We start from the raw sequence: 108,707 nt of genomic DNA on the forward strand, positions 1-108,707 counted from the left end.
TGGAACATCAGGGTGTGGTTGCACTCCTCGACGGATTCGTGCAAGCAGTACCGGTACTCCGGGGAACCGTTGGGGACCCAGAACGAGTACTCCATCAGACCGCGGATCAGGATGTTCTCGAAGTGCAGGCCGACCTTGGCGACGTTGGCCTGGCGCCACATGCCGATCTCGATCTGCCGTTCGACCGGCAGGGCCTGGTACCACGGGTGACCACCCATCGGGTCGGTCCCCGGGAGGATCCACCGCGGATCGTTCGGGATCACCGCAAACTCAGGCGAGTCCCAGTCGATGTCCTTGTACGGGTTGAAATTGCGTCGCACCGAGCCCTCGGACAACGTTGCGAGCATGTCGACGTACTCAACGTCGTCGCTGACGTCCATGTTCTTGCGCCAGCGCCTGACCATCTTGGTCCGAGCCATGTTGCAGACCTCTCTATAATCGTTTGAGGTTTACATCTACCCACTTGTTGTACAAACGGTACCGCAGGTATCGAGTAAATGTCCATGCCTGATTTGAATCGTTTGCCGATAGGTGACTAGCCGTGGTCAATCTGAAGACAAAAGACCAGGTAGAAGCCATGGCTGCGGCTGGAAAAATAGTCGCGGAAACATTGCGAATGCTCGCAGATCAGGCCGTTCCAGGTCACACTACGGCCGATTTGGACCGGATCGCCGCCGAAATCCTGGCCGCGCACCACGCCACCTCCCCCTTCCTCGACTACCACCCGCGGTGGGCGCCCCGCCCGTTCCCGGCAGTCCTGTGCGTGAGCGTCAACGACGCGGTGGTGCACGGCATCCCCGATGACACCGCGCTGGCCGACGGGGACCTGGTGTCGGTGGACTTCGGAGCGGTTCTGGACGGGTGGTGCGGAGACTCCGCCCGCAGCTTCGTCGTGGGCACGCCGCGGACGGCCGACACCGCGTTGATCGAGGCGACGGACGCAGCCCTGGCCGCCGGGATCGCCGCGGTCCGGCCGGGCAACACCCTGGGCGACATCGGACATGCCATCGCGTCGGTGGCCCGGGACGCCGGCTACGGCCTGCTGGCAGGCCACGGCGGCCACGGCATCGGACGCACCATGTACGAGCCGCCCCACGTTCCCAACTCAGGACAGCGCGGGGCAGGCCTGGCGCTGCAGCCCGGCCTGGTGATCGCGATCGAGCCGATGCTGATCGCCGACGGCACCACCGGCTACGTCCACGATCCCGACGGCTGGACGCTTCGCACCGCCACCGGGGCCCGCGCCGCGCACAGCGAACACACCGTCGCCGTCACCGCCGACGGCGCCCGGATTTTGACCCTCTAGCGGCCGACTTTAGGCTTGTCGGCATGGCTGAACTGATCATCCCCGCCGACCTCAAGCCCCGCGACGGCCGTTTCGGATGTGGCCCCTCCAAGGTCCGCCCCGAGCAACTGACCGCGCTGGCCGCTGCCGGGGACCTGTTCGGCACATCCCATCGGCAGGCGCCGATCAAGAATCTGGTGGGCCGCGTCCGCGACGGGCTCCGCACACTGTTCTCGGTTCCCGACGGGTACGAGGTGATCCTGGGCAACGGCGGCTCGACCGCATTCTGGGATGCCGCGGCGTTCGGCCTGATCGACAAGCGCTCACTGCACCTGACCTACGGCGAGTTCAGCGCCAAGTTCGCCTCATGCGTGGCCAAGAACCCGTTCATCGGCGACCCGATCATCGTCAAGACCGATCCGGGCACCGCGCCGCAGCCCCAGTCCGACCCGTCTGTCGACGCCGTCGCCTGGGCCCACAACGAGACCTCGACCGGCGTCTCGGTGCCAGTGCAGCGCCCGGCCGGCGATGCGCTGGTTCTGATCGACGCCACCTCGGCCGCCGGCGGCCTGCCCGTCGATATCGCCGACACCGACGCGTATTACTTTGCGCCGCAGAAGAATTTCGCCGGCGACGGCGGCCTGTGGCTGGCCATCGTCAGCCCCGCGGCGCTGGCCCGCATCGAGGCGATCGGCGCATCGGACCGCTGGGTGCCCGACTTTCTGTCGCTGCCCATCGCGGTGGAGAACAGTCTCAAGAACCAGACCTACAACACCCCGGCCATCGCCACGCTCATCCTGCTGGCCGAGCAGATCGACTGGCTCAACGGCAACGGTGGGCTGGACTGGGCCGTCAAGCGCACCGCCGACTCCTCGCAGCGGCTGTATTCGTGGGCCGAGGGCACGTCGTTCGCCACCCCGTTCGTCACCGATCCGGCCCTGCGCTCACAGGTTGTCGGGACGATCGACTTCAGCGATTCGGTGGATGCCGCCGCTGTCGCCAAGGTGCTGCGCGCCAACGGGATCGTCGATACCGAGCCGTACCGCAAGCTCGGCCGCAACCAGCTGCGGATCGGCATGTTCCCGGCCGTGGAGCCTGACGACGTGAGCGCCCTGACTGCCTGTGTCGACTGGGTCGTCGGCCAGCTCTGAGCACACCTCTGAACCGGAGGCCCTCCCGCCAGCGTGTCAGCCCGGTAACGGGCTGATAACGCAGTAGGGTTCGCACGCAGGAGGTCAGGTCGGTATGCGAGAACTCAGAGTCGTTGGATTGAACGTAGACGGCAGACGCATCATCTGCGAAGACGACGACTCCAAAGAGACGTTCAGCTTGCGTGTCGACGACCGGTTGCGTGCTGCGATGCGCGGAGACAAGGTCGCCTCGAATCAATCCGAGATCGATGTAGAGGTGCAGAACGTGCTGCGACCCAAGGAGATTCAGGCAAAGATTCGCGCCGGCGCATCGGTGGAGCAGTTGGCCACGGCAGCCGGGGTGCCTATCGAGCGGGTCGAGCGGTTTGCTCATCCAGTGCTGCTGGAGCGCGCTCGCGCGGCCGAGCTGGCCACCGCTGCGCATCCGGTGCTGGCCGACGGACCCGCGGTGCTGACGCTGCTCGAGACCATCACGCAGGCCATCGTGGCCCGGGGCCTCGACCCTGATTCGATCGCGTGGGACGCCTGGCGCAATGAAGACAGCCGATGGACCGTACAGCTGGCCTGGAAGGCCGGCCGGTCCGACAATGTCGCGCATTTCCGCTTCAGCCCCGGGGCCCACGGCGGCACCGTCTCCGCCTCCGACGACGCGGCCCGCCAGCTGATAAACCCAGAATTGGGCCGGCCACTGCGCCCGGTCGCCGCGGTCCCCCATCTGTTCGACAATCACGAGGCCGACGAGGTTCATCACGTTCCGGCCGCAGCCCCCGAGCAGTTCAGCCGACCCGCCGATCCCGCGCCCGCGCCCGCGGCGGCACCCCCGGCACCCGCCAAGCGCGGTCGCAAGGCCCGTCCCGCGGTTCCGGCCTGGGAGGACGTGTTGCTGGGCGTGCGCTCATCAGGCACGCAGCCCTGATCGTCTGATCACTCAGCACCGAGGATCTCAGTCAGCATGTGACTGAGATCCTCGGTGTTGTGCATTTTGCGGCCTTACCCGGCGATGTGACGCAAACGACGAGTCCACCAGCTCCAATATTAGTTATAGTGTCTAATAACTAGACTTGCTATATATCTGGAGGGGTCATGCCGCGCACCGAGAACGACACCTGGGATCTGGCCACCGGCGTCGGCGCCACCGCCACCGGAGTGGCCGCGTCACGGGCGCTCGCCTCCAGCGCCCCCGATGCACTGATCTCCGACCCCTACGCCCGGCCCCTCGTCGATGCCGTCGGCGTGGACTATTACGTCCGCCTGGCCCAGGGCGACCTGCTGGCCGCCGGCACAGCCGACCCGCTCGATCCGCATCTGATCGCCGACGGCATGGCCATCCGCACCCGCTACTTCGACGACTTCCTCCTGGCCGCCGCCGAGGCGGGCATCCGTCAGACCGTCATCCTCGCCTCGGGCCTGGACGCGCGGGCCTACCGGCTGCCCTGGCCGGCCGGGACGACGGTGTTCGAACTGGATCAGCCCGCCGTCATCGAGTTCAAGGGCCGCGCACTCGCCGACCTGGGCGTCACGCCGACGGCGGAGCTGCACGCGATCGGCATCGACCTACGCCACGACTGGCCCGCCGCCCTGCGCACCCGAGGCTTCGACCCACAGGTGCCCACCGCGTGGATCGCCGAGGGACTGCTCGGCTACCTGCCGCCCGACGCGCAGGACCGGCTGTTCGACAACATCACCGCACTGAGCGCGCCGGGCAGCCGCCTTGCCACCGACTGGATCAACGAGCAGTCGGAGCTGGCCGAGAGCCGGATCCGGACACTCACCGATCACCAACGCGAGCAGGGCCTCGAAGTCGACGACCTGTCGGAGCTGATCTTCCCGGGCGACCGCAACGCCGTCGCGGACTACCTGACCGAAACCGGTTGGCAGCCCGAAACCACCACGGCCGAAAGGATGTTCGCGGTCCACGGCAGAAAGTTCCACCGCGACGAGGCCGTCGCCGGCCTGCTCGATGCCAACTACACCGCGGCAGAACTGGTGGCCTGAGCGGCAATCGAGTCAGTGCTGGGTCAAGCCGATGGCCAGCAGCGCCAGCCACCCGCACGCCACGCCGACACCCGACCCCAGCACGAACCAGCGCCACACCGGCCGGTGCCGCCAGCCCCACACGGTGGGGGCCAATCCGCCGACCGCCACCATGTTCAGCCCCACCGCCAGCAGCGGGTGCACCCGCAACAAACCCACCCCGAGCACGACGATCGCCGCGCCCAGGACCACGGCCACGAAACCGGCCACCGTCAGGCCGGTACCCCACGGCGTGGAATTGTCGGTCACGGTGTCAATCTAACGCGATCTCAGCCTCCGAGCCGGGCACGCTCGTAGAACGTGAGCGCTGCGGCGGTGGCGACATTGAGTGAATCCGTGCCGCGCGACATCGGGATGCGCACGCGCACATCGCTGGCGCGCATCGTCCTCTCGGTCAACCCCGGCCCCTCGGCGCCGACCAGGACCGCCACCCGGTCCCCGTCAAGCTGGGTCATCGCCTCCGACAGAGTCGCGGCGGCCGGATCGGGCGTCATTGCCATGAGCCGAAAACCCTTGTTCCGCAATAGCTCCAAATCATCCGGCCACGCGGCGGCCCGGGCGAACGGAACCAGGAGGGCATGCCCCATCGACACCCGCACGGCCCGCCGGTACAACGGATCGGCACATCCCGACCCGAACACCACCGCATCGACCGCCAGCCCGGCGGCGTTACGGAAGATGGACCCGAGGTTCTCGTGGTCGTTGACCCCTTCGAGGACCGCCACGGTGCGCGCCCCGGAGATGACCTCCGCCACCGACAACTCCGGTGCCCGCGACGCCGACGCCAGCACTCCACGGTTGAGGTGGAATCCGACCGCGGCGGCCATCACGTCGGCATTCGTCCGGTAGAACGGCACGTCCACCCCGTCGAGGTCGGCGGCCAGTTCACTCAGACGCCGGTCGGTGCCCAGCAGCGCGCGGGGGACGAACCGGGAGGCCAGCAGGCGCTGCGCCACCAGCACGCCTTCGGCGATCACCAGGCCTTTTCCGCTGGGCAGATCGGGCCGGCGGTCCACGCTGTTGAGATCGCGGAAGTCATCCAGCCGGGAATCGGCCGGATCCTCGATATCGATTACCTGCAGCTGACTCACACGCCTTCGAGGACCATGGCGGACATCAGATCGGTTGCGGTGAGCAGGGTCTGGCGGTCATCCGGATCCAGGCGCGCCAACTGCGCCTTGAGCCATTCCTGGCTCGCCCGGCGCTCGGCGTCGACGAGGGACATCCCGGCCGGCGAGGCAGACACCACGATCTGACGTCCGTCCAGCGGATGCGCGGCGCGGGCCACCAGGCCCTGTTCGGCCAGCGAGGCGATCACCCGCGTCATCGACGGGGGCCGTACCCGCTCCCGCAACGCCAGGGCGCCCGGCGTCATCGCGCCCTCCTTGACCAAGGTGGCCAACGCCGAGAACTGGGTCAGCGAAACCGGGGATTCTGCACGCCGCGTACGTAATTGACGCGCGAGACGAACAACTGCCAGGGCCAGGTCATTCGCAAGCCGCGCCTCCGGATCCTTCACATCGGAAATAGTACTGAGCCGCCGAAGGTAAAGGGCTAAAACCAAGACCAATGAATGCGGACCGCATCGGATACGTTGGTCATCGATGACCGAGAACACTGACGACGCGACGGCACCCCAACCGCCGGCTCTGCCCGCCGCACTGCTGGAGCCGTGGCCGGTGATCGTGGTGATCGCCACGGGCTGGTTGATCGCGACCGTCCTGACTTTCACCGTCGGCGGTCTGCAACACTGGCGGCCGTTCACAGTCGCCGGACTGGCGATCGGCGTTCTCGGCACGACCATCTTTCTGATCCAGCGCCGCGCCGTACGCCGCGGATCCCGCGGTGCGCAAAGCGGATTGACCTGAGGAGACACCATGGCCGCACCCCTACTGCAAGCCACCATCGACATCGACGCACCGGTTGACAAAGTCTGGGGGCTGATCTCGGACCTGACCCGAATGCCGCAGTGGAGCCCACAGTGCCGGCTGATGAAGCCACTCGGCCCGCTGCGTCCGGGGACCCGCACGCTCAACCTCAACCGGCGCAAGTTCATGTTCTGGCCCACCACGTCACGCCTCACCGAGGTCGTCGACAACAAGAAGCTGTCCTTCCTGGTGGAGGGCAACAACACGGTGTGGAGCTACGAACTGGAACCGACCGGCACCGGCACGCGGGTGACCGAATCCCGCCACGCCGAGAACGGCACCACAGCAGTGTCCAACGCTCTGGTCGGCGCATTGTTCGGCGGAGTCCCCAGCTTCGAAGACGAACTCGTCGACGGGATGAACGCTTCGCTGGCACGCATCAAGGCCGCCGCCGAGAACTGAGCAGAGCTCAGTCGGCCGGACCAGATTCGCCTCAGTCGGCCGGACCAGATTCGCCTCAGTCGGCCGGACCAGATTCGCCTCAGTCGGCGGTGTCGAGCACACCGTCGTCGTAGGGCTCGTACATCGGCGACCCGGTGCCGGGCGGTTGCGGGGTGTCCGAATGGGCCCCGCAGCCATACTCGGCCTCCACCACATGCCCGTCGGCGGATAGATCGTTGGCGCACACACCGAACATCACGCCCAGTGCACCGCCGAGCGGTAGGTAGAAGCCACAGTCGCGGCAAACCCGACGCGTGGAGCGGGCCATCGCCGACCCCGGGCCGTAGTCGCCGTCGTGCCAGCGCTGCGCCGCCTGCGCCCGGCCCCACTCGCTGAGTACCTGAAGCCGCCCGAAGCCGAGTTCCAGCGCGGCGTCGTCGATCAGTGGATCACCGGTGGCCACGTACCCCGGAACCAGACGCGGATCATTCGGCGGCGGGGCCAACAGGTCGCCGGGTCCGAGGTCACCGGGACGGACCCGGTTCTCCCACGGCACCCACTCCGGCGCCAGCAGCGCCGTCGGCCCCGGGACGAGGACCAGCTCGCTGATCGTGGCGTGGTCGGCGCCTGGGTAGGCAGCCACCACGACGGCCCACTGCCAACCGCGGTAACCGGGCAGGTCAGCCAGGAATCGGTGCGTGGCCGAGGAGGCGTCCTCGATGCTTGCACCGAGGTATTCGCCGACGGTGCCGTCGCCGCTGAACTCGATCAGCGCCGCACGAGCCTGTTCGGCGGCACCCAAGAGCACCGCCTCCTGCTCCTGCGACGGTGCCGCCGGGCTGGTTTCGGGGGTCTGCTCAGCAGATTCGGTCACGCTTTCCATCGCCTCCATAGTGCCTGATCGGGGCAACCACAGACCACACCGGTCGCCTGTCGGCCGCTTGCGCCTCGGATAAGAGAGAATCGGGGGGTGACCTACTACCCGCCGCGGCCGCCGGCCGATCACGGCGAGGAACATCCCGGAATGGCCAACTACCCCAGCGACGAGACGCCGCGACGGCCACGCAGACAATCGGTGCCCAGCTCCAACCGCTGGCTGCCGCCGCTCGACGATCAGCACACCACCGCGCACCCGAACCAGGACAACCCGCAACGCTCCCACGGGGTCGGGTCGGCAGCCGGTGAGAAGGTCACGGTCACCCGGGCCGCCGCGGCACGCAGCCGCGAAATGGGTTCGCGGATGTACGGTTTCGTGCACCGCGCGGCCACCGCCGACGGCGCCGACAAATCCGGGCTGACGGCGCTCACCTGGCCGGTGGTGGCGAACTTCGCCGTCGACGCGGCCATGGCCGTCGCACTGGCCAACACGCTGTTCTTCGCCGCGGCCAGCGGCGAGTCCAAGAGCAAGGTCGCGCTGTACCTGCTGATCACCATCGCGCCGTTCGCGGTGATCGCCCCGCTGATCGGGCCTGCGCTGGACCGCCTGCAGCACGGTCGCCGGATGGCGCTGGCGGCCTCGTTCGCGTTACGCACCGGGCTGATCGTGATCTTGATCGCCAATTACGACGGTGCCACCGGAAGCTATCCGTCCTGGGTGCTCTACCCGTGTGCGCTCGGCATGATGGTGCTGTCCAAATCGTTCTCGGTGCTGCGCAGCGCGGTCACCCCACGTGTGCTGCCCCCGTCGATCGATCTGGTCCGGGTGAACTCCCGGTTGACCACCTTCGGCCTGCTGGGTGGCACCGTGGTCGGCGGCGGCATCGCCGCGGGGGCCGAATACCTGTTCAACGTGGCTCAGCTGCCCGGGGCCCTGTACGTCGTCGTCGCGGTCAGCGTCGCCGGCGCGGTGCTGTCGATGCGGATCCCGAAGTGGGTCGAGGTCACCGAGGGTGAGGTGCCCACCACGCTGAGTTACCACGGTCAATCGGGCGGCCAGGGTGAACTGCGCCGTCACCCCGGCAAGCCGAAAGCCGAACGTCAGCCATTGGGCCGCAACACCATCACCGCGTTGTGGGGCAACTGCACGATCAAGGTGATGGTCGGGTTCCTGTTCCTGTATCCCGCGTTCGTCGCGAAATCCCACGATGCCACCGGCTGGGAACAGCTGCTGATCCTCGGGCTGATCGGGGCGGCGGCCGGCGTGGGCAACTTCGGCGGCAACATCGCCGCCGCACGGCTGGCGCTCGGACATCCCGCGCAGCTGGTGGTGCGGGCGGCCGCCGCGGTCACCATCGTCGCCCTGGCCACCGCACTGACCGGAAACCTGATGGTGGCTGCCGGCGCGACACTCATCACCTCGGGTGCCAGTGCCATCGCCAAGGCCTCACTCGACGCGTCCCTGCAGGACGATCTGCCCGAGGCCTCGCGGGCCTCGGCGTTCGGCCGGTCGGAATCGGTGCTGCAGCTGGCCTGGGTGACCGGAGGCGCCACCGGGGTGCTGATCTATACAGACCTCTCAGCCGGGTTCACTACGATCACGGCCGTGCTGATACTGGGCCTGGCGCAGACCATCGTGAGCTATCGCGGCGAATCACTGATTCCGGGTCTGGGCGGTAACCGCCCGGTCCACGCCGCACGAGAAGGCGGCAACCGTCGTGCGGCAGCGCCGACGACAGCACAGTGGGAGTCCCGATGAAGCGTGCTCTGGCGGTCCTGGCGGCCGTGGTCGTGCTGGCGATTGCCGGTACCGCGGTGGGGGTCTGGCGGCTGCACAGTGCCCACGGCGACCGGTTGCCGGAGATCAGTGCGTACTCGCACGGACACTCGGTGCGGATCGGCCCGTTCCAGTACTGCGAGGTGCTCAACCTCGACGACTGCGAGGAACCGCGCGACGCGGGCGAGCTGCCGGTCACCAAGGACAATCCGGTGCAGCTCTCCGTGCCCAGCGCGGTCTCCCGGGCCCCATGGCGGCTGCTCCGGGTGTACGAGAACCCGATCGACACGACGGTCACGTACTTCGCACCCAAGACCACACTGGCCGTCACCATCCCCACCACCGACCCACAGCGCGGGCGGCTCACCGGCCTCGCGGTCCAGCTGCTGACCCTGGTCCAGGATCAGAACGGCCAGGAATTCGCGCTGCCCCACGCCGAATGGTCGATCAGCACCGCGTGGCCCTGACCGTTCCGTCGCTTTGCTGCTTGCTTCCACAAGCAACCGTGATCCGAGTTTTCCCTACCGAGCTTTTCAGCGGTTGTGCAGCGATAACGTAATTGCATGAAGCCACCGCTCGCGGCGCTGGCAACCACGGTGCTGCTGGCAGTCGGCCTGGGTCTGGGTGCCCTCGTCGTGGGAGCCGGTACCGCGCAGGCCTATACCTACGGCCCATTCCAGTGGTGCCCCGGGCAACCGCTGCCGAATGACCCGCCCCGGTCGGATACCGAACTGGTGTGGGACATGGGCGTCTGCCACACCTACTACTTCGAATACGACGTACGGACCCACGCCCCCGCGCATTACTGGGAGGGACCGAACCTGTTCCCGACGCCCATCCCGCCGCCCCCGCCGCCGGAGAATCCGCCGAACATCTTCGAGCAGTGCCCCGGGCTCATCCCCTTCGTCAACTGCCTACCCGGTCTCTAGGGCCTATCCGGCGCCGTGTCCGTCCCGGACCCGTTCGGCCGCGGGCGTCGGGCCGGGCGGAGTGCCGTCACCGAAAGGCCTGCCGCCCAAGGATTCCCGCCCGTGTGGCGTGAGCCAGTCGGCCAGGTCCGGGCCCTTCGGCACGATCTGGGTCGGATTGATGTCCGAATGCACGATGTAGTAGTGCTGCTTGATCTGGACGAAGTCGATGGTGTCCCCGAAGCCCGGTGTCTGGAACAGATCTCGCGCATACGCCCACAGCACGTCCATCTCGGTGAGCTTGGACCGGTTGCACTTGAAATGGCCGTGATAGACCGGGTCGAACCGCGCCAGCGTGGTGAACAACCGCACATCGGCCTCGGTGATGGTGTCGCCCACCAGAAAACGCTGGGTGCTCAGCCGGTCGCTCAGCCAGTCCAGCGCCGTGAACAACCGGTCATAGGCCTTGTCATAGGCCTCCTGTGAGCCGGCAAAGCCGCACCGGTACACCCCGTTGTTGACCTCGGTGTAGATGCGCTTGGCCACCGAATCGATCTCCGCCCGCAGCGGCGCGGGATACAGCTCCGGGGCTCCATCACGGTGATACGCCGTCCACTCGGTGGAGAAATCCAGTGTCATCTGGGCGAAGTCGTTGGTCACCACCGCGCCCGTGGCCACCTCGACGATCGCGGGCACGGTGATGCCCTTCGGGTAACCGGGGTCGCGCTTGAAGTACGCGTCCTGCAGTCGCGGGATCTTGAGCACCGGATCGAGCCCGTCCGGGTCGAGGTCGAAGGTCCAGCTGCGGGCGTCATGCGTCGGACCGCAAAAGCCAATGGACAGAGCACTTTCCAGCCCCAGCAGGCGTCGCACGATGATGGTGCGGTTGGCCCACGGGCAGGCCCGCGCCACGATCAGCCGGTACCGGCCGGCCTCCACGGGGTACCCGTCATGGCCGTCGGCGGTGATCCGGGTGGTGATGTAGTTCGTGTCGCGGTTGAATTCACCGCTACCGGCCGCGACGTAGGAGCCCTGGGTCATGGACCCAGTCTCCCCGTACCGGCACTAAGCGTCGAGCTCCTGCGCGACAGCCTTGACCACCTCGGACACCCGGCGCGCCACCTTGCGGTCGGGGTAGCGGCCCTTGCGCAGCTCGGGCTGGACGATGTCCTCGAGCAACGTGATCATGTCCGAGACCATGCCGTGCAGCTCATCGGGAGTGTGCTTGTGCTCGGGACGCTCCGCCTCGCGCCGGGCCCGGCTCAGGCTCGGCGGCGGGTCGATCAGCTTGACGCTCAACGCCTGCGGGCCACGACGGCCGGCGGCCACTCCGAACTCGACACGCTGACCGGCCTTGAGGCCCTCGACACCCGCGGGCAACGCCGAGGAGCGCACGTAAACGTCCTCGCCGTCCTCCTGGGACACAAAGCCGAAGCCCTTTTCAGCGTCGTACCACTTCACCTTGCCGGTCGGCACCGCATCTCACCCGCTCGTCGTTGTCAGACTGTGTACACACATAAAGCTCGCGTCCCGTCAGCCCGGGACGCGATGGAGCGATCCTACTCGGACCTCACTGGGTGCTTCACCCCTATTACTCGGTAGGCTTGCTAACACCTCTGGGAGAGAGCTGCGCCGGTAATGCGAGTGATACTGAACATCATCTGGTTGGTATTCGGCGGCCTGTGGTTGGCGCTGGGATACCTCCTGGCCGCCCTGATCTGCTTCGTCCTGATCATCACCATCCCGTTCGGGTTCGCCTCGCTGCGCATCGCCTCCTATGCCTTGTGGCCGTTCGGCCGCACGATTGTGGACAAGCCGGGAACCCGGCCCGGCGCCCTGGTCGGCAACATCATCTGGATCGTCCTGTTCGGCTGGTGGCTGGCGCTGGGACATCTGATCAGCGCGGTGGCCATGGCGGTCACCATCATCGGAATCCCGTTGGCGCTGGCCGACCTCAAGTTGATCCCGGTCTCGCTGGTCCCGCTGGGCAAGGAGATCGTCCCGGTCGACTCGGTGAAGGTGCCGGCATGACGCTGACCTCACTCGGCCTGCCCGCCGTGAGCGGGTCCGGTCACTCTTCCAACGGGCCGGCCCCGGCGAGTGGCCCCCTGGTGGACACCTACGGCCGGGTGGCCACCGACCTGCGGGTCTCACTGACCGACAAGTGCAATCTGCGCTGTACCTACTGCATGCCCGCCGAGGGCCTGGACTGGTTGCCCGGCGAAGCGCTGCTGAGCACCGCCGAACTGAGCCGGCTGCTGCGCATCGCCGTCACCGGCCTGGGCATCACCAGCGTGCGGTTCACCGGTGGTGAACCGTTGGTCACCCGCCATCTGGAGGATGTGGTGGCCGCCGCGGCCGCACTGCACCCCCGCCCGGAGATCACGCTGACCACCAACGGCATCGGGCTGGCCCGGCGCGCGGCGGGCCTCAAGCAGGCCGGGCTGGACCGGATCAACGTGTCCCTGGACAGCGTCGACGCCGCACACTTCGCCCGGATCACCCGCCGGGACCGGCTGGGCGACGTGCTGGACGGCCTGGCGGCTGCCAAGGCCGCCGGACTGGCGCCGGTGAAGGTCAACGCCGTTCTTGACCCGGTGTCGGGCCTCGACGACGCCGTGGACCTGTTGGGCTACTGCTTGGACCACGGATACCAGCTGCGGATCATCGAGCAGATGCCTCTGGACGCCGGACACACCTGGCAGCGCGGCAGGGTGATCGACGCGGACACCATCCTGACCACTCTGCAGAAGCACTTCGATCTGCGGACCGACCCGAGGCCACGCGGCTCGGCCCCCGCCGAGCTGTGGCAGGTGGCCGCGTCCAACGCGCACCCCGCGGGCACCGTCGGGGTGATCGCCTCGGTGTCGCATGCCTTCTGTTCGGCCTGTGACCGCACCAGGCTCACCGCTGACGGCCAGATCCGCAGCTGTCTGTTCTCCACCGAGGAGAGCGACCTGCGCACGCTGCTGCGCGGCGGAGCCGACGACGCCGACATCGAGGCGGCCTGGCGGACGGCAATGTGGGGCAAGCCCGCCGGACACGGCATCAACAACCCGGATTTCGTGCAGCCGACGCGGCCCATGAGCGCGATCGGCGGCTAGATGACAGGGCACACCGCGGCCGTGACGGTCCGCTATTTCGCCGCTGCGGCGGCGGCAGCCGGAGTTGATACGGAAACGTTAGATTTGGCCGAGGATGCGACGATCGCGTCGCTCATCGAGCAACTCTCCGGCCGCGACTCAGAGCTCTCACGCGTCCTAAAGCGCTGCTCATACCTGTGCGACGGGATGGCCGTCCGCGATCTGAACAAGCGCGTATCAACGTCTCAGACCATCGATGTGTTACCGCCCTTCGCCGGCGGTTGAGGTGATTTGCATCACATAACGAAATGGTCACGAGCTGGCTACAGCCCGGTGGAGCGCCTCGCCGACCTGCGGAAACGCGGAAATAACCTGCACCTTTAAACAACTTTTAGAGTTTGCTCGCATCGAAAACGCCCGAGGCCGATAAAGGTGACGGGATAGCGGGCAGCAGTTACCGTTCAGTCCCAAGTCGACCGACCCTAATCGGTTGGCCCACCCCCATACCGACGCGCCGAGCTCCATCCATCGGGCAGGGGTTAACGACGAACAACAAGGATGGAGGCGGGGGACCCAACCGGTCCACCGACTTATCTCAGGACCAGGAGCCGCTTGCGGCTCCTTGGGGTGAAGCCGTCGCCGTTTCGACGACGCCGGCCGGGTGACCTCTCCCACCCGAACCCGACAGCTGACCTCGTGGGCGCATACGAGAGGATCTTCACGCTTATGAGCGGACGGCATCGCAAGCCCAGCACGTCATCATCAGCCAAGAACGTCGCCAAGATCGCGGTGACCGGCGCCGCAATCGCAGGCGGCAGCCTCGCGATGGCGAGCCAGGCGTCAGCCGCGACCGACGGCGAATGGGACACCGTGGCCCGCTGCGAGTCAGGTGGCAACTGGGCGATCAACACCGGTAACGGCTACCACGGTGGCCTGCAGTTCTCCCCCAGCACGTGGCGTTCAAACGGTGGCGGCGAGTACGCACCCAGCGCCTTCTTGGCCACCAAAGAACAGCAGATCGCCGTCGCCGAACGCGTGCTGGCCGGCCAGGGCAAGGGCGCTTGGCCCGTCTGCGGCCGCGGCCTCTCGGGCTCCACCCCGCGCAACGTCGTCAGCGAGCCCACTCCGGCCCCGCTGGATGCCCCCGCGGTCAACGGCGAACTGCCGCCCGCCCCTGACGCAGCACCGCTGGACGCACCGCTCCCGGCAGACGCCCCGCCGCCTGCCCCGGAGAACCTGCCGCCGGCTCCCGAGAACCTGCCCCCGGCACCGGAGGCTCCTGCCCCTGACGCCGCGCCGATGGACGCCGCGCTGGCCCCGGCCCCCGAGGCCGCACCGATCTCCGACGCCGCACTGCAGGTGCCCGCTCCTGAGGCCCCGGCGCCCGCTCCCGAGGCACCCCCGGCCCCCGAAGCCCCGGCTCCCGAAGCGGCGCCTGCCCCCGTGCAGCCGGTCAGCTACTTCGATCAGATCCAGCAGGCCATCGAGAATCAGGGCCTCGACGGCAACATCGTCATCAACGGCTGAGTTTCAGGCCGAGCCGACCCATTCATCGGTGCCGTCGGAGAAATACTGGTGCTTCCACACCGGTAGCCGCTCTTTGACGGTGTCGACGAGACGGGCACAGGTTTCGAACGCCGCCCTGCGATGGTCCGCTGCCACAGCGGCCACCAGGGCGGCGTCTCCTATTTGTAGGGTGCCGATGCGGTGGCTGACCGCGATCGCGCGCACCCCGGTGGCCTGCGCGGCGACTTCGGCGGCCACTTCTTCCAAGGTTTGCAGGGCGTGAGGGTGCGCGGAGTAGTCAAGCCGGACGACCGAACGGCCGCCGTCGTGATCACGCACCACCCCGGAGAACCCGACCACTGCGCCGGCCGCCTCATGGGCCACCAGCGCCTGGTACTCGGTCAGTGAGATCGGCGTCTCGGTCAGATCGACACGTATGACGGTTGCGCTCATCGCTGGGTCCTTCTCCTCTTCGCGCAAGCGCTCATCGGTGGGTCCTTCTCCTCTTCGCGCAAGCGCTCATCGGTGGGTCCTTCTCCTCTTCGCGCAAGCGCTCATCGGTGGTCCTCGCCGCTCAACTGATCCAACGCATGCTCCAGCACGCCGGCCAACACACCCAGACCGTCCTTGACCCCACCGGGCGACCCGGGCAGGTTGACGATCAGGGTTCGCCCGGCGACGCCACAGACGCCGCGGGACAGCACCGCAGTGGGCACCTTGTGTACGCCGGCCCGCCGGATGGCGTCGGCCAGGCCCGGTATCTGATAGTCGAGTACCGACAGTGTGGATTCCGGTGTGGCGTCGGTCGGTGAGATACCGGTGCCGCCGGAGGTGATGATGAGGTCGACGTGCTCGGCCAGGGCCGCGCGCAGTGCATTGCCGACCGCGTGCCCGTCGGCAACCACCATCTGCTCGGTGACGTCGTATCCCCGATCGGACAGCCAGCCGACGATGAGCGGGCCGGTCCGGTCGTCGTAGACCCCTGCAGCGGCACGGGTGGAGGCGATGATGACCCGCGCTGAACGCGTCACTGCCGAGTTTTTTCCGACGGGCTTTCCCATACTCCCGTTTTACCGCCTTCTTTGCGCATCACCTTGATGTCGTCGATGCGTGCGGCGGGGTCGACGGCCTTGATCATGTCGTACAACGTCAGCGCGGCGACGCTCACCGCGGTCAGGGCCTCCATCTCGACCCCGGTGCGGTCGGTGCTGCGCACGGTGGCGGTGATGGCGACCTCGGCGTCGTGGGCGTCGAAGTCCACGTCGACACCGGTCAGCGCCAGTTGATGGCACAGCGGTATCAGATCGGGCGTCCGCTTGGCGGCCAGGATTCCGGCGATCCGGGCGGTGGCCAGGGCATCACCCTTGGGCAGGCCACCCGAGGCGATGAGGGCCACCACATCCGGCCGGGTGTGCAACGTGCCGACGGCCACCGCGGTGCGCCTGGTCACGGCCTTGGCCGTGACGTCGACCATGTGCGCCGCGCCGGACTCGTCGAGGTGCGACAGTCCCACTGCTACCTGTTGACGACGGTGGCCGACTGGATGAAGGGCAGTTCTTCGGCCGGCAACGGAAAGGTCAGGTCGCCGAACGGGGACAGCGCGCCGGTGCGGTCGGTGGCGAGCTCGCTTACGGCGTGATCATCGCCGTCGGAGAGCACAGGCCAGCCGTTGTCGACGTAATGGTTCTTCTTGTTGTCAGCCACGCTCCACATTGTGGCAGGCTCCTCATCCGGTGGCGAGACCGGCGGGCAGGAGCGCAGCGACCGGGGATGGATCGCGCGGGCTGCTTTACGCTGGTCAGGATATGACCGCCGCACAGACTCCCGGATTCCCGCTGGGTGCCTGGCTGTCCGAACTCGACGACAAGGCCCTGATCCGCCTGCTGGAACTGCGGCCCGACCTGAGCCAGCCGCCACCGGGAACGATCGCCGCGCTCGCTGCGCGTGCCACCTCACGCCAGTCGGTCAAGGCTGCCACCGATTCTCTGGACTTCCAGCGGCTGGCCGTCCTGGATGCGTTGCTGGTCCTGCACGCCGACGCCCACGCCGTCCCGGTATCCGAGGTGAGCGAACTGTTGGGCGAGCGCATCGGCGCCGACGACGTGACCGCCGCGCTCGAAGATCTGCGTGAGCGGGCCCTGGTGTGGGGCAAGGCCGCTGTCCGGGTGGCGCCAGAGGTGGCGTCGGGCCTGCCCTGGTTCGTCGGCCAGGCCGCCGTCGAGGTGTCCGGGCACAGTGCCGACGAGATCGCGGAACTGCTCGGCGGGCTCGATGACGCCCAGAGCGATCTGTTGGCCCGGTTGCTGGAGGGCTCACCCATGGGCCGCACCCGCGACGCGGCACCCGACACCCCGCCGGACCGGCCTGTGCCGCGCCTACTGGAGGCCGGTCTGCTGCGCCGGATCGACGACGACACGGTGATTCTGCCCCGGCTTGTCGGCCAAGCGATGCGAGGTGAGGCGCCGGGCCCGGTGGAGTTGACTCCGCCGGTGCTTCAGACATCGTCGACGACGCCTGCCGATGTGGACGCGGTGGCCGCCGGCGCGGCCATCGACCTGCTGCGCGAGATCGACCTGATCATCGAAACCCTTGGCAGCACACCGGTTCCCGAGCTGCGCAACGGCGGGCTCGGGGTGCGCGACGTGAAACGGTTGGCCAAGACCACCGGCATCGACGAACCGCGGTTGGGACTGCTGCTGGAATTGGCTGCCGGCGCGGGGCTGATCGCGGCCGGGATGCCCGAACCCGATCCTGGCGACGGCACCGGCCCCTACTGGGCGCCGACGGTGGCCGCCGACCGGTTCATCGAATCCCCGACTGCCACCCGCTGGCACCTGCTGGCCGCTACGTGGCTGGATTTGCCGGCCCGGCCGGCCTTGATCGGCAGCCGCGGGCCGGACAACAAACCCTTTGCCGCACTGTCGGATTCGCTGTATTCAACGGCAGCTCCCCTGGACCGCAGGCTCCTGCTGAGCGTGCTGGCCGAGCTACCTCCAGGCACCGGAGTCGACGGCGCCGAGGCATCCCGGGCGATGGTCTGGCGGCGGCCACGCTGGGCGGTGCGGCTGCAACCGGCCACCGTGAGCGGGTTGCTCGCCGAGGCTCACTCGCTGGGCATGGTGGGCCGTGGTGCGATCAGCACGCCGGCCCGTGGCCTGCTGGCCGGCGACCCCGACGAGGACGTGCTGGCCGCGATGTCCAAGGCGCTGCCCAAACCGCTCGACCATTTCCTGCTGCAGGCCGACCTCACGGTGATCGTGCCCGGCCCGCTGGAGCGGGATCTGGCCGAGCACCTGGCCGAGGTGGCCACCGTCGAGTCGGCGGGCGCGGCGATGGTCTACCGGATCAGCGAAGCGTCCATCCGGCGGGCACTCGACGCCGGGCGGACCGCCAGCGAGCTGCACACCCTGTTCGAGAAACATTCGAAAACCCCGGTGCCGCAAGGGTTGACGTACCTCATCGACGATGTGGCGCGTCGCCACGGCCAGCTGCGGGTCGGGATGGCCACGTCGTTCCTGCGGTGCGAAGATCCGGCACTGCTGGCGCAGGCCGTTGCCTCACCGGGGGCTGACCGCCTCGAGTTGCGACTGCTGGCTCCGACCGTGGCGGTGTCACAGGCGTCGATCGCCGATGTCCTCACCGTGCTGCGGGAGGCCGGGTTCGCGCCTGCCGCCGAGGATTCCACCGGCAGCGTCGTCGACATCAGGGCCCGCGGCGCGCGCGTCGTCGCACCGACCCGGCGCCGCGTCTACCGTCCGCCCACCCCGCCGACTGCCCAGACCCTGGGTGCGATCGTCGCGGTGCTGCGCAAGGTGGCGTCCGGACCGTTCGCCAGCGTGCGCCTGGACCCGGCGATGGCGATCACCCAGTTGCAGGACGCCGCAATCAACCAGACCTCCGTGGTGATCGGCTACGTCGACCCGGCCGGGGTCGCCACCCAACGGGTGGTCTCCCCCATCAACGTTCGTGGCGGACAGTTGACCGCGTACGATCCGGCCGCCGGGCGGGTGCGCGAGTTCGCCATCCACCGCGTCACGTCCGTCGTCTCGGCAGACACATAGGCCTTACGCCCGACACAGGGAAACACAGCCTCCTCACAGAGCGGTTCACGAATATGGCGATGTGACAACGATGTTGACGGCCGCGGATCAGGTGCCGCCCGCGTATCGGGGAGTATCGCTGCTTCACGGTTGGCTGCCCCCGACGTTGCAGGCGATCGCGGCCGTGGCGCTGATCGCGGCGGTCGGCTGGCGCACCCGCCGCTGGCGCGTGATCTGGCTACCGTGTGCGATCGCGCTCGGCCTAGGCCTGACGGCGTGGGCCCGGTGGTTCGTCCATTCCCAGGGGCTCGCCGGCGATCCCGCACCGGCGACGCTGTGGATCTGGATCGGGCTGACCGGATTGGCCGTGGCGGTGTTGGCACTGGGCTGGCGCGGCAGCCGTTGGCGGCGCCGGACCGCTTCGGTGGCAGCGGTCCCGTTGTGCCTGCTCAGTGTGGGCGTCGCGGTCAATCTCTGGGTCGGCTACTTTCCCACCGTGACCGCGCTGTGGAACGAGATGACGGCCGGACCCCTACCGGGTGAGACCGATCTGGCCACCGCGCTCGACCAGCGCCGGCGAGGTGAGATCCCGTCCCACGGTGAGCTGGTGTCCGTCACGATCCCAGCCGACGAGTCCGGCTTCACACACCGCGACGAACTCGTGTACCTGCCGCCGGCCTGGTTCAGCCCGTCCGCACCGCCGCTACCCGTGGTCATGATGATCGCCGGGGAATTCAACACCCCGGCCGATTGGGCGCGCAGCGGCAACGCGATCGCCACCATCGACGCCTTCGCCGCCGAGCACGGCGGCAACACCCCGGTGTTCGCCTTCGTAGACGTCGGCGGCTCGTTCAACAACGACACCGAATGCGTCAACGGTCCACGCGGCAACGTCGCCGACCACCTCATCAAGGACGTGCCGCCCTACCTCACCAGTACCTTCGGTGTACGCGACGCCGGCTGGGGCGTGGTCGGCTGGTCGATGGGCGGAACCTGCGCGGTGGATCTGACCGTGATGCATCCCGAGTTGTTCAGTTCATTCGTCGACATCGCCGGGGACACCGGCCCGAATGCGGGAACCAAGGAGCAGACCATCGCCCGGCTCTACGGCGGGGACGGCGCCGCCTGGTCCACCTTCGACCCGGCCACCGTGATCGGCCGGCACGGCACCTACCCGGGGGTGTCCGGCTGGTTCGTGATCTCCTCGGACGCCCCGGTAAAGCGCGGGTCACATCCGGCCGATCCGGACGCGGTGGGCCTCGGCGGGCGGGACGCCGCGGGCAACCCCGGTGATCAGACCGAAGCCGCGCACACCCTGTGCGACCTGGGCCGCAGCCGCGGCATCACCTGTGTGATCACGGCGCTGCCGGGCAAGCATGACTGGCCGTTCGCCCAAGAGGTCCTCACCACCACCCTGCCATGGCTGACCGGTGCGGTCGGCACCCCCGGGGTGCCGCAGGTGCCGCTCCCGGCCGGTGGCGCGCGCCCGCCGGCACCGACGGTTGCGCCACGCTGACCCGGCCCGAGGTACGGCGCCGAATGCGCGTGTCGGCCGATTCGGGATAATGGGCTGCGATGAATTCTCCCGCGATGTGCGCGATGAGTGGATGGGACCCCACGAATGACTGACGGCCCACTGATCGTGCAGTCCGACAAGACGGTGCTGCTCGAGGTCGACCATGAGCAGGCCGGGGCGGCTCGTGCCGCCATCGCACCGTTCGCCGAGCTGGAACGTGCCCCTGAACATGTGCACACCTACCGCATCACCCCGTTGGCACTGTGGAACGCCCGCGCGGCGGGCCACGACGCCGAGCAGGTGGTCGATGCGCTGGTCAGCTTCTCGCGCTACCCGGTGCCGCAGCCGCTGCTGGTCGACATCGTCGACACCATGGCCCGCTACGGGCGTCTGCAACTCGTCAAGCACCCGGCACACGGGTTGATGCTGATCAGCCTGGATCGCGCGGTGCTCGAGGAGGTGCTGCGCAACAAGAAGATCGCCCCGATGCTGGGCGCCCGCATCGACAACGACACCGTGATCGTCCACAACAGCGAGCGCGGCCGGGTCAAGCAGATGCTCCTCAAGATCGGCTGGCCGGCCGAGGACCTGGCCGGCTACGTCGACGGCGAGGCGCATCCGATCTCGTTGGCCGAGGACGGCTGGGTGTTGCGCGATTACCAGCAGATGGCCACCGACTCGTTCTGGGCGGGCGGCTCCGGTGTGGTGGTGCTGCCGTGCGGGGCCGGTAAGACCCTGGTCGGGGCGGCGGCGATGGCCAAGGCCGGCGCGACGACGCTGATCCTGGTCACCAACACCGTGGCCGGGCGGCAGTGGAAACGCGAACTGGTGGCCCGCACCTCACTGACCGAGGACGAGATCGGCGAGTACTCCGGTGAGAAGAAGGAGATCCGGCCGGTCACCATCGCGACGTACCAGGTGATCACCCGCCGCACCAAGGGCGAGTACAAGCACCTTGAGATCTTCGACACCCGCGACTGGGGGCTGATCATCTACGACGAGGTGCACCTGCTGCCGGCACCGGTGTTCCGGATGACCGCTGATCTGCAGTCCCGCCGCCGGCTGGGCCTGACGGCGACGCTGATCCGCGAAGACGGCCGTGAAGGTGACGTGTTCTCGCTGATCGGGCCGAAGCGCTATGACGCGCCTTGGAAGGACATCGAGGCCCAGGGCTGGATCGCCCCCGCCGAGTGCATCGAGGTGCGGGTGACGATGACCGACAACGAGCGGATGCTCTACGCCACCGCCGAGCCCGAGGAACGCTACAAGCTGTGCTCGACGGTCCACACCAAGATCGCGGTGGTCCGCTCGATCCTGGAACGCCATCCCGGCGAACCGACCCTGGTGATCGGCGCCTACCTGGACCAGTTGGAGGAACTCGGCCAGGAGCTGGATGCCCCGGTGATCCAGGGGTCGACGAAGAACTCCGAGCGCGAGGCACTCTTCGACGCGTTCCGCCGCGGCGAGATCTCCACGCTGGTGGTCAGCAAGGTGGCAAACTTCTCCATCGACCTGCCGGAAGCCTCTGTCGCCGTTCAGGTTTCAGGCACCTTCGGATCCCGTCAGGAAGAGGCCCAGCGGCTGGGCCGGCTCCTGCGCCCCAAGGCCAACGGCGGTGGCGCGGTGTTCTACTCGGTGGTCTCGCGCGATTCCCTGGATGCGGAGTACGCCGCCCACCGGCAGCGCTTCCTCGCCGAGCAGGGCTACGGCTACGTGATCAAGGACGCCGACGATCTGTTGGGGCCGGCGATCTAGCCAGGTCCGGCAACGCTGAAGTTTGTGGTCATCTGGTGACCACAATCTTCAGCACAACGAGTTATCCACAGGTGCGCGACCAGCTCTGGCGGGCGTGGCGTCGGGTGTACGACCATGACAGCGTGGACGTCGACGAAGCGCTGCGCCGGCAGGCGGGGGTCATCGCGCGTCGGCAAGCCCTCGATGCGGGCATGCGGTCCCACGACATTCGTCGGTTGCTCAGACGCAACGAATGGGCGCGGGTCCACGACGGCATCTATGTGAATCACACCGGACCGTTGACCTGGTTGCAACGCGCCTGGGCCGCAGTGCTTTACGCAGCTCCGGCAGCACTGTGCCTGGAATCGGCGTTGGCGGACGGGGGCCCGGTGATCCATGTCGCCGTCGGCCGCGGCCGAGGTGTACTGGCCGAACCGAACGGAGTGCGTATCCACCATGTCGCACACCTGCAGGAGCGGGTGCTGTGGAATCTCGGGCCGCCGCGGCTGCGTTTCGAGGAGGCCGCCCTTGACGTCGCGTGCCAGGCCGTATCCGAGTTCGACGCGATTGCGGTGCTGGCCAACGCGTGCCAGTCACGGCGCACCACCGCGCGGCGTCTACTGCTGGCCCTCGACACTCGCCGGCGAATTCGCCGAAGACGCTGGCTACGGGCGGTAATGGTGGACATCGCCGAGGGCACCTGCTCGGTCCTGGAGCACGCGTATCTCCATCGCGTGGAGCGGGCGCATGGGTTGCCGCCGGCCACTCGACAGAAACGTTCAGCCTCATCGGTGGGTGTCTGCTACCGCGATGCCGAGTACGGGCAACGGCTCGTGGTGGAACTCGACGGCCTCCTGTTCCATGACTCGGTATCGGCACGGAACAGGGATTTTGAGCGCGATCTCGACGCCGCGGTCGACGGCCGCTCAACCATCCGACTGTCGTACCGTCAGGTTTTCGACCGACCATGCCAGACCGCCGCGAAGATCGCCCAGGTGATGCGCCGGCACGGGATCACGGTGAGCGGCCACTCCTGCGGGCCGGGATGTGAATTCAGCCGCGTCGATCTCGCGGCCTGACGTGGACAACTGCTTACGCTGAAGATTGCGGCTACCTGGTGACCGCAATCTTCAGCACTACGCGGTTGGGCGCTAGGTGTGCGGCCCCATGACCTTGACGACGGTGAGCAGTACCACCGAATCGGTGAGTGCATGCAGGCTGTGCCGGGTGCGTGGGATCACGATGTGATCGCCGGGTGAACCTTCCCAGCTGGCCTCGGAATTGGCCAGCTTGACCCGGCCTTCGATCACCTGCAGCGTGGCTTCGCCCGGGCTCTCATGCTCGTCGAGCCCGGTGCCTTCGGTCATCGCGATCAGCGTCTGGCGCAGCTGGTGTTCATGCCCGCCGTAGACGGTGTGGGCACTGCGTCCACTGTTGGCCGTGCGGGCTGAGGCCAACTGCTGACGGGCAATCGCGGTGAGCGAGATCTTCTCCATATCCGCCAATCGTGCCACCTCCTGTCGGTGAACCGTGAGCGATTTCCCACGCTACGCCCGAACGTGCTGTGACAACTGAGCCTTCACCTGGCGCGAAAGTTCATCAGCCAGAATCTCCGGCCGGCCGTCGAGCAGCCCCGCGATGGCCTGGGCCGCCACCAGCGCCGGGTCGGTCTTCTGTTCCGGCGGGATGTAGCTGACCATGTCGGTGTCCATGTATCCGACATGCAGCGCGGCGACGTGAATCCCGCGGGGCGCAAGCTCGGTGCGCAATGCATCGGTGAGCGCCCACTCGGCGGCTTTTGCCGCGGAATACGCTCCCGACGTCGGCGCGTGGTACCACGAGAGCACCGACAAGACATTGAGAACCGCTCCGCCGCCGTTCTTTTCGATCACGGGAACGAACTCGCGGCTCACATTCAAGGTGCCGAAGTAGTGCGTCTCCATCTCCGTGCGGATGTCCTCGATCGGCCCGGTCAGCAGCTGCGCCCTGGTGGAGATTCCGGCATTGTTCACCAGCACCGTCACGTCGTCCGCGACGGCGGCCGCGCGGCGCACCGACTCCGGATCGGTGATGTCGAGCTGGATCGGTATGGCACCGGGCAAATCGACCGTCTCCGGGTTTCGGGCCGCCGCGTACACCTTGGCACCGCGCGCGAGCAGCTCATTGGCCAGATGACGCCCCAGCCCGCGATTGGCACCGGTGACCAGTGCGGTGATGTTGTTCGTCATGGCATCCTCCTGGTGGATTGACCGGCTCGGTCGGTGCACCATCTCAACGCGCCGCCTCGCGTCCACAGTCCCTGCCGGTGAGAGATACTGCCTTCCAGCTGGGAGGCTTCTTGTCGTGGCGCCGACGGATCGATTTGCCACACGATGGGCCGATGCGCACACACGGACACGTCGCACGCACCGCGGCGGCGCTGGCATCGGCGATGGGGATCGGCCGCTTCGTCTACACCCCGATCCTGCCGTTGATGTCGGCCCAGGCCGGCCTCAACGCCCATGACGCCGCGATCCTCGCGACCGCGAACTACGTCGGCTACCTCGCCGGTGCGCTGGCGGGTTCGATCTCGCCGCGCCTGGCCCGCTCGGTCACCGCCTGCCGGGCATGCCTGCTCGCCATGGCCGTCAGCCTGGCGGTAATGCCCTTGTCCACCAACACAATCGAATGGGCCGTGTTACGCGGCGTGGCCGGCTTCGCCAGTGCTCTGGTGTTCGTCATCGCGGTCAACACCATGCTCGAGCACCTGCACGGGCATCCCGCACACCTGGCCGGATGGGGCTTCGGCGGGGTCGGCGCCGGTATCGCGCTGTCAGCGCTGCTGGTCCTGGCCACCGGCGACTGGAAGGTGGCCTGGTGGGCCTCGGCGGCGGTGGCGGCGCTGCTGGGTGCCTGCGCCTGGTCCATGCCCGCCTCGCCACACACCGCCGCGGCCGCTCCGAGCGCCGAAACCCGGCCGGCACACGGGCCGTTCGCGTTGCTGCTCACCGGCTACACGCTCGAAGGCGTCGGCTACATCATCGCCGGCACCTTCCTCGTGGCGGCCGTCGCGCAGGGTGCACCGGGCTGGCTGGGCGGGAGCACCTGGCTCGTGGTGGGGCTCGCCACGGTGCCCTCGGCGGCACTGTGGGCGGCGTTGAGCAGCCGATGGTCGCATCCGGCGCTACTCGTCGTGGCGCTGGCCCTGCAGGCCGTGGGGATCGCCGTGGCCGGCGCGGTCGGCGGGGTCACGGCCGCACTGGTGGGCGCGGTGCTGTTCGGCGGAACCTTCATCGGTGTCAGCACGCTGGCACTGGCGGCAGGCAGGCTGTTGCGGTATCCGCGCGCCGTCGCCCTGCTCACCGCCGGATATTCGGTGGGCCAGATCCTCGGGCCGCTCGTGGTGGCACCGCTGTTGCACCGCGGGTTCGCACCCGCCCTTCTCGTGGGTGCCGTCGTGGTGCTAGCCGCCGCGGTGGTGTGCGGGGTGATGCGGATCGTCTTCCGGCAGCCAGACATCGGGGGCGTCCAGCCCGAGATCCCCTATACCGCGGGTGAACTCGTCGACCACGGCGAGCACGGCCGGGCCGGCCTCGTCACGACGCCACACCAGCGACCAGGTCCACAACGGTGACGGGGACACCACCGGGCGGCGGACCAGTCCCGTGGGCAACGACGCGTCCTGTCCCTTGGGGTTGTTGAGGACCGGGCGGCGCAGCCGCCGGACATGCTCGAAGAACGTGGGGCCGGTGACGCCGCCGTCATCGGTCCGCAGGACCGGCGCACCGACCGCCGTGGCGAATTGTTCGCCATAGGTGTTCCAGGAGGACCAACTCGCCGCGTCCGTATCGATCAGCACCGTGGTGTCGCGGGCACTGACGGGTGATTCGTCGGTGCCCGCGCACAGGGCGTACAGCCGGTCCACCCCGATCAGCCTGGCCTGCAAAGACAGTGAGTCCAGATCACGGTTCTGCACCCAGCAGATCGCGAGATCGAGGCTGCCGTCGGCGACCCGGGCCGCCTGGGTGTGCGACGGCATCACCCAGGTGTCCACCCGGACCTGCGCCACGCCCGCGGCCCGGTCGGCCCAATCTGTCGGGCACCAGTTCACATACCCCATCCGTACCGGATCCGACGATGCCAAACCGTGTGCGCGCCTGCGTAATTCATCAGCCTGCTGGATCAGGGACCGCGCCTCCGGCAGCAACGCACTGCCGGCCTGCGTCAACGCCACCGAGCGCCGGTCACGGTCGAACAGCGTGACCTTGAGATCGCGTTCCAGCGCCTTGATCTGTTGAGACAGCGACGGACCGGCGATCCGCAGCCGCTCGGCCGCGCGCCCGAAGTTCAGCTCCTCGGCGACGGTGACGAAATAGCGCAGCTGACGTAGCTCCACCGTTGCAGCGTAGTAGGCGCAGACTCTCAGCAGAGAGCCAACTGGTCCCCCGGGGCGGACATGACCTGGCCCCCGTTCACGTTGAGCAGTGCATCAGACCAGATCCGAGAAGGGACCACCCCATGAGCACCACACCACACGTCGCGGTCATCACCGGCGCCTCCCAGGGCATCGGCGAAGCCCTGGTCGCGGGTTATCGCAAGCTGGGCTACGCCGTCGTCGCCAACTCCCGCAACATCGGCGAAAGCGCTGACCCGATGGTGCTGGCCGTACCCGGCGACATCGGGCAGCCCGGCATGGGCAAGCAACTGATCGACGCCGCGATCGAGCGCTTCGGCCGCGTCGACACCATCGTGAACAACGCCGGCATCTTCATCGCCAAGCCCTTCACCGAGTACACCGACGACGACTACGACGCCGTCACCGGAGTCAACCAGCGCGGCTTCTTCGAACTGACCCGCGCCGGGATCGCCGCGATCGAATCGAACGGCGAAGGCGGACACGTGGTCAACATCTCCACGAGCCTCGTCGACCACGCCAACTCCCAGGTGCCCTCGGTACTGGCGTCCCTGACAAAGGGCGGGCTGAACGCCGCAACCAAGGCGCTGGCCATCGAGTACGCGTCGCGTGGCATCCGCGCCAACGCCGTCGCGTTGGGCACCATCCGCACCCCGATGCACGCACCCGAATCCCACGAATTCCTCTCGGCGCTGCATCCGGTCGGTCATATGGGCGATATCGACGATGTGGTCGACGCGGTGCTGTACTTGGAGCGGGCCGGATTCGTCACCGGCGAGATCCTGCATGTGGACGGAGGCCAAAGTGCCGGGCACTGAAGAGAACACGGCGGCGATCCTCCGAGAGGTTCTTGACGAATGGAAAGCCGGCATCGCTGCCCATGATCCCCAGCGGGTGGCCGCGATGTTCACCGACGACGCGATCTTCCAGGGGTTGCGTCCCTACAGCGTGGGCCGGCAGGGGGTGTTCGACTACTACGAGTCCCAGCCGGTCGGTCTGACCGTCGACTACCGGATCGATGAGACCCGGCGGCCCGCCGACACCGTGGTGCTCGGCTACCTGCGCGCAGGCTTCACTCGTCCCGACGGCACGGTGATCCCGCTGAACCTCAGCGTCCTGCTCACCCGCGGCGACGCAGGCTGGCGCATCGCCCACTATCAGGTATCAGCGGTGCCCGACTGAGGGCAACTCAGCGCCGCGTGGGCATCAACACGATGCCCACGCGCACCGAAGATCAAATCACCCTGAGTGAATCTCCGTCGTAGCCGAACCGGGACCGCAATTGGAGGAGCAGACGCTCAGCCTCGGCGATACGCGCGTGTAACCGCACCAGTGCTTCCGGCATCGGCGCATCGGCCACCCTGCTACGTTCCCGAACCCGCCGCCACCGCAGTTCGGTGGCCGCGAGATTCGCCCGCAGCTCGGCGATTTCGGCGAGCAGGATGTCTTCGAACAGCCGAGATTGTGCGATGTCGGCGCTGTGCGCGGGCCTGGAACAGTCGGCCGCCGCGGTCGCGCGGCAAACCACGCGCGACAAGGGGTTGAACACCGCGGCCACGTCGGCCCCGATTGTCGGGGCAGAGACGTTTCCGATCCCGAATTCCCGTGATATCAGCGTCACGTGGGGATCATGGAGCACATCGCGGCGCCGATCCACCTCACGTTTCACCCGACATACCTTTTGCGGCCACCTGCCAGTCACGCGATGTACGTTTGACGGCTTTTCCGCGCGGGTGCCATCAATGCGTGCCGGCACGCCTAGCCCAGAGCCGGGATGACCTCTCGCTCGAACAACTCGATACCGGACCGGTCGTACGCGGCCTCGGGAAAATACAGAATGGCGTACTCACACCCGCGGTCGCGCAACCGCTTGAGCTTCTCGATCACCTGTTCGGGTGTACCGCTTGCCGATTCCGGTGCGGTGACGTTGGCCAGCATGGCGTCGACGGCCGCCTCCCCGGCCACCGGCGTCTGCCGGGCCCGCAACCGCGCGACTCGCTCGGCGACGTCGGCCTCGGATTCACCGATGACGGCGTTGAAGTTGGCTGACCGCACGATCGCGCCGAAGTCGGTGCCGACGTCGCGGCAATGCTCGGCGAGCACCTCCGACTTGTGCGCGAAGGCCTCGGGTTCGGAGGTGAAGTTGGTGTACTGCGCATACTTGGCCGCGATGCGCAGCGTGACCTTCTCCCCACCGCCGGCGATCCACATCGGAATACCGTTGTCCTGCAGTGGCTTCGGGGCGACGATCGCCCCGTCGACCTGGTAGTGCTTGCCGTCGAAGCTGACCCGGCCGTCGCGCCAGGCGTCGCGCATGATCTGCACGCCCTCGTCGAGCCGGCCCAGCCGCACCCCGGCCGACGGGAATCCGTAGCCGTAGGCACGCCACTCGTGCTCGTACCAGCCACCACCGATACCCATCTGCACACGGCCGCCCGAGATGATGTCGGTGGTGGCGGCGACCTTCGCCAGATAGGCCGGGTTGCGGTAGCTCATCGCGGTGCACATCTGGCCGAGTTTGATGCGGGACGTCGTCGCCGCGTACGCGGCCATCAGCGACCAGGCCTCATGGGTGGCCTCGTCGGTCGGCACCGGAACGGTGTGGAAGTGGTCGTACACCCACAGCGAGTCCCAGGCACCCGCGTCGGCGTAGGCGGCGAGGTCACGCATCACCGGCCAGTGGTCTTCGGTGGGAATGTCGACGAGGTCGAGCCGCCAGCCCTGCGGGATGAAGAGTCCAAAGCGCATGGATCCCGACTCTACGACGCCAGACGCCCAGTGGCCAGGCATAGCACGCAAATATGCACCCATACGGGCTGAAAGCATTGTCCAGCAGGGTTTTTCAAACTGGGTCTAGGCTGTAACCATGCCACTTTCCAAGGATGAACGCGAACAGTTCCTGGCCGAACCGCACATCGCCGCACTGTCGGTATACGCAGGAGACAAGCGCGGTCCGCTGACCGTCCCGATCTGGTACCAGTACGCCCCCGGTGGCCAGCCATGGCTGCTGACCGGTGTCGGCTCCCGCAAGCACCGGCTGATCGAGGCGGCGGGTCACCTGAGCTTGATGGTCGAGCGACTCGACCCGACGGTGCGCTATGTGGCCGTCGACGGCGCGGTCGACCGCATCGAACCGGGCACCGATGAGCAACTCGTCGAGATGACCAAACGCTACCTGGCTCCCGAGAAGGTGGAGCCGTATCTGGAGTTCGCCCGCCGCGAGCATGGCGAAAGCGTCGCGGTGTTCCTCAAGCCCGAGCATTGGCTGTCCTCTGATCTGGGAGCGCTATAGCACCGTGAGTTCGCGCCAACGCTTGTTCCGGTGGCTGTACCGGCTCGGGTTCACGCCCTGGGACGGCCACCCGTTGGCGCACAGCCTGACGGCGCTTGTCGAGGGCACCCGCAACTCAGTGACGTCCCCGGGAACCGCGCTCGACGTGGGCTGCGGTACCGGGGACAACGCGGTGTACCTGGCCCGACACGGCTGGCGGGTCACCGGTGTCGACTATGTGGCCAAACCGCTGAAGAAGGCCCGCGCCAAGGCCGCCGGGCTGCCCGCAATATTCGCCAAAGCTGATGTGACACAAATGAGTTTGTCGGGCGTCGGGGCCGGCTTCGATCTCATCGTCGACAGCGGCTGTCTGCACGGCATGAACGCCGACGACCGTGACGCCTATGTCCGGGAAGTCAGCGCAGTGGCCGCCCCCGGCGCCCAGCTGCTGATCGTGGCGTTCATCCCCGGTGGTTCGATGGGCGTACCCGGAATCGGGTTCGAAGAAGTGCAACGACGCTTCAGCGAGGGCTGGACGCTGGTGTCCAGCGGAGACGAGCCCGCGATGGACCAGAACGGGGCGAAGGCGGCGCGGTTCTATCTGTTCCGCCGCACCGGATAACGCAACCGGATTCGTGTCGTTACCGGGCCCACCAGCTCACCGCAGGCCAAGACGCCGGCTCGGCTGATTCACAACCCGAGCGCGGCCATCGCTCCGTCGACTGTGGCGGTACGCAACTGCTCGTAAGGAACGTCGGGAAACTGCAGGCAGCAGTCCTGCAGCCCACCGAAGGCGATGACCGCTCGGGTGGACTGTTCGAGGGTCGGTTTGCGACCGAAAACCAATACACCGAGCCGGGCCCGCCAGGCCAGCAATTGGTCGATCAAACCCAGATCGGCCAGCGTGGTCAGCTCGGAGACGATCAGCACGAGGTCGGCCAGGTGCCGATAGTGAAAGTCGAAGTAGCCCTCGAGCAGCTCCCGCGCTGAGGCCCGAGTGGCTCCGCGTTTGCGTTCCTGCTCGGCAATGAAGGCCTCACCTTCGTCGATCAGGGGTTGCACGATGCTGCGGACCAGGTCCTCCCGTGACCGGAAGTGGTAGTACAACGCGGGTTTGGTCATGCCGAGGCGGTCGGCGATGTCCTGCAGACTGGTGCGCACCACGCCCTTCTCGGCGAACAGTTCGCGCGCCACATCCTGGATGCGCTGCCGGGTATCCAATACAGGCTTGGCCACGTAGCCACCCTAACTTACTTAACGATAGGTAAGCTCACGACATGGGCACTTACCGACCGTTAAGTAAGGGGGCATCATGAAGGTACTCATCTCCGGAGCCAGCATCGCCGGGCCGGTTCTCGCCTACTGGCTGTCGCGACACGGGGTCGACGTCACTGTCGTGGAACGCTCACCGGCCCTGCGCAAGACGGGCGGCCACGCCGTCGACCTGTTCCGGCCCGCCATGGAGATCTCCGAACGCATGAGGGTCCTGCCCGAGATCGAAGCCCACGCCACGGGCACCACCGAGATGGTCATCCATCGACCCGGCACATCGCGATCCACCCGTCTGGACTACGTCAAGATCATCGGCGCCATGTCTGACCGGCACGTCGAGATCATGCGGGATGACCTGAGCGAGATCTATTTCCAAGCCGGCCGTGCCGACGTCGAATACCTCTTCGGGGACACCATCACCTCGATCTCACCCGATGGGGACGTGACATTCGAGCACAACGGACCCCGGCATTTCGACGTGGTGGTGGGAGCCGACGGGCTGCACTCCGGGGTGCGCCGTCTGACGTTCGGCGACAACGTTTCTGAGAGCTTCCTCGGTGGCTATCTCTCGGTGGTTTCGGTGCCGAAAGACCTGGCGCGTGACGGGGAGATGACCGGCTATTTCAAACCCGGCCACATGGCAGGCATCTACACCGCCGACCATCTGGACGATGCTCGCGCGGTGTACATCTTCCGCCCCGGCCAACCGTTGGATTACGACTACCGCGATGCGGACCGCCAAAAGGCGCAGCTGCGTGCCGCATTCGAGCACACAGCGCCTGAAGTGGACCGCTGGCTCGACGAAGTACCGCGGACGCCGACCTTCTACTTCGACGCCATCACCCAGCTACAGATGTCCACGTGGTCGCAGGGCCGGGTGACGCTCGTCGGGGATGCGGGCTACTGCCCCGGTCCCGCGGTCGGCGGCAGCACCAGCTTGGCGGTGTACGGCGCCTACGTCCTGGCTGCCGAAATGATCCGGGCCGGTGACGATTACGCCGCGGCATTCGCCGAATATGAACGCACGATGCTCCCGCCGGTGGAAGCCAGTCGAAAGCTGGCACGCGTGAATGCGAAAACCGTGGTGCCCATGAGCGGTCGGGGCATCCGCGCACTGGTGGGCGCGGGCCAGTTGATCTCGCTGTTGCCCCTGGGTTTGGTCCAATCACTCGCTCGGCTCAACACGAAGGGCGTGCGCCTTTACGACACCATGTCGCTGCCGGCCTGGCCGGCAACGCTCAAAAGGTAACCGTCCGGGCGTAGCGTGGCCGCATGGGCGAACTCTCCGACGACGTGATCGCGTTCCTGTCCGTAGGCACCCGCACCGCCGTGCTGGGTTGGGTTGCGGCCGACGGCCGACCGTTGGCCGTGCCCGTGTGGTTCGTGGTGGATGGCGGCGCACTGGTGTTCAACACCGGCAAGAACACCGCCAAGGGCCGGGCTTTGGCGCGCGACCCGCGAGTGGTGCTGTGCGTCGACGACCCCAGCCCGCCGTACGGGTTCGTCCAAGTCCAGGGCGTCGCGTCGATCAGCGAGGATCCTGACGAGCTGCTCGACATCGCCACCCGCACCGGCGGCCGATATATGGGCGCCGCCCGCGCCCAAGAATTCGGCCGGCGCAACGGGGTGCCGGGGGAACTCGTGGTGCGGGTCAAACCGACGAAAGTCCAAGCCGCATTCGACCTGGCGAATTGAGGGGGCGGCCATGACCGACACATCCCAGTTCGCCGACATGCTGGCCCGCGACCACGGGCTCTGTGTACTGAGCACCCTGCGCGTCGACGGCAGCATCCAGTCCTCGGTAGTCAACGCCGGCGTGATGGCGCACCCACGGACTGCTGAACCAGTTGTCGCCCTCGTAGCCATCGGCGGGGCGCGAAAGTTGCAGCACCTGCGCGCCGATCCCCGGGCCACCGTCGTCGCCCGCGCGGGCTGGCAATGGGTGACGGTCGAGGGCACGGCCGAGATCATCGGGCCCGACGATCCGAGCCCCGACACGGACGCCGAGAAGCTGCGACTGCTGTTGCGCGCCGTGTTCGAAGCTGCCGGGGGCACCCACGACGACTGGGATACCTACGACCGCGTCATGCGGGAGGAGCGTCGCGCCGCGGTGCTGATCTCCCCCACCCGGGTTTACTCCAACCCCGGCTGAACGGCCGCCCACCAGACACAAAACTGCCCCTTTTCCGAAGAAAAGGGGCAGCTTTGTGTCTGTTCGCGCTGAGCGGCTAGCTCTCCAGCGAGGCCGGGGGCAGGAAGCGGTCGCCGTACTTGGCGGCCAGCTCCTTGGCACGGGCGACGAATGCCGCCTTGCCAACACCACCGGCACCCTCGTAGCCGACGATGAACTGCGCCGAACCACCGGTGTACGGCGGGAAGCCGATACCCATGATCGAGCCGATGTTCGCGTCAGCGGTCGAGGTGAGCACGCCCTCGTCGATGCACTTCTGGGTCTCCAGTGCCTCGGCGAACAGCATGCGGTCGATCATGTCCTGCAGCGGCAGCTCGACCGAACCCGAGTTGAAGGTCTCCTTCAGTCCCGGCCACAGGCCGACGCGCTTGCCGTCGACGTACTCGTAGAAGCCGGCACCCTTCAGGCGCGACGAGCGACCGAGCTCGATCATCTTCTCGACGACGACCTCGTTCATCTGCTTCTCGTAGGTGCCGCCGGCGGCTTCGATGCCTTCCTTGGTGGCAACCGCGATCTTGTGCATGAGCTCGAGGTTCAGCTCATCCGACAGCTGCAGCGGCGCCGCCGGGTAACCGGCCTGCGAACCCGCCTGCTCGATGGACGCGGGCTCGACGCCCTCGCCGAGCATGGCCAGCGCCTCGTTGACGAAGGTGCCGATCACGCGGCTGGTGAAGAAGCCGCGGCTGTCGTTGACGACGATCGGGGTCTTGCGGATGGCGAGCGTGTAATCGAACACCCGGGCCAGCGCCTCGTCAGAGGTCTTCTCTCCCTTGATGATCTCCACCAGCGGCATCTTGTCGACCGGCGAGAAGAAGTGGATGCCGATGAAGTCCTCCTGGCGCTTCACGCCGGTCGCCAGACCGGTGATCGGCAGCGTGGAGGTGTTCGAGCCGAGGAGCGCGTTGGGCTCGACGATGTCCTCGATCTCCTGGAACACCTTGTGCTTGAGTTCCTGGTTCTCGAACACAGCCTCGATCACGAAGTCGACGCCCTTGAGATCCTGCGGGTCGGCCGTCGGGGTGATCTTGGCGAGCAGTGCAGCCGACTTCTCTTCGGTGGTCTTGCCACGCTTGAGTGCCTTGGCCTCGATGGCCTCCGAGTACGCCTTGCCCTTGTCAGCAGCTTCCTGCGTGACGTCCTTGAGCACGACGTCGTAGCCGGCCTTGGCCGACACGTAGGCGATACCGGCGCCCATCATGCCCGCACCCAGCACACCGATCTTCTTGATCTCCTGCTTGGCGATGCCCTCGGGCCGCGATGCGCCGCCGTTGATGGCCTGCAGGTCCAGGAAGAACGCCTGAATCATGTTCTTGGCGGTCTGGCCGGTGACCAGCGAGACGAAGTAACGGCTCTCGATGCGGCTCGCGGTGTCGAAGTCGACCTGCGCACCCTCGACCGCGGCGTCCAGGATGGCCCGCGGGGCGGGCATCGGGGCGCCCTTGAGCTGCTTGCGCAGCAGCGCCGGGAACGACGGCAGGACGGCGGCGAGCGCCGGGCTCGACGGGGTACCGCCGGGCATCTTGTAGCCCTTGACGTCCCACGGCTGGGTGTGGGCTTCCGGGTTGGCCTTGATCCATGCCTTGGCGGCCGGGACCAGCTCGTCGACCGAACCGACGAGCTCATCCACCAGGCCGGTGTCCTTGGCCTTGGACGGGCTGAAACGAGTGCCCTGTGAGAGGACCTCCATGAAGGCCTTCTGGATACCGAACATGCGCACGGTGCGGGCGACACCGCCACCGCCGGGCAGCAGGCCCAGGGTGACCTCGGGCAGGCCGATCTGGCTGCCCTTCACGTCCGCGGCGATGCGGTGGTTACAGGTCAGTGCGATCTCCAGGCCACCGCCGAGGGCGGCGCCGTTGATCGCGGCGACGACGGGCTTGGGCAGGGTCTCCAGCTTGCGCAGGTCAGCCTTGATGGTCTCGACCATCTCGAACGCCTCTGCGGCATCGTCGGGCCCGATGTTCATCATGCCCTTGAGGTCGCCACCGGCGAAGAAGGTCTTCTTCGCGCTGGTGATGACCACACCGGTGATCGAATCCTGCTCGGCCACAAGGCGTTCCACAGCATTGTGCATGGATTCCTTGTAGTGCTCGTTCATCACATTGGCCGAACCGGTCGGGTCGTCCAACGTCAGGGTGACGATGCCGTCGGCATCCTTGTCCCACTGAATCGTGTTCTCAGCCATTGGTCATATCTCCTAGACGCGCTCGATGATGGTGGCCACGCCCATGCCGCCGCCGATACACAGCGTGATCAGGGCACGTCGAGCGCCACGACGCTCGAGCTCGTCGACCATGGTTCCGGTGATCATGGCGCCGGTGGCGCCCAGCGGGTGGCCCATCGCGATGGCGCCACCGTTGACGTTGAGCTTCTCGTCCGGGATGTTGAGGTCCTTCTGGAACTTCAGGACGACGGAGGCGAAGGCCTCGTTGAGCTCGAACAGGTCGATGTCATCGACGGTCAGACCGGCACGGTCCAGCACCTTCTTGGTGGCCGGGGTCGGGCCGGTGAGCATGATGACCGGGTCGGCACCGCTGGTGGCGGTGGCCACGATGCGGGCGCGCGGGGTCAGGTTCTGCGATGCCCCGGCGGACTCGCTACCGATCAGCAGCAGGCCGGCGCCGTCGACGATGCCCGAGCTGTTGCCACCGGTGTGGACGTGGTTGATCTTCTCGACGTAGTGGTACTTCTGCAGCGCCACGTCGTCGAAGCCGCCCATGGCGCCCAGGCCCTCGAAGGCCGACTTGAGCTTGCCCAGATCAGCCGCGGTGGTGCCGGGACGCATGTGCTCGTCGTGGTCGAGGACCACGAGGCCGTTCTGGTCCTTGACCGGGATCACGGACTTGGCGAAGTAGCCGCCGGACCAGGCCGCAGCGGCCTTCTCCTGCGAGCGCGCCGCGTAGGCGTCGACGTCGTCACGGGAGAAGCCCTCGATGGTGGCGATCAGGTCGGCGCCGATGCCCTGCGGCACGAAGCCGATGCGGTAGTTGGTCTCCGGGTCAGAGGCCCAGGCACCACCGTCGGAGCCCATCGGGACGCGGCTCATCGACTCGACGCCACCGGCCAGCACCAGGTCGTCCCAACCGGACCGCACCTTCTGGGCGGCCAGGTTGACGGCCTCCAAGCCCGAGGCGCAGAAGCGGTTGAGCTGGAATCCACCGGTGGTCTCCGGCAACTTGGCCACCAGTGCGGCGGTACGGGCGATGTCGCCGCCCTGGTCTCCGACCGGGGAGACGACGCCCAGAATGACGTCGCTGATCAGGTTCTCGTCCAGGTCGGGGTATCGCGAACGGATCTCTTGGATCAGGCCGACAACCAGGTTGACCGGCTTGATCTCGTTGAGTGCGCCGCCGCGCTGCTTGCCACGGGGCGTACGGATCGCCTCGTAGATGAAGGCTTCTTCGGACATGTCTGCTCCCCTGCCGTATCGGCGTCCAGGTTCAGGTTGGGTTGTGGAACCGCCCAGCGAATGTGGGCAGTCCTCTGAACGGCAGCGTAGCAGCCTCGCCCAACCCGTTGGTTGGGCCTGTGCTCAGCATCATCTTCGGACAGGTGGCGGCCCAACCCTGTCGCGGATTTCTACCGCTGGGCTGTGCCACGCGTATCGCAGCGACCGATACGTGGAAACCGGCGTAGCACCAGGCAACGCCTCACCGTTTTCGACGCCTGGGCTGCCCCCACGCAATTCAGCGACCCTCAGGTAGAAAACGACGCGAAGGCGGCGAAGGTCACGCCGAGCGGGGCGCCTCGATCTCGATCAGCGACGGGTAATCGGTGTAACCGATCGGCCCGGACGCATAGAAGGTCGACACGTCGGGCTCGTTGAGTTCGGCACCCAGGATCAGCCGGTCGATCAGATCCGGGTTCGCCAGGAAGGCCCGCCCCACCGCGGCCGCGCTGATCGCGCCCCACTCCGCATAACCCTCGAGCGCAGAGAAGTCGGTGCCGGTGCCACGGCCGGTATTGAGGACGAACGTCCCCGACCACAAAGCGCGGATGACGCCGAAGGTCCGGGTTGCCGGGTCGATGAGCACGTGCAGGTAGGCCAGTCCCAGCGGAGCGATCCGCTCCAGCAGCGCCTCATAGGTGCTGACCGTGTCGTTTTCCCGCATATCTCCGGCGGTGTTTCCGGGAGAGATCCGCAGCCCCACCCGGCCGGCGCCGATCTCTTCGACCACTGCCTCGACCACCTCGGCGGTCAACCGGGCCCGGTTCTCCGCCGAACCGCCGTAGGCATCGGTGCGCTGGTTGACCACATCCGAGGCGAACTGGTGCAGCAGGTAGCCGTTGGCGCCATGGATCTCGACACCGTCCATGCCGGCGTCGATCGCCCGGCGTGCAGCAGCCCGGAACTGCTCGACGATCGCCGGGATCTCGGCGATATCCAGTGCCCGCGGGATCTGCAGCGGCTTCTTGCCGGTGGGTGTGTGGGTGACCACCTGGGCGGTGATCGCCGAGGGTGCGACGGGTTCGAATCCGCTGATGTCGGGGTGCGCCATCCGGCCGACGTGCCACAACTGGACGAACATCTTGCCGCCGGCGGCGTGCACCGAGTCCGCGATCTCGGCCCAGCCGTGCTGATGGCGGTCGGTGTAGATGCCGGGGGTGTTCATGTAGGCGCCGTTGGCGGTCTCGGCAACCGCGGTGGCCTCGCTGATGATCACGCCCGCACCGGCACGTTGCGTGTAGTACTTCGCAGCCAGCGGCGACGGGGTGCCGTCGGCGTCGGCACGCGAACGCGTCAGCGGCGCCATGAACAGACGGTTGGCGGCATCGGTGTCACCGACCTGGATCGGCTGAAGCAAAGCGGCGTCGGAGGCGAGTCGGAACGTAGCGGCAGTCACGGTGCAGGTAACGGACGAATCCCGCCGGTTCATTCCCGCAAGGCTTGCCGAGCGTGCGCTCAGATCACGGATTCGACGTATTTCACGCCCTGCAGGCACGCTCGATCGTCGAACTGCACCTACGCTCGACCAACATGACCGTCCGCAGACTGCAGCCCTATGCCGTCACCGTCTTTGCGGAGATGTCTGCGCTGGCCGCCCGGATGGGCGCGGTCAACCTGGGTCAGGGGTTCCCGGACGAGGACGGCCCGGCGGAGATGCTGAAAGTGGCGCAGAACGCGATCGCGGAAGGCCACAACCAGTACCCGCCCGGCCTGGGTATCCCCGAGTTACGCCACGCGATCGCCGCGCAACGCAAACGCCACTACGGCATCGAGTACAACCCCGACACCGAGGTGCTGGTGACCGTCGGCGCCACCGAGGCCATCGCCGCATCGGTCCTCGGCCTGGTCGAGCCGGGCTCAGAGATACTGGTGATCGAGCCGTTCTACGACTCCTACTCCCCCGTGATCGCCATGGCCGGGTGCGTGCGCACCGCCGTACCGCTGGTCGCCGACGGTGCCGGATTCAGGATCGACACCGACGGTTTACGCCGGGCCGTCACGCCCAAGACACGCGCGCTGATCCTCAACTCCCCGCACAATCCCACGGGCGCGGTGGCCTCCGACGCCGAGTTGCGCGCCGTCGCGGCGCTGGCCATCGAGCACGACCTGCTGGTGATCACCGACGAGGTGTACGAGCAACTGGTGTTCGGTGTCGCGCACCTGCCGCTGGCCGGCTATCCCGGCATGGCCGAGCGCACCGTGACCATTTCCAGCGCGGCCAAGATGTTCAACGTCACCGGGTGGAAGATCGGCTGGGCCTGTGGCCCTGCCGAACTCATCGCCGGGGTACGTGCCGCCAAGCAGTACCTCAGCTATGTGGGTGGTAGCCCCTTCCAGCCGGCGGTGGCCCACGCGCTCAATCACGAGGACGGCTGGGTGGCCGACCTCCGAGAGTCGTTCCAGACCAAGCGGGATCGGCTGGGCAACGCGCTGGCCGACATCGGGTTCGAGGTACACGACAGCCGCGGAACCTACTTCCTGTGCGCCGACCCACGGCCACTGGGCTATTCGGACTCCACGCAGTTCTGTGCCGAGTTGCCACACAAGGCCGGGGTGGCGGCGATCCCGATGTCAGCTTTCTGCGACCCCGAGGCACCGCACGCCGATCTGTGGAATCACTTGGTGCGCTTCGCTTTCTGTAAGCGTGACGACACCATGGAGGAGGCGATCCGCCGGCTGGGCGTGTTGCGAAGGCGCTGACCGCGCGCCACGCAACCGGATTCCCACCGACGGCTAGGGCAGTGTGGCGGCCACCGCCCACAGCGCGGCCAGATCCTCCGGCTCGGTCCGGATGGGACTGAGCGCCACATCCGTGGCGCCGGCGTCGAGATAACGCTGCAACTGCGTGCGGACCTGCGCCGCTGTCCCGATCGCCGCCAGCTCAGCGACATTCGAAAGCCGTTCGCGGGCAATCACTTTCTGGTATGAGGGGATGGTCTCGTAGAACGCCAGCTTGTCGGCAGCCGCGGCACGGGCCGCGTCCGCATCGTCGTCGACCAGTGCCGGCACCATGGCGACCACCTTCGGCTGCGGCCGGCCCGCCGCGGTGGCGGCCGCGGTGATCGTCGGCACGATGAACTCCCCCACCGTGCGCGGCCCCGCCAGGTACGGCAATGTCCCGTCAGCGAATTCACCGGTCACCCGAAGGGCTTTCGGCCCCATGGCGGCCACGTACACCGGGACCGGGGCGCCGCCGGGGACGTGCACCGGCCACTCCGGGCTCGCGGTGAACTCAGTGCCGTGGAAGTCGACCGCACCGTCGTGGAGGATCGCTCGGAGCACCTGGAGGTGCTCCCGTAACCGGCCCACCGGATCCGGCCATACCGTGCCGAAGGCCTGTTGCTCGGGGGCGTGCGACCCGAGGCCGAGACCCAGTGTGAAGTTGCCGTGCGTGCCGGCCTGCGCAGTCTGCGCCGCGGACGCCACCACGAGCGGATGCCGGGGATTGAGCGGCACCACCGAGGTGCCGACGCCGAGACCGGGCACCGCGGACCCGATCAACGCGGCCAGCGTGATGGCGTCGATGTCGAATTGCTGGGCCACCCAAATCTGGCGGACGCCGGCCGCATACGCAGTGCGGGCTTGCGAGATGGCGGCGTCGACGACATTGGGGGCGGACGGGTTCAGGGCGAGGATGACTCCGGTCGGCATACCCCCACCAACCGGCAGAGCAGTCGAGGCTATTCCGTTCTGATCACGGTGCGCACAACGCTGGAGAGTTATGAACTCGACAGGCGACGCTCACCGGTGGCGTGAGGTCTTCATGACGCGCTGACGCAGCCGCTCGATGGCCACATCGAGAACGAGTGTCTTTGCGCGCTTGATGAGGAACTCCGGGACCGGTATTGCGAGGTCGACGATGACGTCGAACCGCACCCGCGTCCGGTCCACCTCGGGCGTCAGGTTGTACTCCACGTGCTGACCGCGCTGCTGGAGGTTCGCTTCGGCATCCCAGACCATCCAGTTGTCGCCCCAGTGGAACTCGAGCAGCTCTTTGTCCGTGATGCCCATCAACCGCATCGTGGCCTTGACGTGGTGAGGCCTGCCGTCGGGATAGCGGTCGATCACCTTGACGCGCCGGTGCACCGCAGACCAGGACGGCAGCGCGTCGACGTCGGCGAGCACCTCCATGATCGCCTCCGGCGAGGCGTCGAAGACCGCCTCGCGTGATGCCTGTACGGCCACGCCCCAAATCTAGCGAAGTGCGCCGCCCAATGCTGCGGTTCTCGGCTTTGAGAACCGCCGACAATCAGTTGGGTTGCCGCGCAACGATCACCGGCGCCGTGGATGAATGCACCACGGCGGAACTGACCGAGCCGAGCAGCATCCCGGCGAATCCACCGCGACCCCGGTTACCGACCACCACGAGCTGCGCGGTTTCGGCCTGGGCCAGCAGTTGTCGGGCCGGCTCGTCGGGCATGACCACCCGCCGGACCGCGACATCGGGATACCGCTCGCCCCACCCGGCGAGCTGTTCAGCCAGTGCACGCTCGGCCTCGGCGCTCAGATCGTCCCACTTGACGGCGGGGAACTCGAAGTTCAGGTCCGTCCAGGTATGAAGGACCACGAGCTCCACACCGCGCCGCGACGCCTCGTCGAACGCGATGGCGGTGGCAAGCTCAGATGCGGGTGACCCGTCGACCCCGACCACCACGGGCGCCGTTGTCGGGCGTTCGTCCTGGGGAATCACCGCCACCGGACCGTGGGCGTGGTGCGCCAGGCTCGAGCTCACCGATCCGAGCAACCGGCGACCCCATTTGCTCAGGCCGCGGGAACCCACGACCACCAGATCGGCACGTCGCGAGTACTCGATCAGCGTCGCAACCGCATGCCCCGGAACAGCTTTGGTGACGATATTTGGCGGATGCGCCCCGGCAGCCCCCCTTGCGACCTGTTGGGCCGCATCGAGTACTTCCTGACCCAGCTGGCCCTGATAGTCCCAATAATCCTGGGGCAGAGCCACATCCAACCAGACTGGCGACATCGCGCCCGGCAGTGCATGCACCAAGGTGAGCTCCACGCCCCTCAAGGCCGCATCCCGCGCAGCCCAGGCCACTGCATTGTCCGATGCCGGCGACCCGTCAACCCCGACGACGATGCCGCGCCGAGCGTCGTGCTCACTCATGCGAATCTCCTTGTGCCCGACAGATCATCACCGGTACCGGGCTGTGGTGCAGCAGGTTGAGACTCGTCGAGCCCAGCAGCACACCAGCCAGCGCATTGCGCCCGCGCGACCCGACCACCACAAGCCCGGAGTCGTTGACGTGCTTCAACAACGCCTTGCCGGGCGAGTCCGGCTCGATGAAGCACTTGGCGGTGACGGCGGGATGGCGTTTGTCGTGGGCGTCGACGGTCTCGGTCAGGGCCGCCAGTTCGGCGGACTCCACGCCATCCCAGTCGATCAGCAACGGGATGGTGACACCGGTCTCTGCCGGAGCGGCCAAGGACAACGAGCGCACTGCATTGACCTCCAGCCCGAACCGATCGGCGAACTCGAATGCCGTCGCCAGCGCGACCTGCGCCGCGGGACTGTCGTCGACCCCGACGACGACCGGGCCGTCCCCCGGGGAGATGTGGTCCCCGCGGAAGGCGACCACCGGGCAGGCGGCCCGCGTCGCCACGGCAAGCGCCGTCGACCCGATCAGCAGGGCCGCCGCCGGGGTCACCGTCTTACCGCCGAGGACGACGAGGCGGGCCTCCCGGCTGGCCTCGATCAACACCTGGTCGGCGGGTTCGTTGAACGAGACCGTGGACACCGAGAGCTCGGGATGATCGGCTCGGACGGCCTCATCCGCGGCCTTGAGGAACGCCTCGGCCATGTCGCGCTGGTACGACATCATCGCCGCGGTCAGGGCGGCCGCCGTCTGGGTCAGATTGCGGCCGATGGACGGTAAGGCGTGCACGATGCGCAGCGGTGCGCCGAGCCGCGCGGCGACCGCGCCGGCCCAGCGCGCCGCATTGAGCGCGCCGTCGCTGCCGTTGATTCCGACTACTACTGGTGCATCCGATGCTGCGTCCGAGGAAGTCACACCCTCATCGTGTCTGCTTCACGACGCGTTGGCCAGGGCACAAAGGCCCTAGGTGCCGGTCAGGTCCAGCCGATGTCGGCGATGTCGGTGCTCGACTGCGGCGGGCGGCCGGGCGTTCCGGGCGGCGTCCGCGAGAACCGCGGGGCGGGGGCCGCCTGGGCGACACCGTCCACGGTGACCAGGGTCGACCGGGCCAGCAGATGCTCGCCTTCGGCAGCCTCACCCCACGTGAGCACCGGCGTCACGCACGCATCGGTACCCCCGAAGATCTCGGTCCACTCGTCGCGGGTCTTGGTCGCGAACCGCTCGGTGAAGATGGCCCGCATCTCGTCGTACCGGGCGAGTTCGAACTGGCCGGGGATCTCGGCGGCGTCCAGGCCGAGCCCAGCCACCAGCTTTGCGAAGAACTGCGGCTCGATCGAACCGACTGCCATGTAGCCGCCGTCGGAGGTCTCGTAGGTCCGGTAGTACGGGGCTCCGCCATCGAGCAGGAACGACTCGCGTTCGTCGCGCAACGATCCGGTGGCCCGCATCGTCCACATCATCTGCGCCAGCATGCTGACTCCGTCGACCATCGCGGCATCGATCACCTGCCCCTTGCCGGAGCGTTCCCGTTCGTACAGCGCGGTGACGATGCCGATCAGCACCAGCATCGAGCCGCCGCCGAAATCGGCGACCAAATTGAGCGGGGCCACCGGTGGGCGGTCGCGGTAGCCGATCGCGCTCAGGGCACCGGTCTGGGACAAGTAGTTGATGTCGTGGCCCGCGGTGGTGGCCAGCGGCCCGTCCTGGCCCCAGCCGGTGATCCGGGCGAAGATCAGCCGCGGGTTGACGGCCTCACACTCGGCCGGCCCGATGCCGAGACGTTCGCAGGTGCCGGGACGGAAACAGTCCAGCAGCACATCGGCTTTGGTGACCAAGTCCAGCAGCTTGCCCGGTTCGTTCTTCACATCAAGGTCGACGATGCGCTTGCCGCGGTGCATCAGATCGACGTTCTCGGCGGGCATGGTCAACCCACCGGGACGGCGCACCCGCACCACGTCGGCACCCAGGTCCGAGAGCATCATCGCGGCATGTGGTCCGGGGCCGATGCCCCCGAGTTCGATAACTCGCACTCCAGCGAGCGGTCCGGTGTTGGTCATGCGAGGCACACTAAGGCATGGGCGAAAACGGCTACACCGTCGGCGACTACCTGCTGGACCGGCTTGCCGAACTGGGGGTGACCGAGGTTTTCGGCGTCCCCGGCGATTATCAGCTGGAGTTCCTCGACCACATCCTCGCCCACCCGACGCTCCGCTGGGTGGGCGGCGCCAACGAGCTCAACGCCGGCTATGCCGCCGATGGCTACGGCCGGCTGCGCGGCATGGCCGCCCTGGTCACCACATTCGGGGTCGGTGAGTTGTCGGCGGCGAATGCGATTGCCGGCAGTTGCGCCGAACACGTACCGGTGGTGCACATCGTCGGCGCGCCGTCCAAGGATTCCCAGGCGGCCCGGCGGATCGTGCACCACACCCTGGGCGACGGGGACTTCGAGCACTTCCTGCGGATCAGCCGCGAGATCACCTGTGCTCAAGCGAATCTGGTGCCCGCGACGGCGACTCGCGAGATCGACCGGGTGCTCTCCGAGGTACGCGAGCAGAAGCGGCCCGGCTACCTGTTACTCGCGACGGATGTCGCCCGGTTCCCCACCGAGCCTCCTGCCGCATCGCTGCCCCGCTACACCGGCGGCACCAGTCCACGCGCACTGTCGATGTTCACCGCAGCGGCCGCCGAGTTGATCGGCGAGCACCGGCTGACCGTACTCGCCGATTTCCTGGTACACCGGATGGACTGCGTCGACGAGCTCAGTGCGCTGCTCGCGGCCGACACGGTCGGGCACGCCACGCTGATGTGGGGCAAGAGCCTGGTCGACGAGAGCTCACCCAACTATCTGGGGATCTATGCCGGTGCAGCCAGCGAGGTTTCGGTGCGCGAGGCGATAGAGGACGCCCCGGTACTGGTGACCGCGGGCGTGCTGTTCACCGACATGGTCAGCGGATTCTTCAGCCAGCGCATCGACCCTACCCGCACCATCGACATCGGGGTCAACCAGAGCGTGGTCGCCGGACAGGTCTATGCCCCGCTGGACATGTCGGCCGCACTCGACGCCGTCACCGCGATCCTCACCGAACGCGGCATCACCTCACCGGCACTGCCCCCACTCCCCACGCGGACGCACACCGAGCCACCCGGGCGCGATGCCGCGGTGACCCAGGAAGCCCTGTGGGACAGGCTTTCTGAGGCACTCACACCCGGTAACGTCGTACTCGCCGATCAGGGCACGTCGTTCTACGGAATGGCCGGACACCGATTGGCCTCGGGAGTGACGTTCATCGGCCAACCGCTGTGGGGTTCGATCGGCTACACACTGCCCGCCGCAGTCGGTGCCGGACTCGCCGACCGGGACCGCCGGACGGTTCTGCTGATCGGCGACGGCGCCGCGCAGCTGACCATCCAGGAGCTCGGGGTGTTCGGCCGGGAGGGCCTGGCCCCTGTCGTGGTGGTTGTCAACAACGACGGCTACACCGTCGAACGCGCAATCCACGGTGTCACAGCCGAATACAACGACATCACCGGGTGGCGCTGGACCGAACTGCCCGCGGCGCTGGGCGTCGCCGATGCGCTCACCTTCCGCGCCAGCACCTACGGCGAACTCGACGATGCGCTGACTACCGCGGCAAACACGCCGGAGCGCATGGTGTTCCTCGAGGTGATGCTGGGCCGGATGGACATCCCGCCGCTGTTGACCGAGTTGGCGCAGTCTGCCTCGGACGCCAACGCGAGCTGACGGGACTACCCCTTTTTGACCTTGAGCACCTGCTTGCGCAGGCCTTCGGTGGCGGTCTCGACGCCGCCCTTCATGGTCCGCTTCAGGATGAAGCCCGGCAGCGGCACCGACAGATCGATGGTGATGTCGAACCGGACCTTGGTCTTGTCACCATCGGGGGTCAGGGTGTAGCTGGCGTCCTGGGCTTTGAGCTGGCCGGCGCTCACCAGCGTCCAGCTGACCTTGTTCTCGCTCCAGGTGTATTCGATCACCTGCTCATCGGTCAGCCCGGCAGCCTTGACCGTCATCTTCACCTGCTTGGGCCGCCCGTCGTCGTAGGACTCGAGGATCTCCGCGCGCTGGTACTGCGGCGACCAGGTCGGCGTCGCCTCGACATCGGCGACGACGTCGAGGATCTCCTGCGGGGTCGCCTCGATCACTACTTCACGGGAATCGCTGGTTGCCATGCGGCGAGATTACCCGGGGCTACGCTCACCGATATGAGTAATCCCGTCGATCCGACCGCCCTGCCCAGCGGACCCGGATGTGCAGAGTGCACCGCCGACGGAGGGTGGTGGGTGCATCTGCGGCGCTGCGCGGCGTGCGGGCATATCGGTTGCTGTGACGATTCACTGGCCCGTCACGCCTCGGCGCACTGGCGTGCAAGCGGGCATTCCATCATCCGCTCGTTCGAACCGGGCGAGGACTGGTTCTGGGACTTCGAGACCAACCAATACTACGACGGGCCCGAGCTCGCGCCGCCGCAGCATCATCCGGAAGATCAGCCGGTGCCCGGACCGCAGGGCCGCGTGCCCGAGGACTGGGCCGAGCAGCTGAACAACCGTTAGACGCCCAGCACCGCCTTGGCGGCGTTGTAGCCGGGGATGAAGGTGATTCCCGGGCCACCGTGGCATCCCGCGCTGGCCAGAAACAGACCGTCGATGGGAATCGGTTGACCGACATACCCTTTGGGTCCGGGGCGATTGGGCCCCATCTGCTCGGGATGGATCAGACCGTGGCAGTAGTCGCCGCCCGGCGCGCCGAACATCGTTCCCATGTGACGCGGCGTGAAGGTGATGTGCCGGAGGATCCGCCGTTCGAAATCCGGTGCCAGTCGGGTGATCTTCTCGATGACCCGCCGGCCCATCTCGTCTTTGAGCTCACCGTAACCAGATGCCGACTCTTCGACCGGAAACCACAGCGCGAATGCCGAGGCGGCATGCTTACCCGCCGGGGCCAGCGTCGGATCGTGGGCCGACGGGATCTGGAAGGCGATCGCGGGATCGGCAGGAACGATCCCGCGGCGGGCATCCTGCCACTGCTGCTGCAGTTCTTCGGGAGTACTGAAAATGCCGATGGCAGCCTGCATTTCAGGGTCATTGAGCAATTCGTACGGCGCGTCGAAGGTGGGGGCTCCGTCGAGAGCGAAATGCATCTGCAGATAGCTGCCGCGATGGTCGATTCGGGTGAACCGCTCACGCACCTCGGCCGGGAGCGCCTCGGGATCGATCAGCTTGGTGACCGTGGTGTCCGGGGCGATCGCCGATACCACCACGGGTGCGGTGATCGTGGTGCCGTCGGCCAGTCGCACTCCGGTGATCCGGCCGTCGTCGACCGATATCCGGTCGACGCTGCTGCGCAACCGCAGTTCACCTCCGGCGTCGGTCAGCAGGGCGTGCAGATGTTCGGTCAGGGCACCGATACCGCCCGCCAGTTTCTTCATCAGCACGGCGTTCTCGTCGGGCACCGCCAGGCCATAGGCCAGGGCGGCGGCGCTGCCCGGCGTCTCGGGCCCGCGGTAGGTGGTGTTGACCGCCAGGAACGCCAGCATGCCGCGCAACGCACCGTGCTTGTCCTTGTCCGGTAGGTAACGGTCCAGGACATCGCTGACCGACCCGAACAGCAGGTCGTCGATGGCTGACCGCTCGGATTCTGTTGCTGCGCAGGCATACATCTCGTCGAGCGTGCGGGGCGGACGGCCCGCATCGAACCGGCCGAGCGCTCGGGTGGGGGCCAGGCTCCAGGCCATCAGGCCCGCCATGCCGGCCACCGCGTCGGCGCCGTGAACCTCACCCAGGTGGCCGAGCATCTTCATCGGGTCGGCGTAGTAAACGACCGGCGGGTCACCGATTCCGCGTAGCGAAACCGACATGACCTCCAGGTCCACCGTCGGCAAGGTGTCCAGACCGAGCTCTGCGCTGACCACGGCCGAGGTGGGGAACTGCAGAGAGCCGGCGATCTCGAACCGGTAGCCGTCGAACAACTCCACGGTCGAGGCCATCCCACCGGCGTATCGCTTGGCCTCCAGGCACAGGGTGCGCTTTCCGGCCCGCGCCAACAGGGCCGCCGCAGCCAGCCCGTTGTGCCCGGCGCCGATCACGATCGCCTCGTAGTCCGCCATCGCTTGAGGCTGACACCGAGCGCGATGTTTTGTCAATATTGACAAAACATCAATCGAGCCCGGTGCGCAGCGCCTCCAAGGCGGTCCGGCACATCCGCGCCAGTTCGGGCAATGAACGCTCTCCCGCCTTGTCGCCGACCATCCACAACTCCATGGCACCGAACACCGCGGCCGCAACGCATCTGGCCGTGACCACGACCCGCAGTCCGTCGTCGCCGTGCGGTACCGCACCGCGGCGCGCCACCAGCACCTCGGCGACCGCGTCGGCGAAGTCGGATTCGACCTGCCGGATGTGCCGCACGATCCGGTCCGGGTCGAGCTCCGCCGCGCGCATCCCGGCGATCTTGGTCACCGCGTCGACGTCATACGGGAAGGCCAGGACCGCGGATTGCACCGAATCGAGGATCGATTCGGTCGCCGGACGCTCGGCCAGCGCGGCGCGAAACCAGTGCAGGCCGGCGTCGTAGTCCGCGAACAACAGGTCGTGTTTGGACGTGAAATGCCGGTAGAACGTGCGCAGCGAGACCCCGGCGTCGGCGGCGATCTGTTCGGCCGAGGTGTCCTCGACCCCTTGGGCCAGGAATCGCACCAACGCGGCCTGACGCAGCGCCTCGCGCGTGCGCCCACTGCGCGCGGTCTGCGCGGACCTGGCCATGGGAGTGAAGTTACCGCATCACGCCGCGATCCCCGGTCACCGAGAAATGTCAATATTGACAAAACTTGGGAACGCGAGTGTGCTCACGCCATGGTGTCGCTCATCGTTCATGCAGTCCTGGGCGTGGCCGTCGTCGCGCTCGTGATCCGTCTCAATCCCGGTATCTTCGCCCGTCCGCCAGGGCCGGCGCTGTCCCGGATCGAACTGGCTTTCTACGTCGTCGGCCTCGCATCGATCCCGATCTGCTGGTACTTCAACATGCGGTTCGTCGCGCAGTACGCCCAACCGGGCGGCAACCCGATCTGGGGGCCGGGAAGTTGGGCCGAGTTCATCGCACTCGGTTACACCAATCCCGCCGCCGGCTCCGCCAGTGCGGACTACACAATCGCCAATGTCGTTCTGCTGCCGCTGTTTACGATCATCGACGGACTACGACGCGGTATCCGCCACCCCTGGCTGTTCTTCGTCGCGAGCCTGTTCACCAGCTTCGCGTTCGCCTTCGCCTTCTACTTCGCCACCATCGAACGGCAGCGCCGTCACCAGCAGGCCGAGGTCGCCGTCAGCTGAGCGGGGTCAACATCGCGGTGCAGGCCAGCACCGCGTCCTCGATGATCTCCCCCACCTCGCCGCCGCTCTCGACGGTCATCGCGGTGAGCTCACGCAACCCACCGATCATCATGATGGTGCGGCGCCGTGAGATCGACACGCCGGCCGCACGGAACGCTTCGGAGCTCGTCATCACCTGCACCATCGCGACGAAGTTCTCCATCGACTCGCGTTGCAGCGCCCGCGCGGCCGCCCCCATGGTCGGCAAATCGCGAATCCAGGCCAGCATCAACTCGGGGTGGGCCTGATACGAGCCGATCCACGCTTCGACCGCCTGACGAACCTGAGCCTGCCACGGCGCCTGCGTGTCGACCACCCGCGCGATTTCCCGCACGTGCTTGGTGTTCACCGTCGTCAGCAGCGCAACGAAACATTCCTCACGGCTGGCGAAGTGCTCGTAGAAGGTACGGCGCGACGTCTTGGCCCGGCGCACGACGTCGGCGACCGTGGTGTTCTGATAGCCGTCCTCGATGACCGACTGAATCATGGCATCGAGCAGCCGCGACCGGAACGCGCTCTTGTCGGCCTCAACCGATGTCGTGGGACTGTTCATCTCGGGCTGCCATGGTAATGCCGGTCAACGACGCACGGTGGGGCTATGCCCGACGCTGGACCGAGCACCCGGGCTGGCGGCCGGTGGCCGGTTCTGCCGGAAGCTCAGACAGACGCCGAGATTGCCGCCCACACACGGCACACCATTGACGGTCGGCACCGGTCCACCGGAACGGTTACCGGTCGGATCAAGGGCAGCAGGTTCGGCGGTGGCTGACGGCGCGAGCAGTACCGCCAGCGCGGCCACACCCAACACGATCCTGCCCATTTTGGCAGCGTAACCCCGCTGGTCAGCCGATCGGCGTCACCGGGCTCAGAACATCTCGCACGAACTGCGCGATGTTCACCGACGGGTTGCCGTCCGGGAAGCTGACCGTGGCCAGCACATTCCCGCCTGCGTCGGCGAAGTTCTGGTCTGCGCGCCCCTGATGCGTCGAAGAGGTCACCACGATGATTCCGGTAGCCCCGGCCTTCTTGGCCAGCGGCACCGAGAACTGTGCGTTCTGCACGGTGCTGCCGGCTTTGTCCTCGACGATGATCCGGTTGGCCGGGAAACCGAGCATGAGAAGCAGGTTGCGCATCTGTGCCGCCTCGGTCTGACCGTTCTGCGGGTTGCCGCCGGTGACGATGACGGGCGACTGCGGGAACGACTGCGCGATCGCAAGCCCGGTGAGCACACGGTGATACAGGATGGCGCGCATCGACCCGTCCGGCTTCAGTCCGTAGCCGAGGATGACGATCGCCGGCTTGGTGAAGTCCTTGCCGGCCACCGGCGGGACGGCCTGGGCGATGGACGGGCTGAGCCCGCCAAACACCACTGTCGCCGCCAGGACAATTGCCGCCAACCCTCGGCGCACAGGTTCACCCCCGAAAAATTTGCGACACGCGTGATTATCGGTGCCCGTGAGGGCGATGTTACAGATATGGTCTGTGAGGCGCAGTGTGCCTACTGTGATTTCCGGCCAACCGGGCGAGCGTCACGAACACCGCCCCGGGACCGGCATGGCCGTGCCGTCAGGCGCAAACCCACGACTCGACAACGGTTTTCGCGCCTCCGATCCGTCCGTTGACGGCACGAATTTTCCTCATTCAACGGCCAACAACTCCTCACCAACTCCTGTCTCCCGCCGTGCACGCTGGCTGGTTCAGCCGGGCCGCTCCACTGCAGGACCCGACTGAAAGTTGTGACCGGTAACGGGCACAGCCCCGGCACGGTGGTCTGAACCGAACACCAGGAGGTGACTGTGATGTCGATCGAGGAAGTGATTGATTGCTCTGCGTCGGCCATGACCGCCGAGGCGAAGTGGTATCTGGCCGCTCTGGTCGCAGCTGCGGCCTTCGCGGTTCTCTGGCGGATCATCACCGCTCCGAGGCGCCCGGTAAGCGAGGAACCGGTCAGCCCGACCGAGCTCGCACTGCTGAGGTCGGAGATCGCCCCGGTGGTCGCGGCCCTGGCCGGGCTGCGCGCCGAAGGACGGATCACTGCAGACGGACATGTCGACCCGGCGGTGCCGGCCGGCCCGGAGGTCGACCGGTTCACCGAACAGACGCTGGCGCGGGCCGCCGCCGACCCGGGACACACCGTGTCGGGCCTGTTCACCGAGTCCGAGGCCGATCTCGCCGCGCTGGAAGAACAGCTGAGTGAGCGTGGCCTGCTCCGCAGCCACTCCGAGCGGACCCGGATGCGGTGGGGTGCGGCACCGTCGCTTCTCGTCGTGGCGATCGGAATCGGCTACTGCGTATACCTGGCGACTCATGCCGACGACCAGCCGAGCTACGTGGTGCCGTTGATGGTGCTGATCCTCGCGACGGTCTTCTACAGCGCGGTGGTGCTCCCCCGGCTGCTCACGGTGGGCCGGCTGACGCGAGCCGGCCGGCAACGGCTGGCCGCCGAGCAGGGCCGCCTGGCCTACCTCAATCCGGCCGAGCGCCCGGCGTTCGAAACGTATGGGCCGGCAGCCGTGGCGCTCTCGGTGGCGCTGTTCGGCACCGCAGCGCTGTGGGCGCTGGACTCCGACTACTCCAGTTCGGTACAGCTGGCCGGGGATTCCTCCGGTGGCAGCGACGGTGGCGGCTGCGGCGCCTCCTGCGGCGGCGACGGCGGTGGCGGAGGATGCGGTAGCGGCTGCGGCGGGTGCGGAGGCTGCGGAGGGTGCGGCGGATGACCGTCGCGACCCGCACCGTGCCCGCGCTGGGCGACGTGGGCCTGGGGTGGCGCCGCGAAATCGCCGGTTTGATAGCCGATCTCACGCCCGGGTTCTGTGAGGTGATCGCCGAGGCGGTGCCGATCCGGCGACGCCGGGCCCGGCCGGATCCCATGCTCATCGGGCTCGCGGCCGCCGGCGTCCCGGTGATCCCGCACGGGGTCGCGCTGTCCCTGGGCGGTGTCGAACCGGTCCAGCCGGCCCGGGTCCGACGATTGGCGGCCTGTGCGGAGGCGTTGGGATCCCCATTGGTCAGCGAGCACATCGCCTTCGTGCGGGCCGGCGGGATCGAGGCTGGACACCTTCTGCCGGTGCCCCGCAGCCGGGAGGCACTGGATGTGTTGGCCCACAACATCACCCACACCTCTGGGCAGCTGCCGGTACCGCTGGCGGTGGAGAACATCGCCTCGTTCGTGGAATGGCCGGAGTCGGATCTGAGCGAATCGGAGTTCCTCACCGAGTTGGTCGAGCGGACCGACGTGCTACTGGTGCTCGACGTGGCGAATGTCTATGCCAATGCGCGGAATCGGGGCCTCGACCCGCAGCGCGAGCTCGCCCGGCTGCCCATCGAGCGGGTCGCCTACAGCCACGTCGCAGGTGGTCGGCAGGGTGACGATTTCTATCACGACACCCACACCGATCGGACGCCTCCGGAAGTGCTGGACCTCGTGACCGCACTGCGTGAGCGGGCGGACACCCCGTTCATGCTCGAGCGCGACGGGCGGTACCCGCCGGCGGCCGAACTGTTCGATGAACTGGACGCGATCGCAGTGGCCGCAGGGGCCACGCCGATCACCTCACGAGCGCGGAAGGCGTGGGCATGAACGACACGTTGGCTCAACGGCAGGAAGCCCTGGTTCGGGCGTTGGTTACCGATGGCCCGGTGCCACCCGGTTTCGATCCGGCGGCAGTCGCCGCGGCAGGCGAGGTGTGTCGTCACAAACGCGACGCACACTCGGGTGCTGCCACTCGTCGGCGCTGGTGGTGGCCGGTGCGCCACTGGACTACCGGACAGGTCTGACCAGCATGACACGATAGTGCGATGAGTGATTGGACGAGGAGAAGACTTTTCGGCGCTTTGAAAGCAGCCGGAGCGGCTTCGATGGTGGGCTGTGCGTTGGTGTTGGGTGCTGGTGCCGCGCAGGCGGATCCGGCGCCGTTCGAGCCGCCGAGGCTCGTGCCGGCCGACGGCGCGACCGTCGGTGTGGCTCAACCGATCATCATCAACTTCCCGGGCCCCGTGGACGATGCCGGTGCCACCGAGAACGCCATCCACATCTCGTCAGTCCCCGAGGTGCCCGGCAAGTTCTACTGGATGACCCCCACGCAGCTGCGCTGGCGTCCGCTGAGCTTCTGGCCCGCGCACACCGCGGTCACCGTCGACGCCGCCGGCACGGTGTCCAACTTCAACACCGGGGACACGCTGGTGGCCACGGCCAACGACGCCACCCACCAACTGACCGTCACCCGCAACGGGACCGTGGAGAAAACCATCCCGATGTCGATGGGTATGGCATCTGGCGGCCACCAGACTCCGAACGGCACCTTCTACGTTCAGGAGAAGATGCCCTCGGTGGTCATGGATTCGTCGACCTATGGTGTTCCGGTCAACTCGCCGAACGGATACAAGTTGACCGTCGATCTGGCCGTCCGGTTCGACGACAGCGGCGACTTCGTGCACAGCGCACCGTGGTCGGTGGCCGATCAGGGTAAGCGCAACGTCAGCCACGGCTGCATCAACATCAGCCCCGCCAACGCCAAGTGGTTCTTCGACAACTTCAATGCCGGCGATCCCATCGTCGTTCAGAACTCGACCGGCACCTACACCCGCCACGACGGTTCCAACGACTGGCAGCTCTGAGTTCCACGGCGGGACCGTTCTGACGATCGATGTCAGTAGCGCGGCTCACAAGCGGCCGCAAAAGCCGGGGCAGCATGTCCAAAGCCCGGTCATGCCGGGTCCTCCCGGCCGCCGATGCCTGCGAACCGCACAAACTGGATGTCGTCCAGGTCGTCGGGATCGTGGTTGGTGTGGCGAAAGACCACGACCTGCCCGACATGCACGTCAGCGTCTGCCGGGTAGTTGTGGCTGTAGAGCCGCCGGTGGATCTTCTCCTGTCCGGTTAAGTCGGCGCTGATCACGAGCGTGAACGTATCGAATCCGCCGATCTCCGAAGACGGTTCCTGGTTCCGGAACTCGACCATGCCGGCGGACTTGTAGCCGGCGGCGAACCTCGCCACGCGGACACGGTCCTGGGCTTCGGTCTCCAGGAATGCACCGACGACAAGGAGCGCGAGGCCTACCCAGATCGTCCAGACGAGAACAGGGAAGACGCTGTCGTCGCCGGCAACCTGCTGCACCAGTAGGGCGATCCCCAACGTGGCGAACGGGAGCGCGATACCGACGAGTGCCATCCCAGCGGCCAGGTTCTGTATCCGTGACCAACGGCGGATACGCGCCCGGAGCTCCTGAACGGTCGCAGTGCTCATGTCAGACATAGTTTCCCGCAACCGCTGCTACCGATCACAAGGACGTCGGCCCCGAGCGCAACCAGTAGGGCTACTCGCGGCGGGTACGACACCGGAGTTGGGATCGGTAGCGCTGCGGCGTGTGGTCCGCTTCGTCCCGTAACGACGTAGACGCGACGGGAGGACGAGATCATGTGGTGGATGATTCCGGTGGTGGTCATCGCGTTCGATGTGGCGCTCTTCGCGATCTTCGCAACCGTCAAACGGCGGCGGCTTCGTGGGCTTGGGCCTGCCCGCCGCGGGAGGTTCGGGTCTGTTGCCGGCGCCGGCGGAGCTGCCATCTGGGCGACCGGTGCCGACTCCGGTTTCGGCGACGGAAGCCATCCGGGCCACTCGGGTTGCGGTGGTGGCCACAGCGGCTGCGGCGGTGGAAGCAGTTGTGGCGGTGGCGGTGGCGGCTGCGGCGGTGGCTGCTGATGATCGCGCTGCGCAAGGCCGGCGCCCGACACCGTGCCGCCGGGCAGGTGATCGCCGAACTGGAGTTTCCGGAGGCGGTGTTCAAGACCTGCCCCTGGCAGGGTGAACTCGTCGAAACCGGCCTCCGACAGTGGCTTCGATGCTGCGCGGTGGCGCTGCGCGACGGTCAGACCATCGGGATGCCCTCGCGTGCAGTCGATGAAGCCTGGCACGGCCTGATCCTGTGCACCGTCCGCTATGCGGCGTTCTGTGACGCCGCCTACGGACAGTTCCTGCACCACCATCCCGAGGGCGGTGCGCCGCCTGCCGTCGCAGCGGTCGGCGAGTGCATGGATGAACAGTTGCGCCGCACCGTCATCGCTTGGTCCATGGTCGCTGAGCCGGGTGAACGGTGCGTCCTGTGGGATCTGGACTCTCGTCTCGGACTCGATGAGCCATGGGGCATCGCTGCGGACCGGGTCGCGGCCATCGACGCGGCGCTCACCGGCCGCCCGCGATCCTCACGGCGGTGAGGGCGGCGCCGGGACTGGTCATCGGGGGCCTCGCGGCAATATCTCCAGATACAGAAAAACCCACCGTTGCCAGTGGGTTCTCTCAGTGGCCAGGGCCGGGATCGAACCGGCGACCTTCCGCTTTTCAGGCGGACGCTCGTACCAACTGAGCTACCTGGCCGGAAGGCCGTCGGCCTACTAGACCGAAGTACCTCGCCGTGATGGCGACCCTGACGGGACTCGAACCCGCGACCTCCGCCGTGACAGGGCGGCGCGCTAACCAACTGCGCCACAGGGCCTTACTTTCAAGCATGCTCCGCGTTGCCGCGTTGCGTACCCCCAACGGGATTCGAACCCGTGCTACCGCCGTGAAAGGGCGGCGTCCTAGGCCACTAGACGATGGGGGCCTAATCCGAATCTCTCCGGGGTACTCGTCAACCTCGTTCGTTGGGAGCTTCGATAGCTTAGGGTACAGATGCCCGAATCCTCAAACCCGGTGGTCGCAACACCAATTTCAGTCATCTTGTACCCTGTCTTCTCGCGCCCCTATAGCTCAGTTGGTAGAGCTACGGACTTTTAATCCGCAGGTCGTAGGTTCGAGCCCTACTGGGGGCACCAAACACCCGCCGCAAGGCGGGTCACGGTGCGGTTCACGCGCTCCGTGCGGTCGCAATCTCGTCGGCCAGCGGAGCGATCGCGGCGATGATCTGTCCGACGATCGGCTCGGGCACTCCGGCACCGACAAGGCTGTCGGAGAGATGGCCGGCCACCAGGTTGAAGTGATGCATGGCGATGCCGCGGCCCTGATGAACCTGACGCATCGGTGCACCGCTGTACGACACTGGGCCGCCCAATGCCGCGGCGAAGAACTCGACCTGCTTGCCCTTGAGCCTGGCCATGTTGGTTCCGGTGAAGAAGGCCGCCAGCTCTTCGTCCGCCAGTACCCGCCGATAGAAGTCCTCCACGACGGTCTCCAGTGCCTCGGCGCCGCCGATCTGGTCATAGATGGTCGTCATGGCGCCAGCCTCGCCCTACGTCGTTGCCACCCAGTTTCGAGCGCGTAGCCGATCTGCTACGGCCGCCGACGCATCACGGGCCACACCCGTTTATCGTTGTACGCGGGGTCGGACGGCCCAACGTGAAAGAGATCGCGAGATTGCCGAGAAATCTCGCCATCAAGTTCACGTTCGGGGGCGACAGCATGAAGGAGTCAGCAGCATGTTCTCCCGGCGCCTGAGCACTCGGGCCATGGCCACCGCGATCGGTGCTGCCGCGCTGGCGGCCGGCGCCGCATTCGGGGTCGCACCCGCCCACGCGGACGCTCAGGACGATCAGTTCTTCACCATCGTCAAGGACCTGAACATCCCGACCACTTCCGCCGAGGAGGCCGGCCAGGTCGGGCGCGGAGTCTGTGACGCGCTCACAAAGGGCAAGATCGAGCCCGCACGCACGGTGCGCGGAGTCATCAGTCAACTGATGAATCAGGCGAGCATCGACAAACACCAGGCCGCGAATCTGGTCCGGGGCGCAGTCAAGGTCTACTGCCCGCAGAACGCCCCGTTCGTGGGGCGTTGAGGCAGCCCGTTCAGACCTTCGGGCAGTAGTGCATCCCGTTGTCGCGGTGGCCAATTGGCGGCAGGTTGCGGGCCGGGGTGTGCACCAACGGGGCGTCCGCCGGGATACGGCCGGTGACGCGATCCCACGCGCTGCGCGCCCGCGGATGCATGCGGTGGCGACGCGGCACCAACGTGAACACCCTGCCAATCACCTTGCCCAACAAGCGATGCACCTTCTCGTCGCGCTCAGACCACGTGTAGCCCATCAGCTCGCGCACTGCCGGGTGGTACAGACCGACGGTGAACCACACGAACAACGGGTGCACCACGTACTTGCGCTGCAGCGCCCACATCCAGTCGGGCATCTTCGACGCGAACGGCGGCTTGGGCAGCTCGGACAGATCCAACACATCGCGGACTGCCTTGTTGTTCTCCAACACATTGCGGCACATGTGATCCCAGTAGACCTGGAAGTCCTCCCAGGTTTCCGGCACGGGGCGCATGCTCATGCCGTACATCGAGTACCACTGCTTGTGCTCCTCGAACAGTTGCCGCTTGTCAGCCTCGGAGATCCCGCCCGCGAGCCGGTCCGCCACGATGATCGTGCCGACGAAGAACGTCGAATGCGCCCAGTAGAAGACCTCGGGATTCAACGCGTGGTAGCGGCGCCCCTGAGCGTCAACCCCTTTGATGCCGACGTGGTAGTCGCGAACCTCGGCACCGGTCGCCGGCGCGCGGTCGCCGTCGAACACGACGCCGCCGATCGGATACAGCGAGCGCAGCAAGCGGGGCCAGCGCTCCTGAAAGAAGATCGAGTGCTCCTCGACGGCCGCACCGAGTTGCGGGTGCATGTTCTGCATGGAGCCGGCCCATGGGCCTTGCAGCATCCCACGCCAGTCGCCGAAGTACTTCCACGTCAGCGAATCGGGCCCCAGCGGCATCGGCGGCGCCTCATACCCGCCCGGCGCGGCTGGGCAACCCGCTGCCACAGCGGCGGAACCGCTGGTCACCGGGCATGTCTCAGAAGTATCTTGTGTCACAGGTGCGCTTTCTGCCGGCAGAACGAAAGGTCGGAGTTTCAATTGTGACTACACACGTTGTCATCGGAGCTTAGGAGTAGATGTGCCATCCGGTCAACGACGCGGCCGATGGTCGGGCGTTCCACTGCAGGAACGCGCGGCCCGTCGTCGCGACGAACTGATCGCAGCAGGGGTCGCCCTGCTGGGCAAAGCCGAGGGTCCGGCCCTGACGGTCCGTGCGGTCTGCCGTGCGGCCGAACTCACGGAACGATACTTCTACGAGAGTTTCACCGACCGCGACACGTTCGTCCGGGCCGTCTACGACGACGTCTGCGCCCGCGCGATGTCCGCGCTGACCACGGCGGCCACTCCCCGCGACGCGGTCGAGCGATTCGTCGCGCTGATGGTGGACGATCCCACCCAGGGCCGCGTGCTGCTACTGGCCCCGGAATCCGAACCGGTGCTGACCCGCTCGGGCGCGGAGTGGATGCCCAACTTCATCGGCCTGCTGCAGCGCAAACTGACCAGCATCGCCGACCCGGTGCGCCAAACCATGGTCGCCACCAGCCTGATCGGAGCGCTGACCGCGTTGTTCAGTGCGTACCTCGACGAGAGGCTGCCCGCCAGCCGCGAACAGTTCATCGACTACTGCGTCGACATGCTGCTCGGGCGCATCGGCAGTTTCTGAGCCGACCCCCCTCAGGCCCCGCTACTCGTCAGGGGTGCTGGCCTCGGCGATCGGCTCCTGCTCGGCGGCTGCGGCCTCATCTTCGGCAGCCTTGGCCTCACGTCCGGCCGGGGTGGCGATCGACGCGCCGGGGTGAGTCTCGGTGGCATGGTCACCGTCGCAGTTGAGCGCCACTTGCGTCACGTCTTCGCGGTATTCGAAATAGGTGTCGGAAGTCTGCGGCACCAACTGACGCACCGTCCAGGCGTTGGTGACGATGCACTCATCACGCGGCAGACGGCTGCCGACGCTCACAGCAACGTGGGCCGTGCCGCCGCCATCCTCGATGGCACTGACCGCGTCACTGTATGTCTGCCCCACGACGTCCGGCGCCGCAAGGGCCGCCCCCGCACCGACCACAGCGAACGCAAAACCTGCCGCGGACATAGCAATAACGCTTCCGCACCCGATCGCGATCTTCATCTGGCCCGACCTTCCCCATCCGGCGATCTCTCCCGGAGAGGTGGGGCGACGGCACCCTCGGCCGTTCGTGTCAGCAACCCCGCGGTCCGTGACCAGGTGTCACGGCAAACACTCTTTGGGAGCTGACCCGGATTTTAGTCGGTGTCGGGGCTCATGACCAGGACAAACGCGCCTTACTCGTCAGGGGTGCTGACCTCGGCGAGCTGCGCTTCCTCTTCCGCTGCAGCCTGGGCCGCGGCGAGCTGCGCTTCCTGCTTCGCGGCGGCCTCATCTTCGGTAGCCTTTGCCTCACGGCCGGCCGGGCTGGCGACCGAGGCGCCCGGGTGGTTGGCGGTGGCATGGTCACCGTCACAGTTCAGGGCCACCATGACCTCGCCGTCGGCGTGGCTGCCGTCGCGGACGAACGGGGCATCCCACGCGTTGGTGACGATGCAATCGCCCTGGGACAGCTTGCTGCCCACGGTGACCGCGACCTTGGCACTGGAACCGCTATCCTCGATCGCGCTCGAGGCGTCCGAGTAGGTCTGTCCCACCACGTCAGGGGCGGCAGCCGCGACGCCGGCACCGAACAGCAGGGATATGGCCGCACCGGTGGCAACTGCGGCTCCGGCACCGACGACAAGCTTTTTCACGTGTGCCCAACCTCCGAGCGTGGGTATCCGACAGATGTTCGTGCGGATCGTACCGTCGTTATCCGCACGGCGCAGGGCTCGTCAAATACGGGCGGGGCAACTTGATGTCACTGAGTTACACAGATATATTGACTGCTACCAACAGGTACAGATAACTGAGCGTCCCACGGACGCGAGGAGGGCGAGGGCACATGTCGCAGGAATACACAGACCTGCAGCTTCTGCACGAACTCGAGCCTGTCGTTGAATCCAGCATCAACCGCCACATGCGGATGCGTAAGGACTGGAATCCGCACGACTACATCCCGTGGTCGGACGGCAAGAACTACTACGCGCTCGGCGGGCAGGACTGGGAGCCGGGGCAGTCCAAGCTGTCCGAGGTCGCCCGCACGGCGATGATCCAGAACCTGCTCACCGAGGACAATCTGCCCTCGTATCACCGCGAGATCGCGATGAACATGGGCATGGACGGCGCCTGGGGCCAGTGGGTCAACCGCTGGACCGCCGAGGAGAACCGCCACGGCATCGCCCTGCGCGACTACCTCGTCGTCACCCGTGCCATCGACCCCGTCGAGCTCGAGGAGCTCCGCGTCGAACAGGTCACCCGTGGCTTCTCCCCCGGCCAGAACCAGCAGGGCGACCTCTTCGCCGAGAGCCTGTTCGACTCGGTGATGTACGTGTCGTTCCAGGAGCTGGCCACCCGCGTCAGCCACCGCAACACCGGCAAGGCCTGCGACGACCCTATCGCCGACCAGTTGCTGCAGCGCGTCTCCGCCGACGAGAACCTGCACATGATCTTCTACCGCGACGTGTCCGCGGCCGGCCTCGACATCGCGCCCAACCAGGCGATGGGCTCCTTGCACCGAGTGTTGGACAACTTCAAGATGCCCGGTTACACGGTGCCCGACTTCCGCCGTAAAGCCGTCATCATCGCCGTCGGCGGCGTCTACGACCCGCGCATCCACCTGGACGACGTGGTGATGCCCATCCTGCGCAAGTGGCGCATCCTCGAGCGTGAGGACTTCACCGGCGAGGGCGCCCGACTGCGTGACGACATCGGCCGCATCATCGAGGAGCTCGAAGACGCCTGCGACAAGTTCGAGGTCGCCAAGGAGCGTCGCCTCGAGCGCGAGCGCAAGGTGGCCGAGAAGAAGGCCATGAAGAACCTGCTGGTGTCGTCCTCGTCGACTGCATGACTCTGACGGCCCCACCCCCTGCAACGGCAGCGCCGGCCCGATCCCAATTGCGGATCGGGCCGTTCGCGTTGCCCAGCCCGGTCGTTCTCGCCCCGATGGCCGGGGTGACCAATGTGGCGTTCCGCACACTGTGCCGCGAGCTCGAGATCGCCCGCGCCGGAACCGTCAGCGGGCTCTATGTGTGCGAGATGGTCACCGCGCGGGCCCTGGTCGAGCGGCATCCGGTGACCATGCACATGACGACCTTCGGCCCCGACGAATCACCGCGGTCGCTGCAGCTCTACACCGTGGACCCGGAAACCACCTACCTCGCGGCGAAGATGATCGCCGACGAGGGCATGGCTGACCACATCGACATGAATTTCGGCTGCCCGGTGCCCAAGGTCACCAAGCGTGGCGGCGGATCGGCATTGCCCTACAAGCGGCGGCTGTTCGGCCAGATCGTGGCCGCTGCCGTCCGCGGGACCGAGGGCACCGATATTCCGGTGACGGTGAAGTTCCGGATCGGCATCGACGACGCCCATCACACGCACCTGGACGCCGGGCGGATCGCTGCCGAGGAGGGCGCGGCAGCCCTGGCACTGCATGCCCGCACCGCCGCGCAACGCTACTCGGGCACGGCTGACTGGGATCAGATCGCCGCGCTGAAGGCTCATGTCACCGGCATCCCGGTGCTGGGCAACGGTGACATCTTCGAAGCCGACGACGCGCTCGCGATGATGGCCGCGACGGGCTGCGACGGCGTGGTGATCGGCCGGGGCTGCCTGGGCCGGCCGTGGCTGTTCGCCGAGCTCTCGGCAGCCTTCAACGGCCGTCCCGCTGCTGCCCCGCCGAACCTTGGCGAGGTCGCCGACATCGTGCGCCGCCACGGCGAGCTGCTCACCGAGCACTTCGGCGAGGACAAGGCCATGCGTGACATCCGCAAGCACGTGGCCTGGTACATGCACGGGTTCCCGGCCGGCGCCGACCTGCGACGTGGGCTGGCTCTGGTCAAGACGCGTCGGGAACTCGACGAACTGTTGGGGCAACTGGATGGCGATGCCCCGTTCCCGCCCGCGGCCACCGGTCCCCGGGGACGCCAGGGATCGGCCGCCTCGGTGTCCCTGCCCGAAGGATGGCTCGATGATCCTGACGACTGCGCGGTGCCGGCCGGGGCCGATGTGATGCATTCCGGAGGCTGACCTGCACTCGCTCCGAGATGACATCGAGACGGCCCTGTCACCGGGTTGGGTCTAGCTCAGTCCCAGGATGCGTCAGTACGATGAAAACCTTGCCGCGGCCGGCTCAAGTAGCCAGTCCGGCACAGTGCTGCTAGAAGAGATGAGGAGAAAACCTCAGCAGCACCCATTTACGCCGCAGGAACGATGCGCACCGACGCGCACGCACTAGTTCGAAGAGTCGGAGGCCGGTAAGGACATGAGTGACGGTGATAACGCCACTCCCGGCCGTCGGCGCCGCCTCCCAGAGGACTCGTCGGACAACCAATGGATTACCCGATCCCGGGAGCCTTTGCCAGGCGCCGCGCCGTGGGAACGCCAGGATGCGCCGTCACCCGACGATTCACCCCTCGATGAGCCCACCGGCAGCCACGCCGACGGGGTAACTGTCGCCGATCTGATCGCCAAGATCGCCGGGACCGGATCCGTGCCGAACCGCCACCGGCTGATACCTGACGATCCGGAGCCCGCACCAGAGCCTGAGCCGTCCCATGCGTGGGACCCGGAGCCTGCCCCGGCACACGCCTGGGACCCGGAGCCAGAGCCGCTGCCGGAGCCAGAACCAGAACCAGAACCAGCGCCGGCATATGCACCCGCGTATGTCCGCCCGCGGGTACCCGACCCGACCGACGTGATCGAAGCGTTGCGGATCGACCCCGAGGTCGACGAACCCCAGGATTCCCTCGAGGTCGAAGAGTTCCCCGAATCTTTCGAGGAACCTTTCGCGGACTCGCCGGATCACCGCGAGATCGACGCTGCGAACACCGATGTATTGCCGGCTGTGGCGGTCTACGAGTACGACGCACCCGAAGCACGCCCGACATGGCGCGTCCGCCAGACGCCGGACGATGAGCACGATCCCGCCGACACCGACGAGATCGAGAAGGTGCGGCCGGCGATCAACCGCCGGGTGATGCTGGCCGGACGCGCTGCCGCGGCAATGCTCGCGGTCCTCACTCTCGTGCTGACCGGCGGGGCGTGGCAGTGGCAGAGCTCGAAGAACGACAGTCTCAACAAGGTGGCTGCGCTCGACCTCAATTCGCGCGACATCGTCGACCCCAACTCGCAGTTCGGTGACGAGAACTTTCTGATCGTCGGCACCGACAGCCGGTTCGGCGAAAACGGAGGTATGGGCGCCGGCGGCACCGAGGACGCCGGCGGCGCCCGGTCCGACACCATCATGCTGGTCAACATCCCGGCCGACCGGCGGCGTGTTGTCGCCGTGTCGTTCCCGCGTGACCTCTCGATCACCCCGATGAAGTGCGAACCTTGGAACCCGGAGTCGGCGACCTACGGTCCGCTGTACGACGAGGAGACCGAGACCTACGGCCCGGACGAGATCTACACCGAGTCCAAGCTGAACTCGGCGTTCGCCTTCGGCGGTCCGAAATGCCTGGTGAAGGTGATCCAGAAGCTGTCCGGCCTGTCCATCAACCGGTTCATGGCCGTCGATTTCGCCGGCTTCTCGAAGATGGTCGACGCACTCGGCGGGATAGAGGTGTGCAGCACCACCCCGTTGGAGGACTATGAGCTGGGCACTGTGCTGGCCAACGCCGGTCGTCAGACGGTCGACGGCCACACCGCGCTGAACTACGTGCGAGCTCGCCAGGTCACCACCGAGTACAACGGGGACTACGGCCGCATCAAACGACAGCAGCTGTTCCTCTCCTCGCTGCTGCGGACCCTGATCTCCCGGGACACCTTCTTCTCGCTGAACAAGCTGAACAACGTGGTCAACATGTTCATCAGCGACAGCTTCGTCGACAACATCAGGACCAAGGACCTCGTCGACCTCGGACAGTCGGTCCAGGGTGTGAACGCGGGCCGGATCACCTTCGTGACCGTGCCGACCGTCGGTTACGCCGACGAATACGGCAACGAGGTCCCGCGCACCGACGACATGCGTTCCCTGTTCGACGCGATCATCAACGACGACCCCCTGCCGGGCGAGAAGAATCCGGACAACACCCCGGTGCCCGGCACCCCGGAATCGGCGACGTCGTCGGTCCAGGCTGCCGCCCCCTCGGAGACGCCGCAGTCGACGGCACCCGCGCCTGCACCCGCCGCGACGGACAGCGGTGAAATGGTCAACGCCGTCACCACCGAACCGCAGCAGGTCACGGTGCAGGTGTCGAACTCGACGGGCCAGAGCGGCCTGGCCAACACCGCGGCCACCGAACTGCAGGAACACGGCTTCAACGTCAACACCCCCGATGACTACCCGAGCACCCTCCCGGCGACCACGGTGTTCTTCTCCCCCGGCAACGAGGAGGCGGCCGCGACCGTCGCCAGCTCCTTCACCAACCCGACCATCGAGCGGGTGACGGGCATGGGCGACGTTATCCAGGTGGTACTGGGTTCCGATTTCTACACGGTGAACGCCCCGTCCCCGAGCGGGTCGGAAGTGCAGGTGCACGTGCTGAAGGGCACCGGCGCCAGCCCGACGCACCTTCCCGAGGACCTGACCGTCACCAACGCCGCCGACACCACCTGCGAATAGTCTGGTGATCCGGGCGGACGGCATTCACCGTTCGTTCATCGTTGCATCGTGACGACACGGCCATCGACCGCTTAATCTTGCAGGATGCGTACCCAATACCACGAGAAGTTGCATTCACTCACGGACCAACTCGGCGCGATGTGCGAGTTGGCGGGTACCGCAATGGAGCGCGCCACCCAGGCGCTGCTGCAGGCCGATCTGGCCCTCGCCGAACAGGTCATCAGCGATCACGATCAAATGAGCACGCTGAGCACCCAGGCCGAGGAGTCGGCGTTCGTGCTGCTCGCGCTGCAGGCGCCGGTTGCCGGTGATCTGCGCTCGGTGGTGGGGTCGATCCAAATCGTGGCCGACGTGGACCGGATGGGCGCGCTGGCGCTGCATGTGGCCAAGATCGCGCGCCGCCGCCATCCTCAGCATGTGTTGCCCGAGGAAGTGAACGGGTACTTCGCCGAGATGGGCCGGGTTGCCGTCGAGCTGGGCCATGCCGCCCGCGAGGTGCTGCTCACCCAGGATCCGGAGAAGGCCGCCCGCATCCAGGAGGAAGACGATGCGATGGACGACCTGCATCGCCACCTGTTCTCGGTGCTGATGGACCGGGAGTGGAAGCACGGTGTGACCGCTGCCGTGGACGTGACATTGTTGAGCCGCTTCTACGAGCGCTTCGCCGACCACGCTGTCGAGGTGGCCCGCCGGGTCATCTTCCAGGTCACCGGTTCCTACCCGGAAGACGAGTCGGTTTCCTCGAAGTAGGGCTCAGGACCGGCCGGCAGGCGGCACGAGGCGGACCCCGTCCTTGTGCGCGCCGGCCAGGTCCCCGAGGATCTTCACCAGTACCTGCAGGTCCGCGCCGCTGTAGCGCAGCAGGAACTCGCGGATCCCGCGGTTCATCTCCTCGTGCAGTTGCCGGTGCACATCGACGACGAGTTCGCCGTCGGAGGTCAGGCCGAGCTCGATCTCTTTGCGGTTGCCGGGTACGGGCGTACGCACCACGAGGCCGGCCTCGACCAGCCGCTGTACGTGCTTGGACACCGTGCCCTTGAGCCGGCCGGACCGTGCCGCCAGCCTGACCACGCTGACAGGGCCGTCGGCGATCTCCGCCAGCAGGTGCATCGACGACGTGGGTAGCGTCCGCACGGCCTGCTGCAGCCGCTGTGGGCAGCCGGCGGCCATGAAGTCGCGCTCCGCGTCGCCGTCCCCGTCGTTGCCGAGCCGGTCGGACACGGTGGCCATGAGCCCGGTGACGGCGTCGATCAGCTCCGGTTTGGTTTTCACGGAAACCATATTGCCACCGACGGCCGTCCTGCGTAGATTGTTTCCATAGAAACCATCTCTAGGGAAACCAAAGGAGTCGACATGCTGGCAGCACTGGTGACCGAATGGGGCAGGCACCCCGTCTACACCGACGTACCTGAGCCCCAGCCGCGCGACGGCGCCGAGGTGGCGGCCGTCGAAGCATCGGCCCTGACCAACCTCACCCGTGCGCTGGTGTCAGGAAAGCACTACGCCAGCAAGGAAGTTCAGCTCCCTGCCATCCCCGGAGTGGACGGTGTCGCCCGTCTCGCCGACGGCCGCCGCATTTACACCGGAGCACTCGGATACTCGGGAATGATGGCGCAGCGCGCACTCGTCGACCCGCACGCCGGCGTCGAGATCCCCGCACACGTCGACTCGGTGACCGCCGCTGCCCTGCCCAACCCGGGCATCTCGGCCTGGAGCGCACTGTCGCACGCCGCAGCGGTCAAACCCGGCGATCACGTCCTGGTACTGGGGGCCACCGGCGTAACCGGTTCGATGGCAGTGCAATTGGCCACCGCCGTGTTCGGCGCCGAGACGGTGGTGGCCGCCGGCCGCAACACCGAACGGCTGGAGTGGCTGCGGTCGGCCGGCGCCCACGCCACCATCGCCCTCGGCGAGCAGGACCTGGGCGCGCAGGTCGCCGAAATGCATGCCAGGCGCCCATTCGACGCGGTACTCGATTACCTGTGGGGCGAGCCCGCCGCCCAGGTCCTCACCGCACTGGCCGCCAGCCACCCTGCCGCGCACTATCACCCGACCCGGTTCGTGCAGATCGGGTCGATGACGGGATCGACCCTGCCGCTCGATGCCGGGGTTCTGCGCGGTACCGGGATCACCCTCTGCGGCGTCGGGATCGGCAGTATCCCGCCCGAGGTGTTGGTCCGGGCGCGCGCCGAGGCGCTGCCCCGACTGTTTGCGATGGTCGCCGAGGGACAGCTCGAATTACGCACCCAGGCAAGACCATTGGCCGAGGTAGCCGAGGCCTGGGCCGGTTCTGAACCCTCGGGCACCCGCGTGGTGCTGACGCCCTAATTTCTTCCGCGAGCAGACACAAACCTGCCCTGTTTCCATGGAAACTGGGCAGGTTTGTGTCTGCTCGCGGGGAAAGTGTCAGCCGAAGCGGCCGGAGATGTAGTCCTCGGTCGCTTTCTGGGTGGGGTTGGAGAAGATCTTCTCGGTGTCGTCGATCTCGATCAGCTTGCCGGGTTTACCGGTGGCCTCCAGATTGAAGAATGCGGTCTGATCGCTCACCCGGGCGGCCTGCTGCATGTTGTGCGTGACGATGACGATCGTGAAATCCTGCTTGAGCGTGGAGATCAGATCTTCGATGGCCAGCGTGGAGATCGGGTCGAGCGCCGAGCAGGGCTCGTCCATCAGCAGCACGTCGGGCTGTACCGCGATCGCGCGGGCGATGCACAACCGCTGCTGCTGACCACCCGACAAGCCACCACCGGGCTTGTCCAGACGGTCCTTGACCTCGTTCCAGAGGTTGGCGCCGCGCAGCGAGCGCTCCGCCACCTCGTCGAGCGTCTTCTTGTTGCGCACGCCCTGCAGCTTCAGCCCGGCCACCACGTTGTCACGAATCGACATGGTGGGGAATGGGTTCGGACGCTGGAACACCATGCCGATGGTCTTGCGCACACCCACCGGGTCCACGCCGGCGCCGTAGATGTCCTCGCCGTCGAGCAGCACCGAACCCTCGACGCGGGCCCCGGGGATCACCTCGTGCATGCGGTTCAGCGTTCGCAGCACCGTCGATTTACCGCAACCCGACGGGCCGATGAAAGCCATCACACTGCGAGGCTGCACCGACAGCGAAACCTCGGATACGGCATGGAACGCGCCGTAGTAGATGTTGACGTCCTTGAGATCCAGCCGCTTGGCCATGGATAGCTCCTACACCTTCTTGGGGGAAAAGAGTTTGGCGACCGCGCGAGCGCCGACATTGAGCAGGGCGATCAGCAGGATCAGCGTCAGCGCCGCGCCCCACAGCCGGTCGGTGGGCACCGGGTTGGCGCCTGCCCCTGCCGAGATCTGGTCGTACATCATTCCCGGCAGCGATCCCATGAACCCGCCGAACATGTCGAAGTTCATCGCCTGGGCGTAGCCGACGAGAATCAGCAGCGGCGCGGTCTCACCCATCACGCGGGCCAGTGACAGCATGATTCCGGTGACGATGCCCGACAAGGCCGTCGGGATCACGATTCGGGCGATGGTCTTCCATTTCGGCACGCCCAGCGCATAACTCGCCTCACGCAGATCCATGGGGACGATGCGCAGCATCTCCTCGGTGGCCCGCACGATCACCGGAATCATCAGCAGCACCAACGACAGTGACACCGCAAACCCGGACCGGCCGAACCCGAGCGTGGCCACCCACAACGCGTAGATGAACAGCGCGGCAACGATCGAGGGCACGCCGGTGAGGATGTCCACCATGAACGTGGTGACCTTGCCCAGCCGGGTACCACCGCCGTACTCGACCAGGTACACGCCCACCATCACGCCGATCGGGATGGAGATCAGCGAGCACACGAGGCCCTGCAGCAAGGTGCCGACGATCGCGTGGTACGCACCTCCACCGACGACGAACGTCGTCATCCCGGCCTGGGAATTGGTGAACCACGTGGCTGAGCTCAATGCGGCCCAGCCCCGGACGATCACCGAGTACAGCACCCAAACCAGGGGCACCAAGGCGACCAGCAATGACAGGGTCACCAAAACCGTGGCGAGGTGGTTGGTCAGCTTGCGGCGCAGACTCACGCCCTGGAACGCGGGCGCCTTGACCGGCCGCTCGAGTGTGGAGGTCATCTGTGCTGTCTCCTCTTCGCGCAAGCGCTCATCAGCGCCCCTTTCCCGACACCGCGGCGCGGGCCAATGAGTTCACCACGAAGGTCAGGATGAACAGCACCAGGCCGGCGGCAATGTAGGCGCCCGCCTTGTACTGATCGTTGAATTCGCTTGCAGTGGCAGCGATCTTGCTCGCGAAGGTGTAGCCGCCGTCGAACAGCGACCAACCGAACGCGGTCTGGGTGCCGCGCAGGATGATCAGCAGGGCGATGGTCTCACCGAGCGCGCGCCCCAGACCGAGCATCGCGCCACTGACGTAGCCGGACAACCCGAAGGGCAGCACCGTCGTGCGCACCACTTCCCAGCGGGTGGCGCCGAGCGCCAGCGCGGCCTCGATCTGGCCCCGCGGGGTCTGGGTGAACACCTCGCGGGTCACCGCGGTGATGATCGGCAGGATCATCACCGCCAACACGATTCCCGCGGTGAAGATGGTGCCGCCACCGGCCACCGAGGCAGTGCCCGTCTTGAACAGGAACAGCCAGCTCATGTTCGTATTGAGCCACACTGCAAAAGGTTTGATCGCCGGCGCGAGTACGTACAGACCCCAGACGCCGTAGACGATCGACGGCACGGCGGCCAGCAGGTCCACCAGATAGCCCAGCGGGCCCGCCAGTCGCCGCGACGAGTACTGGGTGAGATAGATCGCGATACCCAGGGCCACCGGCATCGCCAGCACCAGGGCGAACAGGGAGACGAACACTGTCACCTGCAGCAGATCGAAGATGCCGAAATGCATCGCGGAGGTGTCGGTGGTGATCCAGTTGCCGCCGTAGAGGAAGAAGTTCTCCTCGTTACGGGCCAACGCGGGAATCGCGCGCCACAGCAGGAACACCCCGATCGCCGCGATCAGCGCGACGATCAGGATGCCCGAGCCCTCGGCGAGCGCACGGAAAATTCGGTCGCCGAGGCGAACCTTGGCTCCCTTGGACGGATCGGTGGAGATAGGCGCCGGCTCGGGGTGGGGGGACGCGAGCGTCTCCCCCGACCCCGAATCAGCTGGATTCGGCGTTGTCACTATTGTCCCGTCGGGGCCCCTGGTCGTCATGCGGTCGGTAAATCCATCCTCGCCCAAATCCGTCCTCTAAAGCCAGTCCGGCTACTAAGCGATGGCCTCGACCGAGGTCAGCAGGCGCTGCTTGAACTCGTCGGGGAGCGCGATGTATCCGGCCTGCGACAGGCTGGCCTGGCCCTCATTGGCGGCGACGGTCAGGAAGGACTTGACGGCGGCGGCGGTGTCGGCGTCGTACCCCTTGGAGCAAACGATCTCGTAGGTGGCCAGCACGAGCGGGTAGACGCCGGCTTCCTTCGAGGCGTACAGCGCGTTCAGGTCGAGCACGAGGTCCTTGCCCTCGCCCTTGAACGTGGCGGCGCCGACAGCCTTGGTGGTCGACTGGTCATCCAGTGCGACTGCACCGGCACCGCTGTCGATCTGGGCGTAGGGCAGACCGGCCGCGGCGGCCGGGCTCTTCTCGACGTAGCCGATCGAGCCGGGGGTGGCCTGCACGGCCTGCACCACACCGGAGGACTTCTGCGCGCCTTCACCGGCACCGCCCTGGAACTCCTTGCCCGCACCCTTGGTCCAGGTCTGCGGCGCGGCCGCGGCCAGGTACTTCTGGAAGTTGTCGGTGGTGCCCGAGGAATCCGACCGGTAGATCGGCTTGATGTCCAGGTCCGGCAGAGTGGTGCCGGCGTTCAGCGCGGCCACCGCCGGATCGTTCCACTTCTTGATCTGGCCCTGGAAGATCTTGGCGAGCACGTCGGGGTTCACGACCAGCTTGTCGACACCCTCGACGTTGTAGGCCAGCGCAACCGGGCCGAAGACCAGCGGCAGGTTCCAGGCCTCGTTGCCACCACAGCGCGCGGCGGCCTTGGCGACCTGATCGTCCTTGAGCGCCGAGTCGGAGCCGGCGAAGTCGACCTGCTTGGCGATGAACTGATCCACGCCCGCGCCCGATCCGGTCGGGTTGTAAGCCAGATTCTTGCCGGAGCAGACCTGGCCCCACACCTTGTTGAATTCAGCGATCGCGTTCTGCTGCGCGGTCGAGCCCTCGCCCGTCAGAGAGTTCTTGCCGCCGCACTCCGCCGACGAGGCCGAGCCGGTGCCCGAGGCTGCCGAACTCGTGCCGGCAGCGTTGTTGTCGCTGCCGCACGCGGTCAGCGTGAGTGCCGCGATCGCCGTCGCGGAAAGCGCCACACCGAACGGCTTGCCAATGCTGATGAGCTTCACTTGTCCCACTTTCAATTGACGGCTTCGAACTCTCCGGCAACGTATTCGGCCCCAATGGACGGCTCACGGACAGCAGGTGAATCGGCAGTGAATAGGTTCAGCGTGTCCACAGCTAAACGGGTTAACCGGCGGAGTACGCCACGTCGACGCCGAACACCTCGAAACCCAAGTTTCGGTAGGTCGCCACGGCCGCCGAGTTATCTGCCTCGACGTAAAGTAGCACCGTCGGCAGAGACCGCGCGGCGAGGTGGTGCAGACCGACCAGGGTCAGCACCGATCCCAGTCCCCGGCCCTGTGCCGCCGGGTCGACGCCGACGACGTACACCTCGCCGAGGTTGCCGTCATGGACCTTCGTCCAGTGGAAGCCCAGCAGTTGTCCGGTGTGTTCGTCGACCGCCTCGAAGAGTCCATCGGGGTCGAACCACGGCTCGCTCCGCCGTTCGACGATTTCCTGGCCGGTCCAGCCGCCCTGTTCCGGATGCCAGGCGAAGGCTGCATTGTTGACCCGCAGGATCTCGGCGTCGTCCTGGGGTCCGGCATAGGTACGGATCCGCACGCCCTCGGCGGTGCGCAGCGGCGGCAGGTCGGTCAACGGGCGACGCATCTGCAGCAGTTCGCGAACCACTTTGAGGTCCAGCGCGGCGGCCAGCGCACGGGCCGCCTCGAGGTTGCCGTGTGCCCAGATGCGCGTGCCTGCCGGGCCCTCGGCGAGTCCCGCACGGGCCAGCGCCGCACCGACACCGTGCCGTCGGGCGTCGGGGTGCACCACCAGTTCAGCCATCGCCGGGTCATCGTCGTCGGCCGGGGCCAGGTTCAGGTACCCGACGAGATCTGCACCCTCGGTCGCCAGCAGGTGGCGCGTCCGGTCATGGCCGAGCGCGCGCAGTACCTGATCGCCGACCGGGGCCACGCCGTCGGCTGCGGTCGCTGCGGCGATGAGTGCACGGATCCCGGCCTGTTCGGCTTCGGACAGCCCGGTGCGCCAGTCGAGTTCGGTCACTGGCCGGGCAGCCTCCCGGCCAACGGCTCGTCCGCCTCGTCGGTCGCCGGGTCGTAGTCGTCGTCGTGGTCGGCCTGCGCAGCTTCGGCGGCGGCGGTGGCGCCGCCGCTCGCCTCGGCGGCAGGTGTGCGGCCGCGTGACGGGCGCACCGCCTTGTATCCGACGTTGCGCACGGTGCCGATCAGCGATTCGTACTCGGGGCCGAGCTTGGCGCGCAGACGGCGGACGTGGACGTCGACGGTGCGGGTACCGCCGAAGAAGTCGTAGCCCCACACCTCCTGCAACAGCTGCGCACGGGTGAAGACCCGCCCGGCGTGCTGCGCGAGGTATTTGAGCAGCTCGAATTCCTTGTAGGTGAGATCGAGGGGTCGCCCCCGCAGACGCGCGGTGTAGGTGCCCTCGTCGATCGCGAGTTCACCGAGGGCGATCTTGCCGACGTTCTCCTGGTTGGCCCCGCCGGCACGCCGGCCGACCAATAGCCGCAGACGGGCATCGATCTCGGCCGGGCCGGTACTGGGCAGCAGGATCTCGTCGAGGCCCCATTCGTGGTTGACCGCCACCAACCCGCCCTCGTTGATCACCGCGACGACCGGGACGGACGTGCCCGTCGTTCCCAGTAGCCGGCACAGGCCGCGCGCGGCCGCGAGATCGGTCCGGGCGTCGACGATCGCCACGTCGGCGCTGCCTGCCTCCAGCAGCGAGGACACCTCGGTCGGTGCGGTGCGCACAGTGTGCGCCAGCAGGGTCAGGGAGGGCAGCACCGACTCGGGATGCGGGTCGACGGTCAGTAGCAGCAGATCCAAGGGGGTCCTCCGGCGCGCCGGCAATCACTTCCCACGATCGCCCGGACCACGATGTCCACACGGTCGATTCATGACTGACATGTAGCCGTTACCGGCTTTTGTGATCTAACGATAACGCCTCACCTGCTGATCAGCCGCGCCGAGCGCCTCGATCCGACGGCCGTGGGCCACAATGTGGCGGTGCGCAAACTGCTGATCGGGCTCACCGCGACCGTGACCGCGCTCATCGTCGGGGTCGTCGGCGCCGATTTCGGCTCCGCGATCTACGCCGAGTACCGACTGGCTCGCAACGTCCGCACCGCCGCGGGACTGAACTGGGACCCGTGGGTCGCGATCCTCGGTTTCCCGTTCCTCACCCAGGTCCGCCACCATCGATACAAAGAGATCGAGATCCGTGCCGCCGGTGTCGACCACCCGGTAGTCGGCAAGGCCTCGCTGGAGGCCACCCTGCACGGCATCGACACAACCCATTCGTCGTGGCTGATCCCGCCCGACGCGAAACTGCCCGTCACGAAGGCCGAGAGCCGCATCATCATCGATTCCACCCACATCGGCCGGTACATGGGCATCGATGACCTGCTGGTGGAGGCCCCCTCGCGGGAGACCAACGACGCCACCGGGGGCACCACCGAGTCCGGCATCTCCAGCAGCCAGGGGCTGGTGTTCACCGGGACCCCCAAGGGCTCCGGGCTGGACAAGCGGGTCAGTGTCTCGGTCGACCTGTCCTTCGCCGACCGGGACGACACCACCCTGGTCCTGACCGCGACCGGGATCCTGACCGGCCCCGGAACCGCTGACGAGCCGGTACCCGACGAGAAGACCGCAGCGGTGCTGGCCGAGTTCAGCCACACCATCAGCGGACAGAAACTGCCGTTCGGGATCGCCCCGACCACCGCTGGTGCCCGTGGCTCCGACGTGATCATCGAGGGCATCGCCTCGGGAGTAACCGTCGACCTGGCGGGGTTCAGACAGGCATGAGCTCTTCGATGGTGCTGGCGATCGTGGTGCTGATCGCCGCGCTCGGGGTGGCCTACGTGATCGGTCGCCTGATCACCCTGCGCGCCGGCCTGATCAGGGCGGGCGAAGAGGCCGCCGACATCGACACCAGTGGCCTCGGATTGTCCGACACCGGTCCGACGGTGCTGCACTTCACGGCCGAATGGTGCGGGCCCTGCGCCGCGGTCCGTCGTGTCGTGGACCAGGTCTGTGCCGGGCTGCCCGAGGTTGCCCACGTCGAAATCGACATGGACGCCAATCCCGAAGCCGCCCGGCGGCTTTCGGTACTGTCGCTGCCCACCACGATCATCTTCGATATCCACGGACGGCCCCGATACCGCACCAGCGGGGTCCCCAAGGCCGCTGACCTGCACTCGGCGCTGGAACCGCTGTTGGCTTGACTCGGCGGTTATTGGGTAAGCTGTCGGTCGTGTCAGCCCGCCTTGAGCTCGTGCTCACCAAGCGCCGCGCAGTCGATCTGTGCCGCGTCGCGGGTTGCTGCTGTTGTTGTTGCTGCTGTTGAGCGCAGCCGCGCGCTTTTGCGCGCCCGCTCAGGCCTTGTGCCCTGAGCCTGCACACAACCAGACCTTCGACAACAACAGGAGTTCGTTCACATGTCATCGACATCAACCCGCCCCAGCGCTGGCGTTCAGCCTGCTCAGGTGGACGTGCGGGGGCCGCGGTTCGCCGCCTGGGTCACCACCGCGGTACTGATCGGCACGCTGCTGGTCGCCGGGGCGAATGAGTTCGCGGCCGCGGCGCTGCTGGGCGCCCAGGCGGTGGTGTTCGCGATCGGCGCGGTCGGCGGGCCCCGGAAGCATCCCTACGGCCGCCTGTTCGCCACCTTCATCGCGCCGCGCCTGGCGCCGGTCACCGAACGCGAGCCGGTGCCGCCACTGAAGTTCGCCCAGTTGGTCGGCTTCGTTTTCGCCGTCGTCGGTGCGGCGGGGTTCGCCTTCGGCATCACCGCGCTCGGCCTGACCGCCACCGCGTTCGCGTTGGTGGCGGCCTTCCTCAACGCGGCCTTCGGCATCTGCCTGGGTTGCCAGATCTACCCGCTGGTCGTCCGGCTACGCCGCACCCCCAGTCCCGCATGACACTCACCCGACATACCAAATAGCAAGCAACCGAAAGGAATTCGTACATGGCACGTTCCGACGTCCTGGTCTCGACCGAATGGGCCGGGAACAATCTCGATACCGCCGGCGTGGTGTTCGTCGAGGTCGACGAGAACACCAGCGCCTACGACGACGAGGGCCACATCCCCGGCGCCGTCAAACTGGACTGGAAAGACGATCTGCAGGACGCCGTCAAGCGTGACTTCGTCGACCAGCAGCAGTTCTCGAAGCTGTTGTCCGACAAGGGCATCGGCAATGACGATACGGTGATCCTGTACGGCGGCAACAACAACTGGTTCGCGGCCTACGCCTACTGGTACTTCAAGCTGTACGGCCACGCCGACGTCAAGCTGCTCGACGGCGGCCGCAAGCGCTGGGAGCTCGACGCCCGCCCGCTGGTGAAAGAGGCGCCCCACCGTGCCTCTACGTCGTACGTCGCCCAGCCCCTGGACAACAACATCCGGGCCTACCGCGACGAGGTCATCGCCGCGATCGGTACGAAGAACCTGGTCGACGTGCGTTCGCCTGACGAGTTCTCCGGCAAGATCCTGGCACCGGCCCACCTCCCGCAGGAGCAGAGCCAGCGGCCCGGGCATATCCCCAGCGCCATCAACGTTCCGTGGAGCAAGGCAGCCAACGAGGACGGCACCTTCAAGTCCGACGAGGACCTGGCCAAGCTGTACGCAGCGGCCGGCCTCGACGGCGAGAAGGAGACCATCGCCTACTGCCGGATCGGTGAGCGTTCGTCGCACACCTGGTTCGTGCTGCAGGAGCTGCTGGGACACCAGAACGTCAAGAACTACGACGGCAGTTGGACGGAATACGGCTCCCTGGTGGGCGCCCCGATCGAGTTGGGAAGTTGATATGTGCTCTGCACCGAAGCAAGGACTGACGTTGCCGGCCGGCGTCGACCTGGAGAAGGAAACCGTCATCACCGGTCGCGTGGTGGACGGCTCCGGTCAGGCAGTCGGCGGCGCCTTCGTGCGCCTGCTGGACGCCAGCGACGAGTTCACCGCTGAGGTCGTGGCCTCGGCGACCGGCGACTTCCGGTTCTTCGCCGCCCCGGGCACCTGGACGCTGCGCGCCCTGTCCCCCGCGGGCAACGGCGACGCCAGCGTGGCCCCGTCCGGTGCCGGCATCCACGAGGTCGACGTCAAGGTCGCCTAGCGACGAAGGAGCTAGGCCATCCGGCTCAGCTTGATCCCTCTTTCGAACGTGAGCTTGTGTGCGAAATTTCGGCAGTTTCTCGCACACAAGCTCACGTTCGGCGTGCATTGGGGCGTCCCGACCCGGGGCGCCGACACCCTCGACTAGGAACTAGAATATTTCCCGTGGTGCTCTTCTTCGAGATAATGCTCGTCGCGGCCGTCGTGGTGATCACGTGGTTCGCGTTGTACGCGCTGTACCGCCTCGTCACCGACGAGTCGTGACCTCCAACCGGGATGTTCCTGCGGACGCCCCGGCCACCGGGCCGGGTTCCGGTGACCGCGCCGTAGCGGCAGCCGTCGAACGGGCCAAGGCCACGGCCGCCCGCAACATTCCGGTCTTCGACGACCTGCCGATGCCTGCCGATACCGCGAATCTGCGCGACGGCGTCGGCCTCAACGATGCGCTGCTCGCGCTGTTGCCGTTGGTGGGCGTCTGGCGCGGGGAAGGCGAAGGGCGCGACACCCACGGCGACTACCGGTTCGGTCAGCAGATCATCGTCTCCCATGACGGTGGCGACTACCTGAACTGGGACTCCCGGTCGTGGCGGTTGAACGAAGCGGGTGAATACGACTCGCCCGGTCTGCGCGAGACCGGGTTCTGGCGATTCGTCACCGATCCCGACGATCCGGCCGGTCGCGACGAGTCACAGGCCATCGAACTGCTGCTGGCCCATTCGGCCGGCTATGTCGAACTTTTCTACGGCAAGCCCCTCACGCAGGCTTCCTGGGAGCTGGTCACCGACGCGCTGGCCCGCAGCAAGTCCGGGCTGCTGGTGGGCGGTGCCAAGCGCCTCTACGGCATCGTCGAAGGCGGCGACCTGGGATACGTGGAAGAACGTGTAGACGCTGACGGCGGTCTGGTACCGCATCTGTCGGCCCGGCTGTCACGGTTTGTCGGCTGATGCGCCGGCCCATCATCGCGGCAGGTCTGCTTGCCGCAGCGGCATTCCTCGGCGCGTGTTCGTCGGAAGGGCCGCAACCGGCCCCGACTTCGCCGCCGCCCGAGCACGGGACATATGCACATTGCCTGTCCGAGCACGGTGTGCCCTTGGCGCCCGGCCCGGTCGCCGGGCCGCCGTCGGGGGTCGACGAGCAGACTTGGCAGCAGGCGATCAAGGCATGTTCGACGCTGGCGCCGGGCCCGACTTAATTCGCGCCGCCCACCGCGCCAACAGGTTTCGGCCGCCCCAGACATGGGGCGACCCCCGAGCCTTGGTACCTGGTTGGACTGACCGAGGGGCTCGGGGGCCGGGTGGCTGCGGGGAATTCGCCAGCGCGCGCAGGCTTTACCCCGGCGCTGCTAGCGGGCAGCCACCTCACATGTCCATAAGTCATTCACTTGACGGACCACCTCCTTCCCTGTGTGCAAACGAAGCTACCCCCGTCCGCCCAGCCCGACAAGCGATTTATACGCAGCTCAGCGATCGCAGACGATCGCCGCGTCCACCAGGCCGGAGATGTCGGCAGCCAGCGGCGCATCGGGCAGTCGCTGACCGTCCAGCGTGTGCACGCGAGCCGCGAGGGTGATACTGGAAATCAGCCAAACCCCTTGCGCGGTAAACAGGTCCGCCGGTTTGAGCGCGCGGAAGTCGCAGTCGTAGCCCTTGTTGCGGGCCACCTCGAACAGTGCTTGCTGGGTGGTGCCGCGCAGGATCGGGTACCAGGGCGGCGGGGTCAGCAGCAGCGGCTGGCCGTCGGGACCTTCGCTCGCGATCACCACGGTGGAGCGCGGACCTTCCAGTACGTAGCCGTCGGAGCTCACGAAGATCACGTCGCCGGCGCCGTGATCTTCGGCGTGCCGCAGCGCGGCCATGTTCACCGCATAGGACAGGGTCTTGGCGCCCGCTGCCAGCCACGGCATCTCGCCGGCACCCAAGGGCAACCCACGGTCCAGGGTGATCGCCGCCAACCCGTCGCGGCGCACGCCGGCCACCCGGTCGGCCAGTGCGCCGATGGTGGCGAATGCGGTCGCCGGGCCGCCGCTCTCACGGCCTCGGCTGTACACCAGACGCAGCACGCCGTCGCCGTCGTTCCCCGCGACCCAGCGCTGCGCCCCCAGCGCAACCGCCGCCCGCCAGGCGTCGAGGTCGGGCTCCGGCAGATCCAGCATCTTGGCGGATTGGGTCAGCCGGGTCAGGTGCGCCTCCAGCAGGCAGGGCCTGCCGTCACGCACCAGCAGCGTCTCGAAGACCCCGTCACCGCGTACCGCGGCTAAATCGTCGGCGTGCAGCAGCGGGGCGTCGGGGTCGTGGATCTGCCCGTCAAGGGTGACCAGCACGGCTGGTGGGCTCGCCATGGGGCCCCAGCGTAGTTTGCGCCCGATGAGCCGCGTGCGCGAAGAGCGACAAGACCGATGAGCCGCGTGCGCGAAGAGCGACAAGACAGATGAGCCGCGTGCGCGAAGAGCGACAAGACAGATGAGCGGCTTGGGCGAAGAGCGACAAACGTACAGTTGGCCTATGACTGCACTACCGTCAGCGGTTCCGGCGCCCGAGGCAGGTCCCGACGCCGGCGCGATCTGGCATTACGGTGACCCGCTCGGTGAGCAGCGCTCTGCAGCGGCCGCCGCGGTCCTGGTCGACCGGTCACACCGGGCGGTGCTGACACTGGCCGGCAAGGACCGTCAGACGTGGCTGCACAGCATCTCCAGCCAGCACGTCAGCGCGTTGCCGGACGGTGCGGTCACCGAGAATCTCAGCCTGGATCTGCAGGGCCGTGTCGAAGATCACTGGATCCAGACCGAGCTCGACGGCACCACCTACGTGGACACCGAGCCGTGGCGGGGCGAGCCGCTGCTGGCGTACCTGCGCAAGATGGTGTTCTGGTCCGATGTCCAGATCGAGCCGGCCGATCTGGCGGTGCTGTCACTGCTGGGGCCGGGCCTGGCCGACGACAAGGTGATCGCGGCTCTGGGCTGTGGCCCGCTGCCGCAGGAGGCTACAGCGGTGGCGCTGCCCGGTGGCGGGTTCCTGCGCCGCCTGCCCGGGTCTGAAGTCGAACTGGACCTGGTGGTGCCCCGCGAGTCCGTCGCCGAATACACCCGGCGGCTCACCGAGGCTGGTGTCCGGCCCGCCGGGGTGTGGGCATATGAGGCCCATCGGGTGGCGGCCCGGCGTCCTCGCCTGGGTGTGGACACCGATGAGCGCACCATCCCGCACGAGGTCGGTTGGATCGGCGGACCCGGTGTCGGAGCAGTGCACCTGGACAAGGGCTGCTACCGCGGCCAGGAGACCGTCGCGCGGGTGCACAACCTGGGCAAACCGCCCAGGATGCTGGTGATCCTGCAACTCGACGGTTCCGCCGACCGGCCGGTCACCGGCGACGTGGTGACCGCGGGCGGACGCAATGTCGGCCGCATCGGTACCGTCGTCGAGCACGCCGACGAGGGCCCGATCGCGTTGGCCCTGCTCAAGCGGGGATTACCGGTCGATACCGAGCTGGTCGCCGGGGCCGAGGCGCAGGCACCGGCCGTGATCGACCCGGATTCCATGCCCGCCGCCGATACCACCGCCGGAGCCGGCCGCGCGGCCGTCGAGCGACTCCGGCACGGTTAGTCCGTAAAACCGCGCATCAGCACGTAAACTCACCCGGTCAACGACGACGTGACGACCGTCTCTTCGCGAATTCCGCGATCCTGGTGACGGTCGTGCAGCCGTGCGGCGACGCAGGGCAGCCGGGCCCTCACCGCTCACCATGAGGCAGGGCCTGAGAGCACTTCGCGGGCGGGCACGGTAAAGTGTTGGCAGGACAATAAAGACACACAGATCGGAGCCGCCTAGTTATTGGGCCGCTCCGTTATTGCGCGAGGGGGTCCCCCATGGGCCGCGGCCGGGCTAAGGCAAAGCAGACCAAGGTTGCACGTGACCTGAAGTACAGCTCGCCGAATACCGACTTCAGTCAGCTCCAACGTGAGCTGTCGGGATCTCCCGATTCCGGTGACGCCAATGACGACGCCGAAGACTGGTCGGGCGAGGATGACTGGCGGCGCTGAGCCGTCGCCACTTTCGTTGTAGAACTTAGATTCAGGTCGCGCTGATAGCGCACGTGGCATATCAGCGCGACCTGTCTAACGCCTAAAACCGCGGATGCTGTCCAACCAGCTGGGCGCGCACACTGTCCTTGCCGCCCTTCTTCACGGTTCCCAGCGTCCAGCAGTCCAGGTGACGTGCGGTCAGGATTGCCAGCGCACGGTCGGTGTCCTCAGGGGCGACGACCGCGACCATTCCGACACCCATGTTGAGCGTCTTCTCCATCTCTGCACGCTCGACGCGTCCGCGCTGGGCGATCATCTGGAACACGGGTGCCGGCGTCCACGTACCGCGATCCAGTTCTGCGGTCAGTCCGTGGGGCACGACACGCTCCAGGTTGCCCGCCAACCCGCCGCCGGTGACGTGGCAGAACGTGCGGACCTGGGTCTCGGCGGCCAGCGCCAGGCAGTCCTTGGCGTAGATGCGGGTCGGCTCCAGCAGTTCCTCGCCGAGCGTGCGGCCGAACTCCTCGACGTGACCGGCCAGGTTCATCCGGTCGATCTCCAGTAGCACCTTGCGGGCCAGCGAGTAGCCGTTGGAATGCAGTCCGCTGGATGCCATGGCGATGATCACGTCGCCGGGTCGGACCCGGTCGGGCCCGAGCACGTTGTCGGCTTCGACGATGCCGACACCGGTCGCGGAGATGTCGTAGTGGTCGGGTTCCATCAGTCCGGGATGTTCGGCCGTCTCGCCGCCCAGCAATGCGCAGCCCGCCTGGATGCAACCTTCGGCGATACCGGACACGATCGCGCTGACCCGCTCCGGAACGGTGCGGCCGACTGCGATGTAGTCCTGCAGGAACAGTGGTTCGGCGCCGCACACCACGAGGTCGTCGACCACCATCGCGACCAGGTCGAGCCCGACGGTGTCGTGCTTGTCCATGGCCTGCGCCACGGCGAGCTTGGTGCCCACGCCGTCGGTCGAGGCGGCCAGCACCGGCTCGCGGTATCCGCCCCGCAGGGCAAACAACCCGGCAAAGCCGCCCAGGCCACCCCTGACCTCCGGACGGGTCGCCTTCGCGGCGAGGGGCTTGAAGAGCTCGACGGCGCGGTCACCGGCTTCGATGTCCACTCCGGCCGAGGCGTAGGAAATGCTGCTGTGTTCGGCGATGCCGTGCTGTTCGGCGCCCTTAGTCATCGCAAGCAAGGTTACCGCCCCGGCATTGCGGGGGTATAGCGCAGGAGGCGTTAAGGACCCCTCAAAGCAGGGGAACTGTCAGGGCCTCAAGGACGCCACGAGGTCGGAGACCTCAAGGGCGCCTGAGCGCCGATGCGTTGTCGTTGTCGGGCTGCAGCGGGACACCGGTGCGCGCCGCGGTGGCCAGCATCTGCTCGACGACGTTCTTGCCCAGCGCGGTCTCGCCGGGCAGCTCGATCGGGTAGTTCCCGTCGAAGCAGGCCGAACACAGCCGGGTCGTGGGCTGTTCGGTGGCCGCGATCATGCCCTGCTGGGAGATGTAGCCCAGGCTGTCGGCTCCGATGGCGTGCCGTACCGCCTCCAGCATCTCGCCCTGGTGCTCGGCGGGTGCGGCGTTGGCGATCAGCTCGGCCGGGGTGGCGAAGTCGATGCCGTAGAAGCACGGCCAGCGCACCGGCGGCGAGGCGATCCGGACGTGGACCTCCAGCGCTCCGGCCTCACGAAGCATGCGGACCAGTGCGCGCTGGGTATTGCCGCGCACGATCGAATCGTCGACGACGATCAGCCGTTTGCCGCGGATCACTTCCCGTAGCGGGTTGAGCTTGAGCCGGATACCCAGCTGCCGGATGGTCTGCGAGGGCTGGATGAACGTGCGGCCCACATAGGCGTTCTTCATCAGGCCCTGGCCGAACGGAATCCCGGATTCCTGCGCGTAACCAACAGCGGCCGGCGTGCCCGACTCGGGGACCCCGATCACCAGGTCGGCGTCGACCGGGTGCTCGCGGGCGAGCCGACGGCCGATGTCGACGCGCGTGGCGTGTACCGAACGGCCCACCAGCGTGCTGTCCGGGCGGGCCAGATAGACGTACTCGAAGACGCAGCCCTTGGGTTCGGGGTTGGCGAACCGGGTCGACCGCACGCCATCGGCGTCGATGGCCAGCAGCTCACCGGGTTCGATGTCGCGGACGAACGAGGCACCGACGATGTCGAGCGCGGCGGTCTCCGAGGCGACGACCCAGCCGCGGTCCAGCCGGCCCAGGGCGAGCGGACGCACCCCGTGCGGATCGCGTGCGGCGTAGAGGGTGTTCTCGTCCATGAAGGTCAGGCAGAAGGCTCCGCGCACCGTGGGCAGCAGCTCCAGGGCGGCCTGTTCCAGGGTCGCGTCGGCGGCACCATGGGCCAGCAGCGCGCCCAGGATGTCGGAGTCCGTCGTAGCGGCGATCGTGCCCGTCGACGATCTGTTGTCGATCAGCCCGGCGGCGCGGGCCCGGGTGGCCAGTTCGGCGGTGTTGACCAGGTTGCCGTTGTGGCCGAGTGCGACGCCGGTTCCGGCGGCGGTATTGCGGAAGACCGGCTGGGCGTTCTCCCACGTGGTGGACCCGGTGGTGGAGTAACGGCAGTGCCCGACGGCGACATGGCCCGGCATCGCGGCCAGGGTCTGCTCGTCGAACACCTGGCTGACCAGACCGAGATCCTTGAACACAAGGATCTGCGACCCGTCGGAAACCGCAATGCCCGCAGCCTCCTGGCCACGGTGCTGCAGCGCGTACAGGCCGTAGTAGCTGAGCTTTGCGACGTCTTCACCCGGGGCCCAGACCCCGAATACGCCGCATTCCTCGCGCGGTTCGTTCTCGTCGAGTTGCTGACCAGTCACGATAGGGCTGCTCCCGGGGCGGCGGTTGGTGACATAACCGAGTCTACGGTCCAGTGGGGCCAAGCAAAGAATCGAATGGCCGTTCTGACACCGGCTTTTACAACAGCGGACGGCACCATCGTCATTCCGCCGCGGCTGCACGATGGTGTGGCCGGCCGCACCCGAATCCGTCGGGATAACCCCATCGACCCACCACATGCCAACGGCAAGGATGGTTTTCGTGACGCGCCAACTCTCGGAGAATCCGACAACCGATCCCCCCGATTCCGACGCGACCGACCCGCGGCAACCGTGGCCGGAGGTGACGAAGATCGCATTCCGGTTCTGTTTTCTGTACTTCGGCCTCTTCTGTCTGTTGTTCGCGCAGATCACCTTTACCTTCCTGGGGGTCATCAGCCACTGGCTGCCGGAGCAGGCGGTGATGTGGCAGATGACGGTGCTGGACCCCGTGCTGCGCTGGGTCGGCAGTCACGTCTTCGGGATCGAGGCGGCGCTGCACCGAGATTCCGGCAGCGGGGATCAAGCCGCGATCTGGGTCATGATGTTCTGCCTGTTGGTCGTCGCCGCTGTCGGCACCGCGGTGTGGTCGTGGGTGGACCGGCGACGGCGGGACTACTCGCGGCTGTGGGCCTGGTTCCTGACATTTCTGAGACTGTGCGTGGCGGGGCAGATGCTCTTCTACGGATTCGCCAAGCTCATCCCGACGCAGATGCCGGCCCCGCCGTTGGCGGCGTTGCTGCGCCCGTACGGCGAGTTCAGCCCGGCCTCGGTGCTGTGGCTGCAGGTGGGCAGTTCCCATCCGTACGAGATGGCACTGGGCGCGGTCGAGGTGGCCGCCGGGCTGCTGCTCTTCCTGCCACGGACCGCGACGCTGGGCGCGCTGCTGGGCGTGGCCAGCATGGCGCAGGTGTTCCTGCTGAACATGACCTTCGATGTGCCGGTCAAGATTCTGTCCGGACATCTGCTGTTGATGGGTCTGGTGCTGCTGGTCCCGCAGTACCGCCGATTGGCCGACTTCCTGGTCCTGCAGCGGCCCACCGAGCCGGCCGGCCAGCCCGAGTTGTTCGCTGATCGGCGGGCCAACATCATCGCGGCCCGGGTGCAGGCCGCGCTGGGCATCTGGATGGTCGCCGGTTGTGTACTGGTCGGCTGGCAGAGCTGGAGCGAGTACGGCGGTGGCCGCGTCAAACCCGAGTTGTACGGAATCTGGACGGTGAGCCGCTTCGATGTCGACGGCAGGACGGCGCCTCCGCTGACCACCGATCAACACCGTTGGCAGCGGGTCGTTTTCGACCTGCCCGAGGTGCTGACCTATCAGCAGATGAACGGCGAATTGGTGGATGCCCCGGTCAAGGTCGACGGGGACCGGCTGACGGTGTCGGGACCCGACGGCTCACCTCTGGCCAACCTGACCGCGTCGCGACCGTCACCGCAGGAATTGCGGCTCACCGGCGAGTTGTCCGGCCGCAACGTCACGATCCGGCTGGACCGGATGGAACTCGACCAATTTACTTTGCGTAACCGGGGCTTCCACTGGGTGCAGGAGTACCCGTACTTCAGATGAATCAGTGAGGTCGGTCTCCCAGCGGCACGAGCGGCAACCACCGCGCCACCTCACCGGCCCGCGATCCCGACATCTGCACCGCGGAACCGGCCGCGTCGAGGTCGAGCAGTCCGGTGGCCAGCAGCAGCCAGGTCCGCGGGTCGGTTTCCACCACGTTCGGCGGATTGCCGCGGGTGTGTCGCGGCCCGGCGATGCACTGCACGGCGACGAAGGGGGGCACCCGCACCTCGACGCTGGCACCCGGAGCCATTGCGGCCAGCGTGCGCGCCGTCAGCCGGACCGCCTCCGCCAGTTCGGTGCGGGCGGGTTCCGGTTGAGTGGGTGCGCGCAGCCAGTCGGCCACGACGGCGACCGCCGCCTTGGTCTTTAGTGGATCGACACTGCCTCGCGCGGCCATGCCATAGAGTCTCGCAAAGTGTTTGCCGATCACCGAAATCCGCCGTACCGCATGGCCGGTGCGGTGTTTCTTGTGATCGTCGGGCTGATCCTGGCGGTGATCGTGGCGCAGTTCCGGGGCGCTTTCGAACCCAAGGCACCGCTGACACTGCTGGCCTCGCGCGCGGGCCTGGTCCTCGATCCGGGTTCGAAGGTGACCTACAACGGTGTTCCGATCGGCCGGGTGGGTGCGGTGAGCGCCGACTCCGATCCGGTCCGGGCTCTGGTGCATCTCGACATCAACCCGAAGTACCTCGACCTGCTGCCGGCCAACGTGCAGACCTCGATCCAGGCGACCACCGTATTCGGCAATAAATACGTGGCCTTCACATCTCCGGAACATCCGAGCCCGCAACGGGTTTCGACATCGACCCCGCTCGACGTCACGGCGGTTACCACCGAGTTCAACACGCTGTTCGAGACGATCACCGCGATCACCGAACAGGTCGACCCGATCAAGCTGAACCAGACCTTGTCCGCCACCGCCCAGGCATTGACCGGGCTGGGCAACGCCTTCGGGCAGTCGCTGGCAGACGGCAACACCATCCTCGACGATGTGAACCCACGCTTGCCTGCGCTGCGCCATGACATCGCCGCCCTGGCCGATCTCGGCGAACGCTATGCGGCGGCCGGACCTGACCTGTTCGACGGTCTCGCCGACGCCGCGAACAGCGCCGCCACCTTCTACGCCCAGCGCGGTCAACTCGACGCCGCGCTGGTCGCGGCGATCGGTTTCGCCGGGACCGGTTCCGACATCCTCGAGCGCGGCGGTCCGTATCTGCAGCGTGGCGCGCAGGATCTGATCCCGACGTCGAAGCTGTTCGACAAATATCAGGGACAGCTCTTCTGCACGATCCGCAACTACCACGACGTCGCGCCCGCTTTCTATGCGACGTTCGGCGGCGACAACGGATATTCCTTCGAAAGCACGGGGACCTTGTCGAGCATCGGTGTGGGGAACATGTACGTCTATCCGGACAATCTGCCGCGCGTCAACGCCAAGGGCGGGCCCGAGGGCAAGCCCGGCTGCTGGAAGCCGATCACCGCCGACCTGTGGCCCGCACCGTATCTGGTGATGGACACCGGGCTGTCGATCGCGCCGTACAACCATGTCGAACTCGGCTCACCGATTTTCAACGATTACGTCTGGGGCCGACAGATCGGTGAGCCCACGATCAACCCGTGACGACTCTACGATCTTGATCCAGGGGATTTCGGGTGAGAGGGGACTTTGTGAACGGTAGTGCCGATGCCTAAACGCGCAGTACCGGCGAGCCCCGGGCCCCCCACAGCCTGGCCCCCTCCGCTTCCGGCCTGGCGCGCGATCGGCCTGTCCCTGGCACCGATCGGCGCCGCGATCTTCAACGGGGTGGCCGGCCTGAGCGCCGCGGCGATCGCGGCGGTGTTGGTGTTCGCATTCGCCCGCCTGCACCGGCACGCGCCGCAGGCGGTGTCGACAGGTGACCTCGTCGCCTCCACCGTCGGACCTGCGGCCGGGCGGTTCACCAGCCTCATCCAACTGGCAGCGTATGTGCTCCTTGGTGTGGGTGCCGCCCTGACACTGGCGTTGCAGCCCTTGACCGGCGCACCGGACCTCGAGACCGCGCTGGCCGGGTGGTGGTGGCCAGGCTGGTCGGTGGCCGTGGTGGTCATCGCCGGCGCTGTGGTGGCCTACCTGCCCACCCGGGCGGTAGGCGCGACGGCGGCCGCACTGGCCGGCGTGGGCCTGCTGATCTTCCTCTACCTTGCGCTCGCGATCGTGGCCCGGGTGGCGACGGGCACACCGCCGATGGAGATGGGGAGCACCCACGTCGATTCGGTCCTGCTGGCCACCGCAGCGGCCATACCGCTCGGCCTCGGCCTGGTCGGTTTCGAGGCGGCGACCGTGGTGAGCGGACGTCTGGAGTCGGTGGCGCGCCCGGTGGGCACCGCAGTAGGGGTCACAGCGCTCGGCGCGGTGGCCCTGCTGGCGGCTGCCAACATCGGCGCGACCGGCGGGTTTCACAGCACTGCGGTGAATCTCTCACTGATCATCTCCGAGTTCTTCGCCGACGCCGGGTTCTACTGGTTCACCACCGGCGCGTTGTGTCTGGGCTCGGCCGCCTTGCTGGCCCTGATGTGGGCGGCCACCCGGGTCGCGGGGCGGCTCTTCGGTTCCGGTCCGGAGGTGGCGCTACTGGTTCCCGCGGCGATGTGCTTGCTGGCCATGGCGTTCTCCCGGTTCCAGGATCACCTCGGGAGGCTGCAGATGGCAATCCCGGCATTGCTCCTTCTGGTGGTCTATGTGCTTGTCGCCGAGGCTAATTCGCGTATCGAGGGTTCCGCTGCGGCACAGCAGACACCGCGGCTGATCCTGGCCGTGGTGGCGGTCTGTGTGGTGTTGATCCCGCTGCGGGTCACCGATTTCTCGATGCCCACGTTGTGGCCCCTGATCGTCACGGCCGCGATCGTCGCGGTGGCAGCGCTGCTGGCGCGGCTTGGTAGGCCAGTGCAGCCAGCGCGCCCGCTTCATTGATCGCCAGGTGCGCCAGCATCGGCGCGGTCAGACTCGCCGAACGCTGCGCCAGCCAGCCGAACACCCACCCGGCAATCCCGGTGACCAGCACGGTCGGAATCACGGGTTGGCCTGCGGCACGGGCGTCGGCGATGTGTGACAACCCGAAAGCAGCGGCCTGCAACGCCTGACCGCCGGCCGGGCCGAATGCGTCGGCGCCGACCTTGCCGAGTGCGCCGCGAAAGGCCGCCTCCTCCGGCCACACGGTCCCGAGCGGGATCCGCACCGCCAGCCAGCTGCCCGGCTGTTCGGGCAGGACCTTTTCGCGCATCCCGGTGCGGACCACCGGCACCGTCGACGTCGCTGCGACACCGGCGCTCACCGCGGTCGCGGCGGCCGCACCCAGGCGCAGACCCGACCACACCGCCGGAGGCCGTAGCCCCGGCCGGGCTCCCGCGCCGAACATGAGCACGCCACCGAGGGCCGCCCGCACCAGCGGCTGCCACCTGGCCGGCAGCCTCGGATCGACCAGGCCGTTCCATGTCACCAGCCCTGCCGCCAGCGCCACGGCACGAATTTGGCTGGCCGCCATCAGTATTCGGGTCCGTCTTCGGCCGCGGCCTTCTCCAGCACCAACCGGATGCGTTCGGTGTCGTCGGGCGTCCAGCCGTCCGGCGGGGCCACCGCAGCCCACCCGTCGAGCACCGATTCGCCGTAGTTGTGCCCGTGCCCGTCGGGGACGCTCGATGCGTTGGTGATGTCGGCGGCCACCTGCCAGAACGTGATGATCGGATACCAGCGCATCGAGGCGGTGCGGTCCCCACCCGGCGGCTCGACCAGCCAATCCGGTTCGGAGAACAGCAGATCGCTCGACCACCAGATGATCGGGTCGGACGGGTGCTGCAGGAACAGCACGCGAGTGCCTTCCCACGGTGGGGCGGTGTCGTCGGCGATCTCGGCGGCGTCGGCGGCCTCGGAGAACCGGACGGTGCGACCATTGTCGTAACGGGGGCGTACCTCCGGGGTGCCCGGATCCCGGCGCGCGATCAGGCCGCGCCACAACGGGCTTGCGTTGGGCGGCCCGACCCACAGCACCGAGGAGAAGTCCATCCGGGAGATGTCGGGCAGCCAGCTGAATGCGCCCTGCCCGGCCATCGAACCCAGGCTCTCCCCGTAGAGCACCAACTTGGGACGGTGCCCGGGAGGCAGCTGCTCCCAACGGGCATGGATCGCGTCGATCATCAACCGGCCGTTGTTCATCGACTTCTCTTGGTCGCCCATGAACGAGATCCAGCTCGGGAGATAGGAATACTGCATGCCGACCATCGCGGTGTCGCCGTTGTACATCAGCTCCAGTGCGCGGGCGGCCACCGGGTTGACCCAGCCGGTACCGGTGGTCGGCACGATGACCAACAGCCTGCGATCGAAGGCGTGCGTACGCTCAAGTTCGCTGAGCAACACCGCGATCCGCTGATCATCGGAGTTTCCGGTGTGCAGACCGGCGTATACCCGGATAGGTTCCTTGGCCGGGGAACCGTTGACCGTCTCGAGCTCGGCGGCACGCGGGCCGGATGCGACGAAGTTGCGGCCCTGAAAGCCGAGGGAGTCCCAGGCCGCGAATGAGTCTGGGCTGCCTGACCTCTGAGGTTCGGCGGGTTGGCTGATGCCGTCGCCGGTGGTGGTGTCCTGCGGCTGGAACACGCGGCTGGCACCGGCCAGGAACCCGCGGTAGAGCACCCCGTTGACCAAGGTGACGACCAGCACCACCACGATGGCAGTGCCGATGAACTGGGCCATCTCCCGGTGCAGGCGCCACCGCCGGATGAACACACTGGCCAGTAGCCGCACGGCATCGCGCAGCACCCGCGCGGTGCCGATCAGTGCGGCCGCCACCGCGACGGCGATGATCAGGGTGCGCAGGTAGCCGAGGGTGGCCGGCCCCTCGATGCCCATCAGCGCCGAGACCTGCCGTTGCCAGGCAGCCGCGGGGATCAGCATCAGGATGGACGCCACGATCGCCCCGGTGACGACGACCGCCTTGAGTCCGAGTAACACCCGCTTGCCCGGGGGCCACCACGCCCTCCGCCGTAAAACGAAGCGGTACAGCACTTTTCCCAGCAGCACCCCGATGCCGTAGCCGATCCCGGCGTTGATACCGCCGATCAGCCCGGCGAACAACCAGTCGCGCGGCAGCAGGGACGGGGTCAGTGAGAGGCAGAAGAACAGGGCTCCGACGGCAATACCGGTGAAGTCCAGTCGCACCAGGCGCCAGGCCCAGCGCAGCAGAGGATGACGTTCGTCGAGGTTTTCCCTCGTCACCCGAACAGCCCGGGCAGCACGCCCTCCGACGTGCTCCGCAACTCCGCTAGCGAAATACTGAACTGTCCCTGGACCTCGATGGCGGGTTCTCCCCCGTCTGGACCCTGGTCCACCACGCCGACGCGCGTGACCGGTAGATCCCGGGCCTCACACATCGCCCGGAACCGGCTCTCCTCGGTGCGCGGCACGGCGACCAGCACCCGGCCCGCCGACTCGGAGAACAGGAAGACAAACGGGTCGATGCCGTCGGTCAGGTCCTCCGGAAGGATGACACGGCAACCGGTTTCACCAGCCAGCGCAGCCTCGACGACGGCCTGGATGAGCCCGCCCTCGGACAGGTCGTGGGCCGCCGAGATCAGCCCGTCGCGCGAGGCGGCGGTCAGTACCTCGGCGAGCAGTTTCTCGCGGGCGAGGTCCACCTTCGGCGGAACCCCGCCCAGGTGATCACCGGTGACCTGCGCCCAGACCGAGCCGTCGAACTCGTCGTGGGTGTCGCCGAGCAGCAGCAGTGTCTCGCCCGGTTCGGTACCGAAAGACGTAGGGACACGTCGGCGCACATCCTCCAACACCCCGAGCACGCCCACCACCGGGGTCGGCAGAATCGCGGTGGAGCCGGTCTGGTTGTAGAAGCTGACGTTGCCGCCGGTAACCGGAATACCAAGGGCGGCACAGCCATCGGCCAATCCGCGGACGGCCTGGCTGAACTGCCACATCACCCCGGGATCCTCGGGCGAGCCGAAGTTGAGGCAGTTGGTCACCGCGACCGGGGTGGCCCCGGTGACCGCGACGTTGCGGTAGGCCTCGGCCAGTGCCAGCTGCGCGCCGGTGTACGGATCGAGCTGGGTGTAGCGGCCCGAGGCATCGGTGGAGACCGCGATGCCGCGGCCCGTGGTCTCGTCGATGCGCAGGACGCCGCCGTCGGCATGCTCGGCCAGCACGGTGTTGCCGCGCACGTATCGGTCGTACTGCTCGGTGATGAACGCCCGGCTGCACAGGTGCGGGCTGCCGATCAGCGCCAGCAGGGTGGCCTTGAGCTCGTCACCGGTCTTGGGCCGTGGCAGCTTGGCCGAGGTGTCGGCGACCAAGGCGTCCTGGGTGTCCGGACGCGCGACCGGGCGCTGGTAGACGGGGCCCTCGTGGGCCACGGTGCGCGGCGGCACGTCCACCACGGTGTCGCCGTGCCAGGTGATCTGCAGCCGGTCCCCGTCGGTGACCTCACCGATCACGGTGGCCAGCACCTCCCACTTGCGGCACACGGCCAGGAACGCGTCGACGTTCTCCGGCGTCACCACGGCGCACATGCGTTCCTGCGATTCGCTGGAGAGCACCTCGGCCGGGTTCATGTCCTTGGCCCGCAGCGGCACCTGATCCAGTTCGATGTGCATGCCACCGTCGCCAGCGGAAGCGAGTTCTGAAGTGGCACAGGACAATCCGGCACCGCCGAGGTCCTGGATACCGACAACCAGGCCGGCCGAGTACAGCTCGAGGCAACACTCGATGAGCACCTTCTCGGTGAACGGATCGCCCACCTGAACGCTCGGTAGCTTCTTGCGGCCCGCGCCGCTCTCGTCGCCGGAGAAGGTGTCCGACGCCAGCACCGAGACACCGCCGATGCCGTCGAGGCCCGTGCGCGCGCCGAACAGGATGATCTTGTTACCGGTGCCCGACGCGAACGCCAGGTGCAGGTCTTCCTTGCGCAGCGCACCGACGCACAGCGCGTTGACCAACGGGTTGCCCGCGTAGGAGGGGTCGAAGATCGTCTCGCCGCCGATGTTGGGCAGGCCCAGCGAGTTGCCGTAGCCGCCGACACCGCGCACCACGCCGTCGAGCACGCGGCGGGTGTCCGGCGCGTCGGCCGCGCCGAAGCGCAGCTGATCCATGACCGCCACCGGCCGGGCACCCATCGCCATGATGTCGCGGACGATGCCGCCGACGCCCGTGGCCGCACCCTGGTAGGGCTCCACGTAGGACGGGTGGTTGTGCGACTCGACCTTGAAGGTGACCGCCCAGCCGTCGCCGATGTCGACGACGCCGGCATTCTCGCCGATGCCGGCCAGCATGCCGGCGCGCATCTCCTCGGTCGTGGTCTCACCGAAGTAGCGGAGGTGCACCTTGGAGGACTTGTAGGAGCAGTGTTCGCTCCACATCACCGAGTACATGGCCAGCTCGGCGTCAGTCGGGCGGCGACCCAGGATCTCGCGAATCCGCTCGTACTCGTCGTCCTTGAGGCCGAGTTCGCGGTACGGCTGGGGCTGATCAGGGGTGGCGGCTGCCCGCTGCACCGTGTCGATATCGTGGGTGAGCTCAGACGTCACGGGTCCAGCTTAATGGCTGCTCGCACATGGTCGCGGGCAACCGCGGGTGCACCGCGCTGACGAGCGGCATACTCGGCGGATGCGGAAGCTCGGGCCGAAGGTGTGGCTGGCCATTTTCGGCGTCGTGTTTGCGCTCGGCATCACTTGTTGCCAGTTCAGAGGCTCGTGGTCGGCCGGCCTGATCGACAAGGTGTTGAGGAACCAGCCCGGCGTCACGTTCGTCACACATACGGTCTCGAGCAACAGCGGGTTCGGGGTGCGCACCGCGAGCTTCGACGTCTACGTCGGTGCCGATGCCACCGCTGACCAACTGTCGGCGCTCGGCCGCACCTTCGCCGACCAGATCCACGGATCGATGGTGTACGGCGAGCTGGGCGCCGGCCTCAATGTGAGACGGTCCGCCCCGTCCTTCCCCGCCCAGTCGGGCGCCACGATGTATCTCAGCTTCGACCCTTCCAAGACCACCCCGGAACCGCCGTGGCAGGACTGGCTCAAGCTGGCGCAGGGCGACTACGCGTACGAGATCGTCGGGTTGGCATCCCCCGACGGCGCCTGGAGACCGGCGAACACCAGCCTGAAGGTGATCCTGCGCAGTTACGACCACGTGAGTGATCCGCTCAGCGCGTCGGGGTTCGCGGCCTCGGTCCGGAAGCTGATCGCAGACTTTCCGAACTCGACCGCGGACTGGCACATCGTCGATGTGGACGGCAACAGCGGACCGAGCATCCGTTCACACCACGGCCTGCCCACCCCGGAACAGCTGACGCTATGGGAGGCACTCGACCGGATCGCGCCCACCAAAGGGGGATTCGACCTGGAACCGCCCCGCTTCTCGATCGACGCTGTACCCACCGGTCCCGGTGAGGATCGGCTTCTGATCGACCAGCTGCAGCTCATCAAGAATTGGGGGCTACCGATGGTCTACGAAGTCGCCGATGCGCACATCACCGTACGTCCCGGTGGTTGTTCGAAGGATGCCCAGGAGCCGCAGCCGCGCATTGCTGCGGACGAGGCCCTGCAGACCAGGCTGCGCGCCCAGTTCGAGAGCTGCCCGCCATGACGCGGGCGGCGGGAGCTACCGGCGGTTATCCGCCCGCGATGCAGAACGCGTTGCCGGCCGGGTCGGTGAGCACGACCCAGCGGAACTCTTCGCCGAAGTTGTGCCTGCCCGTCTCGGTGGCGCCGAGACCCACGAGCCGGGCTACCTCGGCCTCCATGTCCGCAGCGTGGAAGTCGACATGTACGCGGTTCTTGCCCGGAGTCGGGTCGGGTACCCGCTGAAAGCCCAGATTCGGACCACCATCGCGTTGCACAAGCACGAATTCCCCTGGTGCATAGGCATTCACAGAGCCGCTGACCGCCCGTGCCCACCAATCGGCGAGCGTGTCCGGATTCGCGCAGTCGAACGTGATCATTTCCATCGAGAGCGTCATGGCGCCGACCATAGACCGAGGCGGCGACACCACGTCAGTTCGGCGAAAGAAATGCCTGCAATGCGGCCGAGTAGGCGGCGACGTCGGCCGCGCCCATGAACTCGCGCGCCGAGTGCATGGCCAGCTGCGCCGCACCCACGTCGACGGTCGGGATTCCGGTGCGCGCCGAGGTCATCGGCCCGATGGTCGACCCGCACGGCAGGTCGGCGCGATGCTCATAACGCTGCAGTGGCACCCCGGCCTGATCGCAGGCCAGCGCGAACGCCGCCGCGGTGCGTCCGTCGGTGGCATAGCGCAGGTTGGGCTGGACTTTGAGCACGGGCCCGGCGTTGACCTCGATCAGGTGTCCGGGCTCGTGACGGTCCGGGTAGTTCGGGTGCGTCGCGTGCGCCATGTCCCCGGAGGCCACCATGGAGCCGGCCGCCCGGCGCAGGAAATCCTCCCGGGAGCCTCCTGCGGCGAGCACGATGCGCTCCAGCACCGTCGGCAGCAGCTCCGACTGGGCGCCGTGATCCGACGTCGAGCCGACCTCCTCGTGGTCGAACAGCGCCAGCACCGGCACGTGGGTGCCCGAGCCGGCGGCCAGGAAGCCCTGCAGCCCGGCGTAACAGGTCGCCTGGTTGTCCAACCGGGGTGCGCTGACGAACTCCGCGTCGGCTCCGGTGATCGCCGACGGCGTCAGGTCGTGGGTCATCAGATCAAAACCGAGCACGTCGCGCTCCTGGACCCCGGCCCGTTCGGCGACGAATCCGACGAAGGACCGCGGCCGCTCCCCCAGCCCCCACACCGCGTTGACGTGCCGTTGCGGGTCCGGGCTGACACCTTTGCGGTCCTCAGACAGATGGATGGCCAGTTGGGGCACGCGCAGGATCGGATCGTCGATCCGGATCAGCCGATGTTCGATGCGGTTGCCGTCGCGGACCGAGAGCCGGCCGCTGATCCCGAGGTCCCGGTCCAGCCAGGAGTTGAGCCAGGCCCCGCCGTACGGTTGCAGTGCCACCACCTGCCAGCCTGCGATGGCACGGTCCGGGTGCTGTTTGACCCGGAGGTTGGGGCTGTCGGTGTGACCGCCGACAACCCGGAACGGCGCAGCGGCATCGGCGCCCTCGGTGTTCCAGGCCACCAGCGAACCCGCTCGCACCGTGAAGAACTTTCCTCGCGAGCCCGGCCAGCTGTCGGTCTCGGCGAGCTCGGTGAATCCCGCGTCACGCAAGTGTTGCGCGGCGGTGGCGCACACGTGGAACGGAGACGGCGACGCGTCGATGAACTCGCACAAGCTCTGTGGGCTGGCTGGCATATCTCTATCTTGACCGGGATTTCGGCGCGGTCCACGTTAGGGTCCAATATGTGCCTGCTCCACAGCCCCAGCCGGTTCTGGCCCCGCTGACGCCGGCCGCCGTGTTCATGGTCGCGACGATCGTCGAGGGCGGTGAGGCGACGGTCCACGACGCCCTGGCCGATATCTCTGGTCTGGTGCGTGCCATCGGCTTCCGTGATCCCACCAAGCACCTTTCGGCGATCGTGTCGATCGGGTCCGATGCCTGGGACCGGTTGTTCACCGGTCCGCGTCCCGCCGAACTGCACCCATTCGTTCCGTTGGACGGCCCACGGCACCGGGCTCCGGCGACCCCGGGGGACCTGCTGTTCCACCTGCGCGCGGAGTCCATGGATGTGTGTTTCGAGCTCGCCACCAAATTCGCCGACGCACTGGCCGGCGCCGTGACGATCGTCGACGAGGTGCACGGCTTCAAGTTCTTCGACAACCGCGATCTGCTCGGCTTCGTCGACGGCACCGAGAACCCGAACGGTTCGGTGGCCGCCGGCGCCAGCCAGATCGGCGAGGAGGACCCGGATTTCGCGGGTGGCTGCTATGTGCACGTGCAGAAGTACACCCATGACATGAGTTCCTGGAATTCGCTGTCCACCGAGGAGCAGGAGCGGGTGATCGGCCGCACCAAACTCGACGACATCGAGCTCGACGACGCGGTCAAGCCGGTCAATTCGCACGTTGCGCTCAACGTGATCGAAGACGACGCAGGCAACGAGCTCAAGATCATCCGGCACAACATGCCGTTCGGTGAGATCGGCAAGGGCGAATTCGGTACGTATTACATCGGTTATTCGCGCACACCGGCGGTCACCGAGCGGATGTTGACCAACATGTTCATCGGCGATCCGCCCGGGAACACCGACCGGATCCTTGATTTCTCCACCGCCGTCACCGGTGGGTTGTTCTTCACACCCACGATCGACTTTCTGGATGATCCACCACCGTTGCCGTCGTTGGACGAAGGGGCGACAGCGCAGGAAGCTTCACCAACTGAGGGCCACCACGACGGCTCGCTCGGCATCGGCAGTCTGAAAGGAATCCCGCAATGAACAACCTGTACCGCGAGCTCGCACCGATCACCGAGTCGGCATGGGCCGAGATCGAACTCGAGGCCAGCCGAACCTTCAAGCGGCACATCGCCGGCCGGCGCGTGGTCGATGTCAGCGAGCCCGGCGGCCCGGTCACCGCGGCGGTCAGCACGGGGCATCTGCTCGACGTGAAGTCGCCCGGCGACGGCGTGGTCGCCCACCTGCGCGGCGCGCGGCCGCTGGTGCGCCTGCGGGTTCCGTTCACGGTGTCGCGCACCGCGATTGACGACGTCGAGCGCGGCGCACAGGACTCCGACTGGGATCCGGTCAAGGATGCCGCCAAGAAGCTGGCGTTCGTCGAGGACCGGGCGATCTTCGAGGGATACCCGGCGGCCTCGATCGAAGGCATCCGCAGCTCCAGCTCCAACCCGGCGCTGGCCCTGCCCGACGATGCCCGCGAGATTCCCGACGTGATCGCCCAGGCGCTCTCGGAGCTGAGACTGGCCGGTGTCGACGGGCCGTACTCGGTGCTGCTCTCGGCCGAGATCTACACCAAGGTCAGCGAGACCACCGCGCACGGTTACCCGATCCGCGAGCACCTGAGCCGCTTGGTCGACGGTGAGATCATCTGGGCTCCCGCGATCGACGGTGCGTTCGTACTGTCCACCCGCGGTGGGGATTTCGACCTGCAGCTGGGCACCGACGTGTCTATCGGCTACCTGTCCCACGACGCCGAGAGCGTGCAGCTCTACCTGCAGGAGACGCTGACGTTCCTGGCCTACACCGCCGAGGCCTCGGTCGCACTCACTGCCTGATCCGCTGCGCTGCGGGCGTGCGTGTTCGCGCACGCCCGTGGCGTTTGAGGGGACCTAGACCGAGAGAACCGCGTCCAGCGCGGAGTAGAACAACCCGAGCCCGTCATCGGACGGACCGGTCAACGCCTCGGTGGCGTGTTCGGGATGCGGCATCAGACCGACGACGCGGCGGTTGGCCGAGCACACGCCGGCGATGCCGCGCATCGAGCCGTTGAGGTTCTCGCGGTAACGGAAGACCACGCGGTCCTCACCCTCGAGCTCGTCGAGCACGGCTTCGGAGGCGACATAGCGACCCTCCCCCGATTTCAGCGGGATAAGCAGGTCGGCGCCGGCGTCGTACCGGGTCGTCCACGCCGTGGTGTTGGAGGCCACTTCCAGCCACGTGTCACGGCAGATGAAATGCAGGCCGGCGTTGCGGGTCAGCGCACCGGGCAACAAGCCGGCCTCGCACAACACCTGAAAGCCGTTGCAGATACCGAGCACCGGCATGCCGCGACCGGCAGCTTCGACGACCGAGCCCATGACCGGTGCGAACTTCGCGATCGCCCCGCAGCGTAGGTAGTCGCCGTAGGAGAAACCGCCGGGGACGACGACTGCGTCCACGCCCTTGAGGTCGGCGTCGGCGTGCCACAGGCTGACCGCCTCGGCCCCGGCCAGACGTACCGCGCGGGACGCGTCGACGTCGTCGAGCGTCCCGGGGAAGGTGATCACCCCGACACGGGTGCTCACGACCCCTCCCGGCTCACCGAAAAGTCCTCGATAACCGTGTTGGCCAGCAGAGATTCGGCGATCTCGGCCAGAGTTTCGTCAGCTACGGAGTCGTCGACTTCGAGCTCGAAACGCTTGCCCTGACGGACGTCCGAGATACCACCATGTCCAAGCCGACCAAGTGCCCCGACGATTGCCTGCCCCTGAGGGTCGAGGATCTCCGCCTTGGGCATGACGTGCACAACCACCTTTGCCACGGCGCACACTCTACCGGCATGACCCTATGTAGGCCGTGCACAGTGGGTCCGCAAGCGCATCGAGCACCTGGTGATCGGATGGTGCCGACCATGGAACCTGTGTCGGGGTGCTCGACCACATGGCCAGCTCCACCACGGTGCTGTTGTCCGGATCGGCGAGCAGATACTGGTGCAGCACCCTGGTGTTGCCGAAGTTGATCGCCGCCGCCAGCCTCCCGGGCCGGTCGGTGGTGATCGACGTCCCGACGCCCGGACAGGCGCGCAGCGCACCGGCCGCCCCCTGCACCACCGCGAGCGCCGTCTGACCGCCCTGCCATGTCTCGCCGCGCCAATGGATGACCTGCACGCGTAGCTGCCAGTGGCCTCCGGGTTGCCCGACCTCGGACCGTGCCGCGACGGCGTAGCCGCGCGGGTCCCCGGGCACGAGCGGCGACCCGCATTCCTCCTCGAAACGGAAGCGGGGTGACACGGCGGTCACGGCCAAGCCGGCCAGCCCGGGCCAGCGGTATTCGCGCACCAACGGGAGTTGCGACGACCGCACCCACGCCGAATCGGGTATGCGGTCACACAGCGGCGGACAGTCGGGGCTGGGCTCCGACCAAGCGGAAGGGGGCGCTGCGGCCAGCCCGCAGAGCACGATCGACATCGCCACGATCACCCGCCATAACCCCACCGAGCGCCACAATATAGGTATGCAACTCACGCATTTCGGACATTCGTGCCTACTCGCCAGCATTTCGGACACCACGGTGCTGTTCGACCCGGGCAACTTCTCGCACGGTTTTGAAGGCATCACCGGCTTGTCGGCCATCCTGATCACCCATCAGCACCCCGACCACGCCGATACTGCCCGGTTGCCCGCGCTGATCGCGGCCAACCCACAGGCGGCGCTGTATGCCGACCCGCAGACCGCTGCCCAACTGGGCGAGCCGTGGCGCGCCGTGCATCCCGGCGACGCGTTCCGGGTCGGCTCACTGAATGTGCGGGGCACCGGCGGTCGGCATGCCGTGATCCATCCGGAAATCCCTGTGATCGACAACATTTCGTACCTGCTGGGCGACGACGAGCATCCCGCGCGGCTCATGCACCCGGGGGACGCACTGTTTGTCCCCGGTGAGCCGGTCGACGTGCTGGCCACCCCGGCGGCCGCCCCGTGGATGAAAATCTCGGAGGCCGTGGACTTCCTGCGCGCGGTCGCACCGGCCCGGGCGGTGCCCATCCATCAGGGCATCATCGAGCCAAATGCGCGGGGCATCTACTACGGACGGCTGTCCGAGATGACGAAGACCGACTTCCAGGTGCTGGCCGAGGAAAACGGCACCGAGTTCTAACGCGAGCAGACGCAAAACTGCCTCTATTTCAACAAAAAGGGGCAGTTTTGCGTCTGCTCGCGGGACTCAGGCGATATCGGCGGCCGCACCCCGCCCGGCCGCTCGGCCGGAGAAGATACAGCCGCCGAGGAAGGTGCCTTCCAGGGATCGGTAGCCATGCACCCCGCCGCCGCCGAATCCGGCCGCCTCACCGGCGGCGTACAGGCCCGAGAACGCGGTGCCGTCGGCTTTGAGCACGCGCGAGTCCAGGTCGGTTTCCAACCCTCCCAGAGACTTTCGGGTCAGGATGTGCAGCTTGACGGCGATCATCGGTCCGGCCTTGGGGTCGGTGAGGCGATGCGGGGCGACGACGCGGCTGAACCGGTCACCGAGGTAGCTGCGCGCCGCCCGAATGGCCGTGATCTGCCCATCCTTGGTGAATTTGTTGACCACCTCACGGTCCCGCGCGGTGACTTCGGCCGCGACGGTGGCGTAGTCGAGTTCAACGACATCCGGCACGTCGTTCATGGCAGCCACGAGTTCGCGAAGCGACCGCGCGCTGACGAAGTCGACGCCGCGATCGACGAAAGCCTGGACCGGGGCCGGCGCACCGGGGCGTACCCGCGCCAGCACGTCGCGCACGCTGCGCGACGTGAGGTCGGGGTTCTGCTCCTGGCCGGACAGCGCGAACTCCTTGGCGATGATGCGCGCGTCGAGGATGAACCAGGTGTAGTCCTGCCCGGTGCGACAGATGTGTTCGAGCGTGCCGAGGGTGTCGAAGCCTGGGTACAGCGGACCGGGAAGTCGTTTTCCGTTGGCGTCCAACCACAATGACGATGGTCCGGGCAGGATACGGATCCCATGGTCGGGCCAGATCGGATCGTAGTTGGTGATGCCTTCGGTGTAGTGCCACATCCGGTCGCTGTTGATGACGTGCGCGCCGGCGGTCTCGGAGATGCCGATCATGCGGCCGTCGACGTGCGCGGGTACCCCGCTTAGTAGTTGCTCGGGCACCCGGCCCATGCGGGACGGCCAGTTCTTCCGCACCAGATCGTGGTTGCCACCGATGCCGCCACTGGCCACGATCACCGCCGATGCGCGGAACTCGAAGTCTCCGACGACATTCCGTGACGACGGTGCGCCGCGGGGCGCATCGGAGGGTTCCAGCACCGAACCCCGGACGCCGACGACGGCGCCGTCGGAGACGATGAGCTCATCGACGCGGTGCCGGTGGGCAAATCGCACCCGGGGGTCTTCCACCAGCCGGCGGGCGAAGACGTCGACGATCGCCGGGCCGGTCCCCCAGGTGATGTGGAAACGCGGCACCGAGTTGCCGTGTCCCAGCGCCCCGTAACCGCCCCGCTCGGCCCATCCGACCAACGGGAAGATCTGCAGACCACGTGCCCGCAACCAACTGCGTTTCTCCCCGGCGGCGAAGTCGACGTAGGCATGGGCCCACTCCAGGGGCCAGTGATCCTCGGGACGGTCGAAACCGGCGGTGCCCAACCAGTCCTGTAGCGCCAACTCCTGGCTGTCGCGGATACCGAGCCTGCGTTGTTCGGGGCTGTCGACGAAGAACAGACCACCGAACGACCAGAACGCCTGACCGCCCAGGTTGGCGGCGTTCTCCTGGTCGAGGATCAGTACCCGCAGACCCTTGCCCTGATTCCCGGCTCGGCCGGGGCGCTCCAGCAGTTCACCCGCGGCGACCAATCCGGCCAGGCCCGCCCCCACGACAATGACATCGGCGTCCGCCATGAGACGCAACACTAGCGCTTGTCAGGCGGCCTCGGTCAGTGCCGAAAATCCTCGCCACCCGTAGACCGTCGGCACGCACTGGTGCAGCAAAGCCAGGTCGATTGCATCCAGCATGGCCTGCCGCGGGCCGGGCCGCCGCAGGTGCCGCGCAGCGACTGCGACGCGCACCATGCCTTCGCGTCGCGCGGTGCGTTCAGCGGCGAGCACCACGGTGCGGCACCACCACGGCTCGGACAGGAATCCTTCACCGATACCCACGACCCGCGCTCGTGTCGTGGTCTGCCGGACCAGGTCGGTGATGCCATTCAGATCGGCGAGCAGCCGAAAGCCGTTGCGCGGCAGGATGGTCACGGTGCCCGGCGAAACAGTCCAGCCAGGGGCGGCAAACAACCGGGTACGCAGACCCAGGTGTTCGAGCACCCGGTCGGCGCCCATCAGCCGCAGGTTGGCCTCATGGGCGGGCAACGACGCGAACTCGCCGCGCCGCTTCTTGGTCGCGGCCTCGTCGTAGCCGTGCAGCACGATGGCGTCACCGCCACTGCGCCGACGGGTCAGCCATTCCACCGTGCCGGCATCGCGGTCCAACCGGTAACCACCCTTGAGCCGCGGCGCAACCATCATCGAGGCGGGAACGCCACGGGTGTCAAGCTCGGCGCAGAACGACTCGACGTCAGCCATCGTGCGATCGCTGATCTGCGATATCGAGACGATGAGTTGTCCGGTCACGCTGCCAGTGTGGCAACGTCACATGTCGGGACGGTGTCGAACACTCTGACGCCGAGTGTCCATTGGGATAGACCCTGCGATCAGGCCGGCAGGACCGCTTCGATTGCCGCGATCACCTCGGGTGCGTCCGGCTCGGTGCGCGGACGGAACCGGTTGGCCACCGTACCGTCGGGGTTGAGCAGGAACTTCTCGAAGTTCCACTGGATGTCTCCGGCCTCACCGGCCGCGTCTGTGGCCTGGGTCAGCGCGGCGTAGAGCGGATGCCGGTCGGCGCCGTTGACGTCGGTCTTGGCCAGCAACGGGAACGTCACGCCGTAGGAGGTCGAGCAGAACGTCTGGATCTCCTCGGCGCTGCCAGGCTCCTGACCCATGAACTGGTTGCACGGAACGCCGACGACGGTCAGCCCGCGGGAGCCGTAATCCTGCGCGAGCTTCTCGAGGGCGCTGTACTGCGGGGTCAGCCCGCACTTGGAGGCCACGTTGACCACCAGTGCGGCGCCGGTCGCGAGCTCGGCCAGCGTGGTCTGCCTGCCGTCGAGGGTGGTCAGCGGAATGTCGTTGAGGCTCATTGGCGCGACGCTACCGGATCTAACCATCGAACAGGATCGCGGCCAGGCTCTCCACCTTGGCGATCGGGTCACCCCCGGTGTCGATCGCGTCGTTGAGCCACAGCATCGAAAACCCGTGCACCAGAGACCAAGCGGCCAGCGCGGCACTGTCCGGGTCGGCGGCCGCCTTGGGGTCGGTCAGCGTGCCGACGCCGCGGTTCAGTTCGGCTCCGGCGGCCGACGCGGCGGCGACCAGCTCGGTGTCGGTGTCGTCGTAGAGCGACTTGTCGAACATCACCTCGTAGTGGCCGGGGTGGTCCAGGGCGAAGCGCACATAGGCCTTGGCGGCGTCGATGAACTGCGGCCTCGCCTCGGTCAGTGCCGCGGCCAGGAGCTGAAACCCTTCGGTGGCCAGTGCGGTGAACAACCCGCGCCGGTCGGTGAAGTGGTGGGCGGGGGCCGCATGGGAGACGCCTGCGGCCCGCGCGAGTTCGCGCAGCGAGATGCCGTCGGCGCCCCGCTCGGAAACGAGCGTGGCGGCCTGCGCGAGGATCACGGCCTTGAGGTCACCGTGGTGATAGCCCATGCAGCCCATCCTAATCCCACATCTTGACAGCGACTAGATAAGGCGTAGCGTGTCCGATCTAGACACCGACAAGATCGGAGCGTGCGATGGCCGTCTTTCTGACCCTGATTCTGGGCAGCGTGGCAGCTCGGGCGATCGGCCTGCTGGGCGTGGATTATCTGGACAACTGGACCACGGCGATCGCAGTGGGTCTCGCGGCCATGTTCGCCTTGACCGGTATCGCACATTTCGTGAACCCGTTGCGGCGCGACATGATCGCGATCGTGCCGCCGGCCCTGCCCGCGCCGGGTGTGCTGGTGTCCGTCACCGGCGTGCCGGAACTGGCCGGTGCGGCCGGACTGCTCTACCCGCCGACCCGCGTCGCCGCGGCAGTCTGCCTGTTCCTGCTCATGCTGGCCATGTTTCCGGCCAACGTCTACGCGGCACGGATGCCGAACCCGCCGAAATCGATGACCACGCGATTAAGCGTTCGGACCGCCGAAGAGGCTGTCTACCTGGCCGCTGCCATAGTTGTCGCGGTCGGCAGCAGCTAGCAACCAGGCGTACTGGAACGCGGCTTCCTTCCACCGCTCGTAGCGTCCGGACAGGCCGCCGTGGCCGGCCACCATCTCGGTCTTCAGCAGCACAGGATGATCGTCGGTCTTCGTGTGCCGCAGTGCGGCAACCCATTTGGCCGGCTCGACGTAATACACTCGCGTGTCGTTCAGCGAGGTCATCGCCAGGATCGCCGGATAGTCCTGTGCCGCCACGTTCTCGTATGGCGTGTAGGCCTTCATGTACCGGTAAACCTCGGGGTCCTCCAACGGATTTCCCCACTCGTCCCACTCGGTCACAGTCAGCGGCAACGACGGATCCAGGATCGTCGTCAAGGCGTCGACGAACGGCACCTGGGCCAGAATCCCGGCGAACAACTCCGGGGCCATGTTGGCCACCGCACCCATCAACAACCCGCCGGCACTGCCGCCGAGGGCCACCAGATTCTGCGGTCGGGTCACGCCGTCGTCGACGAGATGGCGTGCCGCCGCAATGAAATCGGTGAAGGTGTTGGTCTTCTCCAACAGCTTGCCGTGCTCGTACCACGGCCGGCCCAGTTCGCCACCGCCGCGCACATGGGCGATCACGAACACCATGCCGCGATCCAACAGCGACAACCGGGCGATCGAGAACCGCGGATCCTCACACGACTCGTAGGCGCCGTAGCCGTAGATCAGCGCCGGCGCCGGGAACTGCAAACCGGCCCGGTGGATGATCGAGATCGGAACCCGGGCCCCGTCGGCGGCCGTCGCCCAATCCCGGCGCTCCACATAGTCTTCCGGCCGGTAGCCGCCCAGCACCGGCTGTTCACGCAGCAACGTGCGCTCACCGGTGGCGAGGTCCAGGTCGTAGATCCGCGCCGGCGTGATGAACGAAGTCGCACCGATGCGCAACTTCGGGGTGGACCAGTTCGGGTTACCGCCCATCCCCGCGGCGGTCAGCTCGGAGTCGAAGGTCAGCTCCTCGCGCGTGCCGTAGCCGTCGGCGGTGAGCGGCCACAGTGCGATCTTCGGCAATGCCTCACTGCGGTAACTGATCACGAGGAAGCCGTCGAACGCGTCGACGCCGTCCAGTCGTACATCGGTCCGGTGTTCGATGAGGGGACGGAAGTCAGCGGGATCACTGACCGGAGCGTCCACCAACATGAAGTTCTCGGCACCGTCGTTGTGCAGGATCAGGAACCGGTCCTCACCCCCGACCACGGCGTGCTCGACGGAGTACTCCACCAGGTCGCGACGCTCCCAGACCGTGGTGAGCTCGGCAGTCGGGTCATTCGCGTCGACATAGCGGACCTCGGTGGTGACCGCGCTGCCCGACGCGACGAACAGGTATTTGTCGCTGCGGCTTCGACCGATCGCGACCCAGAACCGTTCGTCCGGTTCGTGATACACCTTCTCCGCAGTCAGGCCCGATGCCAGCCGGTGCCGCCACACGGTGTCGGGCCGCCAGGCGTCGTCCACCGTGGTGTAGTACAGCGTGCGGCTGTCGGCCGCCCAGGTGCCGCCGGCACCGATCCCGGCGATCGTGTCGTCATAGAGCTCACCGGTACGTAAATCCTTGAATTTCAAGGTGTATCGCTCGTCACCCAAGACGTCCACCGAGTAGGCCAGGATATTGCCGTCCAGGCTCACCGTGGCAGCTCCGAGCGAGAAGTACTCGTGACCGTCGGCCTCGACATTCTCGTCGAGCAGAATCTGCTCACCGAGAATCTCGGCACCCTCGTCGAGCTCGGGTGGCGTCCAGTCGTCGGGATCGCCGATCGGGCACCGACAATGCACCGCGTATTGCTTGCCCTCGAAGCTGCGCGCGTAGTACCACCAGCCGTTGCGGCGCATCGGCACCGAGAGGTCGGTTTCCTTGGTGCGGGCCTTGATCTCGTCGAAGATCTTCTGCCGCAACGGCTCCAGATGCCCGGTGGCGTCCTCGGTGTAGGCGTTCTCGGCTTCCAGGTGCGCGATCACCTCGGGATCTTCCTTGTCGCGCAACCATTCGTAGGGGTCGATGAACACGTCACCGTGGTGCTCGCGACGGTGGTTGCCGCGCTTGGCGACGGGCGGCTGCACAGATGGGGTCATGCGCCGATCCAATCCTCGAACCGGAGGCCCGAAATCCGTTCGTACGCCTCGATGTACCGGGCTCGGGTGGCCGCAACGATCTCCTCGGGCAACGACGGCGGCGGCGTGTCGCCGTGCCGGTCCCAGCCCGAATCAGGCCCGGTCAGCCAGTTGCGGACGAACTGCTTGTCGAAGCTGTCCTGAACCACGCCCGGCTGGTACGTTTCCGCGCGCCAGTACCGGGACGAGTCCGGGGTGAAGACTTCATCGGCCAGCACCACATTGCCGTCCTGATCGACTCCGAACTCGAACTTGGTGTCGGCGATGATGATGCCCTTGACCAGCGCATGGTCGGCACCCTGCAGGTAGGTCTGCAGCGTGCGCTCCTTCAACTGGCCGGCCAGCACCGGCCCGACCAGATCGATCACCTGCGCGTAGGAGATGTTCTCGTCATGCTCGCCGATGTCGGCCTTGGTGGCCGGGGTGAACAGCGGCTCGTCGAACTTGCTCGCCTCCCCCAGCCCCGGCGGTAGGGGGATACCGCACACCGACCCCGACGCCTGGTAGTCGAGCAGCCCGGAACCGGTCAGGTAGCCACGGGCCACACATTCCACCGGCAGCATCTTCAGTTGCTTCACCACCAGCGCACGGCCCAGCACCTCAGCGGGGATGCGCTCGTCGTCCGGCGGCCCGGCCAGGTGGTTCGGCGCGCTGATCAGGTCGAAGAAGAACACGCTCATGGCCGTCAGGATCCGGCCCTTGTCCGGGATCTGCGAGTCGAGGACGTAGTCGTAGGCCGAGATCCGGTCGGTCGCCACGAACAGCAGGTGCTCGTCGTCGATGCGGTACAACTCGCGGACCTTGCCGCTGGCCAGGTGCTTGTAGTCGGACAGAGCGGGGCGCATTGGGCCACCCTATGTGTTGGGATCGATCTCATGAGATCGCGGTACCTGCCCTATGCCAGCAGACCCGGCCGCCTGTTGGCCCAGTTGTTCAGCGACGTGGCCGTCATCACCTGGACCGCAGTGTGGATATTGGTCGGGATGGCCGTGCATTCGGCGGTGTCGACCATTGCCGAGGTCGGCAGGCAGGTCGAGAGCGGCGCCAACGGGGTTGCTGACAACCTCGGCTCCGCGGGCGACAGCACCGACAATGTTCCCCTGGTCGGCGACACGCTGAGCAAGCCGCTGCGCGCTGCCAGCGATGCCGCGCTCGACATTGCCGGCGCCGGCCACAACCTGGACAGCACGGCGAGCTGGCTGGCCTGGGTGCTTGCCCTGGCCGTGGCCGCGGCACCGATCCTGTTCGTGGCGATGCCCTGGCTGTACCTGCGGGTGCGGTTCTTCCGGCGCAAGTGGACCGCGATCACCCTGGCCTCGACGGCCGCCGGCGAGCAGTTGCTCGCGCTGCGGGCCCTGGCCAACCGGCCGCTGGCCAAGCTGACCGCGGTGTCCGACGACCCGGTCGGAGCGTGGCGCAGTCAAGACCAACGAGCCATTCGCGGCCTGGCGGCCCTGGAGCTGCGTTCGGCTGGTATGCGTCTGCGCCGCATTTCCCAGTGATTTGGGTGCGTTCAGTAACGGTGGGCGTTACTGAACGCACCCAAATCACAGGGGTGGGAACCGTTGGCGGGGGCAGCCCGTCCAATCGATGTGCTCGATGACTATCTGCGTGACCATGACGGCGTGATCACCCTGGCTCAGGCACAGCAGGCTGGGCTGAGCAAGCAGGCGGTCTACCGCAGGGTCCGGTCTGGACGTTGGCTCCGCTGCTCGCCTGGGGTGTACTTCGCCGACGATCGACCGTTCACCGATTCAGCCCGGATCAGGGCCGCTGTGTGGTCGGCGGGGCCGAATGCGACGGCGAGCGGACTGGCCGCCGCGTGGTGGCATGAGGTGACCAGATACCCGCCGGAAATCGTTGAGGTCACCATCCCGAAGACAGGCCACCATCCGCAGCGGCACGGCATCCGACTGCGCCGGCGTGACCTCGACCCGTGCGACATCGTCGAGCGAAACGGATTGCGGGTGACGGCGCTGCCGCTGACGGTCGTGGAGGCCGCTGCCCGGCGCGGCGGTGGCGCCAAACTCATGGACACCGCGCTGCAGCGCCACACCGAGCTGCGCGACCTGTGGCGGGCACATCTGCGCAACAAGGGCAGGCACGGCTCGCCCGCCGCCCGCAGGTTGCTCATCGCGGCGGCGGACGGAGCACGCTCCGAAGCCGAACGACTGCTGATCAAGCTGCTCAGAGAAGCCCGGATCACCGGATGGAAGGCCAACTACCGCCTGGGCCGATACGTGATCGATGTTGCCTTCCGCGCCCACAAACTCGCGATCGAGACGGACGGCTGGGCGTTCCACAGCGATCAGGAGGATTTCCAGCATGATCGGGTCAGGAAGAACGAGATCGCACTGATGGGCTGGCAGGTGCTTCGGTTCACCTGGCTGGACCTGACCGAGTACCCGCAGCGGGTGATCACCGAGATTCGCTGCGCTATCCAGTACCGCTGAGCTTCCGCAGCCAGCTGCCGAACGGGTGGCGCACAGTCACCGAGCCCATCCGCACCCGGCCACGCACCACGAGATGCAGCTGGTCCGACGGCGGGCTGGTGCGTACCTTGGCCGTGGCGCTGCCGGCGACGGCGTTGACGCCGTTGAGGTCGGCGGTAGCCGTGGTGGGCACGATGATCTCGGTTGAACTGCAGTAATCGTCGACGAGGATCTCGACGACCCGGCTGGGTAGGACCGCCGAGGTGAAGTCGAGAGTCGTGCTGCACAGCCGGGTGTTCAGGCGCAGCGTGGGCGTCACGGTCCACTGGCCGCGACGCACGATCGATGACATCCATCCCCGCAGTTCTTCGGGGGCGACCGCCGGACGCTGCGCTGCCGGAGCTGCCAGCGGCAGATCGGCTATCAGGGCGCTCAGCTCACCGCGCGTCTGCGCGGCCAGGGCAGCGTCATAGCGCTCGGTGAATTCGTCGAGCGTGATCATGCCTTCGCCTACTGCACGTTCGAGCAGTTGTCCCACCCTGGCGCGCTCGGCGTCTGAGACTCGGAGATGGTCGTTTTGGCCTGAGTCCATGCTCCGAGGTTAGGCGAATTCGACCACAAGGTGCCGGATCCCGGTGTGCCGGTTGCTGCGGGCCCATTCGACGGGCTTGGCCAACCGGGCCGACGAGAACCGGCCCAAGAGCTCCTCGAACAGCACCCGCAACTCCAGCCGGGCCAGGTTGGCGCCAAGACAGTAATGCACGCCGTAGCCGAAACCCAAGTGCGGGTTGGGTTTACGCGTGATGTCGAAAACGTCGGGCTGCTCGAACACCAGCGCGTCCCGGTTCGCCGAGCCCTCCCAGACCTGCACCTTCTGCCCGGCCTCGATGTCGCAGCCACCCAGCGTCACCGCTCGGGTTGCGGTGCGCC

General features: G+C 67.1%; 124 protein-coding genes, 4 tRNA genes, 1 pseudogene and 1 riboswitch (2 of these 130 cut by a window edge). Of the genes and pseudogenes, 63 read left to right on the forward strand and 66 right to left on the reverse strand.

The features are described from left to right. A protein-coding gene (locus tag ACZY08_RS23485) for an AurF N-oxygenase family protein (protein WP_463747128.1) crosses the window boundary here: on the reverse strand, positions 1-419 show its 5' portion. The gene continues 598 nt to the left of window position 1, outside the view; 419 of the gene's 1,017 nt are visible here — the first part of the coding sequence; it begins with the start codon at positions 417-419; its stop codon lies off the left edge, out of view. Between the two features lie 122 nt (positions 420-541). Between ACZY08_RS23485 and map the strand changes: the two genes are divergently transcribed. The 4 genes from map (at position 542) to ACZY08_RS23505 (ending at position 4,431) form a co-directional block, all read left to right on the forward strand. Continuing rightward, entirely contained in the window at positions 542-1,306 is a 765-nt protein-coding gene (gene map / locus ACZY08_RS23490; protein ID WP_463747127.1) for a type I methionyl aminopeptidase, read from the forward strand. A 23-nt stretch (positions 1,307-1,329) separates the two neighbouring features. After that, entirely contained in the window at positions 1,330-2,436 is a 1,107-nt protein-coding gene (gene serC, locus ACZY08_RS23495; RefSeq protein ID WP_463747126.1) for a phosphoserine transaminase, read from the forward strand. A gap of 94 nt (positions 2,437-2,530) precedes the next feature. Next, a complete protein-coding gene (gene sepH, locus ACZY08_RS23500; RefSeq protein ID WP_463747125.1) occupies positions 2,531-3,352 on the forward strand; it encodes a septation protein SepH in 822 nt (273 codons plus the stop codon). A gap of 167 nt (positions 3,353-3,519) precedes the next feature. Continuing rightward, positions 3,520-4,431 carry an SAM-dependent methyltransferase gene (locus ACZY08_RS23505; RefSeq protein ID WP_463747124.1) on the forward strand — a complete coding sequence of 304 codons (912 nt, stop codon included), beginning with the start codon at positions 3,520-3,522 and terminating at the stop codon, positions 4,429-4,431. Positions 4,432-4,443: 12 nt separating this feature from the next. On the opposite strand, the gene ACZY08_RS23510 is transcribed toward ACZY08_RS23505, so the two are convergent. Genes ACZY08_RS23510 through ACZY08_RS23520 form a run of 3 tightly spaced genes read right to left on the reverse strand, consistent with a single transcriptional unit; the run spans position 4,444 to position 5,989 of the window. Then, positions 4,444-4,719 carry a DUF2537 domain-containing protein gene (locus ACZY08_RS23510; RefSeq protein ID WP_463747123.1) on the reverse strand — a complete coding sequence of 92 codons (276 nt, stop codon included), beginning with the start codon at positions 4,717-4,719 and terminating at the stop codon, positions 4,444-4,446. A gap of 20 nt (positions 4,720-4,739) precedes the next feature. Continuing rightward, complete coding sequence (locus tag ACZY08_RS23515; RefSeq protein WP_463747122.1) at positions 4,740-5,561, reverse strand: TrmH family RNA methyltransferase; 822 nt, start codon at positions 5,559-5,561, stop codon at positions 4,740-4,742. Then, positions 5,558-5,989: an Rv0880 family HTH-type transcriptional regulator gene (locus tag ACZY08_RS23520; protein WP_463747121.1), complete on the reverse strand. Its 432-nt coding sequence runs from the start codon at positions 5,987-5,989 to the stop codon at positions 5,558-5,560. The genes ACZY08_RS23515 and ACZY08_RS23520 overlap by 4 nt, the downstream gene beginning before the upstream one ends. Before the next feature lie 85 nt (positions 5,990-6,074). On the opposite strand from ACZY08_RS23520, the gene ACZY08_RS23525 reads away from it, so the two are divergent. Further along, positions 6,075-6,338 (forward strand): DUF2530 domain-containing protein, encoded by a 264-nt coding sequence (locus tag ACZY08_RS23525; RefSeq protein WP_463747120.1) that lies wholly within the window; start codon positions 6,075-6,077, stop codon positions 6,336-6,338. 9 nt (positions 6,339-6,347) lie between these two features. After that, a complete protein-coding gene (locus tag ACZY08_RS23530) occupies positions 6,348-6,800 on the forward strand; it encodes an SRPBCC family protein (protein ID WP_463747119.1) in 453 nt (150 codons plus the stop codon). A gap of 79 nt (positions 6,801-6,879) precedes the next feature. Here ACZY08_RS23530 and ACZY08_RS23535 read toward each other — a convergent pair whose 3' ends face one another. Next, complete coding sequence (locus ACZY08_RS23535; protein WP_463747118.1) at positions 6,880-7,662, reverse strand: DUF3027 domain-containing protein; 783 nt, start codon at positions 7,660-7,662, stop codon at positions 6,880-6,882. 141 nt (positions 7,663-7,803) lie between these two features. Between ACZY08_RS23535 and ACZY08_RS23540 the strand changes: the two genes are divergently transcribed. The 3 genes from ACZY08_RS23540 (at position 7,804) to ACZY08_RS23550 (ending at position 10,361) form a co-directional block, all read left to right on the forward strand. Further along, positions 7,804-9,414, forward strand: coding sequence for an MFS transporter (locus tag ACZY08_RS23540; RefSeq protein ID WP_463747240.1), 1,611 nt, complete (start codon positions 7,804-7,806; stop codon positions 9,412-9,414). After that, positions 9,411-9,899: a DUF2771 domain-containing protein gene (locus ACZY08_RS23545; RefSeq protein ID WP_463747117.1), complete on the forward strand. Its 489-nt coding sequence runs from the start codon at positions 9,411-9,413 to the stop codon at positions 9,897-9,899. Before ACZY08_RS23540 ends, ACZY08_RS23545 begins: the two co-directional genes overlap by 4 nt. A 96-nt stretch (positions 9,900-9,995) precedes the next feature. After that, entirely contained in the window at positions 9,996-10,361 is a 366-nt protein-coding gene (locus ACZY08_RS23550; RefSeq protein ID WP_463747116.1) for a hypothetical protein, read from the forward strand. Between the two features lie 3 nt (positions 10,362-10,364). On the opposite strand, the gene ACZY08_RS23555 is transcribed toward ACZY08_RS23550, so the two are convergent. Next, entirely contained in the window at positions 10,365-11,381 is a 1,017-nt protein-coding gene (locus tag ACZY08_RS23555) for a glutathione S-transferase family protein (protein WP_463747115.1), read from the reverse strand. Positions 11,382-11,405: 24 nt separating this feature from the next. Continuing rightward, positions 11,406-11,816, reverse strand: coding sequence for a cold-shock protein (locus tag ACZY08_RS23560; RefSeq protein ID WP_163670247.1), 411 nt, complete (start codon positions 11,814-11,816; stop codon positions 11,406-11,408). Positions 11,817-11,978: 162 nt separating this feature from the next. Between ACZY08_RS23560 and ACZY08_RS23565 the strand changes: the two genes are divergently transcribed. The 4 genes from ACZY08_RS23565 to ACZY08_RS23580 all read left to right on the forward strand — a co-directional run bounded on the left by ACZY08_RS23565 (position 11,979) and on the right by ACZY08_RS23580 (position 14,950). Beyond that, the gene (locus ACZY08_RS23565) at positions 11,979-12,371 is read left to right on the forward strand and encodes a YccF domain-containing protein (protein ID WP_463747114.1); all 393 of its coding nucleotides are present in this window, start codon (positions 11,979-11,981) and stop codon (positions 12,369-12,371) included. Continuing rightward, entirely contained in the window at positions 12,368-13,444 is a 1,077-nt protein-coding gene (gene moaA, locus ACZY08_RS23570) for a GTP 3',8-cyclase MoaA (protein WP_463747113.1), read from the forward strand. Before ACZY08_RS23565 ends, moaA begins: the two co-directional genes overlap by 4 nt. Further along, positions 13,445-13,708 (forward strand): MoaD/ThiS family protein, encoded by a 264-nt coding sequence (locus ACZY08_RS23575; RefSeq protein ID WP_463747112.1) that lies wholly within the window; start codon positions 13,445-13,447, stop codon positions 13,706-13,708. It begins immediately after the preceding gene. A 248-nt stretch (positions 13,709-13,956) separates the two neighbouring features. After that, a riboswitch (cyclic di-AMP (ydaO/yuaA leader) is annotated at positions 13,957-14,141 on the forward strand. Positions 14,142-14,149: 8 nt separating this feature from the next. Beyond that, entirely contained in the window at positions 14,150-14,950 is an 801-nt protein-coding gene (locus ACZY08_RS23580) for a transglycosylase family protein (RefSeq protein ID WP_463747111.1), read from the forward strand. Between the two features lie 3 nt (positions 14,951-14,953). Here the strand turns inward: ACZY08_RS23580 and ACZY08_RS23585 are convergent, their stop codons facing one another. The 4 genes from ACZY08_RS23585 to ACZY08_RS23600 form a co-directional block, all read right to left on the reverse strand. After that, positions 14,954-15,382, reverse strand: a complete 429-nt coding sequence (locus ACZY08_RS23585) for a molybdenum cofactor biosynthesis protein MoaE (RefSeq protein WP_463747110.1) — start codon at positions 15,380-15,382, stop codon at positions 14,954-14,956. 101 nt (positions 15,383-15,483) lie between these two features. After that, positions 15,484-15,960: a MogA/MoaB family molybdenum cofactor biosynthesis protein gene (locus tag ACZY08_RS23590; protein WP_463747109.1), complete on the reverse strand. Its 477-nt coding sequence runs from the start codon at positions 15,958-15,960 to the stop codon at positions 15,484-15,486. Beyond that, positions 15,957-16,442, reverse strand: coding sequence for a cyclic pyranopterin monophosphate synthase MoaC (gene moaC, locus ACZY08_RS23595; RefSeq protein ID WP_463747108.1), 486 nt, complete (start codon positions 16,440-16,442; stop codon positions 15,957-15,959). The genes ACZY08_RS23590 and moaC overlap by 4 nt, the downstream gene beginning before the upstream one ends. Positions 16,443-16,444: 2 nt before the next feature. After that, positions 16,445-16,642, reverse strand: coding sequence for a hypothetical protein (locus ACZY08_RS23600; protein ID WP_055117555.1), 198 nt, complete (start codon positions 16,640-16,642; stop codon positions 16,445-16,447). Between the two features lie 92 nt (positions 16,643-16,734). Here ACZY08_RS23600 and ACZY08_RS23605 point away from each other — a divergent pair, with 92 nt between their 5' ends. From ACZY08_RS23605 to ACZY08_RS23620, 4 genes are all read left to right on the forward strand, one after another. Next, positions 16,735-18,990: a helicase-associated domain-containing protein gene (locus ACZY08_RS23605; RefSeq protein WP_463747107.1), complete on the forward strand. Its 2,256-nt coding sequence runs from the start codon at positions 16,735-16,737 to the stop codon at positions 18,988-18,990. A 70-nt stretch (positions 18,991-19,060) separates the two neighbouring features. Beyond that, on the forward strand, positions 19,061-20,485 hold the full coding sequence (locus ACZY08_RS23610; RefSeq protein ID WP_463747239.1) for an alpha/beta hydrolase: 1,425 nt from the start codon (positions 19,061-19,063) through the stop codon (positions 20,483-20,485). 105 nt (positions 20,486-20,590) lie between these two features. Then, positions 20,591-22,240 carry a DNA repair helicase XPB gene (locus ACZY08_RS23615; protein ID WP_463747106.1) on the forward strand — a complete coding sequence of 550 codons (1,650 nt, stop codon included), beginning with the start codon at positions 20,591-20,593 and terminating at the stop codon, positions 22,238-22,240. 122 nt (positions 22,241-22,362) lie between these two features. Then, complete coding sequence (locus ACZY08_RS23620; protein ID WP_463747238.1) at positions 22,363-23,298, forward strand: type IV toxin-antitoxin system AbiEi family antitoxin domain-containing protein; 936 nt, start codon at positions 22,363-22,365, stop codon at positions 23,296-23,298. Between the two features lie 72 nt (positions 23,299-23,370). Here the strand turns inward: ACZY08_RS23620 and ACZY08_RS23625 are convergent, their stop codons facing one another. Further along, positions 23,371-23,715 carry a cupin domain-containing protein gene (locus ACZY08_RS23625; RefSeq protein WP_463747105.1) on the reverse strand — a complete coding sequence of 115 codons (345 nt, stop codon included), beginning with the start codon at positions 23,713-23,715 and terminating at the stop codon, positions 23,371-23,373. A 51-nt stretch (positions 23,716-23,766) separates the two neighbouring features. Further along, entirely contained in the window at positions 23,767-24,447 is a 681-nt protein-coding gene (locus ACZY08_RS23630; protein ID WP_463747104.1) for an SDR family oxidoreductase, read from the reverse strand. Positions 24,448-24,650: 203 nt separating this feature from the next. Here ACZY08_RS23630 and ACZY08_RS23635 point away from each other — a divergent pair. Beyond that, positions 24,651-25,619 (forward strand): annotated as a pseudogene (locus tag ACZY08_RS23635) (YbfB/YjiJ family MFS transporter); the annotation flags it as partial. Positions 25,620-25,661: 42 nt separating this feature from the next. Here the strand turns inward: ACZY08_RS23635 and ACZY08_RS23640 are convergent. Next, a complete protein-coding gene (locus ACZY08_RS23640) occupies positions 25,662-26,594 on the reverse strand; it encodes a LysR family transcriptional regulator (protein WP_463747103.1) in 933 nt (310 codons plus the stop codon). 122 nt (positions 26,595-26,716) lie between these two features. On the opposite strand from ACZY08_RS23640, the gene ACZY08_RS23645 reads away from it, so the two are divergent. Next, entirely contained in the window at positions 26,717-27,430 is a 714-nt protein-coding gene (locus ACZY08_RS23645) for an SDR family NAD(P)-dependent oxidoreductase (protein WP_463747102.1), read from the forward strand. After that, on the forward strand, positions 27,417-27,794 hold the full coding sequence (locus ACZY08_RS23650) for a YybH family protein (RefSeq protein ID WP_463747101.1): 378 nt from the start codon (positions 27,417-27,419) through the stop codon (positions 27,792-27,794). Before ACZY08_RS23645 ends, ACZY08_RS23650 begins: the two co-directional genes overlap by 14 nt. A gap of 52 nt (positions 27,795-27,846) precedes the next feature. Here ACZY08_RS23650 and ACZY08_RS23655 read toward each other — a convergent pair whose 3' ends face one another. Continuing rightward, positions 27,847-28,233: a hypothetical protein gene (locus ACZY08_RS23655; protein WP_463747100.1), complete on the reverse strand. Its 387-nt coding sequence runs from the start codon at positions 28,231-28,233 to the stop codon at positions 27,847-27,849. A gap of 137 nt (positions 28,234-28,370) precedes the next feature. After that, the gene (locus tag ACZY08_RS23660) at positions 28,371-29,360 is read right to left on the reverse strand and encodes an LLM class F420-dependent oxidoreductase (RefSeq protein WP_463747099.1); all 990 of its coding nucleotides are present in this window, start codon (positions 29,358-29,360) and stop codon (positions 28,371-28,373) included. Positions 29,361-29,478: 118 nt separating this feature from the next. On the opposite strand from ACZY08_RS23660, the gene ACZY08_RS23665 reads away from it, so the two are divergent. Both ACZY08_RS23665 and ACZY08_RS23670 read left to right on the forward strand, forming a co-directional pair. Beyond that, entirely contained in the window at positions 29,479-29,904 is a 426-nt protein-coding gene (locus ACZY08_RS23665) for a pyridoxamine 5'-phosphate oxidase family protein (protein WP_463747098.1), read from the forward strand. A gap of 4 nt (positions 29,905-29,908) precedes the next feature. Next, positions 29,909-30,505 carry a class I SAM-dependent methyltransferase gene (locus ACZY08_RS23670; RefSeq protein ID WP_463747097.1) on the forward strand — a complete coding sequence of 199 codons (597 nt, stop codon included), beginning with the start codon at positions 29,909-29,911 and terminating at the stop codon, positions 30,503-30,505. 68 nt (positions 30,506-30,573) lie between these two features. Here ACZY08_RS23670 and ACZY08_RS23675 read toward each other — a convergent pair whose 3' ends face one another. After that, on the reverse strand, positions 30,574-31,119 hold the full coding sequence (locus tag ACZY08_RS23675) for a TetR/AcrR family transcriptional regulator (RefSeq protein WP_463747096.1): 546 nt from the start codon (positions 31,117-31,119) through the stop codon (positions 30,574-30,576). A 76-nt stretch (positions 31,120-31,195) separates the two neighbouring features. On the opposite strand from ACZY08_RS23675, the gene ACZY08_RS23680 reads away from it, so the two are divergent. From ACZY08_RS23680 to ACZY08_RS23690, 3 genes are read left to right on the forward strand one after another with little or no spacing between them, the layout of a single operon-like run. Further along, a complete protein-coding gene (locus ACZY08_RS23680; protein ID WP_463747095.1) occupies positions 31,196-32,404 on the forward strand; it encodes an FAD-dependent monooxygenase in 1,209 nt (402 codons plus the stop codon). A gap of 23 nt (positions 32,405-32,427) precedes the next feature. After that, positions 32,428-32,850 (forward strand): PPOX class F420-dependent oxidoreductase, encoded by a 423-nt coding sequence (locus ACZY08_RS23685; RefSeq protein ID WP_463747094.1) that lies wholly within the window; start codon positions 32,428-32,430, stop codon positions 32,848-32,850. A 10-nt stretch (positions 32,851-32,860) separates the two neighbouring features. Further along, entirely contained in the window at positions 32,861-33,307 is a 447-nt protein-coding gene (locus tag ACZY08_RS23690) for a TIGR03618 family F420-dependent PPOX class oxidoreductase (protein ID WP_463747093.1), read from the forward strand. A gap of 76 nt (positions 33,308-33,383) precedes the next feature. Here ACZY08_RS23690 and ACZY08_RS23695 read toward each other — a convergent pair whose 3' ends face one another. From ACZY08_RS23695 to ACZY08_RS23705, 3 genes are all read right to left on the reverse strand, one after another. Then, entirely contained in the window at positions 33,384-35,531 is a 2,148-nt protein-coding gene (locus ACZY08_RS23695) for a 3-hydroxyacyl-CoA dehydrogenase NAD-binding domain-containing protein (protein WP_463747092.1), read from the reverse strand. A 12-nt stretch (positions 35,532-35,543) separates the two neighbouring features. Then, the gene (locus ACZY08_RS23700) at positions 35,544-36,755 is read right to left on the reverse strand and encodes an acetyl-CoA C-acetyltransferase (protein ID WP_463747091.1); all 1,212 of its coding nucleotides are present in this window, start codon (positions 36,753-36,755) and stop codon (positions 35,544-35,546) included. A gap of 319 nt (positions 36,756-37,074) precedes the next feature. Continuing rightward, on the reverse strand, positions 37,075-38,223 hold the full coding sequence (locus ACZY08_RS23705; RefSeq protein ID WP_463747090.1) for an alkene reductase: 1,149 nt from the start codon (positions 38,221-38,223) through the stop codon (positions 37,075-37,077). 101 nt (positions 38,224-38,324) lie between these two features. On the opposite strand from ACZY08_RS23705, the gene ACZY08_RS23710 reads away from it, so the two are divergent. After that, entirely contained in the window at positions 38,325-39,494 is a 1,170-nt protein-coding gene (locus ACZY08_RS23710) for a pyridoxal phosphate-dependent aminotransferase (RefSeq protein WP_463747089.1), read from the forward strand. Positions 39,495-39,527: 33 nt separating this feature from the next. On the opposite strand, the gene ACZY08_RS23715 is transcribed toward ACZY08_RS23710, so the two are convergent. The 5 genes from ACZY08_RS23715 to ACZY08_RS23735 all read right to left on the reverse strand — a co-directional run bounded on the left by ACZY08_RS23715 (position 39,528) and on the right by ACZY08_RS23735 (position 43,965). Next, positions 39,528-40,445, reverse strand: a complete 918-nt coding sequence (locus ACZY08_RS23715) for an LLM class F420-dependent oxidoreductase (protein WP_463747088.1) — start codon at positions 40,443-40,445, stop codon at positions 39,528-39,530. Positions 40,446-40,535: 90 nt separating this feature from the next. Beyond that, positions 40,536-40,979 (reverse strand): SRPBCC family protein, encoded by a 444-nt coding sequence (locus tag ACZY08_RS23720; RefSeq protein WP_463747087.1) that lies wholly within the window; start codon positions 40,977-40,979, stop codon positions 40,536-40,538. Positions 40,980-41,043: 64 nt separating this feature from the next. Continuing rightward, a complete protein-coding gene (locus tag ACZY08_RS23725) occupies positions 41,044-41,919 on the reverse strand; it encodes a universal stress protein (RefSeq protein WP_463747086.1) in 876 nt (291 codons plus the stop codon). Further along, positions 41,912-42,823, reverse strand: a complete 912-nt coding sequence (locus ACZY08_RS23730; protein ID WP_463747085.1) for a universal stress protein — start codon at positions 42,821-42,823, stop codon at positions 41,912-41,914. Before ACZY08_RS23730 ends, ACZY08_RS23725 begins: the two co-directional genes overlap by 8 nt. Positions 42,824-42,882: 59 nt before the next feature. Next, positions 42,883-43,965 carry a CaiB/BaiF CoA transferase family protein gene (locus ACZY08_RS23735; protein WP_463747084.1) on the reverse strand — a complete coding sequence of 361 codons (1,083 nt, stop codon included), beginning with the start codon at positions 43,963-43,965 and terminating at the stop codon, positions 42,883-42,885. Between the two features lie 17 nt (positions 43,966-43,982). Here ACZY08_RS23735 and ACZY08_RS23740 point away from each other — a divergent pair, with 17 nt between their 5' ends. After that, positions 43,983-45,650: an alpha-keto acid decarboxylase family protein gene (locus ACZY08_RS23740; protein WP_463747083.1), complete on the forward strand. Its 1,668-nt coding sequence runs from the start codon at positions 43,983-43,985 to the stop codon at positions 45,648-45,650. A 5-nt stretch (positions 45,651-45,655) separates the two neighbouring features. Here the strand turns inward: ACZY08_RS23740 and ACZY08_RS23745 are convergent, their stop codons facing one another. After that, complete coding sequence (locus ACZY08_RS23745; RefSeq protein WP_054601262.1) at positions 45,656-46,096, reverse strand: SRPBCC family protein; 441 nt, start codon at positions 46,094-46,096, stop codon at positions 45,656-45,658. A gap of 33 nt (positions 46,097-46,129) precedes the next feature. Here ACZY08_RS23745 and ACZY08_RS23750 point away from each other — a divergent pair, with 33 nt between their 5' ends. After that, on the forward strand, positions 46,130-46,477 hold the full coding sequence (locus tag ACZY08_RS23750; protein WP_463747082.1) for a UBP-type zinc finger domain-containing protein: 348 nt from the start codon (positions 46,130-46,132) through the stop codon (positions 46,475-46,477). On the opposite strand, the gene ACZY08_RS23755 is transcribed toward ACZY08_RS23750, so the two are convergent. Continuing rightward, a complete protein-coding gene (locus ACZY08_RS23755; protein WP_463747081.1) occupies positions 46,474-48,030 on the reverse strand; it encodes a phytoene desaturase family protein in 1,557 nt (518 codons plus the stop codon). The genes ACZY08_RS23750 and ACZY08_RS23755 overlap by 4 nt on opposite strands. A 49-nt stretch (positions 48,031-48,079) precedes the next feature. Further along, positions 48,080-48,685: a TetR/AcrR family transcriptional regulator gene (locus tag ACZY08_RS23760; protein WP_463747080.1), complete on the reverse strand. Its 606-nt coding sequence runs from the start codon at positions 48,683-48,685 to the stop codon at positions 48,080-48,082. A gap of 90 nt (positions 48,686-48,775) precedes the next feature. Here ACZY08_RS23760 and ACZY08_RS23765 point away from each other — a divergent pair, with 90 nt between their 5' ends. Next, positions 48,776-49,252, forward strand: coding sequence for a DUF2834 domain-containing protein (locus tag ACZY08_RS23765; RefSeq protein WP_463747079.1), 477 nt, complete (start codon positions 48,776-48,778; stop codon positions 49,250-49,252). On the opposite strand, the gene ACZY08_RS23770 is transcribed toward ACZY08_RS23765, so the two are convergent. From ACZY08_RS23770 to ACZY08_RS23780, 3 genes are read right to left on the reverse strand one after another with little or no spacing between them, the layout of a single operon-like run. Continuing rightward, positions 49,245-49,844, reverse strand: a complete 600-nt coding sequence (locus tag ACZY08_RS23770) for a TetR/AcrR family transcriptional regulator (RefSeq protein WP_463747078.1) — start codon at positions 49,842-49,844, stop codon at positions 49,245-49,247. The two genes, ACZY08_RS23765 and ACZY08_RS23770, sit on opposite strands and share 8 nt — an antisense overlap. Positions 49,845-49,868: 24 nt before the next feature. Next, positions 49,869-50,111 carry a hypothetical protein gene (locus tag ACZY08_RS23775; protein WP_463747077.1) on the reverse strand — a complete coding sequence of 81 codons (243 nt, stop codon included), beginning with the start codon at positions 50,109-50,111 and terminating at the stop codon, positions 49,869-49,871. A 22-nt stretch (positions 50,112-50,133) separates the two neighbouring features. Continuing rightward, on the reverse strand, positions 50,134-50,661 hold the full coding sequence (locus tag ACZY08_RS23780; RefSeq protein WP_463747237.1) for a YdcF family protein: 528 nt from the start codon (positions 50,659-50,661) through the stop codon (positions 50,134-50,136). Between the two features lie 429 nt (positions 50,662-51,090). Here ACZY08_RS23780 and ACZY08_RS23785 point away from each other — a divergent pair, with 429 nt between their 5' ends. From ACZY08_RS23785 to ACZY08_RS23800, 4 genes are all read left to right on the forward strand, one after another. Then, positions 51,091-52,008: a TIGR04222 domain-containing membrane protein gene (locus ACZY08_RS23785; protein ID WP_463747076.1), complete on the forward strand. Its 918-nt coding sequence runs from the start codon at positions 51,091-51,093 to the stop codon at positions 52,006-52,008. After that, positions 52,005-52,871, forward strand: a complete 867-nt coding sequence (locus tag ACZY08_RS23790) for an MbnB/TglH/ChrH family RiPP precursor modification enzyme (protein WP_463747075.1) — start codon at positions 52,005-52,007, stop codon at positions 52,869-52,871. The genes ACZY08_RS23785 and ACZY08_RS23790 overlap by 4 nt, the downstream gene beginning before the upstream one ends. After that, positions 52,868-53,068 (forward strand): hypothetical protein, encoded by a 201-nt coding sequence (locus tag ACZY08_RS23795; RefSeq protein WP_463747074.1) that lies wholly within the window; start codon positions 52,868-52,870, stop codon positions 53,066-53,068. Before ACZY08_RS23790 ends, ACZY08_RS23795 begins: the two co-directional genes overlap by 4 nt. A gap of 81 nt (positions 53,069-53,149) precedes the next feature. Beyond that, positions 53,150-53,908 carry a L,D-transpeptidase gene (locus ACZY08_RS23800; RefSeq protein WP_463747236.1) on the forward strand — a complete coding sequence of 253 codons (759 nt, stop codon included), beginning with the start codon at positions 53,150-53,152 and terminating at the stop codon, positions 53,906-53,908. An 89-nt stretch (positions 53,909-53,997) separates the two neighbouring features. Here ACZY08_RS23800 and ACZY08_RS23805 read toward each other — a convergent pair whose 3' ends face one another. Continuing rightward, positions 53,998-54,537: a hypothetical protein gene (locus ACZY08_RS23805; RefSeq protein WP_463747073.1), complete on the reverse strand. Its 540-nt coding sequence runs from the start codon at positions 54,535-54,537 to the stop codon at positions 53,998-54,000. Between the two features lie 171 nt (positions 54,538-54,708). Here ACZY08_RS23805 and ACZY08_RS23810 point away from each other — a divergent pair, with 171 nt between their 5' ends. Both ACZY08_RS23810 and ACZY08_RS23815 read left to right on the forward strand, forming a co-directional pair. Then, positions 54,709-54,993 (forward strand): hypothetical protein, encoded by a 285-nt coding sequence (locus tag ACZY08_RS23810; protein ID WP_463747072.1) that lies wholly within the window; start codon positions 54,709-54,711, stop codon positions 54,991-54,993. Continuing rightward, entirely contained in the window at positions 54,993-55,505 is a 513-nt protein-coding gene (locus ACZY08_RS23815) for a glycine-rich domain-containing protein (protein WP_463747071.1), read from the forward strand. The genes ACZY08_RS23810 and ACZY08_RS23815 overlap by 1 nt, the downstream gene beginning before the upstream one ends. A gap of 86 nt (positions 55,506-55,591) precedes the next feature. Here the strand turns inward: ACZY08_RS23815 and ACZY08_RS23820 are convergent. From ACZY08_RS23820 to ACZY08_RS23830, 3 genes are all read right to left on the reverse strand, one after another. Beyond that, positions 55,592-55,665: transfer RNA gene (locus ACZY08_RS23820), tRNA-Phe, on the reverse strand. Between the two features lie 41 nt (positions 55,666-55,706). Next, positions 55,707-55,783: transfer RNA gene (locus ACZY08_RS23825), tRNA-Asp, on the reverse strand. A gap of 35 nt (positions 55,784-55,818) precedes the next feature. Next, positions 55,819-55,891: transfer RNA gene (locus ACZY08_RS23830), tRNA-Glu, on the reverse strand. A gap of 135 nt (positions 55,892-56,026) precedes the next feature. Between ACZY08_RS23830 and ACZY08_RS23835 the strand changes: the two genes are divergently transcribed. Further along, positions 56,027-56,102, forward strand: a tRNA-Lys gene (locus ACZY08_RS23835). 32 nt (positions 56,103-56,134) lie between these two features. Here the strand turns inward: ACZY08_RS23835 and ACZY08_RS23840 are convergent. Further along, a complete protein-coding gene (locus ACZY08_RS23840) occupies positions 56,135-56,500 on the reverse strand; it encodes a group I truncated hemoglobin (RefSeq protein WP_463747070.1) in 366 nt (121 codons plus the stop codon). A 202-nt stretch (positions 56,501-56,702) separates the two neighbouring features. On the opposite strand from ACZY08_RS23840, the gene ACZY08_RS23845 reads away from it, so the two are divergent. Beyond that, positions 56,703-57,059: a DUF732 domain-containing protein gene (locus tag ACZY08_RS23845; protein WP_463747069.1), complete on the forward strand. Its 357-nt coding sequence runs from the start codon at positions 56,703-56,705 to the stop codon at positions 57,057-57,059. Positions 57,060-57,069: 10 nt separating this feature from the next. Here the strand turns inward: ACZY08_RS23845 and ACZY08_RS23850 are convergent, their stop codons facing one another. Further along, entirely contained in the window at positions 57,070-58,080 is a 1,011-nt protein-coding gene (locus ACZY08_RS23850) for an oxygenase MpaB family protein (RefSeq protein WP_463747068.1), read from the reverse strand. Positions 58,081-58,162: 82 nt separating this feature from the next. Here ACZY08_RS23850 and ACZY08_RS23855 point away from each other — a divergent pair, with 82 nt between their 5' ends. Beyond that, positions 58,163-58,747: a TetR/AcrR family transcriptional regulator gene (locus ACZY08_RS23855; protein ID WP_463747067.1), complete on the forward strand. Its 585-nt coding sequence runs from the start codon at positions 58,163-58,165 to the stop codon at positions 58,745-58,747. 21 nt (positions 58,748-58,768) lie between these two features. Here ACZY08_RS23855 and ACZY08_RS23860 read toward each other — a convergent pair whose 3' ends face one another. Then, entirely contained in the window at positions 58,769-59,173 is a 405-nt protein-coding gene (locus ACZY08_RS23860; RefSeq protein WP_463747066.1) for a hypothetical protein, read from the reverse strand. A 209-nt stretch (positions 59,174-59,382) separates the two neighbouring features. Beyond that, complete coding sequence (locus ACZY08_RS23865; protein ID WP_463747065.1) at positions 59,383-59,841, reverse strand: hypothetical protein; 459 nt, start codon at positions 59,839-59,841, stop codon at positions 59,383-59,385. Between the two features lie 191 nt (positions 59,842-60,032). Here ACZY08_RS23865 and ACZY08_RS23870 point away from each other — a divergent pair, with 191 nt between their 5' ends. The 4 genes from ACZY08_RS23870 (at position 60,033) to phoU (ending at position 65,504) form a co-directional block, all read left to right on the forward strand. Further along, the gene (locus ACZY08_RS23870; RefSeq protein ID WP_463747064.1) at positions 60,033-61,037 is read left to right on the forward strand and encodes an acyl-ACP desaturase; all 1,005 of its coding nucleotides are present in this window, start codon (positions 60,033-60,035) and stop codon (positions 61,035-61,037) included. Continuing rightward, on the forward strand, positions 61,034-62,218 hold the full coding sequence (dusB, locus tag ACZY08_RS23875; RefSeq protein WP_463747063.1) for a tRNA dihydrouridine synthase DusB: 1,185 nt from the start codon (positions 61,034-61,036) through the stop codon (positions 62,216-62,218). The genes ACZY08_RS23870 and dusB overlap by 4 nt, the downstream gene beginning before the upstream one ends. Before the next feature lie 235 nt (positions 62,219-62,453). Then, complete coding sequence (locus tag ACZY08_RS23880) at positions 62,454-64,754, forward strand: LCP family protein (protein WP_463747062.1); 2,301 nt, start codon at positions 62,454-62,456, stop codon at positions 64,752-64,754. 84 nt (positions 64,755-64,838) lie between these two features. Then, complete coding sequence (gene phoU, locus ACZY08_RS23885) at positions 64,839-65,504, forward strand: phosphate signaling complex protein PhoU (protein WP_463747061.1); 666 nt, start codon at positions 64,839-64,841, stop codon at positions 65,502-65,504. Positions 65,505-65,507: 3 nt separating this feature from the next. On the opposite strand, the gene ACZY08_RS23890 is transcribed toward phoU, so the two are convergent. Continuing rightward, positions 65,508-66,026: a MarR family winged helix-turn-helix transcriptional regulator gene (locus tag ACZY08_RS23890; RefSeq protein ID WP_463747060.1), complete on the reverse strand. Its 519-nt coding sequence runs from the start codon at positions 66,024-66,026 to the stop codon at positions 65,508-65,510. An 81-nt stretch (positions 66,027-66,107) separates the two neighbouring features. On the opposite strand from ACZY08_RS23890, the gene ACZY08_RS23895 reads away from it, so the two are divergent. Then, positions 66,108-67,082 (forward strand): quinone oxidoreductase family protein, encoded by a 975-nt coding sequence (locus ACZY08_RS23895; protein WP_463747059.1) that lies wholly within the window; start codon positions 66,108-66,110, stop codon positions 67,080-67,082. Between the two features lie 78 nt (positions 67,083-67,160). Here ACZY08_RS23895 and pstB read toward each other — a convergent pair whose 3' ends face one another. The 6 genes from pstB to ACZY08_RS23925 form a co-directional block, all read right to left on the reverse strand. After that, a complete protein-coding gene (gene pstB, locus ACZY08_RS23900; RefSeq protein WP_003884662.1) occupies positions 67,161-67,937 on the reverse strand; it encodes a phosphate ABC transporter ATP-binding protein PstB in 777 nt (258 codons plus the stop codon). Between the two features lie 9 nt (positions 67,938-67,946). After that, a complete protein-coding gene (gene pstA, locus ACZY08_RS23905; protein WP_463747058.1) occupies positions 67,947-68,861 on the reverse strand; it encodes a phosphate ABC transporter permease PstA in 915 nt (304 codons plus the stop codon). 31 nt (positions 68,862-68,892) lie between these two features. After that, the gene (gene pstC, locus ACZY08_RS23910) at positions 68,893-69,945 is read right to left on the reverse strand and encodes a phosphate ABC transporter permease subunit PstC (RefSeq protein ID WP_463747057.1); all 1,053 of its coding nucleotides are present in this window, start codon (positions 69,943-69,945) and stop codon (positions 68,893-68,895) included. Positions 69,946-69,999: 54 nt separating this feature from the next. Beyond that, complete coding sequence (gene pstS / locus ACZY08_RS23915) at positions 70,000-71,127, reverse strand: phosphate ABC transporter substrate-binding protein PstS (RefSeq protein ID WP_463747056.1); 1,128 nt, start codon at positions 71,125-71,127, stop codon at positions 70,000-70,002. A 121-nt stretch (positions 71,128-71,248) separates the two neighbouring features. Next, a complete protein-coding gene (gene mshD, locus ACZY08_RS23920; RefSeq protein WP_463747055.1) occupies positions 71,249-72,127 on the reverse strand; it encodes a mycothiol synthase in 879 nt (292 codons plus the stop codon). After that, the gene (locus tag ACZY08_RS23925; RefSeq protein ID WP_463747054.1) at positions 72,124-72,930 is read right to left on the reverse strand and encodes a winged helix-turn-helix transcriptional regulator; all 807 of its coding nucleotides are present in this window, start codon (positions 72,928-72,930) and stop codon (positions 72,124-72,126) included. The genes mshD and ACZY08_RS23925 overlap by 4 nt, the downstream gene beginning before the upstream one ends. A gap of 162 nt (positions 72,931-73,092) precedes the next feature. Here ACZY08_RS23925 and lmeA point away from each other — a divergent pair, with 162 nt between their 5' ends. The 8 genes from lmeA to ACZY08_RS23965 all read left to right on the forward strand — a co-directional run bounded on the left by lmeA (position 73,093) and on the right by ACZY08_RS23965 (position 77,402). Further along, positions 73,093-73,908, forward strand: coding sequence for a mannan chain length control protein LmeA (gene lmeA, locus ACZY08_RS23930; protein ID WP_463747053.1), 816 nt, complete (start codon positions 73,093-73,095; stop codon positions 73,906-73,908). Next, positions 73,905-74,327: a thioredoxin family protein gene (locus ACZY08_RS23935; protein WP_463747052.1), complete on the forward strand. Its 423-nt coding sequence runs from the start codon at positions 73,905-73,907 to the stop codon at positions 74,325-74,327. Before lmeA ends, ACZY08_RS23935 begins: the two co-directional genes overlap by 4 nt. Before the next feature lie 29 nt (positions 74,328-74,356). Continuing rightward, entirely contained in the window at positions 74,357-74,449 is a 93-nt protein-coding gene (locus tag ACZY08_RS23940; RefSeq protein ID WP_454792181.1) for an Ms5788A family Cys-rich leader peptide, read from the forward strand. A 91-nt stretch (positions 74,450-74,540) separates the two neighbouring features. Then, positions 74,541-75,023 (forward strand): DUF4395 domain-containing protein, encoded by a 483-nt coding sequence (locus ACZY08_RS23945; protein WP_463747051.1) that lies wholly within the window; start codon positions 74,541-74,543, stop codon positions 75,021-75,023. A 47-nt stretch (positions 75,024-75,070) separates the two neighbouring features. Further along, the gene (locus ACZY08_RS23950; RefSeq protein WP_463747050.1) at positions 75,071-75,907 is read left to right on the forward strand and encodes a sulfurtransferase; all 837 of its coding nucleotides are present in this window, start codon (positions 75,071-75,073) and stop codon (positions 75,905-75,907) included. A 1-nt stretch (position 75,908) separates the two neighbouring features. After that, complete coding sequence (locus ACZY08_RS23955) at positions 75,909-76,211, forward strand: DUF1416 domain-containing protein (RefSeq protein WP_463747049.1); 303 nt, start codon at positions 75,909-75,911, stop codon at positions 76,209-76,211. A gap of 259 nt (positions 76,212-76,470) precedes the next feature. After that, positions 76,471-77,154 (forward strand): heme-binding beta-barrel domain-containing protein, encoded by a 684-nt coding sequence (locus ACZY08_RS23960; protein WP_463747048.1) that lies wholly within the window; start codon positions 76,471-76,473, stop codon positions 77,152-77,154. After that, positions 77,154-77,402, forward strand: coding sequence for a hypothetical protein (locus ACZY08_RS23965; protein WP_463747047.1), 249 nt, complete (start codon positions 77,154-77,156; stop codon positions 77,400-77,402). Before ACZY08_RS23960 ends, ACZY08_RS23965 begins: the two co-directional genes overlap by 1 nt. Before the next feature lie 267 nt (positions 77,403-77,669). On the opposite strand, the gene ACZY08_RS23970 is transcribed toward ACZY08_RS23965, so the two are convergent. Then, positions 77,670-78,548: an aminodeoxychorismate lyase gene (locus tag ACZY08_RS23970; protein WP_463747046.1), complete on the reverse strand. Its 879-nt coding sequence runs from the start codon at positions 78,546-78,548 to the stop codon at positions 77,670-77,672. 163 nt (positions 78,549-78,711) lie between these two features. Between ACZY08_RS23970 and ygfZ the strand changes: the two genes are divergently transcribed. After that, positions 78,712-79,806: a CAF17-like 4Fe-4S cluster assembly/insertion protein YgfZ gene (gene ygfZ / locus ACZY08_RS23975; protein ID WP_463747045.1), complete on the forward strand. Its 1,095-nt coding sequence runs from the start codon at positions 78,712-78,714 to the stop codon at positions 79,804-79,806. Positions 79,807-80,069: 263 nt separating this feature from the next. Continuing rightward, positions 80,070-80,243 (forward strand): DUF3073 domain-containing protein, encoded by a 174-nt coding sequence (locus tag ACZY08_RS23980; RefSeq protein ID WP_082449106.1) that lies wholly within the window; start codon positions 80,070-80,072, stop codon positions 80,241-80,243. An 82-nt stretch (positions 80,244-80,325) separates the two neighbouring features. Here the strand turns inward: ACZY08_RS23980 and purM are convergent, their stop codons facing one another. Both purM and purF read right to left on the reverse strand, forming a co-directional pair. Continuing rightward, entirely contained in the window at positions 80,326-81,417 is a 1,092-nt protein-coding gene (gene purM, locus ACZY08_RS23985; RefSeq protein WP_463747044.1) for a phosphoribosylformylglycinamidine cyclo-ligase, read from the reverse strand. Between the two features lie 112 nt (positions 81,418-81,529). Next, complete coding sequence (purF, locus tag ACZY08_RS23990) at positions 81,530-83,071, reverse strand: amidophosphoribosyltransferase (RefSeq protein WP_463747043.1); 1,542 nt, start codon at positions 83,069-83,071, stop codon at positions 81,530-81,532. A 211-nt stretch (positions 83,072-83,282) separates the two neighbouring features. Between purF and ACZY08_RS23995 the strand changes: the two genes are divergently transcribed. Next, positions 83,283-84,635 carry a DoxX family protein gene (locus ACZY08_RS23995; RefSeq protein ID WP_463747235.1) on the forward strand — a complete coding sequence of 451 codons (1,353 nt, stop codon included), beginning with the start codon at positions 83,283-83,285 and terminating at the stop codon, positions 84,633-84,635. A 1-nt stretch (position 84,636) separates the two neighbouring features. Here the strand turns inward: ACZY08_RS23995 and ACZY08_RS24000 are convergent, their stop codons facing one another. Then, complete coding sequence (locus ACZY08_RS24000) at positions 84,637-85,032, reverse strand: sterol carrier family protein (RefSeq protein ID WP_463747042.1); 396 nt, start codon at positions 85,030-85,032, stop codon at positions 84,637-84,639. Positions 85,033-85,083: 51 nt separating this feature from the next. On the opposite strand from ACZY08_RS24000, the gene ACZY08_RS24005 reads away from it, so the two are divergent. Next, complete coding sequence (locus ACZY08_RS24005) at positions 85,084-86,256, forward strand: MCE family protein (RefSeq protein WP_463747234.1); 1,173 nt, start codon at positions 85,084-85,086, stop codon at positions 86,254-86,256. 63 nt (positions 86,257-86,319) lie between these two features. Continuing rightward, the gene (locus tag ACZY08_RS24010) at positions 86,320-87,585 is read left to right on the forward strand and encodes a hypothetical protein (RefSeq protein WP_463747041.1); all 1,266 of its coding nucleotides are present in this window, start codon (positions 86,320-86,322) and stop codon (positions 87,583-87,585) included. On the opposite strand, the gene ACZY08_RS24015 is transcribed toward ACZY08_RS24010, so the two are convergent. The 3 genes from ACZY08_RS24015 to purL are packed head-to-tail and all read right to left on the reverse strand — an operon-like array spanning position 87,506 to position 92,174. After that, positions 87,506-88,156 (reverse strand): Rv0804 family intramembrane glutamic endopeptidase, encoded by a 651-nt coding sequence (locus ACZY08_RS24015; RefSeq protein ID WP_463747040.1) that lies wholly within the window; start codon positions 88,154-88,156, stop codon positions 87,506-87,508. The genes ACZY08_RS24010 and ACZY08_RS24015 overlap by 80 nt on opposite strands. Beyond that, positions 88,156-89,883: an alpha/beta hydrolase gene (locus tag ACZY08_RS24020; protein ID WP_463747039.1), complete on the reverse strand. Its 1,728-nt coding sequence runs from the start codon at positions 89,881-89,883 to the stop codon at positions 88,156-88,158. The genes ACZY08_RS24015 and ACZY08_RS24020 overlap by 1 nt, the downstream gene beginning before the upstream one ends. Continuing rightward, positions 89,880-92,174 carry a phosphoribosylformylglycinamidine synthase subunit PurL gene (gene purL / locus ACZY08_RS24025; RefSeq protein ID WP_463747233.1) on the reverse strand — a complete coding sequence of 765 codons (2,295 nt, stop codon included), beginning with the start codon at positions 92,172-92,174 and terminating at the stop codon, positions 89,880-89,882. Before purL ends, ACZY08_RS24020 begins: the two co-directional genes overlap by 4 nt. Before the next feature lie 103 nt (positions 92,175-92,277). Here purL and ACZY08_RS24030 point away from each other — a divergent pair, with 103 nt between their 5' ends. Next, entirely contained in the window at positions 92,278-93,258 is a 981-nt protein-coding gene (locus ACZY08_RS24030) for a hypothetical protein (protein ID WP_463747038.1), read from the forward strand. A 25-nt stretch (positions 93,259-93,283) separates the two neighbouring features. Here ACZY08_RS24030 and ACZY08_RS24035 read toward each other — a convergent pair whose 3' ends face one another. Both ACZY08_RS24035 and ACZY08_RS24040 read right to left on the reverse strand, forming a co-directional pair. Continuing rightward, complete coding sequence (locus ACZY08_RS24035; RefSeq protein ID WP_463747037.1) at positions 93,284-93,631, reverse strand: VOC family protein; 348 nt, start codon at positions 93,629-93,631, stop codon at positions 93,284-93,286. A 34-nt stretch (positions 93,632-93,665) separates the two neighbouring features. Further along, positions 93,666-94,928 (reverse strand): M18 family aminopeptidase, encoded by a 1,263-nt coding sequence (locus ACZY08_RS24040; protein ID WP_463747036.1) that lies wholly within the window; start codon positions 94,926-94,928, stop codon positions 93,666-93,668. A 50-nt stretch (positions 94,929-94,978) separates the two neighbouring features. On the opposite strand from ACZY08_RS24040, the gene ACZY08_RS24045 reads away from it, so the two are divergent. Together ACZY08_RS24045 and ACZY08_RS24050 are read left to right on the forward strand one after the other, a co-directional pair. Further along, positions 94,979-96,010, forward strand: a complete 1,032-nt coding sequence (locus ACZY08_RS24045; protein ID WP_463747035.1) for a Dyp-type peroxidase — start codon at positions 94,979-94,981, stop codon at positions 96,008-96,010. Continuing rightward, positions 96,007-96,804 carry a family 1 encapsulin nanocompartment shell protein gene (locus ACZY08_RS24050; protein WP_463747034.1) on the forward strand — a complete coding sequence of 266 codons (798 nt, stop codon included), beginning with the start codon at positions 96,007-96,009 and terminating at the stop codon, positions 96,802-96,804. The genes ACZY08_RS24045 and ACZY08_RS24050 overlap by 4 nt, the downstream gene beginning before the upstream one ends. Positions 96,805-96,858: 54 nt before the next feature. Here the strand turns inward: ACZY08_RS24050 and purQ are convergent, their stop codons facing one another. From purQ to ACZY08_RS24065, 3 genes are read right to left on the reverse strand one after another with little or no spacing between them, the layout of a single operon-like run. Continuing rightward, positions 96,859-97,533, reverse strand: a complete 675-nt coding sequence (purQ, locus tag ACZY08_RS24055; RefSeq protein WP_463747033.1) for a phosphoribosylformylglycinamidine synthase subunit PurQ — start codon at positions 97,531-97,533, stop codon at positions 96,859-96,861. Next, a complete protein-coding gene (gene purS / locus ACZY08_RS24060) occupies positions 97,530-97,769 on the reverse strand; it encodes a phosphoribosylformylglycinamidine synthase subunit PurS (RefSeq protein WP_454792204.1) in 240 nt (79 codons plus the stop codon). Before purS ends, purQ begins: the two co-directional genes overlap by 4 nt. Before the next feature lie 10 nt (positions 97,770-97,779). Next, entirely contained in the window at positions 97,780-98,415 is a 636-nt protein-coding gene (locus tag ACZY08_RS24065; RefSeq protein WP_463747232.1) for an ATPase, read from the reverse strand. Between the two features lie 46 nt (positions 98,416-98,461). Here ACZY08_RS24065 and ACZY08_RS24070 point away from each other — a divergent pair, with 46 nt between their 5' ends. Continuing rightward, positions 98,462-99,100, forward strand: coding sequence for an MBL fold metallo-hydrolase (locus ACZY08_RS24070; RefSeq protein ID WP_463747032.1), 639 nt, complete (start codon positions 98,462-98,464; stop codon positions 99,098-99,100). 66 nt (positions 99,101-99,166) lie between these two features. On the opposite strand, the gene ACZY08_RS24075 is transcribed toward ACZY08_RS24070, so the two are convergent. From ACZY08_RS24075 to ACZY08_RS24090, 4 genes are all read right to left on the reverse strand, one after another. Continuing rightward, entirely contained in the window at positions 99,167-100,837 is a 1,671-nt protein-coding gene (locus ACZY08_RS24075) for an FAD-binding dehydrogenase (RefSeq protein ID WP_463747031.1), read from the reverse strand. A gap of 21 nt (positions 100,838-100,858) precedes the next feature. Further along, the gene (locus ACZY08_RS24080) at positions 100,859-101,563 is read right to left on the reverse strand and encodes a DUF2334 domain-containing protein (protein WP_463747030.1); all 705 of its coding nucleotides are present in this window, start codon (positions 101,561-101,563) and stop codon (positions 100,859-100,861) included. A gap of 80 nt (positions 101,564-101,643) precedes the next feature. Then, positions 101,644-102,132, reverse strand: coding sequence for a glutathione peroxidase (locus tag ACZY08_RS24085; RefSeq protein ID WP_463747029.1), 489 nt, complete (start codon positions 102,130-102,132; stop codon positions 101,644-101,646). A 19-nt stretch (positions 102,133-102,151) separates the two neighbouring features. Next, complete coding sequence (locus tag ACZY08_RS24090) at positions 102,152-102,697, reverse strand: TetR/AcrR family transcriptional regulator (RefSeq protein ID WP_463747028.1); 546 nt, start codon at positions 102,695-102,697, stop codon at positions 102,152-102,154. 86 nt (positions 102,698-102,783) lie between these two features. On the opposite strand from ACZY08_RS24090, the gene ACZY08_RS24095 reads away from it, so the two are divergent. Then, positions 102,784-103,230, forward strand: coding sequence for a DoxX family protein (locus ACZY08_RS24095; RefSeq protein ID WP_463747027.1), 447 nt, complete (start codon positions 102,784-102,786; stop codon positions 103,228-103,230). On the opposite strand, the gene ACZY08_RS24100 is transcribed toward ACZY08_RS24095, so the two are convergent. Next, complete coding sequence (locus tag ACZY08_RS24100; RefSeq protein WP_463747026.1) at positions 103,159-105,306, reverse strand: S9 family peptidase; 2,148 nt, start codon at positions 105,304-105,306, stop codon at positions 103,159-103,161. The two genes, ACZY08_RS24095 and ACZY08_RS24100, sit on opposite strands and share 72 nt — an antisense overlap. Beyond that, positions 105,303-106,190, reverse strand: a complete 888-nt coding sequence (locus ACZY08_RS24105) for a phosphoribosylaminoimidazolesuccinocarboxamide synthase (RefSeq protein ID WP_463747025.1) — start codon at positions 106,188-106,190, stop codon at positions 105,303-105,305. The genes ACZY08_RS24100 and ACZY08_RS24105 overlap by 4 nt, the downstream gene beginning before the upstream one ends. 30 nt (positions 106,191-106,220) lie before the next feature. Here ACZY08_RS24105 and ACZY08_RS24110 point away from each other — a divergent pair, with 30 nt between their 5' ends. Continuing rightward, positions 106,221-106,847 (forward strand): hypothetical protein, encoded by a 627-nt coding sequence (locus ACZY08_RS24110; protein ID WP_463747024.1) that lies wholly within the window; start codon positions 106,221-106,223, stop codon positions 106,845-106,847. Positions 106,848-106,937: 90 nt separating this feature from the next. Continuing rightward, a complete protein-coding gene (locus ACZY08_RS24115; RefSeq protein ID WP_463747231.1) occupies positions 106,938-107,798 on the forward strand; it encodes a DUF559 domain-containing protein in 861 nt (286 codons plus the stop codon). Here the strand turns inward: ACZY08_RS24115 and ACZY08_RS24120 are convergent. After that, positions 107,782-108,369, reverse strand: a complete 588-nt coding sequence (locus ACZY08_RS24120; protein WP_463747023.1) for a DUF1707 SHOCT-like domain-containing protein — start codon at positions 108,367-108,369, stop codon at positions 107,782-107,784. The two genes, ACZY08_RS24115 and ACZY08_RS24120, sit on opposite strands and share 17 nt — an antisense overlap. A gap of 9 nt (positions 108,370-108,378) precedes the next feature. Further along, positions 108,379-108,707, reverse strand: partial view of a cytochrome P450 gene (locus ACZY08_RS24125; RefSeq protein ID WP_463747022.1) — the final stretch only. It continues 880 nt past the right edge of the window; only the last 329 of its 1,209 coding nucleotides appear in the window; its start codon lies off the right edge, out of view; its stop codon occupies positions 108,379-108,381.

Source organism: Mycobacterium sp. IDUB_9 (genome assembly GCF_055419505.1).

What these genes read in the sequence shown, in the direction of transcription:
- ACZY08_RS23535 (WP_463747118.1), bottom strand. Translation starts at nt 7,662, where the DNA reads ATGGAAAGCGTGACCGAATCTGCTGAGCAGACCCCCGAAACCAGCCCG.
- ACZY08_RS23505 (WP_463747124.1), top strand. Translation starts at nt 3,520, where the DNA reads ATGCCGCGCACCGAGAACGACACCTGGGATCTGGCCACCGGCGTCGGC.
- ACZY08_RS24030 (WP_463747038.1), top strand. Translation starts at nt 92,278, where the DNA reads ATGCGGAAGCTCGGGCCGAAGGTGTGGCTGGCCATTTTCGGCGTCGTG.
- ACZY08_RS23965 (WP_463747047.1), top strand. Translation starts at nt 77,154, where the DNA reads ATGCGCCGGCCCATCATCGCGGCAGGTCTGCTTGCCGCAGCGGCATTC.
- ACZY08_RS23525 (WP_463747120.1), top strand. Translation starts at nt 6,075, where the DNA reads ATGACCGAGAACACTGACGACGCGACGGCACCCCAACCGCCGGCTCTG.
- ACZY08_RS23790 (WP_463747075.1), top strand. Translation starts at nt 52,005, where the DNA reads ATGACCGTCGCGACCCGCACCGTGCCCGCGCTGGGCGACGTGGGCCTG.
- ACZY08_RS23860 (WP_463747066.1), bottom strand. Translation starts at nt 59,173, where the DNA reads ATGTCCGCGGCAGGTTTTGCGTTCGCTGTGGTCGGTGCGGGGGCGGCC.
- ACZY08_RS23775 (WP_463747077.1), bottom strand. Translation starts at nt 50,111, where the DNA reads ATGGGCAGGATCGTGTTGGGTGTGGCCGCGCTGGCGGTACTGCTCGCG.
- ACZY08_RS23575 (WP_463747112.1), top strand. Translation starts at nt 13,445, where the DNA reads ATGACAGGGCACACCGCGGCCGTGACGGTCCGCTATTTCGCCGCTGCG.
- ACZY08_RS23555 (WP_463747115.1), bottom strand. Translation starts at nt 11,381, where the DNA reads ATGACCCAGGGCTCCTACGTCGCGGCCGGTAGCGGTGAATTCAACCGC.
- ACZY08_RS24050 (WP_463747034.1), top strand. Translation starts at nt 96,007, where the DNA reads ATGAACAACCTGTACCGCGAGCTCGCACCGATCACCGAGTCGGCATGG.
- ACZY08_RS24120 (WP_463747023.1), bottom strand. Translation starts at nt 108,369, where the DNA reads ATGGACTCAGGCCAAAACGACCATCTCCGAGTCTCAGACGCCGAGCGC.
- ACZY08_RS24105 (WP_463747025.1), bottom strand. Translation starts at nt 106,190, where the DNA reads ATGCGCCCCGCTCTGTCCGACTACAAGCACCTGGCCAGCGGCAAGGTC.
- ACZY08_RS23735 (WP_463747084.1), bottom strand. Translation starts at nt 43,965, where the DNA reads ATGACCAACACCGGACCGCTCGCTGGAGTGCGAGTTATCGAACTCGGG.
- ACZY08_RS23695 (WP_463747092.1), bottom strand. Translation starts at nt 35,531, where the DNA reads ATGGCTGAGAACACGATTCAGTGGGACAAGGATGCCGACGGCATCGTC.
- ACZY08_RS23565 (WP_463747114.1), top strand. Translation starts at nt 11,979, where the DNA reads ATGCGAGTGATACTGAACATCATCTGGTTGGTATTCGGCGGCCTGTGG.
- ACZY08_RS23715 (WP_463747088.1), bottom strand. Translation starts at nt 40,445, where the DNA reads ATGCCGACCGGAGTCATCCTCGCCCTGAACCCGTCCGCCCCCAATGTC.
- phoU (WP_463747061.1), top strand. Translation starts at nt 64,839, where the DNA reads ATGCGTACCCAATACCACGAGAAGTTGCATTCACTCACGGACCAACTC.
- ACZY08_RS23995 (WP_463747235.1), top strand. Translation starts at nt 83,283, where the DNA reads ATGGTTTTCGTGACGCGCCAACTCTCGGAGAATCCGACAACCGATCCC.
- ACZY08_RS23980 (WP_082449106.1), top strand. Translation starts at nt 80,070, where the DNA reads ATGGGCCGCGGCCGGGCTAAGGCAAAGCAGACCAAGGTTGCACGTGAC.
- ACZY08_RS23530 (WP_463747119.1), top strand. Translation starts at nt 6,348, where the DNA reads ATGGCCGCACCCCTACTGCAAGCCACCATCGACATCGACGCACCGGTT.
- ACZY08_RS23895 (WP_463747059.1), top strand. Translation starts at nt 66,108, where the DNA reads ATGCTGGCAGCACTGGTGACCGAATGGGGCAGGCACCCCGTCTACACC.
- ACZY08_RS24005 (WP_463747234.1), top strand. Translation starts at nt 85,084, where the DNA reads ATGGCCGGTGCGGTGTTTCTTGTGATCGTCGGGCTGATCCTGGCGGTG.
- ACZY08_RS23680 (WP_463747095.1), top strand. Translation starts at nt 31,196, where the DNA reads ATGAAGGTACTCATCTCCGGAGCCAGCATCGCCGGGCCGGTTCTCGCC.
- ACZY08_RS24000 (WP_463747042.1), bottom strand. Translation starts at nt 85,032, where the DNA reads ATGGCCGCGCGAGGCAGTGTCGATCCACTAAAGACCAAGGCGGCGGTC.
- ACZY08_RS23645 (WP_463747102.1), top strand. Translation starts at nt 26,717, where the DNA reads ATGAGCACCACACCACACGTCGCGGTCATCACCGGCGCCTCCCAGGGC.
- ACZY08_RS24035 (WP_463747037.1), bottom strand. Translation starts at nt 93,631, where the DNA reads ATGACGCTCTCGATGGAAATGATCACGTTCGACTGCGCGAATCCGGAC.
- ACZY08_RS23880 (WP_463747062.1), top strand. Translation starts at nt 62,454, where the DNA reads ATGAGTGACGGTGATAACGCCACTCCCGGCCGTCGGCGCCGCCTCCCA.
- ACZY08_RS23660 (WP_463747099.1), bottom strand. Translation starts at nt 29,360, where the DNA reads ATGCGCTTTGGACTCTTCATCCCGCAGGGCTGGCGGCTCGACCTCGTC.
- ACZY08_RS23550 (WP_463747116.1), top strand. Translation starts at nt 9,996, where the DNA reads ATGAAGCCACCGCTCGCGGCGCTGGCAACCACGGTGCTGCTGGCAGTC.
- purM (WP_463747044.1), bottom strand. Translation starts at nt 81,417, where the DNA reads ATGACTAAGGGCGCCGAACAGCACGGCATCGCCGAACACAGCAGCATT.
- pstC (WP_463747057.1), bottom strand. Translation starts at nt 69,945, where the DNA reads ATGACGACCAGGGGCCCCGACGGGACAATAGTGACAACGCCGAATCCA.
- sepH (WP_463747125.1), top strand. Translation starts at nt 2,531, where the DNA reads ATGCGAGAACTCAGAGTCGTTGGATTGAACGTAGACGGCAGACGCATC.
- ACZY08_RS23710 (WP_463747089.1), top strand. Translation starts at nt 38,325, where the DNA reads ATGACCGTCCGCAGACTGCAGCCCTATGCCGTCACCGTCTTTGCGGAG.
- ACZY08_RS23685 (WP_463747094.1), top strand. Translation starts at nt 32,428, where the DNA reads ATGGGCGAACTCTCCGACGACGTGATCGCGTTCCTGTCCGTAGGCACC.
- dusB (WP_463747063.1), top strand. Translation starts at nt 61,034, where the DNA reads ATGACTCTGACGGCCCCACCCCCTGCAACGGCAGCGCCGGCCCGATCC.
- ACZY08_RS23760 (WP_463747080.1), bottom strand. Translation starts at nt 48,685, where the DNA reads ATGGCCAGGTCCGCGCAGACCGCGCGCAGTGGGCGCACGCGCGAGGCG.
- ACZY08_RS23625 (WP_463747105.1), bottom strand. Translation starts at nt 23,715, where the DNA reads ATGGAGAAGATCTCGCTCACCGCGATTGCCCGTCAGCAGTTGGCCTCA.
- ACZY08_RS24095 (WP_463747027.1), top strand. Translation starts at nt 102,784, where the DNA reads ATGGCCGTCTTTCTGACCCTGATTCTGGGCAGCGTGGCAGCTCGGGCG.
- ACZY08_RS23785 (WP_463747076.1), top strand. Translation starts at nt 51,091, where the DNA reads ATGTCGATCGAGGAAGTGATTGATTGCTCTGCGTCGGCCATGACCGCC.
- ACZY08_RS23770 (WP_463747078.1), bottom strand. Translation starts at nt 49,844, where the DNA reads ATGAACAGTCCCACGACATCGGTTGAGGCCGACAAGAGCGCGTTCCGG.
- ACZY08_RS23840 (WP_463747070.1), bottom strand. Translation starts at nt 56,500, where the DNA reads ATGACGACCATCTATGACCAGATCGGCGGCGCCGAGGCACTGGAGACC.
- ACZY08_RS23600 (WP_055117555.1), bottom strand. Translation starts at nt 16,642, where the DNA reads ATGTGGAGCGTGGCTGACAACAAGAAGAACCATTACGTCGACAACGGC.
- ACZY08_RS23745 (WP_054601262.1), bottom strand. Translation starts at nt 46,096, where the DNA reads ATGGCAACCAGCGATTCCCGTGAAGTAGTGATCGAGGCGACCCCGCAG.
- ACZY08_RS24065 (WP_463747232.1), bottom strand. Translation starts at nt 98,415, where the DNA reads ATGTCGATCGTGCTCTGCGGGCTGGCCGCAGCGCCCCCTTCCGCTTGG.
- ACZY08_RS23970 (WP_463747046.1), bottom strand. Translation starts at nt 78,548, where the DNA reads ATGGCGAGCCCACCAGCCGTGCTGGTCACCCTTGACGGGCAGATCCAC.
- ACZY08_RS23700 (WP_463747091.1), bottom strand. Translation starts at nt 36,755, where the DNA reads ATGTCCGAAGAAGCCTTCATCTACGAGGCGATCCGTACGCCCCGTGGC.
- ACZY08_RS23800 (WP_463747236.1), top strand. Translation starts at nt 53,150, where the DNA reads ATGGTGGGCTGTGCGTTGGTGTTGGGTGCTGGTGCCGCGCAGGCGGAT.
- ACZY08_RS23585 (WP_463747110.1), bottom strand. Translation starts at nt 15,382, where the DNA reads ATGAGCGCAACCGTCATACGTGTCGATCTGACCGAGACGCCGATCTCA.
- ACZY08_RS24040 (WP_463747036.1), bottom strand. Translation starts at nt 94,928, where the DNA reads ATGCCAGCCAGCCCACAGAGCTTGTGCGAGTTCATCGACGCGTCGCCG.
- ACZY08_RS24075 (WP_463747031.1), bottom strand. Translation starts at nt 100,837, where the DNA reads ATGGCGGACGCCGATGTCATTGTCGTGGGGGCGGGCCTGGCCGGATTG.
- ACZY08_RS23810 (WP_463747072.1), top strand. Translation starts at nt 54,709, where the DNA reads ATGTGGTGGATGATTCCGGTGGTGGTCATCGCGTTCGATGTGGCGCTC.
- ACZY08_RS23945 (WP_463747051.1), top strand. Translation starts at nt 74,541, where the DNA reads ATGTCATCGACATCAACCCGCCCCAGCGCTGGCGTTCAGCCTGCTCAG.
- pstA (WP_463747058.1), bottom strand. Translation starts at nt 68,861, where the DNA reads ATGACCTCCACACTCGAGCGGCCGGTCAAGGCGCCCGCGTTCCAGGGC.
- pstB (WP_003884662.1), bottom strand. Translation starts at nt 67,937, where the DNA reads ATGGCCAAGCGGCTGGATCTCAAGGACGTCAACATCTACTACGGCGCG.
- ACZY08_RS23690 (WP_463747093.1), top strand. Translation starts at nt 32,861, where the DNA reads ATGACCGACACATCCCAGTTCGCCGACATGCTGGCCCGCGACCACGGG.
- ACZY08_RS23630 (WP_463747104.1), bottom strand. Translation starts at nt 24,447, where the DNA reads ATGACGAACAACATCACCGCACTGGTCACCGGTGCCAATCGCGGGCTG.
- ACZY08_RS23750 (WP_463747082.1), top strand. Translation starts at nt 46,130, where the DNA reads ATGAGTAATCCCGTCGATCCGACCGCCCTGCCCAGCGGACCCGGATGT.
- ACZY08_RS23610 (WP_463747239.1), top strand. Translation starts at nt 19,061, where the DNA reads ATGTTGACGGCCGCGGATCAGGTGCCGCCCGCGTATCGGGGAGTATCG.
- ACZY08_RS24015 (WP_463747040.1), bottom strand. Translation starts at nt 88,156, where the DNA reads ATGGCGGCCAGCCAAATTCGTGCCGTGGCGCTGGCGGCAGGGCTGGTG.
- ACZY08_RS23805 (WP_463747073.1), bottom strand. Translation starts at nt 54,537, where the DNA reads ATGAGCACTGCGACCGTTCAGGAGCTCCGGGCGCGTATCCGCCGTTGG.
- ACZY08_RS24070 (WP_463747032.1), top strand. Translation starts at nt 98,462, where the DNA reads ATGCAACTCACGCATTTCGGACATTCGTGCCTACTCGCCAGCATTTCG.
- ACZY08_RS24090 (WP_463747028.1), bottom strand. Translation starts at nt 102,697, where the DNA reads ATGGGCTATCACCACGGTGACCTCAAGGCCGTGATCCTCGCGCAGGCC.
- ACZY08_RS23740 (WP_463747083.1), top strand. Translation starts at nt 43,983, where the DNA reads ATGGGCGAAAACGGCTACACCGTCGGCGACTACCTGCTGGACCGGCTT.
- ACZY08_RS23845 (WP_463747069.1), top strand. Translation starts at nt 56,703, where the DNA reads ATGTTCTCCCGGCGCCTGAGCACTCGGGCCATGGCCACCGCGATCGGT.
- ACZY08_RS23605 (WP_463747107.1), top strand. Translation starts at nt 16,735, where the DNA reads ATGACCGCCGCACAGACTCCCGGATTCCCGCTGGGTGCCTGGCTGTCC.
- ACZY08_RS23765 (WP_463747079.1), top strand. Translation starts at nt 48,776, where the DNA reads ATGGTGTCGCTCATCGTTCATGCAGTCCTGGGCGTGGCCGTCGTCGCG.
- ACZY08_RS23705 (WP_463747090.1), bottom strand. Translation starts at nt 38,223, where the DNA reads ATGAACCGGCGGGATTCGTCCGTTACCTGCACCGTGACTGCCGCTACG.
- ACZY08_RS23815 (WP_463747071.1), top strand. Translation starts at nt 54,993, where the DNA reads ATGATCGCGCTGCGCAAGGCCGGCGCCCGACACCGTGCCGCCGGGCAG.
- ygfZ (WP_463747045.1), top strand. Translation starts at nt 78,712, where the DNA reads ATGACTGCACTACCGTCAGCGGTTCCGGCGCCCGAGGCAGGTCCCGAC.
- ACZY08_RS23540 (WP_463747240.1), top strand. Translation starts at nt 7,804, where the DNA reads ATGGCCAACTACCCCAGCGACGAGACGCCGCGACGGCCACGCAGACAA.
- ACZY08_RS23795 (WP_463747074.1), top strand. Translation starts at nt 52,868, where the DNA reads ATGAACGACACGTTGGCTCAACGGCAGGAAGCCCTGGTTCGGGCGTTG.
- ACZY08_RS23725 (WP_463747086.1), bottom strand. Translation starts at nt 41,919, where the DNA reads ATGAGTGAGCACGACGCTCGGCGCGGCATCGTCGTCGGGGTTGACGGG.
- ACZY08_RS24085 (WP_463747029.1), bottom strand. Translation starts at nt 102,132, where the DNA reads ATGAGCCTCAACGACATTCCGCTGACCACCCTCGACGGCAGGCAGACC.
- ACZY08_RS24010 (WP_463747041.1), top strand. Translation starts at nt 86,320, where the DNA reads ATGCCTAAACGCGCAGTACCGGCGAGCCCCGGGCCCCCCACAGCCTGG.
- ACZY08_RS23955 (WP_463747049.1), top strand. Translation starts at nt 75,909, where the DNA reads ATGTGCTCTGCACCGAAGCAAGGACTGACGTTGCCGGCCGGCGTCGAC.
- ACZY08_RS23665 (WP_463747098.1), top strand. Translation starts at nt 29,479, where the DNA reads ATGCCACTTTCCAAGGATGAACGCGAACAGTTCCTGGCCGAACCGCAC.
- ACZY08_RS23615 (WP_463747106.1), top strand. Translation starts at nt 20,591, where the DNA reads ATGACTGACGGCCCACTGATCGTGCAGTCCGACAAGACGGTGCTGCTC.
- moaA (WP_463747113.1), top strand. Translation starts at nt 12,368, where the DNA reads ATGACGCTGACCTCACTCGGCCTGCCCGCCGTGAGCGGGTCCGGTCAC.
- ACZY08_RS23870 (WP_463747064.1), top strand. Translation starts at nt 60,033, where the DNA reads ATGTCGCAGGAATACACAGACCTGCAGCTTCTGCACGAACTCGAGCCT.
- ACZY08_RS23755 (WP_463747081.1), bottom strand. Translation starts at nt 48,030, where the DNA reads ATGGCGGACTACGAGGCGATCGTGATCGGCGCCGGGCACAACGGGCTG.
- ACZY08_RS23935 (WP_463747052.1), top strand. Translation starts at nt 73,905, where the DNA reads ATGAGCTCTTCGATGGTGCTGGCGATCGTGGTGCTGATCGCCGCGCTC.
- ACZY08_RS23950 (WP_463747050.1), top strand. Translation starts at nt 75,071, where the DNA reads ATGGCACGTTCCGACGTCCTGGTCTCGACCGAATGGGCCGGGAACAAT.
- ACZY08_RS23580 (WP_463747111.1), top strand. Translation starts at nt 14,150, where the DNA reads ATGAGCGGACGGCATCGCAAGCCCAGCACGTCATCATCAGCCAAGAAC.
- serC (WP_463747126.1), top strand. Translation starts at nt 1,330, where the DNA reads ATGGCTGAACTGATCATCCCCGCCGACCTCAAGCCCCGCGACGGCCGT.
- ACZY08_RS24100 (WP_463747026.1), bottom strand. Translation starts at nt 105,306, where the DNA reads ATGACCCCATCTGTGCAGCCGCCCGTCGCCAAGCGCGGCAACCACCGT.
- ACZY08_RS23545 (WP_463747117.1), top strand. Translation starts at nt 9,411, where the DNA reads ATGAAGCGTGCTCTGGCGGTCCTGGCGGCCGTGGTCGTGCTGGCGATT.
- ACZY08_RS24110 (WP_463747024.1), top strand. Translation starts at nt 106,221, where the DNA reads ATGAGATCGCGGTACCTGCCCTATGCCAGCAGACCCGGCCGCCTGTTG.